The 114985-nt window shown below is 71.5% G+C and carries 101 protein-coding genes, 1 tRNA gene and 5 pseudogenes (1 of these 107 cut by a window edge); 70 read left to right on the top strand and 37 right to left on the bottom strand.

Features of this window, described 5'->3' with window-relative positions; genetic code table 11:
- From ACFY04_RS10615 to ACFY04_RS10595, 5 genes are all read left to right on the top strand, one after another.
- Nucleotides 1-1214: the 3' portion of a family 2B encapsulin nanocompartment shell protein gene (locus tag ACFY04_RS10615; protein ID WP_389115608.1), read on the top strand. 193 nt of this gene lie to the left of the window's left edge; 1214 of the gene's 1407 nt are visible here — the last part of the coding sequence; its start codon lies beyond the left edge, outside the window; it ends in the stop codon at nt 1212-1214.
- A complete protein-coding gene (locus ACFY04_RS10610; RefSeq protein WP_389115606.1) occupies nt 1205-2263 on the top strand; it encodes a family 2 encapsulin nanocompartment cargo protein polyprenyl transferase in 1059 nt (352 codons plus the stop codon). Before ACFY04_RS10615 ends, ACFY04_RS10610 begins: the two co-directional genes overlap by 10 nt.
- Nucleotides 2264-2411: 148 nt before the next feature.
- On the top strand, nt 2412-3005 hold the full coding sequence (locus ACFY04_RS10605) for a GNAT family N-acetyltransferase (RefSeq protein ID WP_382539798.1): 594 nt from the start codon (nt 2412-2414) through the stop codon (nt 3003-3005).
- A gap of 110 nt (nt 3006-3115) precedes the next feature.
- Nucleotides 3116-3703 (top strand): dihydrofolate reductase family protein, encoded by a 588-nt coding sequence (locus tag ACFY04_RS10600; RefSeq protein ID WP_389115603.1) that lies wholly within the window; start codon nt 3116-3118, stop codon nt 3701-3703.
- A 36-nt stretch (nt 3704-3739) separates the two neighbouring features.
- Nucleotides 3740-3943, top strand: coding sequence for a hypothetical protein (locus tag ACFY04_RS10595; RefSeq protein WP_314243914.1), 204 nt, complete (start codon nt 3740-3742; stop codon nt 3941-3943).
- 1 nt (nt 3944) lies between these two features.
- Here ACFY04_RS10595 and snpA read toward each other — a convergent pair whose 3' ends face one another.
- Nucleotides 3945-4613, bottom strand: a complete 669-nt coding sequence (gene snpA / locus ACFY04_RS10590) for a snapalysin (RefSeq protein ID WP_389115602.1) — start codon at nt 4611-4613, stop codon at nt 3945-3947.
- 209 nt (nt 4614-4822) lie between these two features.
- On the opposite strand from snpA, the gene ACFY04_RS10585 reads away from it, so the two are divergent.
- From ACFY04_RS10585 to ACFY04_RS10575, 3 genes are all read left to right on the top strand, one after another.
- Nucleotides 4823-5758 (top strand): LysR family transcriptional regulator, encoded by a 936-nt coding sequence (locus tag ACFY04_RS10585; RefSeq protein WP_389115600.1) that lies wholly within the window; start codon nt 4823-4825, stop codon nt 5756-5758.
- Between the two features lie 163 nt (nt 5759-5921).
- On the top strand, nt 5922-6548 hold the full coding sequence (locus tag ACFY04_RS10580; RefSeq protein ID WP_389115599.1) for an RNA polymerase sigma factor: 627 nt from the start codon (nt 5922-5924) through the stop codon (nt 6546-6548).
- Nucleotides 6545-7675, top strand: a complete 1131-nt coding sequence (locus ACFY04_RS10575) for a CU044_5270 family protein (RefSeq protein ID WP_389115597.1) — start codon at nt 6545-6547, stop codon at nt 7673-7675. Before ACFY04_RS10580 ends, ACFY04_RS10575 begins: the two co-directional genes overlap by 4 nt.
- Here the strand turns inward: ACFY04_RS10575 and ACFY04_RS10570 are convergent.
- Entirely contained in the window at nt 7647-8528 is an 882-nt protein-coding gene (locus ACFY04_RS10570; RefSeq protein WP_389116020.1) for a hypothetical protein, read from the bottom strand. The two genes, ACFY04_RS10575 and ACFY04_RS10570, sit on opposite strands and share 29 nt — an antisense overlap.
- 154 nt (nt 8529-8682) lie before the next feature.
- Here ACFY04_RS10570 and ACFY04_RS10565 point away from each other — a divergent pair, with 154 nt between their 5' ends.
- Nucleotides 8683-9630 (top strand): DUF4097 domain-containing protein, encoded by a 948-nt coding sequence (locus ACFY04_RS10565; protein ID WP_373041015.1) that lies wholly within the window; start codon nt 8683-8685, stop codon nt 9628-9630.
- Nucleotide 9631: 1 nt separating this feature from the next.
- The gene (locus ACFY04_RS10560; protein ID WP_389115595.1) at nt 9632-10564 is read left to right on the top strand and encodes a helix-turn-helix transcriptional regulator; all 933 of its coding nucleotides are present in this window, start codon (nt 9632-9634) and stop codon (nt 10562-10564) included.
- 246 nt (nt 10565-10810) lie between these two features.
- Here the strand turns inward: ACFY04_RS10560 and ACFY04_RS10555 are convergent, their stop codons facing one another.
- The 4 genes from ACFY04_RS10555 to ACFY04_RS10540 all read right to left on the bottom strand — a co-directional run bounded on the left by ACFY04_RS10555 (nt 10811) and on the right by ACFY04_RS10540 (nt 14110).
- The gene (locus ACFY04_RS10555; RefSeq protein WP_389115594.1) at nt 10811-11383 is read right to left on the bottom strand and encodes a Clp protease N-terminal domain-containing protein; all 573 of its coding nucleotides are present in this window, start codon (nt 11381-11383) and stop codon (nt 10811-10813) included.
- Entirely contained in the window at nt 11383-11592 is a 210-nt protein-coding gene (locus ACFY04_RS10550; RefSeq protein WP_030013034.1) for a helix-turn-helix domain-containing protein, read from the bottom strand. Before ACFY04_RS10550 ends, ACFY04_RS10555 begins: the two co-directional genes overlap by 1 nt.
- 62 nt (nt 11593-11654) lie before the next feature.
- Nucleotides 11655-12617, bottom strand: a complete 963-nt coding sequence (locus tag ACFY04_RS10545; protein WP_389115592.1) for a zinc-binding dehydrogenase — start codon at nt 12615-12617, stop codon at nt 11655-11657.
- A gap of 290 nt (nt 12618-12907) precedes the next feature.
- Nucleotides 12908-14110: an NADP-dependent malic enzyme gene (locus ACFY04_RS10540; protein WP_373041019.1), complete on the bottom strand. Its 1203-nt coding sequence runs from the start codon at nt 14108-14110 to the stop codon at nt 12908-12910.
- 526 nt (nt 14111-14636) lie between these two features.
- Between ACFY04_RS10540 and ACFY04_RS10535 the strand changes: the two genes are divergently transcribed.
- Genes ACFY04_RS10535 through ACFY04_RS10525 form a run of 3 tightly spaced genes read left to right on the top strand, consistent with a single transcriptional unit; the run spans nt 14637 to nt 17344 of the window.
- Entirely contained in the window at nt 14637-15599 is a 963-nt protein-coding gene (locus ACFY04_RS10535) for an ABC transporter substrate-binding protein (RefSeq protein ID WP_389115591.1), read from the top strand.
- Between the two features lie 39 nt (nt 15600-15638).
- A complete protein-coding gene (locus ACFY04_RS10530) occupies nt 15639-16580 on the top strand; it encodes an amino acid ABC transporter permease (protein ID WP_389115589.1) in 942 nt (313 codons plus the stop codon).
- Entirely contained in the window at nt 16580-17344 is a 765-nt protein-coding gene (locus tag ACFY04_RS10525) for an amino acid ABC transporter ATP-binding protein (protein ID WP_314243934.1), read from the top strand. Before ACFY04_RS10530 ends, ACFY04_RS10525 begins: the two co-directional genes overlap by 1 nt.
- 83 nt (nt 17345-17427) lie before the next feature.
- On the opposite strand, the gene ACFY04_RS10520 is transcribed toward ACFY04_RS10525, so the two are convergent.
- On the bottom strand, nt 17428-18207 hold the full coding sequence (locus ACFY04_RS10520; RefSeq protein WP_389115587.1) for a class I SAM-dependent methyltransferase: 780 nt from the start codon (nt 18205-18207) through the stop codon (nt 17428-17430).
- An 82-nt stretch (nt 18208-18289) separates the two neighbouring features.
- On the opposite strand from ACFY04_RS10520, the gene ACFY04_RS10515 reads away from it, so the two are divergent.
- The gene (locus tag ACFY04_RS10515; protein WP_389115586.1) at nt 18290-18919 is read left to right on the top strand and encodes a CGNR zinc finger domain-containing protein; all 630 of its coding nucleotides are present in this window, start codon (nt 18290-18292) and stop codon (nt 18917-18919) included.
- Here ACFY04_RS10515 and sodX read toward each other — a convergent pair.
- Entirely contained in the window at nt 18823-19245 is a 423-nt protein-coding gene (sodX, locus tag ACFY04_RS10510) for a nickel-type superoxide dismutase maturation protease (RefSeq protein WP_389115584.1), read from the bottom strand. The genes ACFY04_RS10515 and sodX overlap by 97 nt on opposite strands.
- A gap of 171 nt (nt 19246-19416) precedes the next feature.
- On the opposite strand from sodX, the gene sodN reads away from it, so the two are divergent.
- The gene (sodN, locus tag ACFY04_RS10505; RefSeq protein WP_030009413.1) at nt 19417-19812 is read left to right on the top strand and encodes a superoxide dismutase, Ni; all 396 of its coding nucleotides are present in this window, start codon (nt 19417-19419) and stop codon (nt 19810-19812) included.
- Between the two features lie 119 nt (nt 19813-19931).
- Here the strand turns inward: sodN and ACFY04_RS10500 are convergent, their stop codons facing one another.
- Both ACFY04_RS10500 and ACFY04_RS10495 read right to left on the bottom strand, forming a co-directional pair.
- Nucleotides 19932-20510, bottom strand: coding sequence for an HD family hydrolase (locus ACFY04_RS10500; protein ID WP_389115582.1), 579 nt, complete (start codon nt 20508-20510; stop codon nt 19932-19934).
- A gap of 12 nt (nt 20511-20522) precedes the next feature.
- Nucleotides 20523-21564: pseudogene (locus ACFY04_RS10495) on the bottom strand (helix-turn-helix domain-containing protein).
- 185 nt (nt 21565-21749) lie between these two features.
- Here ACFY04_RS10495 and ACFY04_RS10490 point away from each other — a divergent pair.
- Together ACFY04_RS10490 and ACFY04_RS10485 are read left to right on the top strand one after the other, a co-directional pair.
- Entirely contained in the window at nt 21750-22232 is a 483-nt protein-coding gene (locus ACFY04_RS10490; RefSeq protein ID WP_389115581.1) for a hypothetical protein, read from the top strand.
- Nucleotides 22233-22327: 95 nt separating this feature from the next.
- Nucleotides 22328-22495 (top strand): hypothetical protein, encoded by a 168-nt coding sequence (locus ACFY04_RS10485; RefSeq protein ID WP_389115580.1) that lies wholly within the window; start codon nt 22328-22330, stop codon nt 22493-22495.
- Nucleotides 22496-22576: 81 nt separating this feature from the next.
- Here the strand turns inward: ACFY04_RS10485 and ACFY04_RS10480 are convergent, their stop codons facing one another.
- On the bottom strand, nt 22577-22765 hold the full coding sequence (locus ACFY04_RS10480; RefSeq protein WP_030386011.1) for a DUF6104 family protein: 189 nt from the start codon (nt 22763-22765) through the stop codon (nt 22577-22579).
- Between the two features lie 105 nt (nt 22766-22870).
- Here ACFY04_RS10480 and ACFY04_RS10475 point away from each other — a divergent pair, with 105 nt between their 5' ends.
- The 7 genes and pseudogenes from ACFY04_RS10475 (at nt 22871) to fxsT (ending at nt 35932) form a co-directional block, all read left to right on the top strand.
- Complete coding sequence (locus tag ACFY04_RS10475; protein ID WP_389115578.1) at nt 22871-25039, top strand: trypsin-like peptidase domain-containing protein; 2169 nt, start codon at nt 22871-22873, stop codon at nt 25037-25039.
- Nucleotides 25040-25082: 43 nt separating this feature from the next.
- Nucleotides 25083-26111 carry an AAA family ATPase gene (locus ACFY04_RS10470; protein WP_389115577.1) on the top strand — a complete coding sequence of 343 codons (1029 nt, stop codon included), beginning with the start codon at nt 25083-25085 and terminating at the stop codon, nt 26109-26111.
- Between the two features lie 6 nt (nt 26112-26117).
- On the top strand, nt 26118-29459 hold the full coding sequence (locus ACFY04_RS10465) for an SAV_2336 N-terminal domain-related protein (RefSeq protein ID WP_389115576.1): 3342 nt from the start codon (nt 26118-26120) through the stop codon (nt 29457-29459).
- Nucleotides 29460-29571: 112 nt separating this feature from the next.
- A complete protein-coding gene (fxsA, locus tag ACFY04_RS10460) occupies nt 29572-29766 on the top strand; it encodes an FxSxx-COOH cyclophane-containing RiPP peptide (protein WP_202199748.1) in 195 nt (64 codons plus the stop codon).
- Between the two features lie 515 nt (nt 29767-30281).
- Nucleotides 30282-31448, top strand: a pseudogene (locus tag ACFY04_RS10455) (FxsB family cyclophane-forming radical SAM/SPASM peptide maturase); the annotation flags it as partial.
- A gap of 140 nt (nt 31449-31588) precedes the next feature.
- Complete coding sequence (locus tag ACFY04_RS10450) at nt 31589-32845, top strand: HEXXH motif domain-containing protein (protein ID WP_389115574.1); 1257 nt, start codon at nt 31589-31591, stop codon at nt 32843-32845.
- A gap of 63 nt (nt 32846-32908) precedes the next feature.
- The gene (gene fxsT / locus ACFY04_RS10445; RefSeq protein WP_389115573.1) at nt 32909-35932 is read left to right on the top strand and encodes an FxSxx-COOH system tetratricopeptide repeat protein; all 3024 of its coding nucleotides are present in this window, start codon (nt 32909-32911) and stop codon (nt 35930-35932) included.
- A gap of 558 nt (nt 35933-36490) precedes the next feature.
- Here the strand turns inward: fxsT and ACFY04_RS10440 are convergent.
- A pseudogene (locus ACFY04_RS10440) lies at nt 36491-36776 on the bottom strand (hypothetical protein).
- Nucleotides 36769-37023, bottom strand: a complete 255-nt coding sequence (locus ACFY04_RS10435; RefSeq protein ID WP_389115572.1) for a hypothetical protein — start codon at nt 37021-37023, stop codon at nt 36769-36771. The pseudogene ACFY04_RS10440 and the gene ACFY04_RS10435 overlap by 8 nt, the downstream one beginning before the upstream one ends.
- A gap of 150 nt (nt 37024-37173) precedes the next feature.
- Between ACFY04_RS10435 and ACFY04_RS10430 the strand changes: the two genes are divergently transcribed.
- Together ACFY04_RS10430 and ACFY04_RS10425 are read left to right on the top strand one after the other, a co-directional pair.
- On the top strand, nt 37174-38466 hold the full coding sequence (locus tag ACFY04_RS10430) for a hypothetical protein (RefSeq protein WP_389115570.1): 1293 nt from the start codon (nt 37174-37176) through the stop codon (nt 38464-38466).
- Between the two features lie 11 nt (nt 38467-38477).
- Complete coding sequence (locus tag ACFY04_RS10425; RefSeq protein WP_389115569.1) at nt 38478-39032, top strand: GNAT family N-acetyltransferase; 555 nt, start codon at nt 38478-38480, stop codon at nt 39030-39032.
- A gap of 126 nt (nt 39033-39158) precedes the next feature.
- Here ACFY04_RS10425 and ACFY04_RS10420 read toward each other — a convergent pair whose 3' ends face one another.
- The 5 genes from ACFY04_RS10420 to ACFY04_RS10400 form a co-directional block, all read right to left on the bottom strand.
- Nucleotides 39159-39911 (bottom strand): hypothetical protein, encoded by a 753-nt coding sequence (locus ACFY04_RS10420; RefSeq protein ID WP_389115567.1) that lies wholly within the window; start codon nt 39909-39911, stop codon nt 39159-39161.
- Between the two features lie 240 nt (nt 39912-40151).
- On the bottom strand, nt 40152-44063 hold the full coding sequence (locus ACFY04_RS10415) for a multifunctional oxoglutarate decarboxylase/oxoglutarate dehydrogenase thiamine pyrophosphate-binding subunit/dihydrolipoyllysine-residue succinyltransferase subunit (RefSeq protein ID WP_389115565.1): 3912 nt from the start codon (nt 44061-44063) through the stop codon (nt 40152-40154).
- Nucleotides 44064-44334: 271 nt separating this feature from the next.
- Nucleotides 44335-45426: an ATP-binding protein gene (locus ACFY04_RS10410; RefSeq protein WP_373041043.1), complete on the bottom strand. Its 1092-nt coding sequence runs from the start codon at nt 45424-45426 to the stop codon at nt 44335-44337.
- Nucleotides 45423-46163: a response regulator transcription factor gene (locus ACFY04_RS10405; RefSeq protein WP_301366489.1), complete on the bottom strand. Its 741-nt coding sequence runs from the start codon at nt 46161-46163 to the stop codon at nt 45423-45425. Before ACFY04_RS10405 ends, ACFY04_RS10410 begins: the two co-directional genes overlap by 4 nt.
- Nucleotides 46164-46376: 213 nt before the next feature.
- On the bottom strand, nt 46377-48143 hold the full coding sequence (locus ACFY04_RS10400) for a glycoside hydrolase family 3 protein (RefSeq protein ID WP_389115563.1): 1767 nt from the start codon (nt 48141-48143) through the stop codon (nt 46377-46379).
- Nucleotides 48144-48285: 142 nt separating this feature from the next.
- Here ACFY04_RS10400 and ACFY04_RS10395 point away from each other — a divergent pair, with 142 nt between their 5' ends.
- Nucleotides 48286-48969: a TetR/AcrR family transcriptional regulator gene (locus ACFY04_RS10395; protein WP_389115561.1), complete on the top strand. Its 684-nt coding sequence runs from the start codon at nt 48286-48288 to the stop codon at nt 48967-48969.
- Nucleotides 48970-48989: 20 nt separating this feature from the next.
- Here ACFY04_RS10395 and ACFY04_RS10390 read toward each other — a convergent pair whose 3' ends face one another.
- Complete coding sequence (locus ACFY04_RS10390) at nt 48990-49577, bottom strand: hypothetical protein (protein ID WP_389115559.1); 588 nt, start codon at nt 49575-49577, stop codon at nt 48990-48992.
- A gap of 54 nt (nt 49578-49631) precedes the next feature.
- Here ACFY04_RS10390 and ACFY04_RS10385 point away from each other — a divergent pair, with 54 nt between their 5' ends.
- The 7 genes from ACFY04_RS10385 (at nt 49632) to ACFY04_RS10355 (ending at nt 60201) form a co-directional block, all read left to right on the top strand.
- Nucleotides 49632-51008 carry a hypothetical protein gene (locus tag ACFY04_RS10385; RefSeq protein WP_389115558.1) on the top strand — a complete coding sequence of 459 codons (1377 nt, stop codon included), beginning with the start codon at nt 49632-49634 and terminating at the stop codon, nt 51006-51008.
- Nucleotides 51009-51079: 71 nt separating this feature from the next.
- Nucleotides 51080-51997 (top strand): sulfurtransferase, encoded by a 918-nt coding sequence (locus ACFY04_RS10380; RefSeq protein ID WP_389115556.1) that lies wholly within the window; start codon nt 51080-51082, stop codon nt 51995-51997.
- A gap of 93 nt (nt 51998-52090) precedes the next feature.
- Entirely contained in the window at nt 52091-52858 is a 768-nt protein-coding gene (locus ACFY04_RS10375) for a DUF4097 domain-containing protein (protein WP_389115554.1), read from the top strand.
- 184 nt (nt 52859-53042) lie between these two features.
- A complete protein-coding gene (locus ACFY04_RS10370; RefSeq protein WP_389115553.1) occupies nt 53043-53804 on the top strand; it encodes a hypothetical protein in 762 nt (253 codons plus the stop codon).
- A 13-nt stretch (nt 53805-53817) separates the two neighbouring features.
- Nucleotides 53818-57063: a hypothetical protein gene (locus ACFY04_RS10365; protein WP_389115551.1), complete on the top strand. Its 3246-nt coding sequence runs from the start codon at nt 53818-53820 to the stop codon at nt 57061-57063.
- 175 nt (nt 57064-57238) lie between these two features.
- The gene (lon, locus tag ACFY04_RS10360) at nt 57239-59644 is read left to right on the top strand and encodes an endopeptidase La (protein ID WP_389115548.1); all 2406 of its coding nucleotides are present in this window, start codon (nt 57239-57241) and stop codon (nt 59642-59644) included.
- Between the two features lie 116 nt (nt 59645-59760).
- Nucleotides 59761-60201 carry a MarR family winged helix-turn-helix transcriptional regulator gene (locus tag ACFY04_RS10355; RefSeq protein ID WP_030013696.1) on the top strand — a complete coding sequence of 147 codons (441 nt, stop codon included), beginning with the start codon at nt 59761-59763 and terminating at the stop codon, nt 60199-60201.
- Between the two features lie 22 nt (nt 60202-60223).
- On the opposite strand, the gene ACFY04_RS10350 is transcribed toward ACFY04_RS10355, so the two are convergent.
- A complete protein-coding gene (locus ACFY04_RS10350; RefSeq protein WP_389115547.1) occupies nt 60224-60997 on the bottom strand; it encodes a protein phosphatase 2C domain-containing protein in 774 nt (257 codons plus the stop codon).
- Nucleotides 60998-61395: 398 nt separating this feature from the next.
- Between ACFY04_RS10350 and ACFY04_RS10345 the strand changes: the two genes are divergently transcribed.
- Genes ACFY04_RS10345 through ACFY04_RS10325 form a run of 5 tightly spaced genes read left to right on the top strand, consistent with a single transcriptional unit; the run spans nt 61396 to nt 67150 of the window.
- Complete coding sequence (locus tag ACFY04_RS10345; protein ID WP_389115546.1) at nt 61396-64365, top strand: nitrate- and nitrite sensing domain-containing protein; 2970 nt, start codon at nt 61396-61398, stop codon at nt 64363-64365.
- A complete protein-coding gene (locus ACFY04_RS10340) occupies nt 64362-64847 on the top strand; it encodes a roadblock/LC7 domain-containing protein (protein ID WP_189743199.1) in 486 nt (161 codons plus the stop codon). Before ACFY04_RS10345 ends, ACFY04_RS10340 begins: the two co-directional genes overlap by 4 nt.
- Nucleotides 64844-65233, top strand: a complete 390-nt coding sequence (locus ACFY04_RS10335; protein ID WP_109781348.1) for a DUF742 domain-containing protein — start codon at nt 64844-64846, stop codon at nt 65231-65233. Before ACFY04_RS10340 ends, ACFY04_RS10335 begins: the two co-directional genes overlap by 4 nt.
- Nucleotides 65214-65846, top strand: coding sequence for an ATP/GTP-binding protein (locus ACFY04_RS10330; RefSeq protein ID WP_389115544.1), 633 nt, complete (start codon nt 65214-65216; stop codon nt 65844-65846). The genes ACFY04_RS10335 and ACFY04_RS10330 overlap by 20 nt, the downstream gene beginning before the upstream one ends.
- A 26-nt stretch (nt 65847-65872) precedes the next feature.
- A complete protein-coding gene (locus tag ACFY04_RS10325) occupies nt 65873-67150 on the top strand; it encodes a styrene monooxygenase/indole monooxygenase family protein (RefSeq protein ID WP_389115542.1) in 1278 nt (425 codons plus the stop codon).
- Here the strand turns inward: ACFY04_RS10325 and ACFY04_RS10320 are convergent.
- From ACFY04_RS10320 to ACFY04_RS10305, 4 genes and pseudogenes are all read right to left on the bottom strand, one after another.
- Nucleotides 67084-68271, bottom strand: coding sequence for an NlpC/P60 family protein (locus ACFY04_RS10320; RefSeq protein WP_389115540.1), 1188 nt, complete (start codon nt 68269-68271; stop codon nt 67084-67086). The genes ACFY04_RS10325 and ACFY04_RS10320 overlap by 67 nt on opposite strands.
- 424 nt (nt 68272-68695) lie before the next feature.
- Nucleotides 68696-69624, bottom strand: a pseudogene (locus ACFY04_RS10315) (alpha/beta hydrolase).
- A 135-nt stretch (nt 69625-69759) separates the two neighbouring features.
- Complete coding sequence (locus ACFY04_RS10310) at nt 69760-70140, bottom strand: SHOCT domain-containing protein (RefSeq protein ID WP_389115539.1); 381 nt, start codon at nt 70138-70140, stop codon at nt 69760-69762.
- The gene (locus tag ACFY04_RS10305) at nt 70140-70547 is read right to left on the bottom strand and encodes a DUF6325 family protein (protein ID WP_189743182.1); all 408 of its coding nucleotides are present in this window, start codon (nt 70545-70547) and stop codon (nt 70140-70142) included. The genes ACFY04_RS10310 and ACFY04_RS10305 overlap by 1 nt, the downstream gene beginning before the upstream one ends.
- A 106-nt stretch (nt 70548-70653) precedes the next feature.
- On the opposite strand from ACFY04_RS10305, the gene ACFY04_RS10300 reads away from it, so the two are divergent.
- Complete coding sequence (locus tag ACFY04_RS10300; protein ID WP_389115537.1) at nt 70654-72024, top strand: FtsW/RodA/SpoVE family cell cycle protein; 1371 nt, start codon at nt 70654-70656, stop codon at nt 72022-72024.
- Nucleotides 72021-73487, top strand: coding sequence for a penicillin-binding transpeptidase domain-containing protein (locus tag ACFY04_RS10295; RefSeq protein WP_389115536.1), 1467 nt, complete (start codon nt 72021-72023; stop codon nt 73485-73487). Before ACFY04_RS10300 ends, ACFY04_RS10295 begins: the two co-directional genes overlap by 4 nt.
- A gap of 60 nt (nt 73488-73547) precedes the next feature.
- On the opposite strand, the gene ACFY04_RS10290 is transcribed toward ACFY04_RS10295, so the two are convergent.
- Complete coding sequence (locus tag ACFY04_RS10290) at nt 73548-74657, bottom strand: ferritin-like domain-containing protein (RefSeq protein WP_389115534.1); 1110 nt, start codon at nt 74655-74657, stop codon at nt 73548-73550.
- 168 nt (nt 74658-74825) lie between these two features.
- Here ACFY04_RS10290 and ACFY04_RS10285 point away from each other — a divergent pair, with 168 nt between their 5' ends.
- From ACFY04_RS10285 to ACFY04_RS10275, 3 genes are all read left to right on the top strand, one after another.
- A complete protein-coding gene (locus ACFY04_RS10285; protein ID WP_389115533.1) occupies nt 74826-75755 on the top strand; it encodes a diiron oxygenase in 930 nt (309 codons plus the stop codon).
- 103 nt (nt 75756-75858) lie between these two features.
- On the top strand, nt 75859-76572 hold the full coding sequence (locus tag ACFY04_RS10280) for a TetR/AcrR family transcriptional regulator (RefSeq protein ID WP_389115531.1): 714 nt from the start codon (nt 75859-75861) through the stop codon (nt 76570-76572).
- A gap of 10 nt (nt 76573-76582) precedes the next feature.
- Nucleotides 76583-76852 carry a hypothetical protein gene (locus tag ACFY04_RS10275; protein ID WP_389115529.1) on the top strand — a complete coding sequence of 90 codons (270 nt, stop codon included), beginning with the start codon at nt 76583-76585 and terminating at the stop codon, nt 76850-76852.
- Nucleotides 76853-76971: 119 nt separating this feature from the next.
- Here the strand turns inward: ACFY04_RS10275 and ACFY04_RS10270 are convergent, their stop codons facing one another.
- The 3 genes from ACFY04_RS10270 to ACFY04_RS10260 form a co-directional block, all read right to left on the bottom strand.
- A complete protein-coding gene (locus ACFY04_RS10270; RefSeq protein ID WP_389115528.1) occupies nt 76972-78216 on the bottom strand; it encodes a histidine kinase dimerization/phospho-acceptor domain-containing protein in 1245 nt (414 codons plus the stop codon).
- A complete protein-coding gene (locus tag ACFY04_RS10265) occupies nt 78213-78938 on the bottom strand; it encodes a hypothetical protein (RefSeq protein WP_389115526.1) in 726 nt (241 codons plus the stop codon). The genes ACFY04_RS10270 and ACFY04_RS10265 overlap by 4 nt, the downstream gene beginning before the upstream one ends.
- 115 nt (nt 78939-79053) lie before the next feature.
- Nucleotides 79054-79698, bottom strand: coding sequence for a hypothetical protein (locus ACFY04_RS10260; RefSeq protein ID WP_389115525.1), 645 nt, complete (start codon nt 79696-79698; stop codon nt 79054-79056).
- Between the two features lie 186 nt (nt 79699-79884).
- Here ACFY04_RS10260 and ACFY04_RS10255 point away from each other — a divergent pair, with 186 nt between their 5' ends.
- The 5 genes from ACFY04_RS10255 to ACFY04_RS10235 all read left to right on the top strand — a co-directional run bounded on the left by ACFY04_RS10255 (nt 79885) and on the right by ACFY04_RS10235 (nt 85777).
- On the top strand, nt 79885-80715 hold the full coding sequence (locus tag ACFY04_RS10255) for a nuclease-related domain-containing protein (RefSeq protein ID WP_389115524.1): 831 nt from the start codon (nt 79885-79887) through the stop codon (nt 80713-80715).
- A 289-nt stretch (nt 80716-81004) separates the two neighbouring features.
- Nucleotides 81005-82969 (top strand): tyrosine-type recombinase/integrase, encoded by a 1965-nt coding sequence (locus ACFY04_RS10250; RefSeq protein WP_389115522.1) that lies wholly within the window; start codon nt 81005-81007, stop codon nt 82967-82969.
- Between the two features lie 5 nt (nt 82970-82974).
- Nucleotides 82975-83481, top strand: coding sequence for a DUF6262 family protein (locus ACFY04_RS10245; RefSeq protein ID WP_389116019.1), 507 nt, complete (start codon nt 82975-82977; stop codon nt 83479-83481).
- A 143-nt stretch (nt 83482-83624) separates the two neighbouring features.
- Complete coding sequence (locus ACFY04_RS10240; protein WP_389115521.1) at nt 83625-84605, top strand: GNAT family N-acetyltransferase; 981 nt, start codon at nt 83625-83627, stop codon at nt 84603-84605.
- A 143-nt stretch (nt 84606-84748) separates the two neighbouring features.
- Nucleotides 84749-85777 (top strand): Ku protein, encoded by a 1029-nt coding sequence (locus ACFY04_RS10235; RefSeq protein ID WP_389115520.1) that lies wholly within the window; start codon nt 84749-84751, stop codon nt 85775-85777.
- Nucleotides 85778-85884: 107 nt separating this feature from the next.
- On the opposite strand, the pseudogene ACFY04_RS10230 reads toward ACFY04_RS10235, so the two are convergent.
- Nucleotides 85885-86010, bottom strand: a pseudogene (locus ACFY04_RS10230) (Ku protein); the annotation flags it as partial.
- A gap of 31 nt (nt 86011-86041) precedes the next feature.
- Between ACFY04_RS10230 and ligD the strand changes: the two are divergent.
- Complete coding sequence (gene ligD, locus ACFY04_RS10225) at nt 86042-86938, top strand: non-homologous end-joining DNA ligase (RefSeq protein WP_389115519.1); 897 nt, start codon at nt 86042-86044, stop codon at nt 86936-86938.
- Nucleotides 86938-87822: an ATP-dependent DNA ligase gene (locus ACFY04_RS10220; RefSeq protein ID WP_389116017.1), complete on the top strand. Its 885-nt coding sequence runs from the start codon at nt 86938-86940 to the stop codon at nt 87820-87822. Before ligD ends, ACFY04_RS10220 begins: the two co-directional genes overlap by 1 nt.
- Before the next feature lie 78 nt (nt 87823-87900).
- On the opposite strand, the gene ACFY04_RS10215 is transcribed toward ACFY04_RS10220, so the two are convergent.
- Nucleotides 87901-88296, bottom strand: a complete 396-nt coding sequence (locus ACFY04_RS10215) for a DUF6479 family protein (protein WP_389115518.1) — start codon at nt 88294-88296, stop codon at nt 87901-87903.
- A gap of 114 nt (nt 88297-88410) precedes the next feature.
- Here ACFY04_RS10215 and ACFY04_RS10210 point away from each other — a divergent pair, with 114 nt between their 5' ends.
- Entirely contained in the window at nt 88411-88734 is a 324-nt protein-coding gene (locus ACFY04_RS10210) for a plasmid stabilization protein (protein WP_389115517.1), read from the top strand.
- Nucleotides 88735-88749: 15 nt separating this feature from the next.
- Here ACFY04_RS10210 and ACFY04_RS10205 read toward each other — a convergent pair whose 3' ends face one another.
- The gene (locus tag ACFY04_RS10205; protein WP_389115515.1) at nt 88750-89736 is read right to left on the bottom strand and encodes an XdhC family protein; all 987 of its coding nucleotides are present in this window, start codon (nt 89734-89736) and stop codon (nt 88750-88752) included.
- A 290-nt stretch (nt 89737-90026) separates the two neighbouring features.
- On the opposite strand from ACFY04_RS10205, the gene ACFY04_RS10200 reads away from it, so the two are divergent.
- A complete protein-coding gene (locus ACFY04_RS10200) occupies nt 90027-90641 on the top strand; it encodes a hypothetical protein (protein ID WP_389115512.1) in 615 nt (204 codons plus the stop codon).
- 921 nt (nt 90642-91562) lie between these two features.
- On the opposite strand, the gene ACFY04_RS10195 is transcribed toward ACFY04_RS10200, so the two are convergent.
- Nucleotides 91563-91621: transfer RNA gene (locus tag ACFY04_RS10195), tRNA-Ser, on the bottom strand.
- 260 nt (nt 91622-91881) lie between these two features.
- On the opposite strand from ACFY04_RS10195, the gene ACFY04_RS10190 reads away from it, so the two are divergent.
- The 5 genes from ACFY04_RS10190 to ACFY04_RS10170 all read left to right on the top strand — a co-directional run bounded on the left by ACFY04_RS10190 (nt 91882) and on the right by ACFY04_RS10170 (nt 99889).
- Nucleotides 91882-93315 carry an ATP-binding protein gene (locus tag ACFY04_RS10190; RefSeq protein WP_389115510.1) on the top strand — a complete coding sequence of 478 codons (1434 nt, stop codon included), beginning with the start codon at nt 91882-91884 and terminating at the stop codon, nt 93313-93315.
- Between the two features lie 174 nt (nt 93316-93489).
- Nucleotides 93490-95967, top strand: a complete 2478-nt coding sequence (locus ACFY04_RS10185) for a helicase-associated domain-containing protein (RefSeq protein ID WP_389115508.1) — start codon at nt 93490-93492, stop codon at nt 95965-95967.
- Between the two features lie 265 nt (nt 95968-96232).
- Nucleotides 96233-97633 (top strand): beta family protein, encoded by a 1401-nt coding sequence (locus ACFY04_RS10180; RefSeq protein ID WP_389115505.1) that lies wholly within the window; start codon nt 96233-96235, stop codon nt 97631-97633.
- Nucleotides 97634-97934: 301 nt separating this feature from the next.
- Nucleotides 97935-98486, top strand: a complete 552-nt coding sequence (locus ACFY04_RS10175) for a hypothetical protein (protein ID WP_389115503.1) — start codon at nt 97935-97937, stop codon at nt 98484-98486.
- A 2-nt stretch (nt 98487-98488) separates the two neighbouring features.
- Nucleotides 98489-99889 (top strand): P-loop ATPase, Sll1717 family, encoded by a 1401-nt coding sequence (locus tag ACFY04_RS10170; protein WP_389115502.1) that lies wholly within the window; start codon nt 98489-98491, stop codon nt 99887-99889.
- A gap of 281 nt (nt 99890-100170) precedes the next feature.
- On the opposite strand, the gene ACFY04_RS10165 is transcribed toward ACFY04_RS10170, so the two are convergent.
- From ACFY04_RS10165 to ACFY04_RS10150, 4 genes are all read right to left on the bottom strand, one after another.
- Complete coding sequence (locus tag ACFY04_RS10165) at nt 100171-100623, bottom strand: deaminase (protein WP_389115501.1); 453 nt, start codon at nt 100621-100623, stop codon at nt 100171-100173.
- Nucleotides 100620-101303, bottom strand: coding sequence for a RibD family protein (locus tag ACFY04_RS10160; RefSeq protein ID WP_389115499.1), 684 nt, complete (start codon nt 101301-101303; stop codon nt 100620-100622). The genes ACFY04_RS10165 and ACFY04_RS10160 overlap by 4 nt, the downstream gene beginning before the upstream one ends.
- Before the next feature lie 44 nt (nt 101304-101347).
- Entirely contained in the window at nt 101348-102766 is a 1419-nt protein-coding gene (locus ACFY04_RS10155) for a helix-turn-helix domain-containing protein (RefSeq protein ID WP_389115497.1), read from the bottom strand.
- Nucleotides 102767-102999: 233 nt separating this feature from the next.
- Nucleotides 103000-103377: a winged helix-turn-helix domain-containing protein gene (locus tag ACFY04_RS10150; protein ID WP_352163607.1), complete on the bottom strand. Its 378-nt coding sequence runs from the start codon at nt 103375-103377 to the stop codon at nt 103000-103002.
- Nucleotides 103378-103925: 548 nt separating this feature from the next.
- Between ACFY04_RS10150 and ACFY04_RS10145 the strand changes: the two genes are divergently transcribed.
- The 9 genes from ACFY04_RS10145 to ACFY04_RS10105 all read left to right on the top strand — a co-directional run bounded on the left by ACFY04_RS10145 (nt 103926) and on the right by ACFY04_RS10105 (nt 109996).
- On the top strand, nt 103926-104228 hold the full coding sequence (locus ACFY04_RS10145; protein ID WP_389115494.1) for a hypothetical protein: 303 nt from the start codon (nt 103926-103928) through the stop codon (nt 104226-104228).
- On the top strand, nt 104225-104878 hold the full coding sequence (locus ACFY04_RS10140; protein WP_389115492.1) for a GGDEF domain-containing protein: 654 nt from the start codon (nt 104225-104227) through the stop codon (nt 104876-104878). The genes ACFY04_RS10145 and ACFY04_RS10140 overlap by 4 nt, the downstream gene beginning before the upstream one ends.
- The gene (locus ACFY04_RS10135) at nt 104875-105753 is read left to right on the top strand and encodes a DUF2637 domain-containing protein (RefSeq protein ID WP_389115491.1); all 879 of its coding nucleotides are present in this window, start codon (nt 104875-104877) and stop codon (nt 105751-105753) included. The genes ACFY04_RS10140 and ACFY04_RS10135 overlap by 4 nt, the downstream gene beginning before the upstream one ends.
- Complete coding sequence (locus ACFY04_RS10130; RefSeq protein WP_389115488.1) at nt 105753-106088, top strand: RRQRL motif-containing zinc-binding protein; 336 nt, start codon at nt 105753-105755, stop codon at nt 106086-106088. The genes ACFY04_RS10135 and ACFY04_RS10130 overlap by 1 nt, the downstream gene beginning before the upstream one ends.
- Nucleotides 106089-106183: 95 nt before the next feature.
- On the top strand, nt 106184-108409 hold the full coding sequence (locus tag ACFY04_RS10125; RefSeq protein ID WP_389115487.1) for a cell division protein FtsK: 2226 nt from the start codon (nt 106184-106186) through the stop codon (nt 108407-108409).
- 140 nt (nt 108410-108549) lie between these two features.
- On the top strand, nt 108550-108801 hold the full coding sequence (locus ACFY04_RS10120) for a hypothetical protein (RefSeq protein WP_389115485.1): 252 nt from the start codon (nt 108550-108552) through the stop codon (nt 108799-108801).
- A gap of 23 nt (nt 108802-108824) precedes the next feature.
- Nucleotides 108825-109019, top strand: coding sequence for a hypothetical protein (locus tag ACFY04_RS10115; protein ID WP_389115483.1), 195 nt, complete (start codon nt 108825-108827; stop codon nt 109017-109019).
- 12 nt (nt 109020-109031) lie between these two features.
- Nucleotides 109032-109478 (top strand): hypothetical protein, encoded by a 447-nt coding sequence (locus ACFY04_RS10110; protein ID WP_389115481.1) that lies wholly within the window; start codon nt 109032-109034, stop codon nt 109476-109478.
- Nucleotides 109479-109489: 11 nt separating this feature from the next.
- Complete coding sequence (locus ACFY04_RS10105; RefSeq protein WP_389115480.1) at nt 109490-109996, top strand: hypothetical protein; 507 nt, start codon at nt 109490-109492, stop codon at nt 109994-109996.
- Nucleotides 109997-110164: 168 nt separating this feature from the next.
- On the opposite strand, the gene ACFY04_RS10100 is transcribed toward ACFY04_RS10105, so the two are convergent.
- A complete protein-coding gene (locus ACFY04_RS10100) occupies nt 110165-110629 on the bottom strand; it encodes a hypothetical protein (protein ID WP_389115478.1) in 465 nt (154 codons plus the stop codon).
- A gap of 232 nt (nt 110630-110861) precedes the next feature.
- On the opposite strand from ACFY04_RS10100, the gene ACFY04_RS10095 reads away from it, so the two are divergent.
- From ACFY04_RS10095 to ACFY04_RS10085, 3 genes are all read left to right on the top strand, one after another.
- Nucleotides 110862-112844, top strand: a complete 1983-nt coding sequence (locus ACFY04_RS10095) for a DUF3987 domain-containing protein (protein ID WP_389115476.1) — start codon at nt 110862-110864, stop codon at nt 112842-112844.
- Between the two features lie 336 nt (nt 112845-113180).
- A complete protein-coding gene (locus tag ACFY04_RS10090) occupies nt 113181-113372 on the top strand; it encodes a helix-turn-helix transcriptional regulator (protein WP_389115474.1) in 192 nt (63 codons plus the stop codon).
- 20 nt (nt 113373-113392) lie between these two features.
- Complete coding sequence (locus ACFY04_RS10085; protein WP_389116016.1) at nt 113393-114835, top strand: tyrosine-type recombinase/integrase; 1443 nt, start codon at nt 113393-113395, stop codon at nt 114833-114835.
- The last annotated feature ends 150 nt before the right edge of the window (nt 114836-114985 follow it).

Genomic DNA, 114985 nt, shown 5'->3' with positions numbered 1-114985 from the left:
GCTACTCGGTCGGCAACGGCGTCGTGGAGTTCGTCAAGACCGGCACCCAGGTCCAGGTGATCCCGGCGGAGCTCGGCGAGCTCCCGCTGCTGCGCGACTACGAGGACCTCGACGTCCTCGGTGAACTCGCCCAGCGGTGCCGGCAGATCGACTTCGAGGCCGGCCAGGAGCTGACCTCCTTCGGCAGCCCCGCCGACCAGGTCTTCCTGCTCGCCCACGGCCGCATCGACCAGATCGGCCCCGGCCCCTACGGGGAGGACGCCGTCCTGCGGACCGTCGCCGACGGCGCGTACTTCGGCGACGAGTCCCTCGTCGATGAAGAATCGATTTGGGAGTACACCGCCCGCGCCGCCACCTCCGGCACCGTGCTCGCCCTGTCCCGGCAGGACTTCCAGCTCCTCGCCGACCGGGTCGAGTCGCTGCGGGAGCACGTGGAGGGCGTACGGACCCGGCCCGACCGGGAGACCAACAAGTACGGCGAGGCCGCGATCGAGCTCTCCGCCGGCCACCAGGGCGAGGCCGTCCTCCCCGGCACCTTCGTGGACTACGAGGCCCGGCCGCGCGAGTACGAACTCTCCATTGCACAAACGGTCCTGCGGGTGCACAGCCGCGTCGCCGACCTCTACAACCACCCGATGAACCAGACCGAGCAGCAGTTGCGGCTCACGGTCGAGGCGCTGCGCGAGCGCCAGGAGCACGAGATGCTCAACAACCGCGACTTCGGCCTGCTCCACAACGCCGACTACGACCAGCGCATCCAGCCGCACGACGGCGCGCCCGGCCCCGACGACATGGACCAGCTGCTCAGCATGCGGCGCGGCTCCAAGCTGTTCCTGGCGCACCCCAAGGCGATCGCCGCCTTCGGCCGCGAGTGCAACAAGCGCGGCATCTACCCGGAGTCGGTGGACATCGGCGGCAACCGGGTGCCCGCCTGGCGCGGGGTACCGATCTTCCCGAGCAACAAGATCCCGATCAGCGACGCCCGCACCACGTCCATCCTGTGCATGCGCACCGGCGAGGACGAGCAGGGCGTGATCGGGCTCCACCAGCCGGGCATCCCGGACGAGATCGAACCGAGCATGTCGGTCCGCTTCATGGGGATCAGCGAGCAGGCCATCATCTCCTACCTGGTCACCGCCTACTTCTCGGCCGCGGTGCTGGTGCCGGACGCGCTCGGCGTGCTGGAGAACGTCGAGATCGGCCGTTGGCGCTGACCGCGGTGAACGCCATCGCGACCGGTGAGGGCCAGGACGCCGCGGCCCTGCTGGAACGGACGAGAGAAGCGGTCGACCCGCAGCTGCGCCGCACGGTCGAGAGCCTGCCGGGTTCGATGCGGCGCGTGGCGATGTACCACTTCGGCTGGGAGCACGAGGACGGCAGCCCCGCCTCGGGCGGGGCCGGGAAGGCCATCCGGCCGGCCCTGGTGCTGGCCGCCGCCCAGGCCCTGCGCGGTCCCGGGGCCGGTCCGGCCGACGAGGCCGTACGGGCGGCGGCGGCCGTGGAGCTGGCGCACAACTTCACGCTGCTGCACGACGACATCATCGACAAGGACGTCCGGCGGCGGGGCCGGCCCACGGCCTGGACCGTCTTCGGGACGCCGGACGCCATCATCACGGGCGACGCCATGATGGCGCTCGCGCTGCGGCTGCTCGCGGAGGACCCGCATCCGGCCGCCGCGGCGGCCTCGGCCCGGCTCGCGGCCTGTGTCATCGAGCTGTGCGCGGGCCAGCAGGCGGACTGCGCTTTCGAGCGGCGTCCGCAGGTCACGCTCGACGAGTGCCTGGCCATGGCCACGGCCAAGACCGGGGCGCTGCTGGGCTGCGCCTGCGCGCTGGGCGCCCTGTACGCGGGGGCCGGGCCGGACGAGGTCGACGCCATGGACGCCTTCGGGAGGGAGGCGGGGCTGGCCTTCCAGCTGATCGACGACCTGATCGGCATCTGGGGGGATCCGGGGCACACCGGCAAGCCCGCCGGGGCCGACCTGATCGCCCGCAAGAAGTCCCTGCCGGTCGTGGCCGCCCTCACCTCGGACACCCCGGCGGGGGCCGAGCTGGCCGCTCTCTACGCGGGCCCCATGGCCGGGGACGACGTACGCCGGGCGGCCGACGCGGTGGACCGGGCCGGCGGGCGCGACTGGGCGCAGGCCCAGGCCGCGGACCGGATGGGGCGGGCGGTCCAGCAGCTGTCCCGGGCCGTGCCGGACCTCGGGGCGGCGGGCGGGCTGCTGGCCCTCGCGGAGTTCGTGACGCGCCGTACGAGGTGAGCGCGCGGGGGCGCGGGCAGATCCGGGGAGCCCGAGGGGGGCTGGGCCCGTTCCGGTACCGCACGGTGCCGGAACGGGCCTTACCGCATCTCCGTGTCAACTCTAGGATCGCTCACGGTTGTTGACGCGTGAGTGAAGGGTGTGACCAGTGGTGCTGGAGATACGTCAGGCGGATCAGTCGGACCGGGACGCGGTGGCGCGGCTGCTCGACGAGGCCTTCCGTACCGACCCGGTGAGCAGCTGGGTCTTCCCGGACCCGGAACACCGGGCCGCGGTGCACGGGAAGTTCCTGGGCGTCTTCGTGGACGTGGCGCTGGAGGAGGGCCGGATCGACTACGCCGTGGACGGCTCGGCGGCCGCGCTGTGGCTGCGGATCCCGGCGGGCGTGCCCGAGGGTGAGGACGAGGTCCCGGCGAGGATGCGGGCCGTGGCGGACCCGGACAACGAGCGGTGCGAGCTGGTCGGGCGCCTCACGGGCGCGGTGCACCCGACGGCGGAGGAGCACGAGTACCTGCTGATGATCGCGGTCGCCCCGGGCCGGCAGGGGCAGGGGCTGGGGAGCGAGCTGATCCGGCCGGTGCTGGAGCGCTGCGACCGCGAGGGCGTGCCGGCGTACCTGGAGGCGAGCAGCGAGCGCAGCAAGGGACTGTACGAGCGGCTCGGCTGGGAGTTCACGGGGGAGGCGGTGCGGCTTCCGGACGGGCCGCTGATGTGGCCGATGTGGCGCAAGCCGCGCGGCTGAGAGCCGCGGGTCCGGTCCCGGGGAAGAGGGTCCTTGCGTAACCACTGCAGGTGAAGTACTTTATGCGACGTGCTCCGATGCGGTGGCACTCCCCAGTGAAAGAGAATCGCTTGCGCAAGCTCACGTACTTCATCGCCACGTCCGTCGACGGGTTCATCGGTGCCCCGAACGGCGACGGCGATTTCTTCTACAGCCAGCTCGATGCCGAGTTCGTCGGGCACCTCGCGGCTGAATACCCCGAGACCATCTCGGCCCAGGGGCGCGCCCACCTCGGGATCGCCGACGCCGCGCCCAAGCGTTTCGACGCGGTGATCATGGGGCGCAACACCTACGAGCCGGGCCTCAAAGCGGGCATGACCAGCCCCTACGGCCACCTGCCCGAGCAGTACGTCGTCTCGCGCTCCCTCGCCACCCCGCCGGACCCGCAGGTCCGGCTGATCAGCGGCGACCTGGCGGCCCAGGTCCGCGAGCTCAAGGCCCGGGACGGTCTCGGCATCTGGCTCTGCGGCGGGGCGGACCTCGCCACCCAGCTGATCGACGAGATCGACGAGATCATCGTCAAGACCTACCCGGTCTTCGCGGGCACCGGTATGCCGATGTCCCGCGCCGGCTTCGACGTGCGCCTCCTGGAGCTCACCGGAGTCAAGACCTTCGGCGGCGGCCAGATCATCAGCACGTACGCCGTCCGCCGGAGCTGACCCGCCGAACGCGCGGAACCGGCCTACCGTGGAGGTATGGCCGGTGAACAGCAGCACCACGCGCACGAGACCGTGGCCCCGCAGGCCGGGCACGAACAGCAGACGTGCCCGGCGTGCGGGCGCCGCGTCGACACGGTGGTCAGGCGGCGCAAGTCCCTCGGGATCTTCATTCCCGTGTGGGGCCGGGGTCCCTGCCGGAACCCCGACTGCCCCGATTACGCGGATCCCGAGGAGCGGTGACTCAGCCCTTGGCGGCGAGATCCTTCGCACCCAGACCGGAGGCGAAGCCGTTGGCCCAGAGCTGGTTGACCCGTGCCCGCTCGGCGGAGTTCGGGTTGGCGTTCGTGCACGACGTGCCCGGGCCGCCACCCGACATCAGCTCGCTGCAGGGACCCGAGTAGTGGTCCGGCAGACCCAGCACGTGGCCGGTCTCGTGCGCCGTCACCCGGGTGGAGTTGTACTGCTGGTTCTGCCGGTAGTCCAGGAAGATGTAACCGCGGCCGTGCCCGTCCGTGCTCGCGTACGAGCCACGTGAGTCGTTGCCCTCGCGGTACGAGAAGTTCCCGCCCGAGGACACCTCCTGCAGCTTGACGTTGGACACCGAGCTGTTCCAGATCTGCGTGGAGCGGGCTATCTGGTTGCGGAAGCTCGGGGCACTGCGGGTGTTGTACGTGACGGTCACGGCCAGGGCGCCCGGGTTCGCGGCCCGCTGCTCGGCGACCGAACGCTGCACGGCCTCGAAGAAGGCGCGGTTCGCGGCGTCGTTCTCCGGCGAACGCTCGTACGCGGCGTAGCTCACGGCGTTTCCGGCGGGGGCGGGCGCGGCGGTGGCGGTGGGGACGACACCAAGGGCGGCGGCGAGGCCGAGGCCGACGGTCGTGGCCAGCATGGCCTTACGGGAGTGGCGCATGTGGGGGAGCTCCTACTCGTCCGGTGCGGTGGGGGGTGGTCTTTCGAACCGGAGTCTGCGGGAGGGGAAGTGCCCGGCGGATGATGTCACTCCCCGATAACGCGGGCCTATCGGGGAGATTTCGGCAGCCCAACTAGCGTGAGAATGGCGGGATTCGGGGGCCTATTGGTGACTGGTGCGGTCAGCAGTGACCGGCCTACCCTCGGGACATGGAGCTTGAGGTCAGGCACCTGCGCGCACTGTGCGCCATCGCCGACGCCGGAAGCCTGCACAAGGCCGCCCGGCAACTCGGCGTGAGCCAGCCCTCCCTGACGACCCAGCTGCGCCGCATCGAACGGGCCCTCGACGGAGAGCTGTTCCTGCGCGAGCGGACCGGCTGCCGGCCCACCCCCTTCGGCCGGACCGTGCTGGGCCGGGCCCGCCCCCTGCTCGCCGAGATGGCCGCGCTGGTGGCGGAGGCCCGCGAACTGGCCCACGCCTCGCGGCTGCGCATCGGCTCCACCGCCAGCAGCGCCCTGCCGGGCTGGCTGCGGCGGATCCACCGGCGGCTTCCGGACACCGAGACCTCGCTCGTGGTCGACGTCTCCGCCAACGCGCTGCTCAGGATGGTCGCCGCGGGACAGCTGGACGTGGCGTTCGTGCACGAGGTGGAGGGCAGCCCGCTGCGGGTGCCGCCCGAGCTGCAGATGCACGTACTGATGGAACGGGAACCGCAGTTCGTGTCGATGTCCCGGGACCATCCGGCCGCCGGGCAGGCGGTGGTCTCCTTACGGGACCTGGCCGCCGACCGCTGGATGGTCGACCCCTCGGTCGACGGCGAGTGGGACGGCCTGCGCCGGGTCTTCGCCGGGGCCGGACTCGATCCGCCGGTGCTCCACGCCGACTACCACACGGCGACCTCGCTGATCATCTCCGGCGAGGCCGTCGCCCCGTGCCAGCCGACCTCCGGGCCGCGCGAGGACATGGCGATCCGGCCGCTCCGCGGGGACCCCCTCGCCGTGCGCCTGCTGCTGGCCACCAGGCCGGGCGCGCACACGGAGGTCTACGAGGACCTGCGCGCCGCCTATCGCGAGGCCGCCCTGCGGACACCCCCGTACCGGGCCTGGCTCCACCACCACGCGAGCCCGCTGCTGGAGGTGGCGTAGACCCGTGTCCCAGGCTCTCTCCTAGGCTGTGCCTTCCGGTCCGGGCCGATGCCCGGCCAGGGGCCGAGGCCCCGCCGGCGGCCTACCGCTCCGCGGTGGACGTGACGCAGGTCACGGGAACTCCGCCCCGGGTGCCGGACAGCCGACAGGAGTGACGACAGAGATGCGAACCCGGGTGCGGTCCGGGGATCCGGACGCCTATGCGGAGCTGTTCGACAGCTACGCCCGCACCGTCTACAACCACGCCTTTCGGATGACCGGCGACTGGGCCGCCGCGGAGGACGTCATGTCGGCCGCCTTCCTGGAGGCATGGCGGCTGCGCGGCACGATCGACCCCGAGGGCGGCTCCCTGCGGCCCTGGCTGCTGGGCATCGCCACCAACCTCGCCCGCAACCACTGCCGCAGCAACCGGCGCTATCGGGCCGCTGCCGCCGCCACGGCGGCGGCAGGGGCCGCATCCGTGCCCGACCATGCCGAGGAGGTGGCGGGCCGACTGGACGACCGGCAGCAGATCGCGGCCACGCTCGGGCAGTTGAGCGCCCTGCGCGGACCCGAGCGCGAAGTCCTCCTGCTGTGCCTGGGGGAGGGCCTGGAGTACGCGGAAGCCGCCCGGGTCCTCGGCATCCCGGTCGGAACCGTCCGGTCCAGACTGTCCCGGGCTCGTACGAAGCTACGCAAACTCGCTGAAACAGAACTGAAGAAGAAAAAGCGGGAACCCGCGGCTCGGCCCCGACAGACATATGGCGACCGCACGAACACGGTCCGGTCCGCACAGGAAGGAACCCGATGAACCCCGACCTCTCCCGGCCCCGCCCGGCCGGCGGGGAGGAGCACCCGCTCCTCCTGCCGTTCGCCGAACGGGAACTGCCCGCGGGCCGCCACCAGTTCCACAAGGAGCGCCTGATGGCCCAGATCCACGAAGACCTCCGAGCCGCCGACGTCGCCACCCCCGCCGCCGCCCCGGCCGCCCCCGCCCGTGTCACCAGGGCACGCAACCCGTTCCTGCGCCGGGCGGTCTTCGTGCCCGCCGCGGCCTTCGCGCTGGCCGGAGTGCTTGCCGTCGGCTTCCTCTCCTACGTGGACCGGGGTGCCGCGGACGGACCCGGTTCCACCATCGCCACGGGCCCGGCGCTGACCACCCGGATCGGCACCGCCGACCCCAAGGGGGCGCCGCAGCTCCTGGACCGGATCTCGCTGGCCTCCGCCTCTGCCTCGGCCTCCGGCCCGGCCGTGCGCGCGGACCAGTTCATCTACATCGGCAGCAAGACGGCCAACACCTATGTGAAGACCGTCGGCGACAAGAGCACGCTGGTCAGCGAAGAACTGCACATGCGCCACCAGTGGAACTCCCCGGACGGCACCAACGGCTGGCTGATCGAGCCCGGCAACACCGGACCGGAGGGCGTGACCCTGGCGGGCCCCGACGAAATGGGCAACACTCCGACGCCGTTCCTGAACGCGCCCTCCCACAACTACCTGGCCACTCTGCCCACCGACCCCGACGCGCTGCTCCGTCGGATCTACCAGGAGACCGAGGGCAAGGGCAACGGCCCCGACCAGGAGGCCTTCACCACGATCGGCGACCTGCTGCACGCCAGCTACCCGCCGGCCGAGCTCACGGCCGCGCTCTACCATGCGGCGGCGAAGATCCCCGGCGTGGTGACGGTCGACGACGCGGCCGACGCCGCGGGCCGCAGCGGCATCGCGGTCGCCCGGCTCGACGAGCACTCCGGCCGGCGCGAGGAGTGGATCTTCGATCGCCAGACCCTCGCGTTCCTCGGCGAGCGCAGCGTCCAGGTCCAGGGCGAGTCCGGCGAGCAGGGCCTGATCAAGCCCGGCACGGTCGTGTTCACCAGCGCCGTCATGACCCGGACGGTCGTCGACCGGATCAAGGAAGTGCCGCCCACGGCCCGCTGATCGCCCACCCGCCGACCGCCCCCGGGCCCGGCGCCGCGCCCCCCTGGCGCCGCGCCCGGGCCCGGTCGTACGCCAGGGACGCGGTTCCGTGCGCCAGCAGGACCGCACCCGCCGCCGCCCAGCCCGGGCTGCGGCGGTGGGCCGCCCAGGCCAGCAGGGGTGCGCCGGCCGCCATTTGAGCCGCGCCCAGCAGCCGGGCCCTCGGGCCGCGGACCCACGGGCCGAGCGGGCCCTGTTCCACCGCGTCGAGCTCGGCCCGTACCGCGTCGCGCCAGCCGGACCACTCCAGCACCTCCACGCCGGGAGCCACCCGGGCCGCACCCCGCAGCCGGTCGGCCGATTCGCCCGGGGCGAGCCCGGGCGGCAGGGCCAGTCCGGCGCGCGTGAGCAGGGCGGCCAGCGCGAGCAGCCGGGCCTCCCCGTCCACGGCGGGGTCGGCGTCGGCGCGGGTGAGGCGCTCCAGTTCCTCCAGGTCGAGCACGGGGTCCAGGCCGAGCCGCGCCGACAGGGTCCGCATGGCGTCGGGCTCGCCGGCCGGGCGCCCCGCCGCGTCCCACGCGTAGGTGACGGTCCGCCGGAACCCGCCGGCCAGGGCGAATCCGGTCCGGCCGCCCTCCCACCACAGGCTCAGCACCGGCCGGTCGGTGCCGATCGCGATCGCCGAGCCCCAGGCGGAGAGGACCTCCGGCACGGATTCCGGGCCGTCCCGCCACGGCTTGTCCTCGGGGACGAGCACGCTCCACGTGCCCGCCGGGGCGAGCAGCAGGCGTACGCGCAACAGATGTGCCGGGGGCCGGATGGCAAGGGGTTCGGCGCGGCAGAGCAGCATTCCACCGGTCGCGGCCCTGGATATTGACATGCCCACACAGTAGTGCAAAACACCCCGAACCGTGGGGTTTCGGGAGGGCGCTTGACTTCCCTCAACCGCGATATATCGTGTTAGCAGAAGACGCGATATGTTGCGTGCGTCGAGCCAGGTCCGTGAACGCACGAGGAGGATCAGCACCATGGCAGAGCAGTCGCCCGAGTCGTCGTCGTCGCCGTCGACGTGGCACTTCGACGAACCGCAGAAGCTCACCTTCGAGGAGCCGGTGACCGAGCTCCGCGTCCGCCTCGTGAGCGGCACGGTGAACGTGGTCGCCGCCGAGGAGGGCCCCGCCCGCCTGGAGGTGACCGAGGTGGACGGACCGCCGCTGTACGTCGTGCAGGACGGCGGCACGCTCACCGTCTCCTACGAGGACCTGCCCTGGAACGGCTCCCAGGGCCTCAAGCAGTGGTTCGAGACCAAGCCCTGGAAGGCCTGGGCCGGTTCCGCCTCCGGCCGCAAGGCCTGGGAGCGCAGCGTCGCGATCACCCTCACCGTGCCCGCCGCCACCCAGGTCCACGTGGCCGCGGTCGGCGCCGCCGTCTTCGTCTCCGGCATCTCCGGCGGCACCGATGTCAACGGGGTCTCCGGCGACGCCACGCTGGTCGGGCTGTCCGGCCGGGTCAAGGCGCACACCGTCTCCGGCAGCGTCGAGGCCCAGTCCGTCTCCGGCGAGTTCGGCTTCCACTCCGTCTCCGGCGGCCTGACGGTGGTCGACGGCTCGGGCGGCAACGTGCGGGCCGACTCGGTCAGCGGCGACATGCTCATCGACCTCGCCGCGGACCCCGCCGCCCCCGAGCCGGTGGACATCTTCCTCAACTCCGTCTCCGGGCAGGTCGCGATCCGCCTCCCGCACCCCGCCGACGCCAAGGTCGAGGCCAACACCGCCACCGGCCGCGTCTCCAACGCCTTCGAGGACCTGCGGGTCTCCGGTCAGATGGGCGCCAAGCGGATCACCGGAACCCTCGGCTCCGGCGCCGGCACCCTGCGGGCGACCACGGTCTCCGGCTCGATCGCGCTGCTGCGCCGCCCGCAGGCCGACGCGGACCGCCCCGCCGCCCCCCTCGCGCTCGACAAGAAGGTGCTCTGACATGCCGCCCGTCTTCGCCCACGGCCGACTCCGCCTGTACCTCCTCAAGCTGCTGGACGAGGCCCCGCGCCACGGGTACGAGGTGATCCGCCTGCTGGAGGAGCGCTTCCAGGGCCTGTACGCGCCCTCCGCGGGCACCGTGTATCCGCGGCTGGCGAAGCTGGAGGCCGAGGGCCTGGTCACGCACGCCACCGAGGGCGGGCGCAAGGTGTACTCGATCACCGATGCCGGCCGGGCCGAACTGGCCGACCGCGGCGGCGAACTGGCCGACCTGGAGCTGGAGATCCGCGACTCGGTCACCGAGCTCGCCGCCGAGATCCGCGACGACGTCCGGGGCGCGGCGGGTGACCTGCGCCGCGAGATGCGGGCCGCGGCCTCGGCGTCGGCGACCCAGGTCGAGGACGAGTCCTGGAAGGCCGCCAAGGAGGACCTGCGCAAGGCGCGGCAGGAGTGGAAGGAGCAGGCGCGCCGGGCGAAGGACGAGAGCCGCCGCGCCCGCGAGGAGGCGCAGCAGGCCCGCCGCCAGGCCAAGGAGGCCCAGGAGCGGGCCCGCGAGGAGGTCCAGCGCATCGCGGGCCAGCTTCAGGAGCAGTTCGCCAAGTCCGGCGGTGTCCTGGGCAGCCTGGCCGGAGCCTGGCTCGGGGGCGGTACGCAGACCACGGCCCCCGCGGGCGCGGAGCCCCGTACGACGGCGGACGAGGCGGCGGGGGCGGCGGGAGCGGGGGCAGCGGGGGCAGCCGCGGACTGGGCCGCCGACCTGGCGCCCACCGGCGACCCCGCCCGTGACCTGGACCGGCTGCTGGACCGTTTTCGCGACGAGGTCCGTGATGCGGCGCGGGACCGCGGGGTGACCGCGGCCCAGGTCGCCGAGGCGCGCCGCCACCTGGAGGCGGCCTCCGGCCGGCTGGGAGCCACGTTCGGGTCCAGGCCGTAGCTCGCCCGCGGCGCCGCTGCCGGGGCGCCGCCCCGGACCCCGCGCCTCAAACGCCGGCGAGGCTGGAAGTGCGGGGCGCCGGCCCGGACCCCCGTGCCTCGAACACCGGCGGGGCTGGAGTGCGGGGCGGCCCCGGACCCCGAGCCTCGAACACCGGCGAGGCTGGAAGTGCGGGGCGCCGGCCCGGACTCCCGTGCCTCGAACACCGGCGGGGCTGGAGGTGCGGGGCGCAGGCGGGTTCGGCCGTCAGGCCGCGAGGCCGGTTTCGGCCGTGCCGTAGGTGATGCCGTGGTCCGACAGGACCTCGGAGACGGTGCCGGGGCGGGAGAGCAGGGCCAGCAGCAGGTGCAGGGTGCCGATGTGGTTGTCCTTGCGGCCCAGCGCGATGCGCAGGGACTGCTCCAGCACCTTCTTCGCGTCCTCGGTGAAAGGGACCCGGTAGCTGCCGGTGCGGTCGTCCGCGACCTCGCGCCCGAGGGCGGAGCGGATCGAGGCGCCCAGGGTCCGCCTGCGGGGCGCGGGGGTCGCGAGGGCGCCCTGGCCGTGGGTCTCCTCGATGCGGGAGACGATCTCGGTGAGGTCGATGCCGAGTCCGGCCAGCGCCTCCTCGTCCGCCCTGGACATGCCGCCCCGGCGGCGGGCCGCCGTGAGGTCGGCGGCCACCGCCGCGCGGTCCACGCCGAGCGGGTCCAGGGCGCCCAAGGCCAGCAGGGAGAGCAGCAGATGTTCCTCGGTGACGGTGGGGGCCCCGGCCTGCCGGGCCTCCGTCACCGCCCCGGTCACGGTCGACCGGGCGTCGCGGGTGAAGCGTTCGAACATCAGAGCCTCCCGTATTTCTTGTGCACGGCCTGCCGGCTGACGCCCAGCTCGGCCGCGATCTCCTGCCAGGACCACCCCTGCGCGCGGGCACTGCGTACCTGTACGGCCTCCAGCTGCTCCAGCAGCCTCCGGAGGGCGGCCACGGCACGCAGGCCCACACGCGGGTCACGGTCACCGGCCCGCTCGGCGAGATCAGTGGCTTCGGTCATGGATGTCAATGTAGGTTGACGCGAGAGGTTCGTCAACCCCAGTTGACATCAAGGGCGGGTGATCAGGGGGTGAGGACGATCTTGCCGAAGAGGTCGCCCGACGCGAGCTTCGCGAATCCCTCGCGCGCCCGGTCCAGCGGCAGCACCTCGTCGATGACCGGCCGCAGCCCGGTGTTCGCACAGAAGGCGAGCAGGTCCTCCAGCTCGTCCTTCGAGCCCATCGTCGAGCCGACCACCTTCAGCTCCAGGAAGAAGATCCGGGTCAGCTCGGCGTGCGCGGGGCGGTCGCCGCTCGTGGCGCCGGAGATCACCAGGGTGCCGCCCGGGCGCAGGGACTTCACCGAGTGCGACCAGGTGGCGGCGCCCACCGTCTCGATCACCGCGTCCACCCGCTGCGGCAGCCGCGCACCCGGCTCGAACGCCTCCACCGCGCCCAGCTCCACGGCCCGCTTGCGCTTGGCCTCGTCCCGGCTCGTGGCGAACACCCGCAGGCCGGCCGCCTTGCCGAGGGCGATCGCGGCGGTCGCGACACCGCCGCCGGCCCCCTGCACCAGGACCGAGTCCCCGGGGCGGACCCCGGCGTTGGTGAACAGCATCCGGTACGCCGTCAGCCAGGCCGTCGGAAGGCAGGCGGCCTCCTCGAAGGTCAGCTCGGCGGGCTTGCGCAGCACGTTCCAGGCGGGGACGGTCACCTGCTCGGCGAAGGTCCCCTGGTAGCGCTCGGTCAGGATCGAGCGCGGCTCGTCCGGGCCGACCCCGTGGCCGCTCTGGCCGATCACGGAGTGCAGGACGACCTCGTTGCCGTCCTGGTCGATCCCGGCGGCGTCGCAGCCGAGGATCATCGGGAGTCTTTCCTCGCCGAGGCCGACCCCGCGCAGCGACCACAGGTCGTGGTGGTTGAGGGAGGCGGCCTTGACGTTCACGGTCACCCAGCCCGGCCGGGCCTCGGGGGCCGGGCGGTCGCCCAGCTCAAGGCCGTTCAGCGGCTGGTCACGGTCGATTCGGGCGGCGTAGGCAGCGAACATGCGGCGACGCTACCGCTCGGTAGGGGCGCGTTCCAGTCCCTCGGGGACCGCCCTCCTGAGGCCTTCGTCTCAGCCGCCCCGGCGACCCCGGCCGCGCCGGCCCCCGGCGGGGGCGGGGCCGATCCGCCGGACGCGATCCTGACGCAGCGCAGAACGAGGAGAACCTGTGTCGTACGTGAACGAATCGGACCCCCGCCGGGGCGGGGCGCCCGTCCGCCGAGCGGGTGAACGGAAAGGCCCGGCCGGAGGGGATCCGGTCGGGCCTTTTCTCGTACTGCTCAGGTCCGGTGTCAGACCAGACGGGCCACTCCGTCGGCCTTGGCCGCGGCGGCCACGGCGTTGGCGACGGCCTCGGCCACGCGCTCGTCGAACGGCGACGGGATCACGTAGTCGGCGGCGAGCTCGTCACCCACGACACCGGCGATGGCGTCGGCGGCGGCGATCTTCATGCCCTCGGTGATCCGGGTGGCACGCACCTTGAGGGCGCCCGCGAAGATGCCCGGGAACGCCAGCACGTTGTTGATCTGGTTCGGGAAGTCCGAACGGCCCGTGGCCACGACCGCCGCGTACTTGTGCGCGACGTCCGGGTGGACCTCCGGGTTCGGGTTGGCCATGGCGAAGACGAACGCGTCCTTCGCCATCGAGGCCACCGCCTCCTCCGGGACCGTACCGCCGGAGACGCCGATGAAGACGTCCGCGCCGTTCAGCGCGGTCTCCAGGGAGCCCGTCTGGCCGGTCTTGTTGGTCAGGCCCGCGATCTCCGCCTTGACGTCCGTCAGGTCGGAGCGGTCCGCGGACACGACGCCCTTGCGGTCGGTGACGCAGACGTCGCCGATGCCCGCGTCCACCAGGATCTTGGCAATGGCGATGCCGGCCGCGCCCGCACCCGAGATCACGGCGCGCAGGTCGCCGAGGGTGCGACCCGTCAGCTTCGCGGCGTTGCGCAGCGCGGCGAGCGTCACGATGGCGGTGCCGTGCTGGTCGTCGTGGAAGATCGGGATGTCCAGCGCCTCCTGGAGGCGGCGCTCGATCTCGAAGCAGCGGGGCGCGGAGATGTCCTCCAGGTTCACCCCGCCGAAGGACGGGGCGAGACGGATGACCGTCTCGATGATCTCGTCCGTGTCCTTGGTGGCGAGCGCGATCGGAACCGCGTCCACCCCACCGAACTGCTTGAAGAGGATGGCCTTGCCCTCCATGACGGGGAGGGAGGCCTCGGGACCGATGTCACCGAGTCCGAGCACGGCCGTACCGTCGGTGACGACGGCGACCACGTTGGACTTCCAGGTGTACTCGTTCACCAGCTCCGGCTGCTCGGCGATGGCGCTGCACACCTTCGCCACGCCGGGCGTGTACGCGAGGGAAAGGTCATCCTTGTTGGTGACCGGCACTGTGGCCTGGATGGCCATCTTGCCGCCCCGGTGCAGCGCGAACACCGCGTCCGGGTTGTTGTCCGTGACGCTGTCACTGCGAGGGTTGAAGATTTCCGCTGCCACTTCGTGTGACCCCTTAAGTCCTTTGAATCGTTGAGGGTGGCCACTCCTGGTTAAGGGGTGGGCGGGCACCGCGTCCGTACTCCGCGTCAACGGTTGGCCCGTCTCCGCGAAGGGGAGGTTCGTACGCGCGGGCGCGCCGCACGCGCGCCCTGAGCCCCGGATGAGGGGTGTAAGGATCTGTTCTACCCGAAGAACGCTCGCCCAGACGAGTCGATTCCCGCTCAACTGTAGGTCCCTTGCCCGGCTTTTGGCGAAAAGTCCAAACCTTGCCGTCCAGTGGGCGAGACGCCCCGTAGAAACTGCGGCAAAACCAGCAGGTCACAGCAGTATCTGCGGCCACGAACCCCCTTCTCCGCAGTCCTGTTGGGCCGCCCGGGGCGCCCGTTATGCGATTTTGACCTGACGGGCACCCTGAATGTCTCAGTCCGAATGGCAAGATGCCGTAATCACACAAGGTCGCGACACTCGATGGTGCGTGTCCGACCGTTTTTCGTTGCTTTTCCACCAGCGCCGGAGGAACCAAGCCATGACCGCTAGCACCACCCGTCGTACGACCGCCGCACGGTCCCGGATCGCCGCGGTCGGCGCGATCGCGGTCGCGGGCGCCCTGATCCTCACCGGCTGTGGTGACCAGACCGACAAGGCCTCCACCAGCCCGTCGGGTGCGGCGAACAACAGCAGCGCCCCGCTCTTCTCCAAGCTCCCGAAGAAGATCCAGGACGCCGGTGTCATCAAGGTCGGCACGGACGCCACCTACGCGCCGATGGAGTTCACCGAGGGCGGCAAGGTCGTCGGCGTCGACCCCGACGTCGCGGCGGCCCTGAGCAAGCAGCTCGGCGTGCAGTTCAAGTTCGAGTCCGGCACCTTCGACACCCTGATCGGCAGCATGCAGACGGGTCGCAGCGACCTGGTCATGTCCTCCCTCACCGACACCAAGGCCCGTCAGGAGGGCCTGGACGACAAGGGCGCCAAGACCGGTGCCGGTGTCGACTTCGTCGACTACTTCTCCGCCTCGACCGGCATCCTGGTCAAGAAGGGCAACCCGCAGGGCATCAAGACCCTCGACGACCTGTGCGGCAAGACGGTCGCCGTGCAGCGCGGCACCACGTACGAGGAGTCCGCCAAGGCCCAGGCCGAGAAGTGCAAGACGGACGGCAAGGGCGAGCTCAAGATCGAGTCCTTCCCGACCGACGCCGAGGCCCAGACCCGCGTGAAGGCCGGTGGCGCCGCCGCCGACCTGAACGACTCCCCGGTCGCCGCGTACATCGCGCAGACCGCCGGTGGCGGCAACGACTTCGAGGCCATCGCCAACCCGACCGACGCCGGCCTCTTCGGCATCGCGGTGGACAAGAAGAACACCCAGCTGCGCGACGCGCTCAAGGAAGCCCTCGACGCGGTCATCAAGGACGGCACGTACAAGGCCGCCCTGGACAAGTGGAACGCGGGCTCCGGCGCCGTGACCGAGGCCAAGATCAACGCCGGTTCCTGACCTCCGCGTACCACCGCAGCACACTGAAGGGCAGTCACTGTGACTGACAAGCTCGACAAGGTCCCGGACCCGGCGGACACCCCGCCGGCCGGGGCCGTCCCCCCCGAGGCCATCCGCGCCATCCCGGTCCGCCACTACGGCCGCTGGATCAGCGCCGTGGTCGTCATCGGCCTGGTCGTGGCGCTCGTCGTCGCCTTCTCGCAGGGCAACGTGCGCTGGGCGACGGTGCCGGAGAAGCTGTTCGACCCGACGATCCTCCGCGGTGTCGTCAACACGATCTGGATCAGCATCACCTCGATGGCTCTGGGCCTGGTGCTCGGTGTCCTCTTCGCGGTCATGCGGCTCTCGAAGAACCCGGTCACCAGCACCATCGCCTGGTTCTACATCTGGCTGTTCCGCGGCACCCCGGTGTACGTGCAGCTGCTGATCTGGTTCAACCTCGCCCTGATCTTCCCGATCCTGAACCTCGGGTTCTACAAGGACGAGATGACGCAGGTCATGACCCCGTTCCTGGCGGCCCTGCTGGGTCTGGGCCTGAACGAGGGCGCGTACATGGCGGAGATCGTCCGCGCCGGCATCCAGTCGGTCGACGAGGGCCAGACCGAGGCCTCGCACGCGCTCGGCATGACCCGTACGCAGACGATGCGCCGGGTCGTGCTGCCGCAGGCCATGCGGGTGATCGTGCCGCCGTCGGGCAACGAGTTCATCAACATGCTCAAGACCTCCTCGCTGGTGGTCGCCGTGCAGTACTTCGACCTGCTGCGCGCCGCCCAGGACATCGCCTCGACCTCGTTCGCGGTGATGGAGATGTTCTTCGTCGCGTCGATCTGGTACCTCGCCCTGACCAGCGTGTTCAGCGTCGGCCAGTACTACCTGGAGCGCCGCTACGCCCGTGGTGCGCTGCGCTCGCTGCCGCCGACACCGCTGCAGAAGATCAAGGCGAAACTGTCCAGCTTCTCGAACCGCAAGGCGGTGGCCTGATGACGACTGCCATGGTGAAGGCCGAGGGCGTCCACAAGTCCTACGGTGCGGCGCACATCCTCAAGGGCATCGACCTGGAGGTCGCCCCGCGTGAGGTGTTCTGCCTGGTCGGTCCCTCCGGCTCCGGCAAGTCGACCTTCCTGCGGTGCATCAACCACCTGGAGCAGGTCAACGCGGGACGGCTGTACGTCGACGGGCAGCTGGTGGGCTACCGCCAGAAGGGCGACAAGCTCTACGAGCTGAAGGACAGCGAGGTCGCGGCGCAGCGCCGGGACATCGGCATGGTCTTCCAGCGCTTCAACCTGTTCCCGCACATGACGGCCATCGAGAACGTCATGGAAGCCCCGGTCATGGTCAAGGGCGAGTCCAGGGCGGTGGCGCGCGAGCGTGCCATCAAGCTCCTGGACCGCGTCGGTCTCGGGGACAAGGGCGGGAACTACCCCACCCAGCTCTCCGGCGGCCAGCAGCAGCGCGTGGCGATCGCCCGCGCGCTGGCCATGGAGCCGAAGCTGATGCTCTTCGACGAGCCCACCTCGGCGCTCGACCCGGAGCTGGTCGGTGACGTCCTGGACGTCATGCGGGACCTCGCCGAATCGGGCATGACCATGATCGTGGTCACCCACGAGATGGGCTTCGCCCGCGAGGTCGGCGACAACCTCGTCTTCATGGACGGCGGCGTGGTCGTCGAGTCCGGCCACCCCCGCGACGTCCTGGGCAACCCCCAGCACGACCGGACGAAGGCGTTCCTCTCCAAGGTGCTGTAGCTCCGGGACGCTGTGGTCCGCACCCGCGGACGGACGAGGGGCGGTACGGGATCCCGTACCGCCCCTCAGCCATTTCAGGGTCCCTACTTCAGACCTAGGACCAGCGCGTCCGAGGGGGAGCGCCAGACCGTACGGGCCTCCGCGAAGCCCGCGGCGCGCAGGGTCTCGGCGTGCCAGGCCTCGGAGGGGGTGTCGCCGTCCGCGTGCTCCCCGTAGATCTCGAAGCGCTGCTTCACCTGCTCGGCCAGTGCCGGTTCGGCGCCCGCCAGCGCCCACCACTCGCGCCAGTCCACCGCACCGGCCGCCTTGGCCCGGTCCATGCCGGCGTGCCGGTGGGCGTGCTCGGCGGCGCCGATGCGCGGGGTGGCCGGGTCGGGCATGTGGTCGGCGTTCATGAACACCCCGCCCGGGGCCAGGAGCGGTACGAGCTGCCCGTACAGGACGGCCAGCTCCGCGCTCGGCAGCCAGTGCAGGGCGGTGGCCGTCAGAACGGCGTCGTAGCTGTCGTGGGGGAGGGCGGCGCGCCAGTCGGGGTCCTTGAGGTCGGCGGTCACGAAGGTGACCCGTGCGTCCCCCGCGAAGTGCCCCTCGGCGATGGTCAACAGGGCGGGGTCGAGATCGACGCCCGTACTGGTGGCTTCCGGGAACCGCCTGAGGACGCGGTCCGTGATACTTCCCGTACCGCATGCGAGATCCAGCACCCGGGGGGCGGGTCCCACCAGTGCCTCGACCATGTCCAGCATCACGCGGAACCGCTCCTCGCGGTCGGGCATGTACCACTCCTGCTGCCGGTCCCAGCTGTCCTGCCAGGCCTGCCAGTCGGTCGTGCCCGTCGCTTCGGTCGTATCCGCCGTATCCGTCATCGCGAACCCCTCCATACGTAATACCCTCGAAGACGTCTCAGCCGTTACCGGAGACATTAATCCGCAGCCGTAAGGACTACAAGTGGAACTGGCCCATTACTCGGACTTCGCCGTGCGCCTGGTCAACACCGAGGAGCCGGCCCGCAACAAGGACGCGCTCACCTCGGTGGACGCCGTCCGCGCCCTGTTCGGCGCAAGTCAGCAGATGGCGCGCCGCGTCACCGACGGTGACGTCACCCGCTTCCGCAACGTCCGCGGCCGCCTGCGCTCCGTCTTCGAGGCCGCCGACGGCGGCGACCACGTCCTCGCGGTCGACCTGCTGAACTCGCTGCTCATGGAGTTCCCCGTCAGCCCCCAGGTGTCCGGCCACGAGACCCTCGCCGACGACGGCCGCCCCGACTGGCACATCCACCTCGCCGAGCACCCCTCGAACGCCTCCGCCGGCTACGCCGCCATGGCGTCCATGGGCCTGGCCTTCGCCCTCACCGAGCACGGCCCCGACCGCCTCGGCCTGTGCCAGGCCGCGCCCTGCCGCAACGCCTACCTCGACACCTCCACCAACCGCTCCCGGCGCTACTGCTCCGACCGCTGCGCCACCCGGGCGAACGTGGCCGCCTACCGCGCCCGCAAGCGGCTGGAGGCCGAGGAGTCCGCCCGCAGCGGGCGCAGCGCCGAGACCGCCCAGGACAGCCGGGCCCTCAGCGAACGCTGATCCCCCTCACGCGGCCGGAAACGCAGCACCGCCGTCGCCAGCACCAGCTCCGCGGGCACCGCGCCGTAGACGGTGCTGTCGCCGGTCTCGTTGTACGGGTTGTCGCCGAGCACCCACCAGCTGCCGCCCGGCCGCCGCTCCACCGCGCGCTTGACCATCAGCAGGTCCTGCTGGAGCGGATGCCGCAGCACGACCACGTCGCCCGGCCGTACGGCAGCCCCGTACCGGACCACCAGCCGGTCCCCGTTCAGCAGCGTGGGCACCATCGAAGGCCCCGTCACCTCCACCACCCCGAACCGCTTGCGCGGGCGCCCGTTCTCCACCATGCGTGTCCTCCTCGTCACCCCCGCATGCTGCCGCACGGGTCCGTACATTCGCTCACCGGTCCGGCCGCGCCCCTGGACTTTTGTCCTAAGCCCATGGGGGCGGCCGCGAAATCCGGTTGTTCAGCGAGTAATCTCCCCCTTGAGAAGACGATCACGAGGAGGACAAACTCCATGCTTTCCCGCCTCTTCGCCCCCAAGGCGAAGGTCTCCGCCCACTGCGATCTTCCGTGCGGCGTGTACGACCCTGCCCAGGCCCGCATCGAGGCCGAGTCCGTCAAGGCCGTGCAGGAGAAGTACCAGGCCAACGAAGACGCCGACTTCCGTGCGCGCGCCATCACCATCAAGGAGCAGCGCGCCGAGCTCGCCAAGCACCACGTCTCGGTGCTGTGGAGCGACTACTTCAAGCCCCCGCACTTCGAGAAGTACCCGCAGCTGCACACCCTGGTCAACGACACCCTGAAGGCCCTCTCGGCCGCCAAGGCGTCGAACGACCCGGCGACCGGCGCGAAGGCTCTTGAGCTCATCGCCGAGATCGACCGCATCTTCTGGGAGACCAAGGCCGCCTGATCCGGGCGCCCCGGGGAACTCCCCGCGCTGCTGGTCAGAGCGCGCACATGACAACGGCCCGACCGCTCACCGCGGCCGGGCCGTTGTGCTCTCCCCCCATTGCCGGGGGAGGTCCGGCATCAGGCCTTCTCGCCGAGGACGCCGCGCAACCAGTCGAGCGGGTCCTGGCCCAGCAGCTCGTCAGCCAGCCGCTGCCCGGTCTCCGTCGTGAGACGGGCCCTGCTGTTGTCGATCCACTGCTGAGCGCCGGCGTACCCCTGAGCCTTGTACTCGATGCCCTGGAGCATGCACTCCAGCTTGTCGGCGTCACGCGCGCAGACGGCCTCCGGCGAGTCCTTGGCCTCGTACTCGGCGACGAGTTCCTGAATCGCCGATGCGAGCCGATCCGGCATGCCGGCGGTCTGGTCAGTCGTCACCGCCGCCGGATCGGCGTGGGACGCGTACTTCTTCCCGAGGTGGTTCACGTCACCCGTTCGGGTCTCCTGGGTGTCGTGCCACACGGCGAGGAAGGCCGCCCGAGCCGGGTCGGCCCCTTCCAGTTGCGCGATGATCGAAGCGATGAGGGACGTACGCCAGGAGTGCTCGGCCACGCTCTCCGGGTCGTTGATCCCAGCCATCCACCAGCCCGTGCGGCGCGTGTGCTTGAGCGTCCCCGCCTCGTAGAGGAAACCGGCCACCGCGGACAGGTCGTCAGCCACTGTGTCTCTCCTTCATGCCTCGGCGAGGCGGATCGCGTACCGAATGCCTTCCAGCTCCCGACGCGCGCGGCGAGGGCCCGGTGCCATCCAACAACACGGGCAGCTGGTCCCGGAGGGTCCGTCCGGCTGCGGACGTCGCGCGCAGGAGGGTGGGGCGCGCGGCGAGCAGGGCCCACAAGGTGTGGATGTTCAGATCGAGGAAGCCGTGTTCGGGCGCGAGGCCCTTCAGGAGGTGCTGGAGCACCCTGTGGCCGTGCCAGGTCCCGGGGCCGGGTGCGGCGATGAAGTCGTCGGAGAGCTGGAGGTGGGGGCTCTCACCGAGCCAGTAGGCCCAGTAGTTCAGATTGGCAGCCTCGCCCGCCTCGTCGTCCAGAGTGGTGGAGATGAAGTGCCGCATGCGATCGCGGTCGCCCTGGCGGGCGGCGACGGCGGCTACGGAGCGGGCGGCCAGCCAGTGGGTGAGCCAGTCCTGCGGACGCTCCGCTCGCTGCTGCTGCGCGAGCCAGGCAGGGGTGTCCGGGGCGTCGTCGTAACCGGCCAGGTAGAGGGCCTGACGGCGGAGCAGGAACTGGCTCGCGCGGGCTTCCTCCGCGGTCCGGCGGATGCGCCGGAAGAACCGTCGTCGGTCGTCCGACGACAGTACGGGTCCGTCGGGGGCGGGTCCTCGGCGTGGTCTGCCGGGGCTCACGTGGGCGCGCATCGGCTCGGGGACCACTCCGTTCAGCGGCCAGACCAGCACCTCGACAAGGTCGCGTTGCAGGGCCCACGTCCCCAGGGGGCTGTCACCTGTCGGCCCGTCGTCGGTGAGGAGGTTCGTCAGGAGGAGATCCGCCTCCAGTGCCTTCTCCAGGGCGAGGAGCAGGGCGGTACTCGCACCCATACGCATGAGCCGGTGGCGATGCGCCAGCATCTGCCCCACTGCCAACGAGGTCAGCGGACGCCGCCCCGACTCCCAACCCGCCACCGTGTCCACGGAGACTTCGAAGGCTTCGGACAGAGACTCCTGCGTGTGACCCAGAGTCTCTCGGATCAACCGGAGAACGTGGCCGGACACCACGCCGCGGCGACCGCGTCGCCGGGTTCCCTGACCGGGGGTCAGGGTGGGATCCACCGGTGTGGCCACGACACCCTCCCGCCTGAGAAATGTCACCAAAGTACCCGTACCAGGGGTCACTTCGTCCGGCGAGTTCCCATTTCTACGCTGGTCTCCTCACTCGCTGACGACCGTAGGGAGCTGCCGTGTCCTGCAAGAAGACGGCCGATTGGTACGCGCAGAGCCTCGCCGATCCCGCGGCGGCGCATGCCGCGTGGCGGGAGTACGGCGTCGCCGTACTGCCGCTCGGGGCGCGCTTCGAAGCCGTACGGATCCCCGACGCCCTCGTCCACGAGGCCGTCGAGAGCAGCGAGGACCGGGTCGTGGACCTCGCGCTGGCCCTCGCGCTGGAGGGGCCCGTGATCCACGACGCGCGCGGGCGGAACCACTACGCGCTCGTCGCACCGGGAACGGCGCGGCGGTGGCGCTCTCGCAGTGCGGTGGAATGCCTCGGGGACGGGACCCACCTCGGGGTGCCCGACCTGGGCCGCGACCGGTCCGCGCCCGGCCGGTGCCTCTACTGGGCCGCGGCCCCCGGCGCGGGGGCGTACTTCTGCCGGGTCGCCGCCGTCCGGCTGCTCGTCCGCGTCGGCGCGGCACGGCTCGCCGAGCCGGGGGCGGCCACGTGACGGACCACCCCGACGGCGCGTGCGCGCGGGCGGCGTACCTGCGGTGCTCCGGGTGCGGGCTGCCGGCCCCGGTCGTGACCCGGTACGGCGGCCCCATGGCAGACTGCCGCCGCTGCCACTACGCGTGGGGCGTCCACCACGACCCGGTGGGCTGCTGGCGGCGGAACGCCACGGACGAGGACCTGACCGCCCGAATCCGCGAGGCGGCCCCGCTTCTCCTCGCGGCGCGCGCGCTGCTCGACGAGATCGCCGGGCGTCCGTGAACCCGCCGCGGTGCGGCGGTGGACAGAACCGGCCAGTATGTACGGCCCGCCGGCCCCGGTCCGCCGCCCCCGCCGGGAGGCTCAGGCGTCCTCGTCGTCGTCCTCGTCGTCCAGCCGGGCCAGCCAGGTGGCCAGGCGTTCCACCGGGACCTCGAAGTCCGGGTTCAGGTCGACGAAGGTGCGCAGCTGCTCGGCGAGCCACTCGAAGGTGACCTCCTCCTCGCCGCGCCGCTTCTCCAGCTCCTCGATGCCGCGATCGGTGAAGTACAAGTCGGGCTCCGTGCCGTGATGGGGGTGTGCAGGGGGTGTTTCCCGCCAGGATAATCCGCCTTAAGGCGAGACCTCCCGCCTGCGCCCTCCCCGGGTCTAGCCTGGATGCCCAACGAGCGGGGGGTGCGGATGACGGACGGGCGCACGACCGGATCCGCGCGCGCCTTCGAGCTTCTGGAGCCCCTCGTCCAGGCGGCGACCGTACGCGTTCACGCCCCTCCGGGCGGGTATGAGAACCCTCGCAGTCATCGGACCGGTCCCACGTGGGGGAGCGGCTTCTTCATCGCCCCCGGCTGGGTCCTGACGTGCGCGCACGTGGTCGGCGAAGGGGGTGCTGCGGTGCGTCTGACGGGACGCGAGGTCGGCATCACCTTTTCCGCCGGGAGCATCACCGGGACGGTCACCGGGCGCGTGGAGTGCGTCCTGCCCGAGCGGCTGGAGGAGCGGCGGCCCGGCCGCCACGCGCTGTGGGACCTGCCCGACCTCGCGCTGGTCAGAGTGCTGGCTCCCGTCTCGCACGCCTGCGTGTGGCTGACCGACCGCTCCAGACCGCGTTTCGACGAGGTCGCCTACTTCGGCTGCACCGAGGACCTCGGCACCCCCGAGATCACCGGCCGCACCACCCGGCTGCGCGGCACCGCCGGGAACGGCGCGGCCATCCGGCTCGGTGACGACGACGAGATCGAGCCCGGCATGTCCGGCGGGCCCGTGGTGGACCTCGCCCGCGGCGAGATCGTCGGCGTGCTCAAGGCCCGGCGGCAGACGGGGGGCGGCGGGCTCGCCGTCTCCGTCGTGCAGCTGCGCACCCTGCCGATGGCCGCGCGGGGCCAGGTCGGGCTCTACCGCCGGATCATGCAGGCCCACGACCTGTACCACTACGACCAGCACCTCAGCGATCTCGACAACCGCCGGACCTGGACGGACGTGCACGGCGAACTCCCGCCGGAGGAGGGCGACCCGTACGCCGGCCGGGGCCGGCTCACCCCCGGCGAACGCACCACCCTCTACGGGCTGCTGGCCGAGCTGCCCCCGCCGGGCTCCTCCGAGGTCGTACGCGCCCTGGTCGAGGCGGCGCGCGGCGAGGAGCCGGACCCGCTGCCGCCGGCCCCGCTGAGCTGGCGCGACGGGCTGGGGCTGCTGCACGACCCGCCGGGCGGGACGGGGGAGGCCGCGGCGATGCTCCGGTACGCGACGGACGTGAGCGTGGCCGAGTACCGGGAGCCGGCCACGCCGGGCGCGGACGAGGAGCTGTGGGACTGGGTACGGGCCACGGCCGAGCGGCTGTGGCGGCCGCTGCGGCGCGAGCTCGGCGAGCGCCACGAGCGGGGCCTCGCCGAGCGCGAGCGCCGCCGCCGGGCCTCGGCCGGGCGGACGGCGCACGGCCCGGCGCGGCGGTCCGGCGGGCTGCCGCCCGGGGCCTCGGTGCTGCTGGAGGTGTGGGCGCACGGCTGGGAGGACGTCTACGACTGGCGGGTCTCGGTGCTGGCCGGTCCCGCGCACGCCGGGCGGGTGACACCCGTGGACTCGGGCGTACGGGCCACCCTGGCGGGCCTGCCGGAGGCCTTACGGGCCCCGCTCGCCGAGGGCTTCCGGCGCTGCGACACCCACGAGGCGGCGGCCCTGCTGGAAGTGGCCGTGGCCCCCGCGCTGTTCGGGCTCGCGGTGGACGAATGGGTGGTGGTGGGCGGCGTACCGCTCGGCGTGCAGCGGCCGGTGGTCCTGCGCCACCCCGCCGGCGCGAACCCCGCCGGCGCGAACCCGGGCGCTGCGAGCCCGGGCGCTGCGAGCCCGGGCGGGGCCAGGGAGCACCCCGCCGACCGCGAGGGCACCGACGCGTCCGCCCGCTGGGCGCGGGTCCAGGCGGGACCGCTGCAGGACGAACGCGCCGACTGCATACGGGGGCGCCCGCGCAGCCCCGCCACCGAGTGGCTGACGGGACTCCCCGACAACACCGTGCCGGTGCACTGCCGGGCGGCCGACCAGGAGCCCACGCTCGGGTCGCTGCACGCGGTACGGGACGCCGGCTACGGGGTGGTGGTGACCCGGCGGCCACCGCCGGACCCGGGAGCCTCGTGCGCCCCCTTCCACCGCGGACTTCGGGAGGAACTGGCCGACGCCGGGCGGGCGGAGGTGCTCCCGGTACGCCTGCAGAACCTCCGGGGGCGGGCCTACGGGGCGGATCCCGACGCCTACTGGGCGGCCGGGACGGGGCTGGTGTGGGAGGACCCGGCGCGGCCGCTGCCGGACGAGGAGCCGCTCCAGGGCGACCTGTGACCGGGGCCGGCACGGACGACGCGAGGGAGGGAGCAGGAGCACCATGAATGACGAGTGGCTCATATACCGCGGGGTGGGCGAGCCCCACGACGGGATCGACGCCCTGCCCGACCCGCCGCCCTGGCGGGACTTCGACGGCGGCCCCGTGGCGGAGCCGGGCGGTCCGGCCCAGGTCGCCGACGGCAACGTGGCCCGCCGGCTCGGGGCGCACCGGCAGGCCGCCGAGCTGCACCGGCCGGAACCGGAGGAGCTGGAGGCCATCAACGCGGCCCTCTACCTGCGGCGGCCGCTGCTCGTGACCGGCTTCCCCGGCACCGGGAAGTCCACCCTCGCGCACGCCGTCGCCCACGAACTGAAGCTGGGACGGGTGCTCCGGTGGCCGGTGGTGTCCCGCACCGTGCTCCAGGACGGCCTGTACCGGTACGACGCCCTGGCCCGGCTGCAGGACGTCCAGATCGCCGCGAGCGGCGGAGGCGGCCCGGCCGCCGCCACGGACTCCGGGGTCCCCGGCATCGGGAAGTACATCCGGCTCGGGCCGCTCGGCACCGCCCTGCTGCCGACGGCCCGGCCCCGCGTCCTGCTCATCGACGAGCTCGACAAGAGCGACATCGACCTCCCCAATGACCTGCTGAACGTGCTGGAGGAAGGGGAGTTCGCCCTCCCCGAACTGGAACGGGTCGCCGACAGCGAGCCCGAGGTCCAGGTGCTCACCGACGACGGGACCAAGGTCACCGTCCGCGGCGGCCGCGTGCGCTGCCGGGCCTTCCCGTTCATCATCCTGACCAGCAACGGGGAACGGGACTTCCCGGCCGCCCTGCTGCGCCGCTGCATCCAGCTGAAGCTCGGGCAGCCCGGCGAGAAACGGCTCGCCACCATGGTCCGCGCCCACCTCGGCGAGGAAGCCGCCCGCCTCGGGGCCGACCTGATCCGCGAGTTCCTCAGCCGCTCCCAGTCCGAGCTGGTCGCCGCCGACCAGCTGCTCAACGCCGTCTACCTGACCCACTACGCCGCCCCGCCCACCCGGGAGGACCTCGCGGACCTGCTCATCCAGCGCCTCGACCGTCCGAGGTGATCGGCCGTGGCATCCGCCGGCGCGCCCGGCGTCCGTGAACTGGCCGCGCTGCTGCGCGCCGCCGGGCTCGACCCGTCCGCCGGGGAACTCGCCGACGCCCTGTGGCTGGCCGGGCACATCGGCGGGCCCGCGCAGGCCGCCCCGGGCGGGCTGGGGCCCGGCGCCCCGGAGACCGCGCCCGAGGATCCGGCCGGGGAGCCCGCCGAGCCCGTACGCGCAGACACGGAGGCCGACGCGCCGGTCGGGCTCTACGCCCCCGGGGCGGCCCGGGCCGACGGCGCCGACGGGGAACGGCCGGGGGAGTCGCCCGAGGAGTACGGAGTGCCCGTACGGGTGCCCGGGGCCGCCGCGCTGCCCCGCATCCTGGACATCCAGCGGGCCCTGCGCGCCCTCCAGCGGCACAGCCCGCCCGGCCCGCCCACCCGGCTGGTGATCGACGAGGCGGCCACCGCCGAGGCCAGCGCCCGCGCCCTCGGACTGGTCATCCCGGTGCTCCGGCCGGAGAGCCGGCGCGAGGCGACCGTACGGCTGGTGATGGACGCGTCCCCGTCGATGGCCGTCTGGCAGGACATGTTCGAGGAACTGCGCTCCGTGTGCGAGCGGTTGGGCGCCTTCCGGGACGTCCAGGTGCACTATCTGCACCGCCTCACCGACGGCACGGCCGCGCTCGGCCGCAGCCCCGAACCCGGCTGCGTACGCGCCTCCGGCCTGCGCTCCGGTGACCAGTTGCGGGACCCGACCGGCCGGGCCCTGACCATGATGGTCTCCGACTGTGCCGGGCCGCTGTGGCGCGAGGGCACGGCGCAGCGGCTGCTGCACCGGTGGGCCGAGTGCACCCCGTGCATGGTCGTCCAGCCGCTGCCGCAGCGGCTGTGGGGGCGCAGCTGGCTGCCCACCGAGCGGGGCACGCTCACCCGGCCCGAGGGCGGCGGGCCGAAGCTCACGTTCCGGCCGGACCGGCCGCCGCTGCCCGGGCGGCCCACGGGCGGGCTGACCGTGCCGGTGCTGCCGCCGAGCGCGACTGCCCTCGGCGCGTGGGCCCGGCTGCTGGCCGGGCTGACGGCCGGGCCCGTACCGGCCGAGGTGGGCCGGGTGCTGGCCGACCATCCGGCCGCGCCCCTGCCGCCGCCGCGTGCGGTGCGGCCGCCGCGCGAACTGGTGGCGCGGTTCCGCTCCTCGGCCGCGCCCCGGGCCGTACAGCTCGCGGTGTACCTCTCGGCGGCGCCGCTGACGCTGCCCGTGATGCGGCTGGTGCAGCGCACGATGCTGCCGGACTCCGAGCCCTCCGACCTGGCGGAGGTGCTGCTGAGCGGGCTGCTGCGGCGCAGCGGGCCCGGGCCGGGGCACTGGTACGAGTTCGCCCCCGGGGTGCAGGACGTACTGCTGGGGCCGCTGGGGCGGGACGAGGCCGCGCTGGTGCTCAAGCACTGCTCGGAGTACGTGCTGGCGCACTTCGGCCGGGGCGTACGGAACTTCCCCGCGCTCGCCGTCTCCCAGCTGACCGGGACCCCGCCGGCGGTCGCCGACCCCGGACCCGAGGAGGACGAACGGGCGCCGGAGGGGCGGCTCCCGCAGGCCTTTGCACAGGTTTCGGCCAAAGTCGTACGGCGCTACCTGCCCGGGATGCCGGAGGAGGGCCCCGCGGTGCGCCGGCCCGCCGCGGCCCCCGTGCCCACCCGGGCCGGGGCGGTGCGCGCCGCCCGGGACCGGCTCGCGGACGCCGACGCCGACGGGGACGCCGGCGCGCGGGCGCTGTACGAGGCCGTGGCGGTGCTCCGGCGGGCGGTGACGGCCCCGGCGGGGCCCGGCGATCCGCCGGAGGAGGCGGAGACCGAGCTGGCGGGCGCGCTGCTGCGGCTGTGGGCGGCCCAGCGGGACCCGGAGCTCCTGGCCGAGGCGGAACGGGCCGTGACCGGGCTGCGGACGGCGCGGGCGGGGGCGGTGCTCGGCCGGGTGCTGTACGAGCGGGCGCTGGCCGGCGGACCGGACGCGGAGCTGCTGGCGGCGGCGGACATGGAGTTCGCGGCGGCCGGAGCCGCGGCCGAACCGGAACTGCGCCGGGACTGCGCGGTGCGGCGCGCGGAGACCCTGATCCGGCTGAGCGGGCTGCGGGACGAGGCGGGCGCGCTGCGCGAGGCCCGGGCGGCCCTCGAACCCCTGGCGGGCCGGGCGCCCGGCACGGTCCCGGCCTCCGGTACGGACGGCGGCCCGGGCAGCGGCGGGGACGGCGGCGGGGATGGCGGCGGGGATGGCGGCACGGGTGGGGGCATGGATGGGGGCCCGGCCCCGTATCCCGAGCTGCACCTGGCCCTGGGCCGCGTCCTGCTGGCCCTGCTGCCCCGCACCCCGGACCCGGCCGAGCGCACGGCCCTGGCCGGACAGGCCGCGGCCCGCCTGGCCGCGGCCCTGCCCGCCCCGCCCGCAGCCCATGGCCGCACCGGCCACACCGGCCGCACGGGTCACACCGGTCACACCGGCCGCACCGGCCCGGGCACCGCACAGGTACGGGTGGAGCTCGCCGACGCGCTGCGCCACCTCCCCGGCCGGCTGGAGGAGGCCGCCGGGCAGCTGGACTCGGCCCTGGCGGAGGCGGACGGGGACCCGGAGCTGCGGGTGGCCGCCCTGGTGTGCCTGGCCCGCGTGCACCGGGAGCGCTACGCGCGGGACGCCGACCCGACGGCACTGGAGGACGCGGCCGAGGCGTACGCCCGGGCCCGGCGGCTGATCCCGCGCGACGCGGAGGCCTTCGGGGAACTGCTGCCCGAGTGGGGCGACGTACTCCTGGACCGGGCCCGGGCCACCGACGGGCGGCGGTTCACCGGGGCCGCCGTACGCGTCCTGCGCGAGAGCCGGGCCGCGGTCCCGCAGTCCGACCCCGGTGCGGCCCACCGGCTGCTGCGGCTGGCCACCGGGCTCCGGCTGCGGCACACCTACGAGGGCGACCCGGTGGACCTGCGGGAGACCGAGTACCTGCTGGAGCTGGCCGTCCGGCACAGCCGCAACCCGCTGGAACAGGCCCGCATCTGGCGGGACCACGGCGACGTCCAGCAGGAGATCCACGGCCACACCCGGGCGCTGGAGCGCCTCGACCGGGCGGCGGACTCCTACCGGCGGGCCTGGCGGGCCGCCCTGGAGGCCGACGTGGAGGAGCGCGAGGACACCGCCGTCCAGCTGGCCGCCCGCGTACAGCAGTTGCGCGGGGACGTGCTGGAACGCCTCGCCCGGCCCCGCGCGGCCCTGGACGCGTACCGCTCGGCGCTGGAGCTGTGGACGCGGACCCGGGAGGGCGCCGCAGGGCGCTCGGAGGCGGTCCGCGCGCGGATCCTGGCCCTGGAGGCCGGGCTCTGACGCCCGGGCCCAGGGCGCGGCCCTGGCCGGGGGCCGCTGTTTCCACGGACCGGCCGACGGGAAAAGGAAGTGGACCATCCGGTGTGCGACGCGACAGGGGGCCCGGCGGCACATGGTGACGAAGCAGCAGGAAGTGGCGGCGGCGACCCCGGGATGTCCGGGGCGGCTGCCGGATCTCTCCGGGCTGGACCTGGCGGCACTGCGCGGGATCGACCATCCCGTGCTGGCCCGGGTGATCGAGGGCATGGTCGAGCGGGTGACCCATCCCGCGGAGATCCTCAACGCCTTCGACTCCAGCGTGGCCTGATCGCAAGCACCGTGCCTGATCCGTCCCACCTTGAAACCGAGTTGACCACTTTCCGCCGTTAGCAGGGACCGTCCCCAGGGCAGGGATGGACCGTCCGCCGGGGTGTCCCCGGGCGGTTGTTGCCGGGGGAGGGAGGTGCGGCGATGCGGCGAGCGGTCACGAGCGGAACCGCGCTGCCCGCACCCGGCGGCCCCGACCCCACCTCGCCCCCCGACCCCGCCCCGCCGGCCCACGCACATCCCGCCCCGCTCGCCGATGCGCACGCCGACGAGGCCGCCACCGCCCCGCTCGCCGGCGCGCACCCTGCCCCGCACGCCGACGCGTCGCCTCCCGACCCTGCCGCGCCGGCTGACGCACATCCCGCACCGCTCGCCGATGCGCAGGCCGCCGCGCGCCCTGCCCCGCTCGCCGATGCGCACGCCGGCGCGCACCCTGCCCCGCTCGCCGACGCGGCGGCCGCCGCCCAGCGGCTGCGCCACGCCCGGTACGCGCCCTGGCCCTACACCCGGCTCGACGTGGCCGCCGCGCGGGCCGCCGGCCACCGGCCGCACCCGATACGCCAGTTCGTCCTCAAGACCCGCAGCCGCTGCAACCTCGCCTGCACCTACTGCTACGTCTACGAGATGGCCGACCAGGGCTGGCGCGACCAGCCGCCCGTCATGACCCCCGCCACCATCGCCCGCGCCGCGCAGCGGATCGCCGAACACGCCGCCGCCCACGACCTGCCCCGGATCGACCTCGTCCTGCACGGCGGCGAACCGCTGCTCACCGCCCCCGCCCAACTGGCCGAGCCCGTCGACGCCGTCCGGGCCGCCGTGGCCGGGGCCGCCCCGCGCACCCGGGTCACCGCCACCGTCCAGACCAACGGCACCCTGCTCACCCGCGGCCGCCTCGCCGCCCTGGCCGCCGCCGGGATCCGCGTCGGCGTCAGCCTCGACGGCGGGCTGCCCGCGCACAACACCCGCCGGGTGGACCACGCCGGACGGCCCGGCTTCGCGTCCGCCGCCCGCGGCCTGAGGCTGCTGGCCCGCCATCCGCAGAGCTACGCGGGGGTGCTCTGCGTCGTCGATCTCGACCACGACCCGGTGGAGACCTACGAGTCCCTGCTCGCCTTCGCCCCGCCCAGCATCGGGCTGCTCCTGCCGCTCGCGAACTGGAGCGATCCGCCCCCCGGCCACCAGCCGGGCCGGACCCCGTACGCGGACTGGCTCCTCGCCGTCTTCGAACGCTGGTGGCACGACGGCGTACGGCGCACCCGGATCCGGCTCTTCGAGGAGATCATCGCCCTGTTGCTCGGCCTGCCCACCACCACCGAGACCCTCGGGCTCACGCCCGCCGCCACCGCCGTGATCGAGACCGACGGCTCCATCGAACAGGCCGATTCACTGAAATCCGCGTACGAGGGGGCCGCCGCGACCGGGATGACCCTCGACACCCACAGCTTCGACCAGCTCCTCGACCACCCCGGATTCGCCGCCCGCCAGCTCGGCCGGGACGCTCTCGCCGCCCGGTGCCGCGCCTGCGAGCTGGTCGACGTGTGCGGCGGAGGGCACTACCCGCACCGCTACCGCGCCGGCGAAGGCTTCCGCCGGCCCTCCGTGTACTGCGCCGACCTCCAGCCGCTGATCCGGCACATCGCCGCCGCCGTCCAACGGGCCGCGCAGACCGCCCTGGCCGCCGCCGAGACCCCGGCCGCCGAGACCCCCGCTGCCGAAGCCCGCGCCGCTCAAGCCGCCCCGTCCGGAGCCCGCGCCGCTCAAGCCGCCGCGCCCGTTGTCCCCGCCGCCGAAGCCCCCGCCGTCCACCCCCCGGCGGTCGCCTCATGACCGACGCCCTCACCGCCTTCACCGTCTCCTCGCCCACCCTGCGCGCCCTCGCCTCCACCGAACCCTCCGTGGAAGGCACCCGCCTGGTCCGCGCCGTACGCCGCTCCAAACGCCTGCTCCTGCTGCGCGCGGTCCTCGACGCCGCCCCCGGCGGCCGGTCCGGGGAGACCGCCGACCACTGGGCCCTGCTGGAGGAGGCCGAGCGCCGCGACGCGGGCGCCGTGCGCGACGTACTGCACTACCCGGCCACCGGGGTGTGGGCCGAGGAGACCCTGCGCCGGCTGCACGCCCCCTGCGGCCCCCCGCCCGACCTCGGACACCTCGGGGCCCTCGCCGTCGCCGCCGCCCTGCGCGCCGGCATCCCCTTCAGCCACACCCTGCGGCCCCTGCACGGCCGGCTCGTCCTGCCCACCCTCGGACTGCTGCGCCCGGACCGTCCCGGCCCGCTCGCCCTCTCCGAACGCTCCTGGGACCCCGACGACCCCGCCACCGTGCCCCTGCACGCCCTGCCCGGCGGCCGGACCGCCCTCGACGACCTCGACCCCTACCGGGCCCCCGGCCCCGCGCAGCCGGCCCCGGTCCGCCCCGCCCGCCGGCTCACCCCCAAGGGCCACAAGCGGTGGGACACCCAGTGGTCCGGCGCGCTCACCCTGCTCCAGCGCTACGACACCATCCGCGCCGAGGAGACCGTCCAGCTGCTGCGCTCCGTCGTACCGCTGGCCGGCGGCTCCCGCTCCAGCGGTGCCACCCTCCCCGCGGCCGCCGGCTCCGTACTCGCCCGCGCCCAGGCCCCGCCCGCGCTCGCCGCGACCCTCGTCCACGAGGTCCAGCACGGCAAGCTGACCGCCCTCACCGACATCCTGACCCTGCACACCGCCGACCACACGCCCCGCCACTGGGCCCCCTGGCGCAGCGACCCCCGCCCCCTGGAGGGCCTGCTGCACGGCGCCTACGCCCACCTCGCCCTCGCCGGGTACTGGCAGCGCGCCGCCCTCTACGGGGCCCGCGGCGCCTGGGCCCAGCACGCCCGGATCCGCGCGCAGGTGGCCGCCGTCCTGCCCACCCTGCGGTCGCACGAACAACTGACGACCGCAGGACGGGAGTTCACCGACGCGATGGGGGCCGCCGAACGCGCCATGGACGACCTGCCGCCGCCCGGCGACCAGCACACCGCGGCCCGCCGCGCCGTCGACCGCGAACGCCGCGCCTGGTGCGAGGCACACCCCGAACTCGCGCCGTTCGCACACGGCTGACGGACCGTCCGCTGCGGTACCTTTCAAGCCCGTCCACCGCCCGGATTCCAGGGAGACGGCCCGATGACCACCGGTAGTCGCCAGGACCGTGAACCGGCGGCGCAGCAGCCGCCCCAGCCGCCCCAGCCGCAGCGATTCGTCATCAGCTTCGCGGGATTCAACCGCCCCTGGGCGGTGTGGATCGCGCACCGCCTGGAGGAGCACGGCCACCGCGTCGCCCTCCAGCGCTGGGACCCGCAGAACAGCCCCGGCATCGACCAGGCCCTCGACGACCTGGCCCGCTCCGGCAGCCGGGTCCTCCTCGTCCTCAGCGAGCGCTACTTCTCCGCCGGCACCCACACCGACGAGCAGTGGAACACCGCCCTGCGCGCCGTCACCGACCGCCACCCCGACCGGTTCGCGGCGGTCTGTCTCACCGACGCCCCGCTGCCCAGCGCCGTCGCCGTACTGGAGAAGACCGACCTGTGGGGCCTGGACGCGTACGAGGCCGAGTACCGCGTGCTGCGCCGCCTGGAGCTGCCCACCGACCGGATCGGCACCGAGACCGGCCGCCGCGGCCCCCGCTTCCCCAACGACCCGCCGGAGATCTGGGGCCGCGTCCCGCGCCGCAACCCGCGCTTCACCGGCCGCAACGACGTCATCGGCAACCTGCGCGAGGCACTGACCGAAGCCCCGCCCGGCGCGTCCACCGTCACCCTCCTCGGGCTCTCCGGCGTCGGCAAGACCCAGGTCGCCACCGAGTACGCCTACCGCTTCGCCTCCGAGTACGACGTGGTGTGGTGGGTCCCCGCCGAGGACCGGCCCACCCTGCGCGAACGCCTTGCCGACCTGGCCCCCGCGCTCGGGCTGCCGCGCGGGGCGGGCAGCTACGGCGAGCAGATCCGGGCCGTCCTCGAAGCACTGCGGCGCGGGAACCCGTACGGCCGCTGGCTGATGGTCTTCGACGGCTGCGACAACCCGGACGACCTGATCGACCTGCTGCCCTCCGGCGCGGGCGACGTGATCATCACCTCGCGCAACCGCGAGTGGGCCGCCCGGCACACCAGCCTGGTCGAGGTCCCGCTCTACGCACGCCCCGAGTCGATCACCTTCATCCGGCGCCGGGCCCTGCGCCTGACCGCCGACGAGGCCGACCAGCTCGCCGAGGCCCTGGAGGACTACCCGCTCGCCCTCGACCAGACCGCCGGCTGGCTCGCCGACTCCCCGCTGCCGGTCGGCGACTACCTCGTCCTGCTCCAGCACCGGATGGACTCCCGCGAGGCCGTCACGGTCTCCGAGGACTACCCCCTGCCCTTCCCCACCGCCCTCGCCATACTGCTCAACAACGTCCGGGAGAACTTCCCCGACGCCCTCGCCCTGCTCCGGCTGTTCGTCTTCTTCGCCCCCGGCCCGGTGCCGCTGCGCCTGCTGCGCGAATTCCCCGCCGACGACGTGCCCGAACAGCTCGCCGGGCTGATCAACGACCAGATCCGGTGGAACGCCGCCCTCAACAAGCTCGTCCAGTTCTCCGTCGTCCGGCTGGAGTACTCCGACCTGGCCGTGGAGGACGGCGGCGGCGGGCTGGAGACCGTACAGCTGCACCGCATGGTCCACGGCATCGTCCGCGAGGACCTCTCCGAGGGCGAGGCCGAACCGCTGGCACGCGCTGTACGCCAGGTCCTCGCCGCCGCCGACCCGGGCCGGCCCTCGGACTCCCGCCTGTGGCCCCGGTACGCCGAACTCATCCCGCACCTGGCCACCTCCGGGGTGCTCACCAGCAGCAACCCGCGCATCCAGAACTTCCTGCTGCACTGCCTGCGCTACCTGATCCTCGCCGGGGAGTACCGCACGTGCCTCCGCCTGTCCGAGGAGACCGACCTGATCTGGCGGGCCCTGCTCGGCGAGGACCACCCCAAAGTCCGCGAACTCAGCTACCAGTACGGCGAAGCCCTGCGCAACCTCGGCCTGTTCCGGCGCGCCGAGACCCTCACCCGCGCCCGCGCCGACCGGCTCGCCGGGGAACGCGGCGAGCGCGACCTGGAAACCCTGCGCGCCACCAGCTCGTACGGCGGGGTCCTGCTGTGCATCGCCCGCTTCGAACCGGCCCGGGAGATCTTCGAGCACTGCCTGGCCACCTACCGCGAGCTCCTCGGCGAGGACGACTCCACCACCCTCGCCGCCCAGAACAACCTGGCCGCCACCTACCGCCTGCTCGGCCGCTACCTGGACGCCTACGACCTCGACCTGGACACCCTGCGCCGCCGCGAACGGGTCCTCAGAACCCATCACATCTCCACCCTGTCCTCCGGGATCGCCTGCGCCATGGGGCTGCGGCTGATGGGCCGCTACCACGAGGCCCAGACCCGGCAGGAACAGGGCGTGAAGATCAACACGCAGGTGCTGGGCCTGGAACACCCCCAGACCCTGCGCGCCGAGCACAACCTCGGGATGTGCCTGCGCCGCTCCGGGGACATCCCCGGCGCGGGCCTGCGGCTGCGGACCGTGTGGGAACGGGCCACGAGGGTCTTCGGGGCCGACTACCCGTGGACCCTGATGGTCGCCTCCGACTACGCCACCTACCTCAGGGAGTACGGGGACATCGGCGAGGCCCGCCGGATCTCCGAGGACGTGGTCCGCGGCTACCAGTCCCAGCTCGGCCTCGCCCACCCGTACAGCATCGGCACCGTCGGCAACCTCGGCCTCGTGCTGCGGGCCCAGGGGGAGCGCGCGGCGGCCCTCTCACTCGCGGAGCAGGCGCTGGTGGGCATGCGCGGCGCACTCGGCGACCGGCACCCCTGGACACTGGGCTGCGCCCTGAACGCCACCGGCCACCGCAACATCACCGGGCGGCTGGAGGACGCGCTGGACCTGAGCCGGGAGACACTGCGCGGGGCCGAGCGGGTGCTGGGCCCGGACCACCCCATGGCCCTGAGCGCCCAGATCGCCCTGGCGGCGGACCTCCGGTCGGTACGGGAGTACGAGGAGGCGGCGAAACACGAGGACGCGGGCATCAAGGGCCTGACCCGCACCCTGGGCGCCCAGCACGTCCACACGATCTCGGCGAAGCAACAGACCAGACCGTACTGGGACTTCGAGCCCCAGCCGTAGGGGGGCGGGGTCGGGGTCGCGGTCGGGGTACGGGACCCACGTGCGCGGGGCCTTCGCCCCCTCGGCCCCACCGATCCGGGTCGGTGGCTGCCCACCCGCCTCCCTCGGCGGCGGGGTGGGGCCGATGGCCTGCTGGACGGGGTCGGGCGGTGGTGAGTTCTGGCCCGGCGGACTGTCCTGCGAGGCCGGGCTCCGCTGAGCGGGAGCTGCGCAGGCGGAATCAGGGATGTCCTGGGGGTTTCCCGTCCGTCTCATCGTCTCTCCGGTTCGGGCCGGTCCCTCAAGGGCGCTCCTACGTCGCGTCACTGCGTGATGGCCTTCGGCCACCCTTGACCGACCGACCCGCCCCGGACATCCGAAGACTGCCGGGAAGCCCCCGAAGGAACGGGCCGGTCCAAGCTTTCAGGGACGGGGCGGCCAGAGATGCGCGGGCGGGTGCCCGAGGGGGCGCATCCCGAGGCGGGGCCCATCCGCACCGGATTCCGGGTCCGGGGCGGCCGAAGCTCCGTCCTGCGGCGGACAGATGGAGCCGGCGGCGCATCGGGCGGCCTGGACGCCTCAGATCGCTACGCGCTTCTCCATGACGGCGGCGAACGGCCGTCCGGGGTTGGGTCCTGGGGCCGTCGGACGCGGTTGGTCAGGCCGGCTCGACGTTGCCGACCGCGGTGGTGAACTCGCGGCCGGACGCGGCTCGGATGTAGGCCAGCTCCATCCAGTGCGGGTGGACGGAGTCCGACACGTCCTCGTTGATCACGGCCATCAGCACTCCTTCGGTGCCGGACGCGAGATCGCGTACACGGCGGCGCAGTAGGCGATGAGGCACGTACTCGTACCGCTCAGTCATCGGACGGTCCTTCGATTGACGCAATGAAACGCTTCCACCCGACGAGTGCCCGGTCGAGGAGTTCCTGACTGGGTTCGGGCTCCGGGCTGAGCCGGGGGATGGCCGGGCACCGGGCGCACTCGCAGCTCGGGAAGGCGAGGGGGTTCACGGGCGGGCTGTCGCGCACCTTGGGGGCGACGACCACATCGGCGCGTTCGCGGACCACTTGTCCCGTCAGGGTGTTGATGTCGTACACGCGAATAGTCATGGGCATGCGCGCTCCCGCAGCTCAGAGGTGTTGTGAATCCTGCGTGCCACCAGTGCACCGTCTGAGGGGGCGCCATGGGTCGCCGGGCACCGGACGTTTGGGCGGACGTTTTCCCGCCTGCCAGCGCGGCCAGATCACTACGGTGAAGGCGTGATCAGCGACCGAGAGGGGGAAGCGCGCATGGCGGGGCAGGTGACGGGGGCACTGGCACGGTTACGGCACGCCGCTGGCTACACGCAGGAGTCGTTCGTCGAGGCGTTCCGGCAGGAAGCCGTCCGCCTCGGCATCGCCGCTTCGGTGAGCGTCCGGCAACTGCGGCGGTGGGAGCGCGAGACACCTCCGCCGCTACCGCATCCGGGACAGCAGGCCGCGCTCGAAGCCCTCTTCGGCGTACCGCTCCCCGAGATGGGCTTTGACCTCCCTGCACATCGCGTGACGGTCGCGGCGCCGATCAGCGACGCTGGAGGGGTGAAGAGGAGAACGTTTGTTGCGGACGCGGGCGTCCTCGCCGCAGCGGCCCTGATCCCGGCCGCACCGGGGCCCCGCGTCGGTACGGCCGATCTCGGACGGCTAAGAGAACGGCTGGACGGGCTCTATCAGACGGACCACACGGCGGGCAGCGTACCGGCCGGGGTACAGGCCGGATACATCGAGCAAGAGCTCACGCGCGCCCTCGCGAGCGCCTCGTACACGTCCCGTGTCGGTCGGGAGCTGCAAACGATGCTCGCCGAGCTGCACGGTCATCGTGCCTGGTACGGCTACGACGGTGGACGCATCGCCGAGGGCCGTGCCGCTTGCATGGAAGCCCTCGCCGCGGCGCAGCTCGTCGACAACCCACTGCTACAGGTCTCGGTGCTGGAGACCCTGGTACTCCTCGCTGTCAAGGCAGACCGGTCGTGGGAAGCGGCGAGCGCGGTCGAGAACGCCTACCGCCTTGCGAGCCGAGCGGGTGCCGGTCCGACGGTTCACCTTGTGATCGCGCTGCGCGATGCCAACGTCGCTACCCATGCCGGGGATCTGCCGGGCTCGCGTCGTGCTCTGACTCGGGCGGTCAGCTACCAGGGGCGCGCGGACTCCGATTCGGACGTACCGAACTGGGCCCGGTTCGTCGGGCCTTTCGAGGTCGACTACGCGACCGCGGACATGTACGTGCGCGCCGCTCAGCCCAAGAGGGCAGTGCCGTTCCTGCGAGCGGCCCTGCGCGGCATCGGGGGTGGGCTGGCCCGGAATAGTGCCTCGTACCGCGTCAAGCTCGCCGATGTGCTGTTGGCCGCCGGGGAGGTCGACGAGGCGTGCGCCGAAGTGAATGGTGTGCTTGACACCTGGGGCGGTATCGCGTCGCCCCGTCTGCTGGGCAAGGTGCGTGACTTCAAGAAGGCGGCCGGGGTAGTCGACAGTCCAACCGCCCGCGCGTGCGTGGAGCGCATTCACGAGACCGTATGAGAGGGCGTCCAATGACCCAGCCAGAGGCAGTGTCGGTTGAGCAGCTCGACGGGGCGGCCGCCGTGGCGGCCGAGAGTGCCTTCCGACTGGTCTACGCCGAGGCGTTTGCCGAGCCGCCGTACGACGAGAACGAGAGCGACGTGTCTGCCGCGTTCCGCCGCTTTCGGTCACAGACCCGTAAGGCCACCTTCCGGAGCACCCTGGCGCGCAGCTCGGACGGCCAGCCCGTCGGGATCGCGTACGGGTACCCGCTCGGGCCGCGGACGGGCTGGTGGGATCAACTGACCGAGCCCGTGCCCGAGGAGATGCGGAGGGAGGACGGTCGGCGGACCTTCGGACTGATGGAACTCGCCGTGCGTGCCCCGTGGCGCAGACAGGGGATCGCCAGGCTCCTCCACGACGCCCTGCTCGACGGTATCGATGCCGAGCGGGTCCTCCTCAACGTCCACCCTGGGAGCGCGGCTGCCGTGGCCGCGTATCGGGCTTGGGGGTACCGGAAGGTCGGCGACGCGCGCCCTTGGGAAGGCGCGGAAGTGCATGAGGTGATGGTGCTCGACCTCTGGTGAGCGGGCTTCCGGTGAGTGGCCTGCTCAGCCGGAAGGCGCCCGGGCCTCTTCGAGGGCCGGGCCTTCCTCAGGCAGGGGAATGCCTCGCGGCACGCTGGGTTCCGCTCGGCGTGAGGCTGCCGGTCGTCAGACCTTGCACTGGTGCTGCTCGGCCCGCAGCGCGAGCTCGGTGCGCTCCCGGCGGGCCGCGTCCGCCTCCTCGCGGACCTTGTCCAGGCGGTCCTCCAGCTGGGCGACCCGCTCGCGGTAGCGCTCCAGCTCGGCACGTACGAACTCCACGTCGGCCACCTGCTGCGCGGTCTCCTGGCGGATCTTCTCCGTCTCCTCCTCGAACCGGTGCTTGGCCACGTCCAGCTGGGCGATGGCCATGTCCGCGGCCTCCTCCGCCAGCGCGGTGCGCTGCTCGGCGTCCAGGGTGCGCTGGGCCGCGGCCTTGGTCACGGTCTGGATGCGCGCCTCGGCGGCGGCCGAGTCCGTGATGATGGCCAGTTCCTCGATGTAGCCGGGCAGGTCCGTGGCCAGCTGGGAGATGAGCGCCACGAGGTCGTCGCGAGTACCGGATCCGTCCTTGCCCTCCATCGCGGCTTCCATCGCGGTCTCCATGGCGGCTTCCATCGTCTGCTCGACGGGGGGAGCGTGCGGGGTGGGCTGTGCGGGGACCTGGACGCCGGCCGCCGCCTTGGCCGCCTTCTTGGCGTCGGCCGCCTGGCGTTTCTCGTCCTTGCGCTGCTGCCGCTTGGCCCGGAACCTGCGGAACGCCCCCAGCGCGTTGTGATCCGGGTGAGCGCAGTACGTGGGCTCGGGGTTGCCGGGCGTCGGCGCCTCCGGGTGGTTGGTGCACTCCGGGTAGGCGCAGAGGGGAAGCGTCTCGACCGTCATTGTCCTGCTTTCTCATGAGATTTCGGGTTCGCCGGAGACCACCGGTATCGGGTGCGGCTCGCGCCGTCCGGTCGCACTCGGTGATGTACGAACACGCTAGAGGCAGCAGGGGACTTGTGGGCGCCCCAAGAGGGGGCGTCATACATCGGTAAGATCATCGGCCGTCCGGGGCCACGACAGCCGGAAGGCCCGGCCCCCGTGAGGGGCCGGGCCTTCCGTACCGCTGGGATCGGGGCGGGGTTACGCCTCGAAGACCTCGTTCAGCAGGAGCTGCTGCTCCGCCTGGTGGCGCTTCGCGGAGCCCACCGCCGGGGACGAGCCGTGCGGGCGGGAGATGCGCCGCAGGCGCTCGCCGGCCGGGACGTCCGCGCCGACCGCCAGGTCGAGGTGGTCGATCAGGTTCAGCGCGATGAACGGCCACGCACCCTGGTTCGCCGGCTCTTCCTGGGCCCAGATGTACTTCGCCGCGTTCGGGAACTTGGCGATCTCCGCCTGGAGTTCCGCGCCCGCCAGCGGGTACAGCCGCTCGATGCGGATGATCGCGGTGTCCGTGATGCCGCGCTTCTCGCGCTCGGCCTCCAGGTCGTAGTAGACCTTGCCGGCGCAGAAGACGACCTTGCGGACCGCGTTCGCGTCCACCGTGGCGTCACCGATGACCGGACGGAACGAACCGGTCGTGAACTCCTCCGCCTTCGACGCCGCAGCCTTCAGACGCAGCATCGACTTCGGGGTGAAGACGATGAGCGGCTTGTGGTGCGGGTTGTGGACCTGCCAGCGCAGCAGGTGGAAGTAGTTCGACGGGAGGGTGGGCATGGCCACCGTCATGTTGTCCTGCGCGCACATCTGGAGGAAGCGCTCGGGACGCGCGGACGAGTGGTCCGGGCCCTGGCCCTCGTAGCCGTGCGGGAGGAGCAGCGTGACACCGGAGGTCTGGCCCCACTTCTGCTCGGCCGAGGAGATGAACTCGTCGACGACGGTCTGCGCGCCGTTGACGAAGTCACCGAACTGGGCCTCCCAGAGGACCAGCGCGTCCGGACGGGCCAGCGAGTAGCCGTACTCGAAGCCCATGGCCGCGTACTCGGAGAGCAGCGAGTCGTAGACGTTGTAGCGGGCCTGGTCGTCCGAGAGGTAGAGGAGAGGCGTGTAGTCCTCGCCCGTCTCCCGGTCGATGAGGACCGCGTGGCGCTGGCCGAAGGTGCCGCGGCGGGAGTCCTGGCCGGACAGCCGGACCGGGGTGCCCTCCATCAGCAGCGAGCCGAAGGCGAGGGTCTCGCCCATGCCCCAGTCGATGGTGCCCTCGTCGATCATCGCCGCGCGGCGCTGCAGCTGCGGCAGCAGACGCGGGTGGACCGTGACGCCCTCGGGGATGGTGACCTGGGACTCGGCGATCCGCTTGACGACGTCCTGGGAGATCGCGGTGTTCACGGCGACCGGGAAGTCGGCGGACGGGGCCGGGGCGGCCGGCGCGGCGACCGCGGGCTGCGTGGCGGCCTCGCGGACCTCCGCGAAGACCTTCTCCAGCTGGCCCTGGAAGTCCTGGAGCGCCTGCTCGGCCTCTTCCAGCGTGATGTCGCCGCGACCGATGAGGGACTCGGTGTAGAGCTTGCGCACCGAGCGCTTCTTGTCGATCAGGTCGTACATCAGCGGCTGCGTGAACGCCGGGTTGTCGGACTCGTTGTGGCCGCGGCGGCGGTAGCAGATGAGGTCGATGACCACGTCCTTGTTGAACGCCTGGCGGAACTCGAAGGCCAGCCGGGCCACGCGGACGACGGCCTCGGGGTCGTCACCGTTCACGTGGAAGATCGGCGCCTCGATCATGCGGGCCACGTCGGTCGCGTACATCGAGGAACGCGAGGACTCCGGGGCGGCGGTGAAGCCGACCTGGTTGTTGATGACCACGTGCACGGTGCCGCCGGTGCGGTACCCGCGCAGCTGCGACATGTTCAGCGTCTCGGCGACCACACCCTGGCCCGCGAAGGCCGCGTCGCCGTGGAGCGCGAGGGGCAGGACCGTGAAGTCCGTGCCGCCCTTGTTGATGACGTCCTGCTTGGCGCGGGCGACACCCTCCAGGACCGGGTCCACCGCCTCCAGGTGCGAGGGGTTCGCGACGAGCGAGACCTTGATCTGCTCGCCGTCCAGGCCCGTGAAGGTTCCCTCGGCGCCCAGGTGGTACTTGACGTCACCGGAGCCGTGCATGGACTTCGGGTCGAGGTTGCCCTCGAACTCGCGGAAGATCTGCGCGTACGACTTGCCGACGATGTTCGCCAGGACGTTCAGGCGGCCGCGGTGGGCCATGCCGATGACGACCTCTTCGAGGCGGGCCTCGGCGGCCGAGTCGATGACGGCGTCGAGCAGCGGGATGACGGACTCGCCGCCCTCCAGGGAGAAGCGCTTCTGGCCGACGTACTTCGTCTGCAGGAAGGTCTCGAAGGCCTCCGCCGCGTTCAGTCGGCGCAGGATGCGCAGCTGCTCCTCGCGCTCCGGCTTGGTGTGCGGGCGCTCGATGCGGTCCTGGATCCAGCGGCGCTGCTTGGGGTCCTGGATGTGCATGAACTCGACGCCGGTGGTGCGGCAGTACGAGTCGCGCAGCACGCCGAGGATGTCGCGGAGCTTCATCATCGACTTGCCGGAGAAGCCGCCGACCGCGAACTCGCGCTCCAGGTCCCACAGGGTGAGGCCGTGCTCGGTGATGTCGAGGTCGGGGTGCTTGCGCTGCTTGTACTCCAGCGGGTCGGTGTCGGCCATGACGTGGCCGCGGACCCGGTAGGAGTGGATCAGCTCGAAGACGCGGGCGGCCTTCGTGACGTCGTCGTCGTGCGAGGCGTCGATGTCCCGGTTCCAGCGGACGGGCTCGTACGGGATGCGCAGCGACTCGAAGACGGCGTCGTAGAAGCCCTCCTCGCCGAGCAGCAGGTTCGCGACGATGCGCAGGAACTCGCCGGAGGCCGCACCCTGGATGACTCGGTGGTCGTAGGTCGAGGTCAGGGTCATGACCTTGGAGATGCCCAGCTTGTTCAGGGTGTCCTGCGAGGTGCCCTGGAACTCGGCGGGGTAGTCCATGGAGCCGACGCCCATGATGACCGACTGTCCGGGCATCAGGCGGGGCACGGAGTGCACGGTGCCCAGGCCGCCGGGGTTGGTCAGCGAGACGGTGACGCCGGTGAAGTCGTCCATCGTCAGCTTGCCGACACGGGCGCGGCGGACGATGTCCTCGTAGGCCTGCCAGAACTCGAAGAAGTTGAGGGTCTCGGCCTTCTTGATGCCGGCGACGACGAGCTGGCGGTCGCCGTTGGGCTTCACCAGGTCGATCGCGAGACCGAAGTTGATGTGCTCCGGCTTGACCAGGGTCGGCTTGCCGTCCTTCTCCGCGAAGGAGTAGTTCATGGCCGGCATGGCCTTGATCGCCTGCACCATCGCGTAGCCGATCAGGTGCGTGAAGGAGATCTTCCCGCCCCGGGCGCGCTTGAGGTGGTTGTTGATGACGATGCGGTTGTCGAACAGCAGCTTCACCGGGACGGCGCGGACGGAGGTGGCCGTCGGCACGTCGAGGGAGGCGTTCATGTTCTTGGCGACGGCAGCCGCCGGGCCGCGGAGCGTCACCAGCTCGGGGCCCGCGGGGGCCTCGGTGGCGGGCGCGGCCTTCTGGGGGGCTACGGAGGAGGGGGCGGGCGCGGCCGGTGCGGCGGCCGGGGCCTGGGAGGTGACAGTCACAGCAGGGGCACCAGAGGGGGTGGCAGGAGCAGGGGCAGGAGCTGACACAGGCGCAGAAGCTGGCGCGGCGGCAGCCGCTCCAGTGGAGCCGGTGCTCGCACCGGGAGTCGGGGCAGGTGCTGCGGCGCGCGCCGCCCCCGTGGCGGCGGCGTCGGTGGCCTGCGGCGCCGCGGTGACGGTGGTGGCGGCCTGTGCGGAGGCGCCGTCCGTCGTCGCGGGCTTCTCGGGACCGTCCGACTTCACCGGAGCGACAGCGCCACCCGGCTTGTAGTCGGCGAAGAAGTCCCACCAGGCCCGGTCGACCGAATTCGGGTCCTGGAGGTACTGCTGATAGATCTCGTCGACGAGCCACTCATTGGCGCCGAAGCCTGAGGCAGGGTTCTTCCCGCCCTCTGCTGCTTCGGTCGTGGTGCTCGAGTTACTGGGGGACTGTGGCGACACGGCGGCAACCGCCCTCTTCCGCTTCACAAGGTATGGACAGCGGGAATAAAGGCTACGCCTCCTCGGGCGCTGCATGCAGGCCGGGCGGGACTTACGTCGCGCAGGTCACATCGAACGGCGGGTTTCGTCACGTGGAATGGCGGGAAACGAGCCTGGTTCGGGTAGGGGGCACCGAGGTTGCGGCCCCCTTGGCTTCGCACCCCTGACGGACCCCGGGTACGTGTGGCCGAGATCATGTCCTTCCCACTCGAACCCTACGTCAACACGACGCCTATGAGCTGCCCGGAAGCGTGACGAGGATGCGGCAGCCGCGTGACGATTCGGCCACTCCGATCCGGCCTCCGTGCAGCTCCACGGCCCAGCGGGCGATCGCCAGGCCCAGTCCGGTGCCTCCGTCGCCGCCGCGCGCGCTGCCCCGGTTGAACCGCTCGAAGACGCGGTGGCGCTCCGCCTCGGGGATGCCTGGGCCCTCGTCCCGCACCTCCAGCACCAGGCTTCCGGGCGCGTCGCCGGTCCGGGCGCGGACCGTGACCCGGCCGTGCGGAGGGCTGTGCTTGACCGCGTTGTCGATCAGATTTGCGACCACCTGGTGCAGCCGCTCGGCGTCCGCGTGCGCCCACAGCTCGGGCGGGAAGACGTCCAGGTGCAGGTGCACGTCGTTGCGGGTGTGCCCGCCCGAACCGGAGAGGAGGCCCGGCCGGCCGGCGGCCGCCAGCCGCGATTCCTTCAGTACGCCCGACAGGTACGGCCACACCTCGAAGCGGCGGGCGCGCAGCGGGACCACGCCGTTGTCCACCCGGGACAGGTCCAGCAGGGTCTCCACGAGCCCGCCGAGCCGCTCGGTCTGCTTCAGCATCGTGCGCATGGTCTCCGGATCGGCGGCCGAAACCCCGTCCACCACGTTCTCCAGCACGGCCCGCAGTGCCGCGATGGGCGTGCGCAGCTCGTGCGAGACATTGGCGACGAGCTCCTTGCGGTGCCGGTCCACGGCCTCCAGGTCGTCCGCCATCAGATTGATGGTGGAGGCCAGGTCGCCCAGCTCGTCGCGGCGCCCCGCCCCGCGTACCCGCCGGGTGAAGTCGCCGTGGGATATCGCGCGGGCCACCGTCGTCATGTCGTCCAGCGGCGCCGTCAGGCTGTGCGCCACGAACTGGGTGATCAGCATCGAGGCGATCACCGAGAAGACCGTGATGAAGCGCAGCTCGGTGTCGGTACGCAGGGCCACCAGCAGCAGGCCCGTCGTGATGAAGACCGAGACCACCACGAGCGTGCCCAGCTTGGTCTTGATCGAGAAGGGCGAGAAGGGCCGCAGCCCCGCAGGGGGCCGCTGCCGCTGCCGCTGCCGGTTCGGCGGGCCGTTCATGCCTGGGCCGGGGTCTCCAGGGCGTACCCGACGCCGTGGACCGTACGGATCCGCTCCGCGCCGATCTTGCGGCGCAGGGCCTTGATGTGGCTGTCGACCGTACGGGTCCCGGACGCGTCGGCCCAGTCCCACACCTCGGCCAGCAGCTGCTCCCGGGAGAGCACCGCCCGCGGGGTCCCGGCCAGGCACACCAGCAGGTCGAACTCGGTGGGGGTCAGGTGCACGTCCTCCGTGTGCACCCGGACCCGGCGCTGGGCGTGGTCGATCTCCAGATCGCCCAGGCGCAGGGTGGCCCCGCGCGGGGTGTGCGCGGCCATGGTGGCCCGCTCCACGCGCCGCAGCAGTACGTGGACCCGGGCGGCCAGCTCGCGCATCGAGAACGGCTTGGTCATGTAGTCGTCCGCGCCGACCCCGAGCCCGACCAGCAGGTCGGTCTCGTCGTCACGCGCGGTGAGCATGAGGACCGGCACGGGCCGCTGGGCCTGGACCCGGCGGCAGACCTCCAGGCCGTCGAAGCCGGGCAGCATGATGTCGAGGACCAGCAGCTCGGGCAGCCAGGTCTCGGCCGCGGTGACGGCCGAGGGGCCGTCGCCGGCGGTCTGTACCTGGAAGCCCTCGGCGCGCAGACGGGCCGCGATGGCTTCGGCGATGGTGTGGTCGTCCTCGACGACCAGCACACGCCGCTGGGCGCCGGGTGTCGCCGCGGCGCTCTGATGGGTGGTGTGTGTCTGTTCCATGTCCGCCCCTGAAGATCCCGCGTGAATGGGGTGCAGCGTAGAGGAGGCGTCGGCCTGCGGCTACGTGGGGTTCGGACATGGCATATGTGCTGGACGACGATAAGCGGAATGTGTGGTACCGGGTGCCGGTCCCCCCACGGGACCGGCACCCGGCGGGCGAGACCGGTCAGGTGCCTCGCCGTCCTTGCCCTCCGAGGGGCGTCCGGGGGGTGCCTACGGGCCCTGGAGGGTCAGCCCGTGGCCGTGCGGGAAGACCGGGTCGAGAGTGTCGTTCGGCACATCCGGCCGGGACGCCTCGACGGCCTTCATCGAGCGCGGGAGCTCGAAGGGGAGGCGGCCCCCGGGGGTGGCGCGGCCGAAGGCCACGTCCAGCAGGGCGGCGTCGCCGGCCCCGTAGTCGGCGATCAGGGCCGCCGCGCGCTCGGCGATCTCCGGGATGACGGCGGCCCGCTCCAGGTTGATGCAGACCAGGGTCGGGACCTGGTCCAGGAGGGCCAGGATCTGAGCCAGTTCCGGCTCGGGGAAGGCCAGCGAACCCGAGTGGAAGTAGGACTCGAAGATGTTCTCGCGCGGCTCGTACGGGGTCCGCAGCCGCAGGACGGCGAGATCCGCGTCGGCCGGGTCGGCGACGACCTCGCCGTACCCGGCGGCGACGGCCGCGTCCACGTTCCGCACGTACAGCTTCGGCCCCGTGGTGAGCGGGAGCAGGCCGTCCCGGTTGGTCAGGACGGTGAGGGAGCGGCGCTGGGCCGCGGCCCCCAGGGCCGTGAAGTCGGACCGGCCGACGATCTCGGCCGCCGCGTCCGGGTCCACGTACGGGTCCTCGAACAGGCCGAGCGTGAACTTCTCCCGCAGCAGGCGGCGTACCGAGTCGTCGATCCGGGACTCCGCGACCCGGCCCGAGCGGACCAGCTCCACGATCACCTCGGGGCACTGCTCACCGCCGAACTGGTCGCAGCCGGCCTCCAGGCCGCGCGCCGCCCGCTCGGCCACGCTCAGGTGCTCCAGGCCCCAGGCGCGCGCCGGATGCACCTGCCCGAAGATCGTCGCGTCGTCGAGCAGCCCCCAGTCGCTGCAGACGATGCCCTCGAAGCCGAGCTCCTCGCGGAGCAGGCCGGTGACCACGCCCTTGTTGAAGCCGAAGCCGACCTCCTCCCAGTCCGTGCCGATCGGCTGGCCGTAGTACGGCATCATCTGCGCGCACCCGGCGGCGATCGCCGCCCTGAACGGCTCCAGGTGGTGCTCGCGCATGCCGCCCGGGTAGACCTGCTCCTTGCCGTGCGCGAAGTGCGGGTCCTCGCCGTCCTTCTGCGGGCCGCCGCCGGGGAAGTGCTTGACCATCGCGGACACCGACCCGGGTCCGAGGGCCGGGCCCTGCAGGCCGCGTACGTATGCCGCCACGAGCTCGCCCGTCAGCCGGGCGTCGGAGCCGAAGGTGCCGGACTGGCGGGCCCAGCGGGGTTCGCTGGCCAGGTCGATCTGCGGGTGCAGGGCGACGCGGAAACCGACGGCGAGGTACTCGCGGCGGACGGTGTCGGCGAACCGGTGGACGAGCTCGGGGTCGCCGATGGCGGCCAGGCCCAGGGCCTCCGGCCAGGCGGAGAAGGCACCGGAGTTGAAGGACGCGCCGACGTTGTCGGTGAAGGTGTGGCGCGGGTCGGTGGAGAGGGTGACCGGGATGCCGAGGCGGGTGGCCGCGGCCATCTCCTGGACGGCGTTCTGCCACCGGGCCATCTCGCGGGGCCCGTAGGTGCCGAGCAGGTTGAAGTGGGTGAGGTGGCGGTCCTCGATCAGCTCGGGCGTGGTGAAGGGGAGCATCGAGCCGTCGGTCTCGGTGACCGGGGTGCCGTCCGCGTTCATCATCAGCATCGAGTGGAAGAGCTGGCCGGCCTTCTCCTCCAGGGTCATCCGGGAGAGCAGGTCCTCCACGCGGCGGTCGACGGGCAGCGCAGCGTCTTGGTAATCGGGCGTCGCGTTCATGGCGGGACTCCTGGAGCACGTGACCGGGCGGATCGGCACGGTCAAGGTAGAGCCGAAAACCATGCACCTGCTAGGTTTTTGAAAAGTGAGCTGGGTCACGCGGGCCGGACGGCCGGAAAACGCCGCGCCTTAGGCTGTCCGCATGGCACAGGACACGGGGCGCACGGAGCGGACCGAGCGGACCGAGCGGACGGAGCGCAAGGCCTCGAAGGCCTCGAAGGGCTCGGCCCGGGGGACCTACGCGGTGGGCGACGCCCGGAGGCAGAAGATCCTCGACACCGCCGTCGAGCACTTCGCGCAGTGGGGCTTCAACGCGTCCTCGCTGGCCCGCATCGCCGCCGACTGCGGGATCACCCAGGGCGGACTGCTGCACCACTTCCGCGGCAAGGAGGACCTGCTGCTCTCGGTCCTCGCCCAGAGCGAGCGGCACGACGTGGAGCGGCTCTTCAGCGAGCCCGCCGAGTCGGTCGCCGCCCACTTCGCCACCGTCGTGGAACTCGCCGCCGACAACGAGCGGCGGCCCGGCATCGTCCGGATGTTCAACACCCTGGTCGGCGAGTCCGGCAACCCGGAGCACCCGGCACACGCGTACTTCACCCAGCGCTACGACCGGGTGCTCGGCTACACCGTCGACCTGCTGGAGGCGGGCGTCGGCCGCGGCGAACTGCGCCCGGACACCGACTGCGGGGCCGTCGGCCGGGAGATCCTCGCCGTCATGGACGGCCTGCAGATCCAGTGGGTGCTGGCGCCCGGAAGCGTCGACATGCCGGCCCGGCTGCGCGGATTCCTGGACCGGCTGCTGCGGGACATTTCGGCCGCGTCCTGAGTGGCGGCCCGGTCACCGCACTAGCCGCCGGTGAACGGGGGCAGCGCGTCCAGCACCTTCGTCAGGGCCTCCGGCAGGGACCCCTGGCCGCCCGCCACCTCGTGGCCGTCGTGCACGAAGGCGTAGAAGTACCCGTCGTAGATCGTGGGGCCGCCGGTGGCGATCCGGGGCAGCCGGGCGAAGTCGGCCTCCCGCAGGGCGCCGCGCAGGGCCGCGAGCTCCGCCCCGGACAGCTTTCCGGTGCCCGTCGGCTTCGCCCCGGCGTCCAGCCGGGTGAAGGAGCCGTCGCCCCTGACGACGAGGGTGTGGGTCTGCCCGGCGAAGCCGCCGGTGCGGGTGACCCGGACCAGGGTCTCGCCGGGGGCCGGGACCTGGCCGGCCGTGGGGCTCGTGGCCGGGCCGGCCGTCGCGCGGGTGCTCGCGCCCGTGCCCGTACTCGCGCCCGTGCTCGGGTCCCCGCTCGGGTCCGCGGACGCGCTCGCGCTCGTGCCCGGCCCGGTGGAGGACTTCGGGGCCGGGTCGTCGCCGCCCGCGGTACCCGAGGGCCCGCAGCCCGCCAGGACCACCGTGCTCAGCACCGCCGCCGCAACCGCTCGTAACGCGTGCACACCCACCTCCGCAGGGACTTGTGTCCAACCCCGAGTATGGAGTCCGCACACCCGTTGCGACACCCGTCCCGACCGCACGCGGAGGCCGACATCAGCCGGATCGCCCCCTGGCGCCTGCTCCCGCCGCTGCTGGCCGTGCTCCTCGGCCTCTGGGGCCTGGAGCGGGGCGGCAGCATGTGGCGCGACGAGTCCGTCACCTGGCAGGTGGCCCACCGGCCGCTCGGCGGGATCGTGGAGCTGCTGGGCCGGGTCGACGCCGTCCACGGGCTGCACTACGTGCTCATGCACGGGGTGTTCCAGGTGTGGGAGGGCGGCCTGTGGGCGCTGCGGCTGCCCTCCGTCGCCGCCACCGCCCTCGCGGCCGCCGGGGTGGCCGCCGTCGCCCACCGGCTCGCGGGGGAGCGGGCCGCGCTGCTCGCGGGCTGCGTGTACGCCGTACTGCCGCCCGTGCAGATGTACGCCCAGGAGGGGCGCTCCTACGCCCTGGTCGCGGCCGCCGTGGTGTGGGCGACGTACCTGATGCTGTGCGAGCGGTGGCCGGCCTACACGGTGGTGCTGCTGCTCGGCTGCTGGCTGCACGAGTTCGCCGCGCTCGCCCTGCTCGCCCACGCCTTCACCGCGTGGCGCTCGCGCGGCTGGCGCCGGAGCGCCGCCGCCGTGCTGGTCCTGCTGCTGCCGCTCGCCGTGGTGAGCGCCCTGCAGGCCGAGCAGCAGCTCGGCTGGCTCGGGCGGCCGAGCTGGCAGGACTGGGTGGCGTACGGGGTGGTGGGCGCCGCGGCCCTGCTGCTCGCGCGAGGCGCTCCGCCCGACCTCGTACGGGTGGCGCTCCCGCTCGTCCTGCTGCCGCCCGGGGTGCTGATGGTGATCTCACTGTTCAACCCCTGGTACGTCGACCGGTACGTGATCTACGCGCTGGCCGGGCTCGCCCTGCTCGCGGGGGTCCGGCTCGCGCAGGCCCGCGGATGGTGGCCGTGGCTGCTGGCGGGCGCGCTGCTGGTGCCGTTCGCCGTCTGGTCGGTGTGGCTGCGTACGCCGGAGAGCCGCAAGGACGACGTGCTCGCCGTGGCCGCCGCGGTCCGGGAGCGGGCCCGGCCGGGGGACGCGGTGCTGTTCATGCCCTCGCGCCGGCGCGAGTGGCTGCTGTCCTCGCCCGAGCTCTACGGGGAGCTGCGCGACGTGGCCCTGGACCGCACCCCGGCGGCCTCGCACAGCCTCCAGGGCACCGAACTGCCCCCGGACCGGATCCGCTCGGCGCTGCTGGCCTCGCCCCGGGTGATCGCCCTGCTGGACCCGGCCGGTCAGCCGCTGGACCCGTACCCGCGGGAGGCGGTCAAGCGGGAGGAGCTGGCGGCCCGCTTCGAACTGTGCTCGACGACCGGGGTGCGCGGCGCCCGGGTGGCGGTCTACGCCCGGCCGGGCGGCTGCGGCTGACCCCCGCGCGGGGAGCCGGTCCGGGCCGCGTCGGAGGATGGGGGCCCGTGTCGTACAGCCGGAGGTGCCGCATGACCCAGCCCCAGGACGCCGCGTCCGAAGCGCAGCCCGGAGCGCAGCCCGAGGCGCTGCCCGGAGCGTCGTCCGGACCGCTTCCCGGGCCCCTGCCCGGACCGCTCGTCGGGATCGACTGGCTCGCCGGGCGGCTGGGTGCGCCCGGCCTGGTCCTCTTCGACGCCTCCGTCGGCGCCCACCGCGCCGCGGCCCACCGGATCCCGGGCGCCCGCCCCTTCGACCTCGACGGGCCCCTGTCCGACCACACCGCGCCCGCCCCGCACACCATGCCCGGGGCCCCGGAGTTCACCGAGGCGATGCGCGCCCTCGGCGTCGACGACTCGGACACCGTCGTCGTCTACGACGGCGCCGGCATCTACTCCAGCGCCCGCGCCTGGTGGATGCTGCGCGCCATGGGCTTCGACCGGGCCGCCGTCCTCGATGGGGGACTGCCCGCCTGGACCGCCGCCGGCCTGCCGGCCTCGGCCACCGGCCCGGCGTACGAGGGCCCGCGCGGCTCCTTCACCGCCCGGCCCCGGGCCGGGCTGCTGGTCGGCAGCGCCGCCGTCGCGCGGGCCCTGACCGACCCGGCCGCGGCCGTCCTCGACGCCCGCACGCGGGAACGCTTCACCGGTACCGCCCCGGAACCCCGCCCGGGCCTGCGCGGCGGCCACATGCCGGGCGCGGTCAACCTGCCGTTCGCCGCACTCCAGGACACGAACGGTCTGATGCGGCCGGCCGGGGAACTGCGCGCCGCCTTCCGGGCGCTGACGGGGGGACGGGAACGGCTCTACCTCAGCTGCGGCTCCGGGGTGACCGCCTGCGTGCTGGCCCTCGGCGCCGACCTCGCCGGGTACCGGGAGATCGCGGTGTACGACGGCTCCTGGAGCGAGTGGGGCATGCCCTCTGAACTCCCCGTGACCACCGGCCGGTAGTGGATGGGGGACGGGGGACGGGGGGTAGCCCCACCAGGGGTCCGGGTGGGAGCCCCATCGGCCCGGGGCACGCTCCCGATCCAGAATCGGATCATGACCTCTCACGCCACGTCCGCCCGCACGGCCCGCACCGCGATCGCCGCCCTCGGCGCCGGCCTCCTCCTGGCCGGCTGCTCCTTCTCCGGCGGTGCCTTCGCGGACGACGCCTACAAGACGGCGGCCGCCGATGCCACGGTCACCGAGGCGGTCACGGCGGTGAAGGTGACGGGGGCCCGGTCCGGCTCGATCGACGTCACCCCCGGGACCGGCCCCGGAGTCACGGTCCACCGCACCGTCCACTACCGCGGGGACACCGTTCCGGCGACCGGCCAGAAGGTCACCGCAGGCGTACTGACCTTCAGCGACAACTGCTCCGGGAACTGCTACATCGACTACCGGCTGGAGGTTCCGGCCGCGGCCACGGTCGAGCTGGAGAGCTCCAGCGGCGACATCGCGGTGAGGGGCGTGGCGGGCGCCGACGTGGAGGCCGACTCCGGCACGGTCACGGCCGGCCGGATCGGCGGCCCGCTGAAGGTCCGTACCTCCTCGGGCGAGATCACCGCCACCGAGCTGTCCGGCCCGAGCGCCGAGATCCGCTCGTCCTCGGGCAACGCCCGCCTGGACTTCACGAAGGCCCCGTCGTCGGTGCTCGCCGAGACCAGCTCGGGCGACGTCACGCTGAAGGCCCCGCAGGCCCCGTACCGCGTCAAGGTCTCCACCGACTCCGGCGCCCGCGACATCACCCTGCCCGACGACGCCTCGGCCCCCTCCCGCATCTCGGTGGAGACCACGTCGGGCGACATCCGCGTCTCCGCGGTCTGACCGTCCTGTCCGGCGGGGCTCGGGGCTCAAGTGCTCGGGGCCTGGCGGCGACATCACTCGATCGGGCGAGGGATCGACCGTTCCGCCGCCCAGGGAGAAGCTCGGGCCATACCCTCACGGACCATGAAGAGCACCCGCCGCGGGGGCGGCGAGGGGTGGCTTGGATCGTCTTTCGGGGGGTTCGGTGATCGAGAAGATCGTGGTCGGCGCCGCTGTGGCGCTGCTCGGCTGGACAGCCCGGACGCTGGTGCAGAACCGGCGTCATCTGTCCCTGCTGCGGCTGCTGCTCACACCCCGCCGCAGCATCCGGGTCTCGGTGGCCGTCCTGTTGTGCGTGCAGGACGAGGACCACTACGTCCTCTTCGGTTCCCCCACCCGGCCGGGATCGTTCGGACCGCCGGGCGGAGTCGTGAAGTACCACGAGTCGGAGCGCGGCGGCGTCAAGAAGCTGCGGTTCGAACCGGAACCCCGCACGAACGCCGTGATGAAGCACGACCTGCGCGGCTTCCTCCCGGCTGTCATGGTGCCGGGTTTCGCCCGGTGGCTGCACCGCGGCACGGGCCGGGAGCCCTCGACGGACTGCCTGCGCCGCGAGCTCGTGGAGGAACTCGGCGAGGTCGGCCGTCCCGACCTGACACACCTGTCGCAGGCGGTGGGCTTCTCCCTGGTCCGCAAGGTGATCGACGGACCGCGGAAGGTCCCCGGCGAGCAGTACCGGCAGATCCGGTTCCTCGAGGTGTACGACCTCCTGCGCGACCGGCCCGAGGCCGAGGAGCTGCGCGCCGCCCTGCTCGCCTCGTCCCGGGACCCCGGTGATTCCCAGGTGATCGGCGCGACCCGGCAGGAAATCCTGCGAGGCAGGTCCGGACCTCACCAGATCCTGCCGCAGTCCGCCTTCCTCGTCGGCGACCGACGCGTGCGCGAGGACATCCAGCCCGTGCGCTGAGAGGCAGTACCACGTGAACGACCCCTTGGCCCTGCTGCACGGCGAAGCCGCGGCCCTCAACATCGACCTCACCCCGGACCTGCTCGGCCGGGTCATGGCCTGTTTCGGCGAAGGCGTCTTCGCGAAGCTGCTGGACCCGAACGCCGGTGCCACGGCCCTCGCGGAGGTCTGGAAGGCGACGTACAACAAACTCGAATTCGAGAACGCCGTCATCGTCTGCCTCGCCCTGCGCAGGGTGATGGAACTCGGACCTTCCCGGCTCCGGCCGCATCTCGGCGACCTCCGGTGGAAAGCGACCTGGTGCCACATCCACCTCTACCTGGCGGGCTCCCTGTACCAGCAGTCCAAGGAACGGATGGGCACGGGCTCGGGCGATGCGGTCCGACCGATGCTCACCGAGGCCCTGCGCTGCTGGGACACCGTCGAACCGAACGACGTCCACCTCGCCAAGGGCGAACCGGGCCGGATCTGGCGCGGGATGCGTGGCGTCACCCGCCTCGTCCTCGCCCGTCAGGACGCGTCCCCGCTCGCCCTGCTGCACGGCGCGAGGACCGACCTGCGCCTCGCCGAGCAGCGCGGCGACACCACCGCCGAGCACTTCGCCTTCCACCTGGAGGTCCTCTACCGGCTGGCACAGGACCCGGCGGAACTCCCCACCCTGTGGATCGAGGCCGACCAACTCGCCACCCGGGCCGCGCCCCATGTCTCCGGTTCCTTCACCTGGCTGTGCGCGCTCGGCGAACTGCACCTGCGCAAGGCCCAGTCGGTGGTGAGCGCCGAAGACGAGCCGCTGTTCGAAGGCCCCGCCCAGGCGACACCCGACGGCGAGCCGGGCGTCTCGGACGCCCTTGACGAAGACCCGGCCGCCGACCGCCGCACGGCCACGCTGGAGGCCTACGAAGAAGCAATCCGGAACTTCCAGGAGGCACAGGACCGGGCCACCGGCCGGGAACACGGCTTCCGGCTCGTCATGCTGCGCCACAACCACGGTGTCGCCCGAGCGGGCATCGCCCGTACCCTCCAGGCACTCAGGCGCATCGACGAGGCCCGGGCGCACTACGCCACCGCGATCGAGGACATGCGCTGGAGCGCCTCCCACGACACACCGGTCCTGGGCTCCGCCTTCCCCTCGGCACTGATCGACTACGCCCTCTGCCTGCACGGCGCCGAGGACTTCACGGCGGCGCACGCGCTCGCGCAGGAAGCCCGGCTGCTCATCGCCCAGGCGGACACGGCCGACCTCGCGCGCGTGAGCGCCACACCGACGACCCTGCACACACCGCGGGACACGGCCCCGGCCGCGACCCGTTCCTGGCTGTCCGCCCGAATGGGGAGGCTGTACGTACGGTTGGACTGGCTGCGGCGAACGGTGGACGGTGCGGCCGCCGGGGACCTTGAAGCACCCTCGTTCGACAACCTGGTCGCACAGGCCTACGCCTGCTTCGGCGACGCCGTCCGCGAGACGACCGTCCGCTGTCGGCGCAACGAGTTCGATCTCGGCAAGGCCGCGCTGTACCACGCCAAGGCCCTCCTCGCGGAGACGGGGGATTCCGAGGCCGCCGTCATGCTGCTGCACGAGGCACGCGAAGTCCTGCTGGCGTGCATCGAGGAACCGGCCGCGGCGGACGACGCGCCCCTCACGACGGCCGCCCCGGTGGAGCAGCCGCTCGTCCGTGAGAGCGTGACCCGCTACCTCGGCAAGACCTGCCTGCGCCTGCACACGCTGACCCAGGACGAGGCCCACCTCCGGGAGGCGGTGGACTGGCTGGAGCAGACCAGCACGGCGGACGACGCGGCCGGCGACGTCCAGGGCATGCTGGGCGACGCGTACCTCCGTCTGGCGCGCGCCGGAGGCAGCATCCACGACCTGCGCACCGCGCTGGAGCACAAGGCGCGGGCCCGCGAGGCGGGGGACCATTCCCGCGAGAACCTCAGTGTGTCGGCAGCCGGTCATCATCGGCTGTGGCACTCGACCCGGGAACCGCAGGAGTTCGTGACGGCGGTCGATCTGGCGCTGCAGGCCTTTCGGCTCGACCGGGACTGGCCGTGGCCCCTGATGCAACTCGCCGCCATGGCCGGTGCGCCGGCCCCGGTGACGGCGCCGCCGAAACAGCCGGCGGCCGGCGGGTCCGGGCCCGGGGATGCCGAGACGGATCGACTCCGTGCCGCCGTGTGGGCCGGCGACCGGGACCTGTTCTACGAGCGGGCGGCGCGGACAGCCGTGCATTCGCAGCCCTTTCGCAGGGCGGTGCTCGGCGGGCGGTCGCAGACCTTCGTCCTCGACGACCCGCACCGGCTCCTGTCCACCACCCTGGTGCTGAAGCCGACCTACCACGCCGAAGCGGAGGCCGAACGGTCCCACCTCGGCTCCTTGCGGAAGTACCTGCGCGACACCGCCGCCCCCCGCTGGATGCGGCTGCCGGAGGTACTCGCCCTGGTGGACCTGCCGCCCGACTTCGCCAACAACCGCGAACTGCCCCCGGACACCGCCCTCGCCTCCCGCCGCGCCGTGGGCCGCAGCCTCGCAGGCGTCATCGCCGACGCGTACGAAGGCCGCGGACGGTCGCCGCGCGAGCTGGTGGGCAACGCCCTGCGGTATCTGGCCCGCATCCACGTGTGGTCGAGCGGAATCGCGTCTCCGGGCGGCCCCGGGGACGCGGCCCGCGCGCACGCCGCCGTGGCGGCCGAACTGGAGAAGCGAGCCACCAAACTCGCCCTCCCCGACACCCGCGGACTGGTGGAACGCTGGGAGGCCGCGGTCCGGTGGCCTTTGGCGTCGGTACCCGGCCGGGACGCGCACGCGGAGAACTGGCTGATCACCGACGCCCGCGACGTGGTGGCCCTCGATCTGGAGCCCCACGGGCGCTTCCCGCTGCTCTACGAAGTGGTGCAGCTGATCGAGGACCACGCGGCACTGAGCCTGAAGGAGAGCGGCTGGCCGGAGCGGGAGGCCTTGTGCCGGGTGTATCTGGACGAGCTCATGGCCCTGGGTCACCGGGACACCGTGGCAGCCTCCGACGTACTCCCGGCCTATCAGGCGTTCGCACTGGTCAGAGCGGTCTTCCTGGTGGAGCACCTGACGGTCGGTCGATCCGGCCCCACCCCGACGAAGCCCGCGCCGGAATCGACCGGCTCCCGCCGCTGGGCCGGCCGCCGCCTCGCGCACGCCCACGCGCTGGTGGAGCACTGCGCCGCCACCGTGACCGACACCCGGCTGCGCGACACGGCGCTGAGCCTGGAGGCACTGCTGCCCGGGTGACCGGCGGCCGAGTCGCCCTGTCGTGCCGGCGCCCTCGGTCGGACGGCCGGGCCCGTGCGTCGCGGGAGGACAGCGGTCCGACGCGTTCGCCCCGGGCGAACGGGCCTTGGGGAACAACAGGAGGCGCACATGCATTGAGTCGGCAGAGCTCAACTTCACTGCCGGAGGGAAGATCATGGCTTCGACGTCCGTCACACTCACCCTGCCCGTGCTGCCGCTCGACGACGAGGTCGTGCTGCCCGGAATGGTCGTACCGCTGGACCTGTCCGACACCGAGGTACGCGCCGCCGTGGAGGCGGCACAGGCCGCCGCCGGCAAGAGCGGCAGCGGCAAACCCCGGGTCCTGCTCGTGCCGCGCATCGACGGTACGTACGCCGGGACCGGTGTGCTCGGCACCGTCGAACAGGTCGGCCGGCTCTCCGGCGGGGACCCCGGGGCCCTCATCCGCGGCCTCGGCCGGGTCCGCATCGGGGCCGGGACCACTGGCCCCGGGGCCGCGCTCTGGGTCGAGGGCGAGACCGTCGACGAGACGGTGCCCGATCCGCTGCCCGGGGCGGTCACCGAGCTCGTCAAGGAGTACAAGGCACTCGCCACCAGCTGGCTCAAGAAGCGCGGCGCCTGGCAGGTCGTGGACCGGGTCCAGCAGATCGAAGGCGTGTCCGCGCTCGCGGACAACTCAGGGTACTCGCCCTTCCTGACGGTCGAGCAGAAGGTCGAACTGCTGGAGACCGCCGACCCGGTCGCCCGCCTCAAGCTCGCCGTCAAGGCGCTCAGCGACCACCTCGCCGAGCAGGACGTGGCCGAGTCCATCGCCAAGGACGTCCAGGACGGCGTCGACAAGCAGCAGCGCGAGTTCCTGCTCCGGCGGCAGCTGGAGGCCGTACGCAAGGAACTGCGCGAGCTGAACGGCGAGAAGGACGGCGAGGAGTCCGACGACTACCGCTCCCGCGTCGAGGCCGCCGACCTCCCCGAGAAGGTACGGGAGGCCGCGCTCAAGGAGGTCGAGAAGCTGGAGCGGTCCAGCGACCAGAGCCCGGAGGGATCCTGGATCCGGACCTGGCTGGACACCGTGCTGGAACTGCCCTGGAACGAGCGCACCGAGGACGAGTACGACATCCGGGGGGCCCGGGCCGTGCTCGACGCCGAGCACGCGGGCCTCGGCGACGTGAAGGACCGCATCACCGAGTACCTCGCCGTCCGCAAGCGGCGCGGCGAGCGCGGCATGGGCGTCATCGGCGGCCGCCGCGGCGGCGCCGTCCTCGCCCTCGTCGGGCCGCCCGGCGTCGGCAAGACCTCGCTGGGCGAGTCCGTGGCCCACGCCATGGGCCGCAAGTTCGTCCGCGTCGCCCTCGGCGGCGTCCGCGACGAGGCCGAGATCCGCGGCCACCGCCGGACCTACGTCGGCGCCCTGCCCGGCCGCATCGTCCGGGCGATCAAGGAGGCCGGGTCGATGAACCCGGTGGTCCTCCTCGACGAGATCGACAAGGTGGGCTCCGACTTCCGCGGCGACCCGGCGGCCGCGCTGCTGGAGGTCCTCGACCCGGCGCAGAACCACACATTCCGCGACCACTACCTGGAGGTGGAACTGGACCTCAGCGATGTCGTCTTCCTGGCCACCGCCAACGTCCTGGAAGCCATCCCCGAGGCCCTGGCCGACCGGATGGAGCTCGTCCGGCTCGACGGGTACACCGAGGACGAGAAGGTCGTCATCGCCCGCGACCACCTGCTGCCGCGCCAGCTGGAGCGCGCCGGGCTCGGCCGCGACGAGGTGGTGCTGGGGGAGGACGCCCTGCGCAAGCTGGCCGGGGAGTACACCCGCGAGGCGGGCGTACGCACCCTGGAGCGGTCCCTCGCCCGCCTCCTGCGCAAGGTCGCCTCGCAGCACGAACTGGGCGAGCGGGAGCTGCCCCTGAGCATCGGCGCCGACGACCTGCGAGCCCTGATCGGGCGCCCGCACCACGTGCCGGAGTCCGCCCAGGACCCGGCCGAGCGGCGCACCGCCGTCCCCGGCGTGGCCACCGGCCTCGCGGTGACCGGCGCGGGCGGCGACGTGCTGTTCGTGGAGGCCTCGCTCGCCGACCCGGAGACGGGCGCGGCCGGCCTGACCCTCACCGGCCAGCTCGGCGACGTCATGAAGGAGTCGGCGCAGATCGCCCTGAGCTTCCTGCGCTCCCACGGCGCGGAACTGGAGCTCCCGGTCGCCGACCTGAAGGGCCGGGGCGTGCACATCCACTTCCCGGCGGGCGCCGTGCCCAAGGACGGTCCGAGCGCGGGCATCACCATGACCACCGCACTCGCCTCGCTGCTCTCCGGGCGGCAGGTGCGCACGGACGTGGCCATGACCGGCGAGGTCTCGCTGACCGGGCGGGTCCTGCCGATCGGCGGGGTGAAGCAGAAGCTGCTCGCCGCGCACCGGGCCGGGCTGACCACCGTCATCATCCCGAAGCGCAACGAGGCCGACCTGGACGACGTCCCGGCCGAGGTGCTGGAGAAGCTGGAGGTGCACCCGGTGACGGACGTGCGCCAGGTCCTGGAGCTCGCCCTGGCCCGGGCGGAGGCCGCGGTCGTCGCGGCGGCCTGACCCGTGCACACGGCCCGGTGTCCCGCTCCGGCGGGGTACCGGGCCGTCGGCACACCCGCTGCGAAATACTGGCCCCGCATCCACGTGGGTGCCACACATCATCGAAGGAGCGGGACGTGCACGGGAGCGAAGACCAGGAGTTCCTTGCCCTGGAGCGGGAGCTGTCCGTCTTCCTCCGGCGGGCCCGCGCCTCCTCGGGCGAGATGGCCCGCGAGCTCCACCCCGAGCTGGAGCCGGCCGCGTACGGGCTCCTCGTACGCCTGGAGGCAGCCGGCCGGCAGCGGGCCACCGAGCTCGCCGCCTACTTCGGGGTCGGCAAGGCCACGATGAGCCGGCAGCTGCGGGCCCTGGAGGTGCTCGGCCTGGTGGCCCGCGAGCCGGACCCCGCCGACGGCCGGGCCTCCCTGGTCGGCCTCACGGAGGAGGGCCGGGAGCGGTTCCTGCGGGTCCGCGGAGCGCGGCGCGAGCAGTACATGCGCAAGCTCGCCGACTGGGACCGCGGCGAGGTGGCGGAACTGGCCCGGCTGCTGAACCAGTTGAACGCGGGCGCGGAGTAGGCCCGCTCGGACCGGGGACCGCTCAGAGCTCCGCGTAGACCGCCGACGCGTCGTCGTGCCGCTTGTGCCGGGCCGACGGGCGGGCCGCGTCGGACTCGATGGCACGCACCCGGCCGATCAGGCCCTGCGCACCCTCCTTCCGCAGCACCGCCAGGCAGTCGGCCCAGTCGCCCTGCCCGAAGGTGTCGGTCCACCGGCTCGCCCCGTCCGTGAGCGCGGCCACCGCCCGCACCCGCCCGCGCGGGGTGCGCCCCGTCACCGCCCGGGCCGCCACCGCCGGGTCCGCGGCCGCCGTGAAGAAGCCGCCCTCCGCGTTGCGCAGGGCGTCCGTCGCGGCCACCGAGCACAGCACCTCCCGCGGGATCCGGTCCAGCCGGTCGTCGAGCACCGCCGTCACCTCGCCGCCGGGCGCCTGCAGGAGCAGTACGGAGTCCGAGAGGACGAGGTGTTCCACGTACTCCGCGTCCCAGCGGACCACGACGACCGTCGCCTGCGGGGTGCGCACGTGAGAAAGGTCACAGGTGTCCCGGTGGGCTTCGGCCGTGGCGCGGACGGACTCGGCCAGAACCTGATCGAGCGGCATGTCCCGCCGCGATCCGGACAGTTCGGTCAATCGACCGCCGAGGCGGGCGGTGAACCAGGGCACTCCGTGCACGCATCCGTCGTCGCCGCGCGGCGGGGTGACCCCGTCCAGGACCACCAGGACGCCGCCGCCCGAAGCGGGGATCGCGGCCGACACCCAGTCCTCATTGGGGCGTTCCTGGTGGCCGGGGGCCGAGGCGAGGTCGATGCGCATACCCGCATTCTGCCGCGCGGGGGACGGCGGACGAGGGAAGGTCCGTACCAAATCGGGTGCGCGCGGGCGGCCCCGTACGCCCCCCTCCCGGGGCGGGCCGCGAGGGCCGGGGTGCCGGGGCGGTCTTGTGGGCGGGCATACTGCCAAAGCCCATATCGATCTTTCAACCACCTGTCCACGGAGACGTTCCGGCACAGGGTGCCCGAGTTGGTCGGCAACTCATCCTTGATGTTCACTCGTTCGGGTGGCCGGTTGGGTGATGTGCGGCTCTCTCCCCAGCACGCTGCAAAGGTCTGAGGCGGTACGAGGGGGCAGGGGGCGTTTACTTGTTGACCGGCCGTTACCTCGGCCACACGAGTAGACGAGCAAGAGCAACACGTACAGGATTGCGAGCACCGGTGCAGAAGAAGCGGTCTCGGAAGAACGGCACCGCCGCCGACGGCCCGGCCCCCGCAGGACGCCGCGTCCGCGTGCGCCGCAGGCTGGTCGTAGGCGTGGCCGTCGCCGGCCTCACCGTCCTCGCGGCAGGCGCGCCCGCCGTCGTCTCCGCGTCGAGGGAACTGAACGACTCCCAGCACCTGGTCACCCTCGCGGATCGGACCCGGCAGACCCTCACCCTCACGCACCTCCTCGGTGACGAGCGTGACGCGGCCGTCGAGTACGCCGCCAAGGGCCGGCCCGGCACGGCCAAGGCACCCGTCCAGGAGCGCATCGCCGGGACCGACCGGCAGCTCGCCGAGGTCCAGGCCGAGGCCGACGAGGCGACCGCCCAGGCCCTCGCCCGGGTACGGACCGTCCGCGCCGAGGCCGTCGACGGCAAGGGCAGCGCCCTCGCCGTCCACCAGGCCTACGCCGGGGTCATCGCGGAACTCCTCGCCCCGGGCGACCGGCTCGCCGTGCTGACCCCGCCGCGCGCCGAGGCCGCCCTCACCACCACCCGCCCGCTGGCCCCGCTGGGACAGGCCGTGGAACAGGCCTCGGCCACCCGCGGACTGCTGCTCGCCGCGCTGTCCGTCCCCCGCGGCGAGCAGCCCCCCAACTCGGCCGTGGTCGACGAACTCACCACCGCCGCCCAGCGGGCCCGCGTACGGGAACAGGCCGCTCTCGACGACTTCGCGCGGGCCGCGCGGCCCGATGTACGCCAGACCCTGGCCGCCACCGTCACCGGCCCCGAGGTCAAGACGGCCGACGACTTCCTCAAGCGGCTCACCGACCGGCCCACCCTGACGCCCGCCGACCGCAAGACCGACGGGCCCACCGTCGGCACCGCGCTGACCGCCCGCATCGACCGCATGCGCACCGTGGAAGCCACCCTCGCGGGCGAACGGGCCACCGCCCTGGCCACGCTGCGCGACGACGACGTGACCCGGCTCGAGATCGTGATCGCGCTGCTGGGCCTGCTGTTCCTGCTCGCCGTCGGCGTCTCGACCGCCGTGGCGCGGTCGCTGACCCGGCCGCTGTCGGTCCTGCGCCGCGGCGCGGAGCGGCTGGCCACCCCGGAGGGCTCGGTGGAACCGGTCCGGTTCACGGGCCGCAACGACGAGTTCGCCGAGGTCGTGCGCCACCTGAACGCGGTGCGCGACCAGACGGTCGCCCTGCACACCCGGATCGCCGGGCTCGACGCCGACCGGCGCCGGATCGTCGGCCGCAGCGAGGCGCTGGCCGCAGGCCGGGACGAGCTGGAGGAAGAACTGACGACGCTGCGCGCGGGGCTGGAGGAGCACCGGCGCATCATGTCGACGACCTCCGTCTCGCTGTCGCTGCGAACCCTGGGCCTGGTGGAGCGCCAGCTCGCGGTCATCGAGGAGCTGGAGTCCAAGGAACAGGACCCCGACCGGCTGGCGACCCTCTTCAAGCTGGACCACCTGGCGACCGTGATGCGCCGCCACAACGAGAACCTGCTGGTCCTCGCCGGGCAGGAACACGGACACGGGCAGGGCCTGCCGGTGCCGCTGGTCGACGTGATGCGGGCCGCCGTCAGCGAGATCGAGCGCTACGAGCGCGTCGAACTCGCCGCGCTGCCCTCGTACACCCAGGTCGCGGGGCACGCCGCCGACGACATCTCGCACGTGCTGGCCGAGCTGCTGGAGAACGCGACCACGTTCTCCCCGCCGGACGTCAAGGTGAAGGTCTCCGGCTGGCTGCAGGGCTCCGGTGACGTGGTGCTGTCCGTCGTGGACGAGGGCATCGGCGTCACCGAGGACCGCCTGGAATCGCTGAACACCCGGCTGTCCACGCCCGAGGCCTACGACGAGGAACCCGAGGCGGAACACGGCCTCGGCCTCGGCCTGTACGTGGCCGGACGGCTCGCCGCCCGGCACGGGGTCACCGCCGAGCTGCGCACCCCGCGGCACGGCGGGACCGAGGCCCTGGTGGTCGTCCCGGCGGCGCTGCTGCCCACCACCCCGGTGGTCTCCCCGGTGCACGCCCTGGCCATGCCGGGCGCACCCGCGCTGCGGCTGCCCGGAGTGATAGCGGAGGCGAACGAGAACACCCTGCCGAAGCGGCGCCGGGGGACGCATGCCGCCCCGGACGTGGACGCGGAAGCGGACGCCGCTACGGAAGCGGAAGCGGCTGCGGAAGCCGAGGTCGAAGCCGAGGTGGAAGCCGAGGCCGAGGCGGTGGCTGCCGCCGAGATCGTCGCCGAGGAGCCGGTCGTCCCGGTTGCCGTCGAGCCGGAGCCGGAGCCGGAGCCGGAGCCGGAGCCCGCCGTCACGGCGGTCCCGATCACCCTGGCCGAGGCGCTCGCCGGGCCCGCCGTCGTCGCCGAGACCCCGGCGGAGCCGGAGTCCGCGCCCGCCGAGGCGGAGCCGGTGCCCGCCGACCAGGTGTTCGTCGCCGCGCCCCGCGCAGCCGAGCCCACCCCCGAGGAACAGCTGCTCGCGCGGGTCGTCCCCGACGCGGAGCCGGCCGCCTCGGGCGTGGCGGACACCACCGCACCCGTGGCCGAGGTACCGGAAGCCGAACCGGAGGCGGAGCCGCACACCCACGCCCCGGCCGGGGGCAACTGGCTCCCCCGCCAGGGCAGCCACCCGGCCGACCAGGCCGAGGGCGAAGGCGCCGTCACCGACAAGGGCCTGCCCAAGCGGACCCCGCGTGCCGTCCCCGCCAAGCGCCCGGCCCGTGACGACGCACGGCCCGAGCCGCCACGCCGCGTCGACGCCGAGGAGTTGCGGCGCCGGCTCGGAGGCTTCTACCAGGGAGCCCAGGACGGACGGCGCGTCGTCGCCGCCGAACTCGCCCAGGAGCAGGGGCCCGACCAAGCCCCTGACCAGGCGGTCGACCAGGCCCTCGACCAAGGGCCGACGCGGCGGCAGGGCCAGAGCAAGACCGACCGGGGGGACACCGCACAGGAGGCACGCACATGACCGCGCCCAGTACGTACGGACTGAGCACCCAGGCCCGCAACCTGCAGTGGCTGCTGACCGACCTGGTCGAGGAGGTACCCGGCGTCAACTCCGTCGCCGTCGTCTCCTCGGACGGGCTGCTGCTCCTGTCCTCCGACCCGGGAGCGGGCGCGGCCGAACCGGCCGACCGGCCCAAGCCCAGGGGCCCGCGCGGCGCCTCCGCCGACCTCGCCACCATCGTCTCCGGCCTCGGCAGCCTCACCACCGGCGCCGCGGCCCTCATGGAGACCGGCTCGGTCAAGCAGACCATGGTGGCGATGGAGCACGGCTCCGTCTTCGTCATGGCCATCAGCGACGGGTCACTGCTGGGCGTGCACGCCACCCCCGACTGCGACATGAGCGTCGTCGCCTACCACATGGCCCTGTTCGTCGGCCGCGCCGGCCACGTCCTGACCCCCGAAGTCCGCAGTGAGCTGCGCCAGTCGATGGAGAACACCCCGTGAGGAGTACGGCCTCCGACCGGCTGCCGATACGCGGCGCCGACCGCCGCCCCGCCCGCGTCCGCCCGTACTCCCTCACGGGCGGCCGCACCCGCTTCACGCAGGTCCTGCACGTCGAGACGTTCGTCGCCGCCCTGGACACGAAGGTCTCGGAGCCGCAGAAGCCCGACCGCATGCCCGAGATGCCCGCCATCGTCGAGGTCTGCCGTCGTATGCGGACCATCGCCGAGATAGCCGCGCTGCTGAAACTCCCGCTCGGCGTGGTCCGGGTCCTGGTCAGCGACCTCGCCGACCAGGGACGGATCCGCGTCTACGCAACGGGCCACGGCAGCGGCCGTCCCGAACGCGCGCTGCTGGAAAGGGTGCTCAGTGGTCTTCGCCGTCTCTGACAACCCGGTGTCCCTGCCGCAGTCGGACGACGACCCGGCCCAGCCCTGGCAGTACGACCGCTCCCGCGCACCCGTCGCTGTCAAGGTGCTGGTCGCGGGCGGTTTCGGCGTCGGCAAGACCACTTTCGTCTCCTCCGTCTCCGAGATCACCCCGCTGCGCACCGAGGCGGTGATGACCCAGGCGAGTGCCCCGACCGACGACCTGTCCGGCACCCCCGACAAGAACACCACCACCGTCGCGATGGACTTCGGCCGCGTCACCCTCGACGACGCCCTCGTCCTCTACGTGTACGGGACCCCCGGCCAGGAGCGGTTCTGGTTCATGTGGGACGACCTGGTGCGCGGCGCCATCGGCGGTCTCGTCCTGGCCGACACCCGCCGCCTGCGCGACTGCTTCCCGGCCCTCGACTACTTCGAGACCTGCGGTCTCCCGTACGCCGTCGCCGTCAACCACTTCGACGGCTCGCCGTCGTACGAGCCCGACGACGTGCGCGAGGCGCTCAGCGTCCCGCCCCACGTGCCCGTCGTGATCATGGACGCGAGGCGCCGCGACACGGTGGTCGAATCACTGCTCGCCCTGGTGGGCCACGCCCTCGACACCACCCCCGAATAGAGCACCCCGAACAGAGAGCGTGAGAGATGCGCAAGATACTTGTCGTGGGAGCCGGCCAGTCCGGTCTCCAGCTCGCCCTCGGACTCCAGTCGAAGGGGTACGAGGTCACCCTCATGTCCAACCGGACGGCGGACGAGATCCGCACCGGGCGGGTGATGTCCACGCAGTGCATGTTCGACACGGCCCTGCAGCACGAGCGCGATCTCCAGATCAACTTCTGGGAGCAGCAGGCCCCGAAGATCGAGGGCCTCGGCGTCTCCGTCGCCACCCCCGACGCCGGCCGCGCCATCGACTGGCTCGGCCGGCTCAAGGGGTACGCGCAGTCCGTCGACCAGCGCGTGAAGATGGCCGGCTGGCTCGACACCTTCGTGCAGCGGGGCGGGCAGCTGGTCATCCACGGCGCCTCGGTCGCCGACCTCGACTTCTTCTCCCGTACGTACGACCTGGTGCTGGTCGCCGCCGGCAAGGGCGAGCTGGTCTCGATGTTCGGGCGGGACGCGGCGCGTTCCCCGTACGACGCCCCGCAGCGCGCGCTCGCCGTCGCCTACGTGCACGGCCTGGGCCCGCGCCCGGAGCACCCGGAGACGGAAGCGGTCCGCTGCAACCTGGTCCCGGGCGTCGGCGAGCTGTTCGTCATGCCCACCCTGACCACCTCGGGCCGGGCGGACATCCTGTTCTGGGAGGGCATCCCGGGCGGTCCGCTGGACGTCTTCAACGGCGTCAAGGACCCGGCGGAGCACCTGGCGCTCACGCTGGGGCTGATGGAGAAGTTCGTGCCGTGGGAGTACTCCCGGGCGACGAAGGCGGAGCTGACCGACGCGGGCGCCACGCTCGCCGGGCGCTACGCGCCGGTCGTCCGCAACCCGATCGGGCGCCTCCCGGGCGGCGGCCTGGTGCTGGGCGTCGCGGACGTGGTCGTCGCGAACGACCCGATCACCGGGCAGGGCTCGAACTCCGCCGCGAAGTGCGCCGCCTCGTACCTGTCGTCGATCCTGATGCACGGGGACAAGCCGTTCGACGAGGCGTGGATGAAGGCCACCTTCGACAAGTACTGGTTCACCACGGGCAAGCCGGTGACCCAGTGGACGAACGCGATGCTGGGCGTCCCGCCGGAGCACGTACTGAACCTGATCGGCGCGGCCGGGCAGCTCCAGCCGGTGGCGAATCGATTCGCCAACGGCTTCGACAACCCGGCCGACTTCGACTCGTACTTCTACGACCCCGAGGACACCGCCGACTACCTGGCGGAGGTCGCCTCGTCCGCCGGGGCGTCCCCGGCGTCCGGAGCCTCCTCGGCGGAGTAGCCGGTATCGTCCCCCGCCTCGCCCGCCGCCGCCTCGGGCAGCACGGGCGGGGTGAACTCCGCCAGCGGGGTGCCGTCCGGGTCCGGCCGGACGGCCCCCAGCAGCGGGTTCGCGGCGATCGGCGAGACCTTGACCATGGCCCCCGGCCGCGGCGCCTGGATCACCTTGCCGTCGCCGACGTACAGGCCCACATGGGTGGCCTTGGGGAAGTAGACCACCAGGTCCCCGGGGCGCAGCTGGTCCAGCGGCACCTTCGGCAGCTGGGCCCACTGCTCCTGACTCGTCCGCGGGATGGAGCGCCCGGCGTGGGCCCAGGCCTGCGAGGTCAGCCCGGAGCAGTCGAAGGACCCCGGCCCCTCGGCACCCCAGACGTACGGCTTGCCGATCTGGGCCGCCGCGTAGGTGAGGGCGGCGCCGCCGGCCGCCGTGGGGGTGCCCGTACGCGTGGGGAGGCGGCCCGAATCGACCAGCTCCCGCTGCGCGGAGGCGGTGTTCTCGGCCTCCTGCGCGCCGAGCCGGGTGAGCTGGTCCGGGGTCAGGGCGGCGAGTACCCGCTCGACCTCCTTGAGCTGCGCCGCGACCTCGTCCTTGTGGATCTTCTGCTGCGCGGCCAGGGTCTGCCGGGTGTCCAGGGCTTTGCGGGCCCGTACGGCGACCGCGTCGGCCTTCTTCTCGCCCCGGGCGAGCCGGGCCAGTACGCCCGCCCGCCGGGCGCCCTCGCGGGCGGCGAGCCGACGCTGGTCCAGGGCGGCCTGCGGGTTCCCGGCGAGCAGCATCCGCGCGTACGTGGACAGCCCCTGGCCGCCCTGGTACTGCTCCCGGGCGAGCCGCCCGGCGATGGCCCTCTCGGAGTCGAGTGCCGTACGGGCCTTGCCGAGTTCGGCGGCGCGCAGCCGCTCCTCGGCCTGGCCGGCCCGGAGGGCCACGTCGGTGGCGTTGTAGGCTTCGGTGGCCTCCTCGGCCTTCTGGTACAGGCCCTGCAGGCGGGTGAGCAGCACCCCGACGGACTCCCCCTCGGGAAGCCCCGGCTCGGCCCCGGCCCCCGGGGCCGGCCCGGCGACGACGAGCACTGCGGCGATGCAGACGGCGCGAAGCGGCCGATAGGACAGCCGATGTGACATGGGATCACCTCCGAGGCGGCCGATGCTGCCACGCCCGGTATGACAAATCCCCCAACGGATTCGGCCGGTCGCCGGACCTCACCCGGTTGGGGGCGGGGTGGGGGCTCCGGGGGGGGCGGGGCAGGTCGGGCGGGACGGTCGGTCAAGGGTGGCCGCAGGCCATCACGCAGTGACGCGACGAAGGAGCGCCCTTGAGGGACCGGCCCGACACGGAGGGACGATGGGACTGATGGGAAACCCCCATACGCCACTCTGATGCCGGTCGGGCAGCTCCCGCTTTCCGAAGCCCCCGGCCCCACCACCCGACCCCGGCCGAGAGGCTCCCGTACACCCAAGCCACCGCCCGGCCCCCAGGGACACGGATGCGTGTGACCTACGTGTCCCCGCACCCGCACCCGCCCCCGCATCCGTCCCCGTTCGCGGGCTACGTGAGGATGCGCCGAAGCCAGCGGGTGCGGGCGTTGCGCGCGTCCTGGCTGAGGGCCGCCTCGGGGGCCAGGCTGTCGAAGCCGTGGAAGGCGCCCGGCCATACGTGCAGTTCGGCCTGGCCGCCGGCACGCCAGATCGCGTCGGCGTAGGCCACGTCCTCGTCCCGGAAGGTCTCGGCCGAACCGACGTCGATGTAGGCCGGGGGAGCCGGGACAAGTCCGTGGCGCGGGCGGGAGCGGCGTAGGGCGGCAGGTCCGCGGCACCGGACCGGTCGCCGAGGAGCGCCTGCCACGCGGTGGTGTTGGACGTGCGGTCCCAGATGTCGATGCCGGCCATCTGGTGGCTGGAGAAGGTGGTGTTGCGGTCGGCGAGCATCGGGCACAGGAGCAGCTGGCCGATCGGCGAGGGGCCGCCCCGGTCGCGGGTGAGCAGGGCGAGCGCCGCGGCGAGGCCGCCGCCCGCGCTCTTGCCGCCGATGACGATGCGGTCGGCGTCGATGCCGAGTTCGGCCGCGTGGCCGGCCGCCCAGACGAGGCCGGCGTAGCAGTCCTCGACCGGTTCGGGGTACTGCGCCCGGGGCGCCAGGCCGTATTCGACGGACATGACGGCCAGGCCGAGGGGGAGGGCCCACTCCCGCAGCAGCTGGGGGAGTACGGACGGGGCGTTGCCCATGACCATTCCGCCACCGTGCATGTAGTACAGCAGGGGGAGCGGGCCGGTGGTTCCGGCGGGCCGGGCGCTCACGAGCGTGACGTCCCGTCCCGGTACGCGCAGCTCGTCCACCTCGAAGAGTCCGTCGGCCCGGAGCTCCCGGACCGTCGGCCGGGGCCGGGTCGCGATGTCCCGTTCCTGCTGGGCCGCGAGGTTCTCCGGGGTGAGGGGGTCGCGTACCGCGTCCCCCAAAGCCGCAAGTACGAGGCTCAGTTCGGGGTCGCCTTCGCGGCGCCCACCGAGGGCTGACCCCCGGCCCGGCCGGCCCTGCCCTGCCCGACAAGCCCCTGCCCGACAAGCCCCTGCCCCGGCCCGGCCCGGCCCGACCAGACCCGGACCGCGCCTCCCTCAGCCGCGCAGCAGGCGGGCCTTGGCCGTCGTGAACTCCTGGGGGGTGAGCAGGCCCTCGCGGGCCAGGCCGGCCAGCTGGGTGAGCTCCGCCACCAGGCCGGCCGAGGGGGTCGGCCCGGCGGCCTCGGTGTGGTCCGGCGGGATGGCCGCCGCCGGCTCCGGTTCGATCGGCTGCGGGGGTTCCGGCGGCGCCCCGGGCGGCGGTTCGGCCGGTCCCACCAGGCCCACCGGGCCCGTGGGTGCCGGCTCCACGGCCCTCACCGAGCCCGCCGTCGGCTCAGTCGCTCCGGACGCCCGCGCCAGCAGGCCCCGCAGCAGCGGGTGCCCCGGCGGGCGGTTCGCCGCGCGGACCGTTACTCCCATCGGGCGGATGAACATCAGGCCACCCCCGCCCGCGGGTCCGCCGGCACCCGGTCCGGCGGGATGCGGACCGAGCCGACGATCCGGCCGCCCGCGGCCCGTACGGCGATCGCCGCGTCCTCGGCCCACAGGTGTTCGACGACGAGCAGCAGCGCGCAGCTCCCGCGTTCCAGCAGCCCCGCCGCCTCCTGGATGTCCTCCGGCCCGATCAGCCGCGCCACGTCCCGGCCCGTCAGCAGGCCGTTCAGCTCCACGAACTCGTCGAACTCGGCCGCCAGGACCTCTCCCGACGCCGTCCTCGTCGCCACGATCCCGTCGATCAGCCGGACCACCCCGGTCTTGCGCAGCCCCATCACGGCCTCGACCGCCGGGGCGCGCAGCTGCTCCTCCGGGAAGGCGAGGACGATGAATTCCACAGGTCCCATGCGCCTCGGCTCCTCACTTTCGATACTTCCGACCGTTTGTGACGACTCTTCGGCACACTACGGCATAAGCGGACATATCATCCGCCTGCTTGCTACGTTTCGGTGCATGACCGCTCTGACGGCAAAGGTGACGGAGCCCGCCCCGCCCCCGCCTCCCGGCGACGGCGCCCCCAAGCGGCGCGGCGTCGAGCTGACGCTCCTCGCCGGGGCAGTCCTGATCTCCGTCCTCGGTCACCTGTACGTCGGCCTCGCGACCACCGGCCACATCCCCGGCCCCGCCGCCCGCTACGCCACCGGTCTGTGCGTCGCCGCCCTGCTCGCGCACCTCGCCGTCCGCCTGCGGGCCCCGTACGCCGATCCCCTTCTGCTCCCCATCGCCGTCCTCCTCAACGGCCTCGGCCTCGTCCTCATCCAGCGCCTCGACGTCACCACCCCCGGGCACCTCACCGCCGGGGACCAGCTCCTGTGGTCCGCGCTGGGCGTGGCGCTCTTCGTGCTGGTCGTCGCGCTGCTCGGCGACCACCGGGTGCTCCAGCGCTACGCGTATCTCTCCGTCGCGGTGGCCCTGGTCCTGATGCTGATCCCCGTCTTCTTCCCGGCGGTCAACGGCGCGCACATCTGGATCCGGTTCGCCGGGCTCTCCTTCCAGCCGGGGGAGTTCGCCAAGATCCTGCTCGCGGTCTTCTTCGCCGCCTACCTCGCCGCGAACCGCACCGCGCTCGCCCTCACCGGCCGCCGGCTCTTCTGGAAGCTCCGGCTCCTCCCCGGCCGGGTCCTCGGCCCGATCCTCGCGATCTGGCTGCTCAGCGTCGGTGTGCTGGTCCTGGAGCGGGATCTGGGGACCTCGCTGCTGTTCTTCGGACTGTTCGTGATCATGCTGTTCACCGCCACCGGGCGGATCGGCTGGATCGCGATCGGACTGCTGCTCGCCGCCCTCGGCGCGTACGCCGTCGGGACCTTCGAACCGCACGTGCACAGCCGGGTGGACGACTGGCTGAATCCCTTAGCCTCCATCGAGCGCGGCGAGGGCCCCGGCCAGCTCGCCCAGTCCCTCTTCGCCTTCGGCGCCGGCGGCCTCCTCGGTGCCGGCCTCGGCCACGGCCAGTCCTTCCTCATCGGCTTCGCCGCCAAGTCGGACTTCATCCTCGCCACCGCCGGCGAGGAGCTCGGTCTCGTCGGCCTCGCCGCGATCCTGCTCCTCTACGGGCTCCTCGTCGCCCGCGGCTTCCGCGCCGGGCTCGCCCTGCGCGACCCCTTCGGGCGGCTGCTCGCCACCGGGCTCGCCTCGATCGTCGCGCTCCAGGTGTTCGTCATCGCGGGCGGTGTCAGCGGCCTGATCCCGCTCACCGGCATGGCCATGCCCTTCCTCGCACAGGGCGGCTCCTCCGTCGTCACCAACTGGATCATCGTCGCCCTGCTGGTCCGGCTCAGCGACAGCGCCCGCAGACCCCGCCCCGCGAAGGAGCCGGACGAGTGATCCGCTACATCCGCTGGTGCGCGTACTTCTGCGCCCTCCTGCTGGTCGCCCTGCTGGTCAACATCGCCCGTGTGCAGGTCTGGGAGTCCGCCGCCTACGGCGCGAACCCGGCCAACAAACGCCCCGCCATCGAGCGCTACGCCGAACCCCGGGGGGACATCCTGGTCGACGGGCACCCCGTCACCGGCTCCCGCGACAGCGGCCAGCTACTGCGCTACGAGCGGACGTACCGGAACGGCCCGCTGTACGCGCCCGTCACCGGCTTCTCCTCCCAGACCTACGGGACCAGCTTCGTCGAGCGCGCCGAGGACGCGATCCTGTCGGGCACCGACCCGGGCCTCTCGGCCTTCCCGCTCTGGTACGAACTGGCCCGCGGCCGCCCCGCCGGCGGGAACGCCGCCACCACCGTCCGCTCCGGAATGCAGCTCGCCGCGTACGCCGGGCTCGCGGGCAAGCGCGGCGCGGTGGCCGCCGTCGAGCCGGCCACCGGGAGGATCCTCGCCCTGGTCAGCAGCCCCTCGTACGACCCCTCCGTGCTCTCCGGTACGGGTACGAGGGTCAAGGAGGCCTGGTCCGCCCTGAACGCGGACCCCGCCCGGCCGATGCTCAACCGGGCGCTGCGCGAGACGTACCCGCCCGGCTCCACCTTCAAGATCGTGACGGCTGCGGCCGCCCTCGACGCGGGCGTGGTCACCGATGTGGACGCGCCGACCCGGACCCCCGACCCCTACCCGCTGCCCGGGACCAGCACCCTGCTGCCGAACGCGGGCGCCGGCTGCGAGGACGCCTCGATGGCGGACGCGGTGCAGTGGTCCTGCAACACGGTGATGGCGAAGATCGGGGTGCGGGTCGGGCTGCGCGGGATGGTGGAGGCGGCGCGGCGCTTCGGCTTCAACGGCGAGGGGCTGCGGGTGCCCTCGTGGGTGTCCCGGTCGAACTTCGACACCGACATGAGCCAGGACCAGCTGGCCCTTTCCTCGATCGGGCAGTTCAACACGACGGCGACACCGCTGCAGATGGCGATGGTGGCCGCGGCCGTTGCGAACGGCGGCGAGCTCAAGTACCCCTACCTGGTGGAACGGACGACCCAGGACGACGGTTCCCAGGTCCGGCGCGGTGACCAGCGCAGCCTGGGCCGGGCGATGAACCCGGCCACCGCCGTCCGGCTGCAGGAGCTGATGGTCAAGGTGGTGGAGAACGGGACGGGCCGCAACGCCGCGATCCCGGGCGCGGTGGTCGGCGGCAAGACGGGCACCGCACAGCACGGGGTCGGCAACGCGGGGACCCCGTACGCCTGGTTCATCTCCTGGGCCAGGGCCAGGGCCGAGGGCGCGGCGCTGCCGCAGGTGGCGGTCGCGGTGGTGGTCGAGGACGCGTCGGCGGACCGGGGCGACATCAGCGGCAACGGCGCGGCGGCGCCGATCGCGCGGGCGGTGATGGAGGCGGCGCTGGCCGCCGGCTGACACCCGGCCCGCCCCACCCGGCCCGCCCCGGCCGGCCGGACCCGACCGCCCGGACACCGGCTAAGGGGCATCCGCCCCGTCGGCGATGGCGGCCTCGACCTCCGTGACCCGTGCCGACTCCTCGGCCGCGAACCGCTCGCGGTCGAGGGCCTCGGCTATCTCCTCGTCCTGGCTCATCAGCAGGTCCAGGTTGGAGTCGCCCATGTCGAAGACGCCGAGGTCCAGGTAGGCCCGCTGCAGGCGTTCGCCCCACAGCCCGATGTCCTTCACGCACGGCACGATCCTGCTGAACAGCAGCTTGCGGAACAGGTGCAGGAACTCCGACTGCTCACTGATCAGCGTCGCCTCCTTGGCCGCGATCCCGAAGTTCTCCAGCACCTCCACCCCGAGCAGCCGGTCCCGCATCAGGTAGCAGCCCTCGATCACGAACTCCTCGCGCTCGCGCAGTTCGGCGTCGGTGAGCTGCTTGTAGTAGTCGCGCAGCGCCATCCGCCCGAAGGCCACGTGCCGGGCCTCGTCCTGCATCACGTACGCCAGGAGCTGCTTCGGCAGCGGCTTGGTGGTCGTGTCGCGGATCAGGCCGAAGGCGGCCAGCGCCAGTCCCTCGATGAGCACCTGCATGCCCAGGTACGGCATGTCCCAGCGGGAGTCGCGCAGGGTGTCGCCCAGCAGCCCCTGGAGGCTGTCGTTGATCGGGTACAGCATCCCGACCTTCTCGTGCAGGAAGCGCCCGAAGATCTCGGCGTGCCGGGCCTCGTCCATGGTCTGCGTGGCGGAGTAGAACTTCGCGTCCAGGTCCGGCACCGACTCCACGATGCGCGCCGCGCACACCATCGCGCCCTGCTCGCCGTGCAGGAACTGGCTGAAGTTCCAGGAGGCGTAGTGCCGGCGCAGTTCGCCCTTGTCCTTCGCGGTGAGCTTGGCCCAGTGCCGCGTCCCGTACAGCGGCAGGGCCTCTTCGGGGGTGCCCAGCGGATCGAACGGGTCCACCTCGATGTCCCAGTCGATGCGCTTGCCGCCGTCCCACTGCTTGTCCTTGCCCTTCTGGTAGAGCGCCAGGAGCCGCTCGCGGCCGTCGGCGTACTCCCAGCTGAAGCGGGCGGAGCCGGCGGCGGGAACCTGCCAGACCGGCTCGCCCGGGTTTTCCGTGTAGAGCTCGTGCGTCGACACTGACGCCCCCTCGTCTCACGTACTGCCTTGTGGGACCGGACAGTTGGCAGCGTCACACGTTGGTAGACACGGGGTCAACAAGTCGTGCGCGAGGGATTGACGACCTTGCTGACAGGCAGTCTCATAAGAACTGACCGCCGGTAACTCGACGACGAGGTGTCCGAACCCATGACGACCGTGACCGAACGAGCCGCGCTCCAGGACGCCCTCGGCCTGCTCAAGGACCGCGAGCAGATAGCCGAGCGACTGCTCGAATCCTCGGCCAAGCACTCCTTCGACCCCGACAAGGAACTCGACTGGGACGCCCCGGCGATCGAGGGCAAGTACTACTGGCCGCCGGAACTGCTCTCCCTCTACGGCACCCCGCTGTGGAAGAAGATGGGGGAGGAGCAGCGCATCGACCTCTCCCGCCACGAGGCAGCGGCGCTCGGCTCGCTCGGCATCTGGTTCGAGATCATCCTCATGCAGCTCATGGTCCGGCACATCTATGACAAGTCGCTGACCAGCAAGCACGTCCGCTACGCGCTCACCGAGATCGCCGACGAGTGCCGCCACTCGATGATGTTCGCCCGCATGATCCAGAAGGCCGGAGCCCCCGAATACCCGGTCTCCCGCCTCAACCACAACCTCGCGCGGATCCTGAAGACCGTCTCCACCACCCCCGGCTCCTTCGCCTGCACCCTCCTCGGCGAGGAGATCCTCGACTGGATGCAGCGCCTGACCTTCCCCGACGAGCGCGTCCAGCCGCTGGTCCGCGGCGTCACCCGGATCCACGTCATCGAGGAGGCCCGGCACGTCCGGTACGCCCGGGAGGAACTGCGCCGCCAGATGCTGACGGCCCCGCGCTGGGAGCAGGAACTCACCCGGATCAGCTGCGGCGAGGCCGCCCGCGTCTTCTCGCTGGCCTTCGTCAACCCGGCCGTCTACGACAACATCGGCCTGGACCGCCGCGAGGCCGTCGCCCAGGTGAAGGCGAGCGGCCACCGCCGCGAGGTCATGCAGAGCGGTGCGAAGCGGCTCACCGACTTCCTCGACGACATCGGTGTGCTGCGCGGGGTCGGCCGCAGGCTCTGGCAGAGCTCGGGGCTGCTGGCGTAGGGGGAGGGCGAGGGTGCGCCGCCGGTCCGCCCGCCCGCCCGCTGATCGGGCCTGATCCACAGGACACCCACTCGTCCGGCGCCCGCGGGGCTACCCTGCGGACATGACCGTACGCGCGTACCGCAGGCTGAGCGTCGAGGAGCGGCGAGCCCAACTCCTCGACGCCGCCCTCTCGCTGTTCGCGCACCGGGCACCGGAAGAGGTCTCGCTCGACGACGTTGCCGAGGCCGCCGGGGTGTCCCGCCCGCTCGTCTACCGCTACTTCCCGGGCGGCAAGCAGCAGCTCTACGAGGCGGCCCTCCGCTCGGCCGCCGACCTCCTCGAACTGTGCTTCGCCGAACCCCAGGAGGGGCCCCTGACCCGGCGCCTGTCCCGGGCCCTGGACCGCTACCTCGCCTTCGTCGACGAACACGACGCCGGCTTCGCCGCCCTCCTCCAGGGCGGCAGCGTCGTGGAGACCTCGCGCACGACGGCGACGGTCGACGGCATCCGGCGGGCCGCCGCCGAGCAGATCCTCTTCCACCTGGGCGTCCCGGCCCCCGGCCCCCGGCTGCGCATGATGGTCCGTACGTGGATCACGGCCGTCGAGGCGGCCTCCCTCATATGGATCGACGAGGGCAAGCAGCCCGAGGTCGAGCGCCTCCGGGACTGGCTGCTGGACCAGTTCATCGCCCTGCTGACGGCCACCGCCGCCACGGACCCGGAAACGGCCGCGGCCGCCCGGGCCGCCCTCGCCCTGGAATCGGCGGACGGCCCGGTCGGGGTCCTGGCCCGCCGCGTGATCCCCGTGGTGTCCGAGGCCGCCCACCTGCTGTGACACTGGTGGGGTGACAAGCCAACCGACCCCGTTCGAGGGCGGCCCGATGGACGGCCGGGTCCTCCCCGTCCTCCTCGGCCCGACCGGACACCCCCCGAAGTGGTACGAGATCCCCGTCCCGGCACCGGAGGGCGGCCCGCCGACGGTACTGCTGTACGAACGCGTCCCGGCGGGGTACTCCAAGCGGCTCGGCCTGCAGAAGGGCTGGAAGTACGACTTCCGCCCCTCGGGCACCAAGCCCAAGATCCGCTGGCCCTGGACGAAGACCCCGCGCCCCTGAGCCCGCCGGGGCGGGGCCGCGAGCGTTGGGTCGGGCTCCGGCCGGCGCCGGGCACGCCGGGGCGGGGCTCCGGCCGGCACCGGGCGCGCGCCGGGGCGGGGCTCCGGCCAGGAGACCGGCTAGTGGCCCGGGAGGCTGAGGACCGCCAGGCCGCCGCCGTCGCCGTCCTCCGCCGCGCGGAACTCCAGCCGCGCCCCGATCACTCCCGCCTGCCCCACGGCGATGGTCAGCCCCAGCCCGTGCCCCTTGCCGCCCCCGCTGCGGAAGCGCTGCGGGCCGTGCGCCGCCAGGTACTCGGGGAAGCCGTCCCCGTGGTCCCGTACGGTCACCACCGGCCCGTCCACCGTCAGCACCACCGGCGGCCGCCCGTGCTTGTGGGCGTTGGCCACCAGGTTCCCGAGCACCCGCTCCAGCCTCCGCCGGTCCGTCTCCACGTGCGCGTCCCGGACGACCACCACCTCCGAGTCCGTCCCGGACGCCCGCACCACCCGGCGTACCAGCCGCCCCAGCTGGTGCAGGTCGCTCTCCACCACCTCGCTGCCCGAGTCCAGCCGGGAGATCTCCAGCAGGTCCTCCGTCAGCTGCCGCATCGTCCGTACCCGCTCGCGCACCAGCTCCGTCGGCCGCCCCTCCGGCAGCAGCTCCGACGCCGCCTGCAGGCCCGTCAGCGGGGTGCGCAGCTCGTGCGCCACGTCCGCCGTGAACCGCCGCTCGCTCTCCAGCTTCGACTGCAGGCTCCCCGCCATGGTGTCCAGCGCCGCGGCCACCGTCGCCACCTCGTCCTGGTGCCGCGAGGGGGTCCTCGTCCGCGGGTCGTCCACCCGCGCGTCGAGGTCGCCCTGGGTGATCCGCCGGGCCACGGCCGCCGTCAGGTGCAGCCGCCGGGTCACCCGGGTCACCGCGAAGGCGCCCACCAGCAGCGTGCCGCCGATCGCCAGCAGCGAGGACCCGATGATCGCGTTGTCCAGCCCGCTGATCGTGCGGGCGCTCTGCCCGTAGTCGACGGTGGTCGCGAGGGCACGGCCGTCCGCCGGGCCCGCCGCCCACATGGTCGGGCGGCCCCGGTGGTCCGCCACCAGAGTGCCCCGGCGCCCGCTGACCGCGAGCGTCCGCAGCTCGGGCGGCAGCCCGACGGGATCCAGCCAGGAACCGCGCGGAAGGGGCTCGCCCGCCTCGTACGCGCGCGAGACCTCCAGCAGTCTGCCGAGTGCCTTCTCCCGCGCCGTGGCCACCGTCTGCCGGGTCACCTCCACGTGCACGAGGGCGCCCAGCACGGCCGCCAGCGAGCAGCACATCACCACGATGAAGCACGCCGACTTCCAGGTCAGCGTGGCCGTCCAGGCGGGCAGCCGCACGTGTGTCACGGCCGGCCCGGCACGGGAGCGGGTTCCCGGCTCCCGGGGGCCTGCGGATTGCCGGGCACCCGTACGATCTGCTCGCGCGTCGGCAGCATGGTGAGCTGCTTCTCGTCCCAGGACCAGGCGGTGACCAGCTCGTAGCCGTGGTTGCCGCTGGGCACCCGGAGGATCACGTCACGCCCGGCCAGTTCCACCGTGATGACGGTCTCCGTGGTCGCCATGATCCGGTTGAGCCGCCCGTCCGGGTCGGCCGTGTACACCCGTACGGACATCATCTTGTCCGGGAACTCGATGCCGACGATCAGCTCGTCCTTGCCGTTGCCCGTGAGGTCCCGGTAGTACGGCTTCAGCACCGGGCACGCCTCCGGCTCCTGTTCGTCCTCGTCCTCGGCCTTCGCGCACTCCCGGATCGCGGCCGCCGTCCGGGACGGCATCCCGTCCGCGCCGACCTCGGTGTCCGGATGGGCGCGCAGCTCGGCCTGGACGAGGGCCACCGGGTCGACGGCGTGCACGTCCTGGTCGCGGACCGGCGGGATCCCCTTGACGTACTCGGGCGGGGCCCCGCCCGGATCGGCGGGCGGTACGGACGCCCCGCGGCGGTCGGGCCACAGATGTACGGGCCCGCTCGCGGTCGGCGTGGAACCGGCGCTCACCAGCCCGCCGGTGTCCCCGCAGCCCGCCAGCAGCGGGACCAGTGCGAGGAGGGGGAGCAGCGAGCGCGCGGACACGCGCAAGCGCAACCTGTTCACAGCTCCTGTGCCCTTCTGCCCGCGATACGCCGACGGTCGCTCACGTCGACCACGTCAACCATATGCGGAGGTACATCCGTTTTACCCTGCGGTCTCAGCTGTCCGTGCGCCCTCGGCGGAGCATCGCGAAGCCCAGCCCGGCGGCGCCGACGGCCGCGATCCCGCCGGCGGCGGCGAGCAGCAGCACACCGTCGCCCGGACCGTCCGCCAGCGTACCCAGCCGACGCCCACCGCCGGAACCGTCGGTGACGACGCGGGTGTCCCCGGCGGCCGTCTTCCGCGGAACGGAGGCTGGGACGACCTGTCCGCCGCGCGCCTCGTTGCGGGTCCCGGTCTTGTGCCCGTCGCCCGCCACGGTGTGGTCGCCGCCCTGGGCCGGGACGCCACCCACCCAGGAGGTCAGCCGCCCGGAGGAGTCCAGCGCCGCGTGCAGGTCGCCGGAGCCGCCGAAGGCGGTGACCCCGTCACGGCTGGTCAGGGTGGCCGCCTTGGTGCCGTCGGCCGCCAGTATCTCGGCCTGGTAGGCGCCGTCGGCCCTGCGGTAGACCTTCGCCGTGGAGACCCCGTCCGCGAGCGAGAGGCTCTTGACGAGGATCGACTGCGGGGCCGCGGAGTGCGCGGACGAGGCCGCGGGCACCCCCTCGGCCAGGGCGGCGGCGGTGGGCAGTGCCAGCAGACTTCCGGCGCATGCGGTCACGGCGGCGGCGCGAACGAGAGTGCGGCGGCTGACGGTGCTCACGGGGAAGTCCTTCGGTGCCGGTCAGGGCCTGGGCCATCCAGGTGGGTCAAACCTAGGGCCAGGCCGTTGCGGCAGCGCCCCGTTCGTGTAACAGCGGAGTCGCAAGGTTCCGTCGGAGTCGTTACACATCCGAGGGATTGCCCTGCGGCGCCCCGGCTGCTCCCATGGACGGCGGGGGTGAGGGCGATGCGCGGACTCAAGGTACTGCCGAGCGGCCGGCCCGGCCGCGGCCGACTGTACGTCAATCTGCCCGACGGGCAGGCGGTGGCCTGGTACGACCGGCAGGCCAACCGGATCAGCGTCCTCGCGGACGACCACCGCGAGGCGATCCTGGCGGTGCTCCGCCCCTACCTGAGCGGGACGGTCTCGATCGGCCCGCCGCCGGTTCCCACGGCCTCCGACCTGCGACGTCTCGCGCTACCGCCGGACGCGGACCTGGCCCCGAACCGCCCGGGGGAGACCCTGCTGGGCGAACTGGAACACGGCCCGGCGGGCACCAGAGCACGGCACCGGCTGCGCCAGGACCTGACCGCGCAACAGCGGATGGGGGACGCCTTCGACGCCCTGGAATCCGAGGGCTGGCGGACCCTGCACTGCGTCCCGCTCCCGGGGTTGGGCCGCATCGACCACCTGCTCATCGGCCCGGCGGGGATCTTCTGCGTGCGTACGATCCCGGGCCGACGCCAGCGCGCGGTGATCGGCGACCTCCTGCTCACGGTGGGCCGCACGGAACCCCGCCCGGATCCCCGCTGGATCCGCCGCGCGGCGGCCTTCGCCGCGGCGGCCCTGGCCGCCAAGGTCACCCCGGCGCTGGCGCTGGTCGACGCCTCGCGGGTCGAGACGGCCCCCACGGTCCGCGACATCCGCATCCTCCAGCCCCCGACGGCGACCCCGAACCTCGCGGCATCCCCCACGACACTGAAACCCCCGGACGTCGAAACCCTCTTCGCCCGCGCCCGTGACACCACCACCTGGCTCGGCCCCACCCGCGCACACCCCAGCCCCGCCGACGCCTGAGGCGGGCGCTCACCCCGCGCTGCACGATCGAGCCCCGGCGGCACACCCCTGCCCCTCCGCCGCACACCTCAGCCCCGCCGATGCCTGAGGCGCCCCACCCCCTGCCCCTCCGCCGCGTACTCCAGCCTCGCCGGCGATTGAGGCGCGGGGTCTGGGGCGGAGCCCCGGTTTCGGGAAGGGGCGGGTAGGGGAGAGCGCCGCAGGCCCCGCCACGGCTCAGGCGGAGGTCCGCTTCCGCGGCGTCGCGGCCTTCTTCGCCGCCGCACCGGTCTTCTTCGCTGCTGCGGTCTTGGCCGTACTCTTGGCCGCCGCCGCGCCCGAAGCCGACTTGCCGGCCGCCGACTTGCCGGTGGTCGTCTTCTTCTTCGTCGCGGCCGAAGCCGCCGTCTTCTTGGCCGAAGCCGCAGTCGACTTCTTCCCGCCGACCGCCTTCGGCGCAGCCGCACCCGCAGCCGCACCCGCCTTCCGCCGAATCGGCGTGACCTCCGCCTCCGCCTCGCCGGCGCCCCCCGCCTCCCCCCGGGAAGCCTTCGCGGCCCGCACGCTCTTCTCCAACGCCGCCATCAGGTCGATCACCTGCAGCAGCCTGGTCACGCTGGTTCGTCGCGCTGGACGAACACCCGAGAGTGAGCAGTTCAAGGACGTATGGGAGGGAGCCGTGTTCGGCCACGCCGGCCGATTGAACTTCACGTCGATCCGTCAGCCCTGGCTGCGAAACGCCGTGAAAGAGTGGGCTTTCTTCACGCTGCCCCAACGTCGTGGCAACGTCATCTCCACGGTCCAAGATGTCGTCAACGCGTTCGCTGCTCTCTCCGAGAGCCTCGCGATCCAGCGCACCGACGGAGGCGACGATATCGAGGCTGTTGGTCGCCTTGACGTGGCGGCCTTCCTCAACCGCCTCGCCTACCTGCAACAGAGCGAGGCGATCTCTGCGAAGCAGCGTGTGAGGATCTGTCGGTACCTGGTCAACCATCTCGGCAGAATGAAATCGCTCGGAATGGTCCGCTCAGGGAGGCCTCTCCATGGGTTGCCCGACGACTTTTCCCTGCTTCCCGAGGACATTCCGGATGATCCAGAAGACTCCGAAGCGGGGAAGGACCTACCGTTGCAGGTGATGCAGCGGATCTGTGATCTGCTGCCCACGTTTGGCGAATTCGGGCGCCATGGGATCGAGAACCGGGTTGCGGTCGAGCTGTTGATCGACACTGGTCGCCGACCTCACGAAATCTGCCACCTCCGCTGGGACTGCCTGAAGCAGGACTCCGACGGCCAGTACGTGCTGATCTACGACAACTACAAGTCCCGGCGGAGCGGCCGTCGATTGCCGATCTCGCCGGCAACCGCACATGTCGTCATGGAGCAACAGCAGCGCACGAGATCTGAGTTCCCTTCCACTCCCACGCGCGAACTCGCACTCCTGCCGACGCAACGTGCCAATCCCCACGGGCGTAAGCCGATCACATCCAGCTGGCTTTCCAGTCGCCACAAAGAGTGGGTGCAGTCTCTTCCCGACTTCTCTGCTCCTGCCCAGGTCGAGGTGGATGGCGTTCTGGTCACCAGGATGCAGCCCTTCGATAAGTCGAAGATCTTCCTCTACGCTTACCGGCACACATACTGCCAACGACACGCGGATGCCGGTGTCCCTGTCGATGTCCTGCGTGTCCTCATGGACCACCGGACCCTGAATACGACGCAGGGGTATTACCGAGTGACGGGGAAGCGACGGCGCGAGGCCGTGGACCGTGTCTCCACCATGCAGTTCGACCGCCATGGGAAGCGCGTCTGGCGCCAGGCCAAGGCCCTCCTGGACTCCGAACATGCTCGCCGGGCCGTCGGTGAGGTCGCCGTCCCCTACGGCGTCTGCACCGAGCCCTCCAACGTTGCGGCGGGCGGAAACGACTGCCCGGTCAGATTCCGCTGTGTGGGCTGCGGGCATTTCCGTACCGATGTCTCCTACTTGCCTGACCTGGAGGTATACCTTGCCGACCTCCTCCGGAATCGCGAACGCCTGGCGGCAGCCCTGGATGCCGACGACTGGGCCAAGGCCGAGGCCATGCCCTCAGACGAGGAGATCAGCCGAGTACGGCGGCTGATCAAGCGCGTCAAGGACGGCCTGGATGATCTCGATGTCACCCAGCGGGCCGAGATCGAAGAAGCCATCACTGTTGCCCGCCGCGGCCGTCAAAGCGTCATGCTGGGCATGCCACGCGTCCGTCAGCCCCTCCCCGACCTGCGTGCTGCGAGGCCCGCGTGACCAGCATGAGCGAGGGCCGCTCCGAGGAGACCGCCCGGCGTCGTGAGCGGGTCCTCAAAGCGATTGCCGCAGCCGTCGGCTCGGGCGAGGAGGTATCCGTCTCAGCGATCGCGCGAGCGGCCAGGGTCGACCGGTCCTTCTTCTATCGCCATCGCGATCTGCTGGAACGAATCCATTCCGCGGCCGCAGCCCCTTCGCCGTCTTCAGAGGCCGCGGCAGTCACCCGGGCGTCCTTGCAGGCGGACCTGGCGAACGCGCTGGAACGCAATTCCCGGCTGACCCTCAGGGTTCGGCAGCTGGAACGCAGGCTCTCCGAGTCATTGGGAGAACAGGTCTGGCGTGACTCGGGCCTCGGGGCCTCCGTCGACATCGACCAGTTGCAACGACAGATCACCACTCTCCAGCAGCAAGTAGTCGATCTGCAGGGTCAGCTCGACGAACGAACGGAAGACCTGCAAGCAGCACGGGCAGCCAATCGCGAACTTACCCGAGCACTGAACCGACCCGGGTGATCGGTGTCGGCGTCCTGCGCTCACCGGCGGGGAGGCAAGGCAATCGGACCTGGTCACCGGCCTCGGTGTCGGCGGACCGTTCGCTTCGCCATGCGGTGCTGCGCGTGGTGTGATGAAACGGGGACTCCGAGAAGGAGAGAACGATGACCTCACCGGCAGCGGAGCGGAAGACCGTCGCGGGCCCGGTGTCCGTCCGCCCGTTGGTCGAGGCGGACCTGGATCGGGCCGATGAGATCTTCCGGGTCGCCTTCGGGACGTTTCTCGGTATCCCCGAGCCGAAGACGTTCTTCGGGACCGCCGATTACGTCCGCACACGCTGGGCGGCCGATCCGCACGCGGCCTTCGCAGCGACGATCGAGGGTGAACTCGCCGGATCGAACTTCGCCGCCAACTGGGGCAGCGTCGGGTACTTCGGACCGCTGACCGTGCGTCCGGACTTGTGGGACCAGGGCGTCGGCAAGCGCCTCATGGATCCGGTCATGGACTGCTTCGACACCTGGGGAAACCGCCACCTGGGCCTGTTCACCTTCTCGCACAGTCCGAAGCACCTTGAGCTCTACCGCAGGTACGGTTTCTGGCCCCGTTTCCTCACGGCCATCATGAAGAAGCAAGTCGCGGGCAGCTCCGCGGTCCCCAGCCGGGTGATGTACAGCGAGCTGCCTGCCGCTGAGCAGCCCGCCTGCCTCAGTGCCTGTCGCGCACTGACCGGGGCCGTGTACGAGGGCCTGGACCTGGAACGCGAAATCGTCGCCGTGCACGCGCAGGGACTCGGTGACACCATCCTGCTCCAGGGCGGCGGCTCCGAGCTCGATGGCCTGGCCGTCTGCCACTGCGGAGCCGGATCGGAGGCTGGCGAGGACGTGTGCTTCGTCAAATTCGGCACCGTACGCCCTGGCCCGGAGGCCGCCGACCGCTTCGAGCGACTGCTCGACGCATGTGAGCAACTGGCGGCCGAGCGCGGGCTGAGTCAGCTGGACGCCGGGATGAACCTGGGCCGCCCGGATGCCTATCGGCGCATGATCGACCGTGGTTTCCGCACTGGGTTGCAGGGCGTCACGATGCACCGGCCCAACGAGCCCGGTTACAGCCACCCCGACGCCTATGTGATCGACGACTGGCGCTGAGACCAACCCGTCTGGCCACCAGGCTCCAGCTTCTGGTGGGCTGCGTCGTCGCCTCGCCCGACCGGCCGGACAGGTGGTCGTCGCCGAGTGTCGCGGCGTCTGACCTCGCCTTAGCCTGAGGGTCCCAGGGAAGGAGCGCCGGTATGAGAGCGACCTGGAAGGGGGCCATATCGTTTGGGCTGGTCACGATCCCAGTCCAGCTTTTCACGGCCACGGAGGAGCACGACATCCCGCTTCGCCAGGTGCACGAGAAAGACGGCTCCAGGGTGCGGCTGCGGCGCGTATGCGAAGTCGAGGACGTCGAGATCCCGTACCAAGAGATCACCAAGGGCTATGAGGCCCCGGACGGCAGCATGATCATGCTGTCCGACGAAGACCTCGCCGACCTCCCCCTCCCCAGCAAGAAGCTCATCGACGTGCTGGCTTTCGTCGACGCCGAGACCATTGATCCGCTGATGTTCTCCAAGGCCTACTACGTCGGCACCTCCGACCGTGCGGCTGCCAAGCCCTATGCCCTGCTCAAGCAGGCTCTGACCGAGGCCGGGCAGATCGCCGTCACAAAGATCGCCATCCGGTCGAGAGAGTCACTCGCCGTGCTCCGAGTGCACGAGGACACGCTCGTGCTGCAGACCTGTCTCTGGCCCGACGAGGTCCGGCCTGCCGCCGGCGTCGCGCCGGAGGGCGAGGTCACGATCCGGCCCCAGGAACTGCAGATGGCCAGGTCCCTCATGGACATGCTGTCCCAGGACTTCGACCTGTCCACGCTCCACGACGAGTATCAGGAAGCTCTCCAGCAGGTGATCGAAGCCAGGCTTCAGGGTGTCGAGCTGCCGCGCGAAGAGGAAGCCGCCCCGACGGGCGGCAAGGTCATCGACCTCATGGCCGCCCTGGAGAGCAGCGTTCGCGCGGCCAAAGAGTCGCGCGGGGGGCGCGGTGCTGCCGACGAGGCGGACGCCGAGGTCCGGACCCTGCCTGTCCGCAAGACCGCGAAGAAGGCTCCGGCGAAGAAAGCGGCCCCGGCCAGGAAAGCAACGGGCTCCGCGGCGAAAAAGGCCGCCGCGACACTGAAGGAAGCGGGCGGGAAGAAGAGCACTGCCGCCACGAAGAGCACGGCCAAGGCCACTACGAAGAAGACCGCTGCAAAGAAGACCACCAAGCGGGCCTCCGCCTGAACCCGGCTCCACTCCCGCGCCACACCTGTTGCACACCGACACGGTCACTCGATCGGCTCTGAGCTGCCCTGACATGGCCCAGATCAGCGCGCGACAGCCATGACCCCCAGAGAACCGCCGTCACTCACATGGATCTGGCGGAAGGAGATCGAGTGGCTCTCGGTGGCGTTCACGAGCTTGATCGGGATGCTGACCAGGCCGAAGGAGATCGCCCCGTTCCATATGGATCGCACGGTTCCTCCTGTTTCGTGGCAGTCTCATCGTATGACGCCGATCACATTGGTGGAGGGCCGTCGCATCGCGCTCAGCAATCTCGACAAGGTCCTCTACCCGGAGACCGGCTTCACCAAGGGCGAGGTGCTGCACTACTACGCCACCGTCGCGGGCCCGCTGCTCGCCCACATCCACGACCGGCCGGTGTCCTTCCTGCGCTACCCCGACGGACCGGACGGGCAGCTCTTCTTCACCAAGAATCCGCCGCCCGGCACACCCGACTGGGTGAGGACCACCCCCGTGCCGCGCTCCGAGGACCTCTCCGCCGCCCAGGTGGTCGTCGCCGACATGCCCACCCTCATGTGGTCCGCCAACCTCGTCGTGGAGTTCCACACCCCCCAGTGGACCGCCGGCCACCCCGCCCTCGCCGACCGGATGGTCCTCGACCTCGACCCCGGCCCGCCCGCCACCGTCGTCGAGTGCTGCGCCGCCGCGCTCTGGCTGCGCGAGCGGCTCGCCGCCGACGGCCTGCACGCCTACGCCAAGACCTCCGGCTCCAAGGGCATGCACCTGGCCGTGCCGTTGGAGCCGACCCCGTCCGAGCGGGTGTCCGCGTACGCCAAGCAGCTCGCCCAGGAGGCCGAGCGCGAGCTCCCCGACCTGGTCGTCCACCGCATGGCCAAGGCGCTGCGCCCCGGCAAGGTCTTCGTCGACCACAGCCAGAACGCCGCCGCCAAGACCACCGCGGCCCCCTACACCCTGCGGGCGCGGGCCCGGCCCACCGTGTCCGCGCCCGTGTCCTGGGCGGAGGTCGAGGCCTGCCGGACCGCCCCCGGGCTCGTCTTCCTCGCCGACGACATCGCCCCGAGGCTCGCCCGCGACGGGGACCTCTTCGGCCCGCTCACCGACCCCGCGCGGGCCCGACCGCTGCCGGGGGCCCGGCCGTGATCCGCGTCGCGCTGGCCGCAGCCGTACGTACCCTGCCGCGCGGGGCGGGACTGGCGTACGAGCCGAAGTTCGACGGCCACCGGCTCGTCGTGCTGCGCTCGGCGACCGACGTGGCGCTCCAGGCGCGCTCCGGCCGGATCGTGACCAGCGCCTTCCCCGACCTGGCCGCGGCCGCGCTGCTGCTGCCCGCCGACACGGTCCTCGACGGCGAGGTGGTGGTCTGGCACGCGGGGCGTACGGACTTCGCCCTGGTGCAGCGGCGGGCGGCGGCCACCGCCGCACGGGCCGCCGTACTCGCGCAGCGACTGCCGGCCTCGTACGCCGCCTTCGACGTGCTGGAACTGGCCGGGCTGGACCTGCGCGCACGCCCGTACGAGCGCCGCCGGGCCCTCCTCGTCGACCTGCTGCTGCCGCTGGGGCCGCCGCTGCAGCCGGTGCCGATGACGACCGATCCGGAACTGGCCGCCACCTGGTACGAGACCCTGCCGGCCAGCGGGATCGAGGGCCTCGTCGTGAAGCGGCTGGACCAGGCCTACCCGGCCGGGCGGCGCGGCTGGCAGAAGCTGCGACACACCGACGTCCGGGACGCGGCGGTGGTCGGCTACACAGGCACCCCGCGCCGCCCGCTCGCCCTGGTGCTCGTCCTGCCGGTCGGGGACGAGACCCCGCTGGTGTCGAGCCCGCTCGGCGCGGCGCTGCGTTCGGAGGTGGCGGCCGAGGTGGCCGCCCGCGGGGCGGCCTCGCCGGCCCTGGCCACGGTCACGGCGATCGGGCTCGGGGAGGTCTCGTTCCGGGCGCTCGACCCACCGCTCACGGCGGAGGTCCGGTACACCTCGACCCGGCACCCGCCGCCGGAGGTGCTGCGGCTGCGGACAGACCTCTGACAGACCTCTGACGGACCTGTGACGGACCTCCGACCCGCGCGGGAGGCGCGGGTCGGAGGGCGTGACGCCGACGGCGGGTCAGGCGTGCGCGCCACGCCCTGCGTCCGGCGGAGCCCCCGGCTGTGGATGCGGTCCCGGCCCCTCCGGCAGCTTGTAGCCGGACTCCCGCTCCGCCCGGACGTCGTCCGGATGGCTGGAGGTGGTGGAGCCGAAGTTCCCGTAGCCCTGCATCTCGTGCGGCCGCAGACCGCCCTCCGGGATCTCCACCTGGTCCCGCTCCTCGCGGACCTCGTAGACCGCGCCGCCCTCGGGCAGGTGCGGCTGACTCTCGGGGGTGGGCGGGGGTGGCTCCTTGGCCCGTACCTTCTTGCCCAGCAGGAAGCCGCCCAGCAGGAAGCCGGCGACGAGGATGCCGACGACCAGGAACCATGCGATGTCGGCGAGGGTCGCGTCCACGCTCAGAGTCGTGTCCATAGCGACCAGTTTCCCGCACTCAGGTCCGAAATGCTTCGCTATGCCCAGGATGCCTTGGGCCATCCGGGGTACCCGCCCGGTGTGCGTACCCAGCGAACGAGAAGGAGGCCGGCCATGCCCCGCGGATCTTCCCCGAAGCGCGAACGGCAGTACGAGCACATCAAGGAAGGCCTGGAGCGGCGCGGCGAGCCCGAGAGGAAGGCGCAGGAGATCGCCGCCCGGACGGTGAACAAGGAACGCGCCCGGGCCGGCGAATCCCGGACCGCGAGCAAGGAATCCGTAGAGGACATCTCCTCGTCGCGGCGCGGGGGCCTGCACTCCCACTCGGGCGCGCAGGGCCCCACGTACGAACAGCTCTACGCCGAGGCCCGGCGCCGCAACGTCCACGGCCGCTCGGACATGAACAAGACGCAGCTCAAGCGGGCCCTGGGGAAGTGAAAGCCCGCCCGGCCGCTAGGAGTTGATGGGGCCGTCGGCATCCCGCAGGGCGCCGGCGGCCTTGCGCTCCCCGAGCGCCCCCAGGATCTCGGCGCAGATCGCCAGCGCGGTCTCCGCCGGGGTGCGGGCGCCGAGGTCAAGGCCGATCGGGCCGTGCACCCGCGCCAGCCGGGCCTCGGTGACCCCGGCCGCGAGCAGTCCCTCCCGCCGCCGGGCCGTGGTCTTGCGGGAGCCCAGCGCGCCGACGTACGGCACCCCCTGGGTCAGGGCCACCTGCAGCGTCGGCACGTCGAACGACTCCTCGTGGCTCAGCATGACCAGGCACGCGGCGTCCCGGCGCGCCTCCAGCACCTTGCCGGCCTCCTCCGGGCCGGTGACCAGCACGACCTCCCAGCCCAGCAGCAGCGCCTGCCGCTCGATGATCTCGGCGAGCTCGCCGCCGCCACCGATGACCACGTACGGGGCCGACGGGAACGCCTCGACCAGCACCAGCCCCGACTCCGCGTACAGCGCGTCCCGTCCGGCCCGCCGGGTCGCCAGCAGCTCGCCCGCCCGCCGCCCGGCATCGTCACCGGGCGCGTCCGTGGCCCGTACGACCTCACTGGCGGCCTGGTCCGCGGCTTCGTTCAGCCGGGTCACCAACGCCACCCCGACCCCGTCGCCGAGCAGTTCCCACCACTGGGCCGGGATCGCCGAGAGCGGCTGCAGCAGCACCTCGGCCTGCCCGCCGCAGGTCAGCCTCGCGGCCACGGCCTCGGCCGCCCGCACGGACACCTCGCACACCCGCGCCGTGACCCCGGCCGGCAGGGCCGCGACCTCGGCGGCGAGCTCGGCGTCGAAGACTCCGCGGTAGAGCGTGCCGACACACTCCCCCCGCGTATCGATGAGCACGGCCCCGGCCGGATCCCGCGGCCCGAACCCCTGCTCGGTCACGGGCCGGGCCAGATACCCGGCCCGCCCCTCGGCCACCCACTGCCGCGCCGTCTCCACCAGCTCACGCATCCGCGCCGCCCCTTCTCGATCGTCAGAGCCCGCCACACGGCACCTGGCCAGCGGCGCCATGCAACCTCACCCCCAACGTACGCACGCACCCCGCACCTACCCACCCCCCGAATCCCACAGACCCCGCCCCACCTCCCTCGTACGGACCACCGGAACCGGTCCTCCCGAGGCGAATCCCGGAGCGGACGCCCGTAGCCACCCGCGAACGCCGGGGAAGCCGCACCTGGATCTGTTTCGCCGAACAGCCGCTCGCACGCAGGTTGTTAGTGTGATCACGTCCGATTTGCGTGATGAACCGTTCTGCGGCTCCGCCCGGTGCGGGGAGGCGGAAGCCCTGGCAGCGACGCCTCGCCATCGGTGCGTGGGTTTTCTCGGTCCTGTGCGTTCTCGGCGTCCTCGGGATGCTGGTGACAGTCGTCTACGAAATGCGACAGCCGGCCGAGGCCGAGAGACGGAAGTGCTGCTGGGAGGAGAACGCCACGCCCGAGTGGACGGCGGGCGTGCTCGGTGTGCAGGTGCCGGAGGCGGCCACCGACCGGCGGGCGGGGCTCCACTCCAACGTGCAGTACGACGCCGCACTGCTGGCCTTCACCGTGACGACTGCGGAGGCGGACCGCTTCCTGCAGCCGCTTCTGCGCGAGGGCGCCCAGATGGCCCGCAATCGGCACCCGGAAGAGCCGGGCTACACCCGCAGTGACGGTTTCGGCCATCTCGGCCTGCCCGAGCCCGAGACCTTCGCCGAGGGCATGCGCATCACCAGTGTCTGCCCTCGCGAGGCGAAGACGCCCGAAAGCGGAGCCCTCCGGCTGTGCGCGAAGATCCACGCGCACGAGTTCCAGCCCGGCACAACCCGCATCTACCTCTGGGCCGGCAGCGACGCCTCGATCCCGAAGCCGACGCCTTGACGCCCGGACCCCGACTCCGCCCCGGCCGGGGTATCCGAGCCGTTCCGCCTCGAAACATCACCACAGGGACGGTTGCGGCAGTCGCGTACATGATCTTTGTACTCACCCATTCCGACGTGCTGATCCAGGAGTAGGTCGGCGTAGCGGCTTCGGCCGTCTCTGCCTCGCTGCCGGCCCGCTACGCGAAGCGCGGGTACGAGTGAACGACTGCGGGGCCCGTGCCTGGGAGGGACCACTCCTTGCCCGTCCGGTAGTGCGGGTAGCTCTTCAGGCAGACCGGGCCCGCTCCGCGGCGAGTGCGTGCGCGAGGCTGTCGCGTGCGTCGCCGAGCGCGGCGAGCATCCGCAGTCGGGCCTGCTCGAAGCGTCGGCAGCTTCGACGGCGTCTCGGGCGGCGACCCGGTAAGCGCGAGCTGCGGTGTTCAGGCGGGCATAGAGGTCGCGCTTGGCGTGCAGTGCCCGCTCTGCGCGCTCCTCCTCGCGTTCACGGTCGGCGCGCTGGTTCTGTTCCGCCGCCTGGGCTCGGCCGGCGCGCCGGCTGAGAACTGCCCCGCCCAGGGTGCCGCCCAGCGTTCCTCCGACGCCTATGAGTGCGACGGCGAGCGTGGTCACATCCACGAGATCTTCCAGGTCGTCCATGCACTTCATCCGAGGGCGGCGCCCCAAGCCGGCGTCACAGCCCCTCAGCCAAGCTCCTGCCCCACCCCTGAGCACATCTTCCAACACCGGGACCCGAGAACGACGAGCAGCGGACGCGGCTCAGGAGAGGGACTTCACCCGCGGAAACGATCCAAGATCCTGTCCACGAATAGTCCACAGGTCCTGATATGGGCTGCGTACGGCGGCAGTTGGCTGCGCATACGCGAAGACCCCCTCTCAGCTAAGGCGCTGATGGCGGGGTCTTTGGGCACTTCCTGCGAAGTGCCCCCGGCAGGATTCGAACCTGCGCACACGGCTCCGGAGGCCGGACCGGACCCAGGCGTTTGCCCAGGCCAGACACCTGGCTGATGAGTTGTCGGGCTTGCCGTCCCACGCATGTCCCACGACTTGGAAATGTACTGAATGTCGCAAAATGTAAAGGGTGTGGACTCCGGTGGCTGAGGCGCCGGCGCGCGGATCCCTTTCCCGCCGTTTCGGCGAGGCTGCTGCCAGGACCGCCAGAAGCGAGCTAGAATCTAAGTAAGATTCAATCTACGTAATATCGAATCTATGTTTCAGGCGTGCCGGGGGATTGGGCGTTGATGGAGTTCAAGGGCAGGTCTGCCGACCTGGATCAGCTGGCTCGGCAGCTGGGCCTGGTGGCCGGCGGTACGGGCGCCACGCGTGGTCAGGCTGTGATCGTGACGGGCCGACGTCGGGTGGGCAAGTCTCGTCTGGTCCAGGAGTTCTGCGACCGTTCCGGGGTTCCGTACGTGGTCTTCCAGGCGACCCGGGGACGCAACGCCGTGGCCGAGCGGGCGGACTTCGCCGCGACGCTGGCGCATTCTGCTCTGCCCGGGGCTGAGCTGGTGGCCGGGTTGCAGGCCGCCGACTGGAACCAGGCACTGCGTTCCCTGGCGGTCGCGGTTCCGGACGATGCCCCGAGCATTGTGGTGGTCGACGAGGTGCCGTGGCTGGTGGAACAGGACGGGGAGTTCGAGGGGGCGCTGCAGACGGTCTGGGACCGGCACCTGTCCGCCAAGCCTGTCCTGTTGATCCTGGTCGGCAGTGACATGTCGGTGATGGAGGCGCTGCAGTCCTATGGCCGACCCTTCTTCGGCCGGGCGGCCAAGATGACCGTACAGCCGCTGCATCTGGCCGATGTGCAGGCGATGACCGGCCTTGACGCGGCGGAAGCGGTGGACGCGCTGCTGATCACCGGAGGGTTCCCGGAGATCGTTCAGTCCTGGCGCCCGGGGATGAGCCGCAGTGACTTCCTGCGCGAGGCTGTGTCCAACCCGCTTGCCCCGCTGTTGGTGGCGGGCGAACTGTCGCTGCTGGGGGAGTTTCCCGAGGCGTCCCACTCGCGCGCGATCCTGGAAGCGGTCGGCAGCGGCGAGCGGACCTTCTCCACCATTGCGGCACAGGCCGGTGGTGCGGGTGCGCTGCCCTCAGGCACGCTGTCGCCGCTGCTGAACACTCTGCTGGCCAAGCGGGTCCTGGCCGCTGACCTGCCGCTCTCGGTCAAGGCGGACAGCAAGAACAAGCGCTATCGCATCGCCGATCCGTACCTGCGGTTCTGGCTGGCTTTCCTGCAGCGCGGGATCCCGCTCATCGAGCGCGGGCGTGGTGATCTGGCGCTGGAGCGCATCGAGCGGTCGTGGACGACATGGCGGGGCCGGGCCGTCGAGCCGGTCGTCCGCGAGTCGCTGCTACGCCTGTTGCCCGATGAGAGGTGGCCGCAGACGGAGGCGGTCGGGGGCTGGTGGAACCGGCAGAACAACCCGGAGATCGACCTGATCGGAGCCGACCGCGAATCCGTGGCAGGGCGGATTCACTTCATCGGCTCGGTGAAGTGGCTGGAGTCGCAGCCGTTCGGCCGACGTGAGTACGACGCCCTGGTACGAGACATGCTCGCCGTGCCCGGTGCCGAGCCGGGCACGGCGCTGGTGGCCGTGTCCCGTTGTGGTGTCGAGGGCGATCTGCCTCTTGCGGCCCACTGGGGTCCGGAAGACCTTGTCCGTGCCTGGCGGTAGACAGGGGAAACCGCCACGGTGGTCATGGTGATGTACCTGCCTCGGGTGCCCAGTGGCGGGAGACATCGACCGCATTCTCAGAACCTTCCGGACATCGAAGCCCGTTTGCGCGGCGGCGAGGTGACGGGCCCGGTTCACCCCCGCGGGGTGACCGGACGGCGCTAGCCTGGCCGGGTGAATGCGCGTACCGCCCTTGTGAAATGGCTGGGAACCCTGGATCCTCAGCGGCTGACCGTGTTGCTGGAGGAGCGGGATCTGCCGCTCGCCGCCGGGTACCGACGGATCGCCACCCTCCGCGAGCTCGCCGAACACCTGCTCACCGATGAGTCGGTGGGCCAGGGCCTGATGGCGGGCACCGCCGGAGAACTGGAATTGCTCGCTTCCATCGCCGCCCTTGCTCTGGAGCGGCACGGCCCCGTAGCCGGTGGCGAGGCCGAGGAAGGGCCCCGGTATCCCTGGCAACAGCGGAAGCCCGTTCCCCCGGTGGAACCAGCGGACCGATTGGTGCCCGAGCGGGACGTACTGTCCTGGTTCGCGCCGGGGGAGAAGCGGCGACGGGCTGAGCACACACTCGCCCAGCTCCGGGAGCGCGCGCTATTGCTCCCCGCGCCCAAGGGCCAACTGGCGCTCCCACCGCTGCTGCACGTCCGCGCCGCCGGGTTCGACGGTTACGGGCGTACGGCCGACCGGCTGCTGACCACCGCCTACAACGCCCCCGAGGTCAAGCGGATCGCCGCAAACCTCTTCGGCGAGGGCGCGGCCCGTACCCGCGACCAGGCCCAGGAACTGATCACCGACCTTCTCGCCGATCCCGCCCGGGTGCGGGCACTGGTGGCGGACGCCCCGGTCCGGGCGCTGGAGCTGCTGGACCACCTGGTACCCGGCCCGCCGCTGCTGCGAACCCACTGCTTCGCCGGCCGATACGGGGAGCAGTACTCAGGCCCGGACGCCAAGTACGTCTTCCGGGAGGGCGGCAGCGGCGACGAGGGCACCGACTGGCTGGCCGGGCGCGGGCTGCTGGTCCCCGTAGGTCTCGACCTGGTGGAGCTTCCCTACGAAGTCGCCCGTGCGCTCCGCGAGGGGAGCGCGGCACCCAGCCCCCGGCTGGAACCCGAACAGTTCACTGCCACCGCGCCGCTGCCCTCCGGCTGGGAGGGCGAGGGTGGCACGGCCGCCGCAGCGGCCGCCTGGCGGGCCGAACTGGTCCTGCGGGCCCTGGCCGCGCAGCCGATCGCGATCCGAAAGGCGGGCGGGATCGCCGTACGGGACACCCGGCGGCTGGCCAAGGCGTCCGGGGCCGATGAGGCCGACACCCGGCTGTGGCTGGACCTCGCGGTGAACGCCGGACTGGCCGCGCCTCGGGACGACGAACGGGTCCCTGCTCCCCGGAGCCGCCGGAATTCCAAGGCCCCCAAGCCCTCCGCCCGGCTGCTGCCCAGCGACCGCTACGACATCTGGGCCGCCTCTCCACCCCCGGGCAAACTGCTGCCGCTGTTGGCCGCCTGGGCCGTGGTCCCCGCCATCCTCAGCCACTGGCCGGACCCCGACGAGACCCCGGTCGCGCTCATCAGCCCGCAGGACGAGGACGCCGTGACCCTCCGCACCGGGATCCTGCGAGCGCTCGCCGTCCTCCCCGACGGACACGGGCTGACCGGGAACGCGCGCGGATACACCGAACTGCTCTCCCTGGCCGCATGGTTCCAGCCCGCCCTGCGCGCTCACCTGGCCGCAGACGCCACGGGGGAGCTGACCGGCCTGGACGGAGTCCTCGACCGCATGGCGGCCACCCTGGCAGAGGCGGCCCTGCTCGGCGTGGTCGCCCACGGCGCGCTCACCCCCGCCGGGCGGGCCCTGTGCCACCTGCTGGAGGCGGGAGCCGCCCACCACTACCCGGCAGTGCCCGGCGCGGGCGCGGACCCGTCCGCCCGCGGCTCGGACGGCCTGGGCGAAGACCTCTCCCTCCGCCCCGCCCTGGCGCACGCGGTGGCCACCCTCCGCGAGGAGCTGTACGCAGTGCTGCCCGAGCCCAGCGACACGGCCCGGTTCCAGAGCGACCTGACCGCCACGGTCACCGGCGCGCCCGCGCCTGCCCTCGCCGACCTGCTCTCTGCAGTCGGCGACATCGAGTCCGAGGGCCACGCGGTGGTCTGGCGCATCACGGCAACCTCCATCCGCCGGGCCCTGGACGCCGGCTGGAGCGCGGACGAACTCCTCGACCGCCTCACCATCGCGAGCGAGCGCGGCACCCCGCTGCCGCAGCCGCTGGCCTACACGATCAAGGACACCGCCCGCACCCACGGCCAGCTCAAGGTCGTCCACTCCGCCTGCTGCATCCGCTCGGACGACACCACCCTGATCGCCGAGGTGGCCCAGTCCCGCGGCCTGACCAAACTCCGCCTGCGCCGGATCGCCCCCACCGTCCTGATCTCCACGGCCCCGCCGGAGGAGACGCTGTCAGCCCTCCGCACGGCCGGCTACGCCCCCACTCAGGAGGCCGAGACCGGCACCACGCTCCTAGACCGCGCCCCCACCGACCGCGCACCGAGCCTCATGCCCACCCTGGACCAGGCTCACGCGGGCTATGCTGAACAGACCGGAGGCGTCCCCGCGAGCGCCCGCCTACTGGCCGCCACCCTCACCTCGGGCGGCTAGGAGGGTGGGGGAGGTGCGGTCCACGCTGACCCTGACTGTTCAGTGGGCTCGCCGCCGCTGTTCGAGCTGCGGCAGCCAGTACTCAGGGGGCTGAGGGTGTGTCGCGTACCCCGCCCATTCCTCGTCAGGTTGTGGAAACCTGGGTGCCCAGGTGCGCGGTGAGGGCAGCCGTCCGGCTGGCTGGCGGTGTCTATCGCAGGTCTATCGCGATCAGTGCGTAACAACGACAAAGACCTGGACTCAGTGGGACTGGGTCCAGGTCTTCATGCTTGGCACTCGTGCAGGTCAGCGGATGTTTCACGCTGGTCCAGCAGGAGTGCCCCCGGCAGGATTCGAACCTGCGCACACGGCTCCGGAGGGCATGATCGGGAGTCTCTCGAATGTGCCGTCTAGCTGCGCAAACGCTAGCCGACACTTAGCACGCTGGCCTTCGCACACGCCACTCACACGATCAGTCGTTTCATCCCGTGGTGCCTGGGCCCACAACATCTTGCTTGGACGAGAATCAGCCCTGCGGCTGATTTGTGCCTCTACCTGGGATGGCGGGTTTTCGTCACACTCTGTTTGGAGTGAGCGAGACATCCATGGCTTGGTGCTGAGCGCGCTGGGGGAGCCGTTGGCCTACGTTCCGATACTTAAGGGCAAGGCAGGGGAGTTCTTGGCCCTTGAGCACGTCACGCCGGCGGTCCGCTCGTGCATCCGCCCCGTCATGGAGCTGGTCCCTGACCCAGACGTGCGGGATGTTCTTGAGACCTTCTGCGACCGTGCGATGGACGCGGTACCGCAGGGCGCTGTGCTTACCGTAGACAGTGGTGCCCTGCCGACAGCGCGAGTCCTTGAGGGCGACTCTGGGGGCCCCATAGCCCGCCTTAGTGAGTCGCTCGGTCTCCGTGGTGTGTTGATGTGCCCAGTCGTTCGTTGCACAGATCCGCGAGACGTTCTGGCAGAGGTCTTCCAGGCGATCGCCGCACACCAGAGTGGCGCCTGCCTGCGCCTGTCTGTGGGAGTCGATAGCTTGGATCCCCTGCCGCATTGCGGCCAGATCCGCGGCCTGCTCAGGGCTCTTCACCTTGATCCGGAAGAGGTCGACCTGCTGATTGACGCCGGGCCGGTTGACTCCAGCCTCGCATGCGATCGATTGGCCGACCGTGCGTTGGCTGCCCTCAAGGCACTCTCTCCGTGGCGCTGGCGGCGGGAATGCGTCGCCTCCGGGGCATTCCCAGTCAACCTGACCGGATTTCCGAGAGGGCAAGCTACGCCGGTAGCCAGGCGCGACGCGCAGCTTTGGCGGCGTGTCGTGAGCGGGTGCGAGGAAAGGCCACCAGACTTCGGAGACTTCGGCGTGACGCATCCACGGATGCCAGTGAAGTCCCGCGGGACCCCAGACCCAAACATGCGCTACACGACACTCGAGGAGTGGCAGGTCTTCGTCTATCCGCGAGTCCGCGCCGGCAACGATGACTTCTTCACCCTGAGCACCGACCTAGTCGACTCCTCGTACTGGCCTGTGACGGGCGCACAAACTTCGTGGGGCGACGCTCGGCTCAAGGAGTGCGCCACGCGGCAGAGGCCCAAGGCCGGGGGCGGTGCGGAGTGGCGAGCGTGGGCCACCTCGCATCACCTGGCGATGGTTACGTCCAGCCTGACCACTCTTGGGCGCCCTTGAGGGCTGAGTTGGATGTGAGGAGCCATACGTTCACGACGCGTAGGCTGGGCTGAAAGGCCACCAGACCAGCTCAATGACTGCAACCTTGACACTGCCTGCTGCTCTCATGGGCCTCAGATAGAAGTGTATAGATGACAGCCAACCGGGTGAGAGAGAGTCCGTCCCCTACGCCTATGCAACCGGGCCTATGACGTCTCCACATGCGCAGCACATGCCCCCAAAGTAGGCTATAGGTCTACGAGCAGAGCAGGTCAAGGCCTCAGCGGTTGTGCTAAATGAGTCCCACCTTTCAATCTCCCATTTGGGGGAACTGATGGCGAATACTCATACGCGAGTAAATTATACATTGTGTCTGATTGCCAGTCATCCAGTATGGGATGGCCGTTCAGAGATCATCCGCGAGCTCCTCCGTGCCCGGCCGGAGGAAATGAGGATTCGCGGTGACGGCTCAGCCGTCGAGCACTACATGTCCGCTCAATCGATCAGTAACTTGCTGACCTTTATGGCGGATCTTGACTTGATAGTGATCCGTAGTGATGGGTCCGTGTCTATTGCCCAACGGGCTGAACGTGCTGTGCAGGATTCGAGAGCCTTTGATCTCCTCGTGCAAGCATCCGTCAGGAATGCGCTTGAGAAATCGGGCACCCAGATGACTGACGTGGAAAAGGTCATTGGCGCCATACGTCTCCCTCTTGTGCCCGACGCTAAGACAATCCATGCGAAACTGAAGGTGAAGCATAAGTCATCAGTGCTCATCAACGTGGACAGATTCTCAAGACTGCTCTATCTATACGCGTGTGCCGGTGGGATCCAGCGTATCGTTCGTGTTCATTACGGCAGCGCGGAGGGGTAGCGATGGCCCGCCTCGATAATTACTTCGGCGAAGCGGACGCGTCAGTCGATTCTGCAGAGACGTTAACAGCGCAGCATGTTTTTCGAGACCTTGAACAGCACGTTAAGTGGGGGTCGCGCTCTTCCGGCAAACAAGTCGTTGTGGGTGTTAAAGGGAGCGGTAAGACGGAGCTGCGCAGACATCTGGAGAGCCAAACAGACTCCTACGTGCTGAACTTCGATGCAGATCATGCGTATTTCAGCCAGGATGTCTCCACGATTGGGGAACCATCAGGTCGAACCAAGAATGCTGTCGCTACTATTCTCATTCGAGAGTTTGCGCGTCGCTTCAGCGAGTCCCAAAAGTCGAAGACCGCCACAGCTCTGAAGAAGGCTTTGGATGTATCCACATCCATCGTGAAGCAAGTCCCCAACGCGATAGACCTCACAGTCCCCGGTGCCACGCTGAAGCTAGGTGCCCTCCTGCAGAGGGACGCTGCGAGTGTGTTGCAATCCACTCTGGATCGACTCATCGCCGACGTGCTCTCGGCACTCCGGGACGCAGGCAAAGTGGGCGCCATACTAATCGATGACGTCGAAGATGTTTTCTCTGGGATTTCAGATAATCCCTTGTTTCTGGAGGGTGTTGCAAGGGCGGTCGCCGATATAAACAATCACGGTGAGGAAAGACTCCACGCGGTGCTGTTCGTGAAACACGGGCTCTGGAGATCATGGTTTGAGCGTCCGAAAGAATACGACAGGGTCAGGAGTGTGATTGATTTCTTGACTTGGGATCACGATGCCTTGGTAGAGCTCATCGCAAAAAGAATTGCGCATCGGCGGGGCATGGAAGTCGCGCAGAGTCTTGAAGTAGAGGCGCTCTGGGCTAGGGAGTTTTCCTGGGCTGGTAAGTTCGATACGTTTACGCGTTACTGCACGCAGTACTGCGTAAGTGGACCTCGCGACATGGTTACGCTTTGTAATCTAGCCGCAGGTAAGCCCGCAGGGGACGAACCTATTACGCGGAAGCATATCAAGGCCAGCCTCGGGGCTTACTCGGAAGAGAAGGTCCTCAGTCTCAACGCCGACTTCGGAGATACCTATCCCGACATTCACAAGTTTGTGGAGCAGGTATTTCAGGAGGCCTCGGTGCAGATGACTGGAAAGGAACTTGCCGAGCTGATTGAGAGTCGCACTCTCCTGGATGCTCGATTCCATGACGAGTTTAAGAGCAATAAGCAATGGTATCCTGCTACCAGGGCGCGACTAGCCCTGATTATGTATCAGGTCGGTGTCGTTGGGTATAAGTCGCCTACCGGTATGATGTACGCGATTGAGAAGCCGAACTTGTCAAACTCGGAATTGCTTGAGAAGGTTGTGGTTTGCGTACATCCTGCATTCCGACCCCACTTGAACATAGCGTAGGTAAGCGTGGCCACTGCGCGTTCCGAGCCACTGCGAGCGACCTGGAGAGATGCGCTTCCCGCGCCGCGTTGCTTGGGCTGAGGGTCGGGATTCCGCTGCACACCACCTGTCAGGGGCGTACGGCGCTGAGCGATACAGAGAGGTCGGGAGTCGGCTTCGCCAGGGGCTGGAACCACCCCTATGCTGCAGCCCCCTGATGGGTCAGTCCAGACGGCGTTCTTGACCACTATCCGGAACGTGCTTGCAGGTCAGCGCCTCATTCGGCCGGCTGGGACAGGCGGCTATGTGAGCAGATGAGCGTTCACCACACGGGCTCTATTCGCCAAGTCGGCGAGTTCCACGACCTCCACGCCCCCGGCGCGGAGGCTCTCAACTCCCACGCAGTCGGCCACCAGGAGACTCGGCTCGCGCCAGGCGATAACCACTCGCCGGATTGGGGAGTGGAGGATCAGCTGGGTGCATGTGAGGGGGCGGGACTTGCGCTCCGAGCAGGGTTCCAGGGTGCTGTAGAGCGTGGCGCCGGCCAGGCGGGGGTCGTCCGCCGGGAGCTTGGCCAGGGCCGATTCTTCGGCGTGGACGTGGGCGTCCGTCTCGCGGGAGTAGCCGTGGGCGAGTTCCTCGCCGTCGGCGCCCACGATGATGGCGCCGACCGAGAAGGCGCCCTCTGCTGGCGGGCACTTGCGGGAGAGTTCGATGGCCCGTTCCATCCAGGTCACATCGTCGGCGTGCGTCACGCGGAGCCCTCCTGCTTGGGCAGGTAGCGGAGAAGAACCACGTCGCCGATGGTGCTGGCCTCGGCGAGGTGCATTCGGCGGGTGGAGCCGCCGGGGTACGTGGCGGGGTTCAGGAACCGGGGGGCGCCAGGGTCGCCGACGACCAAGGGGGCGATGGCGAGGTGGATCTCGTCGGCCAGACCCTGGGAGAGGAAGGCGGTGTGGATCTGTCCGCCGCCCTCCACCATCAGCCGCTCTATGCCACGGGCTCCGAGGTCGTCCAGCAGGGCACCGAAGTCGATGGCCGGGCCCGTGGAGACCACGTCCGCCAGGCCGGCCAGCCGCTCGCGGAGCTTCTCCTCGCCCGCGTCCGTGGTGTAGGCGAGCTTCTCCCCGCCGTGGTGCCAGAACTTCAGGTCGGCGTCCAAGTCTCCGCTCGCGGAGATGGTGACCTTGAGCGGGTAGGCGGGCTTTCCTGTGGCCACTCGCGCCGCGCGCCGCTCCTCGCTGTTCACCAGCAGCCGGGGATTGTCGGACCGCATCGTGCCGGCGCCGATCAGGATGGCATCCGACTCGGCACGCACCTGGTCGACCCGGTCGAAGTCCTCGCTGTTGCTCAGCAGGAGGCGTGCGGTGCTGGTGTCATCGATGTAGCCGTCCACGGATGTGGCCACGCTGAGCAGGACATACGGGCGGGGCATTAGGGGGTCTCCTTCAGTTGCTGGTCAGGGCGGAGGGAGCCTGTTCAGGCCTGGCGTAGTACTGCCTCGGTCAGAGCGTCCTTGAAGTCACTCACGCCACGGACCGTATGCCATTGATCAAGTACCCCATCGAGCTGGGCGAGCTCCCGCGAGATGCGGTCAGAGCCGGTTTCCTTCGCGATGGCCAGGGCCTGCAGTCCCACGGAAGATGCCTGCTCGGCCTCGCCCGCGCGGGCCAGGGACACGGCCTCCCGCCCCAGGTAGACGCCTCGGTCTCGGTGGAAGCCAGCGGGCAGTCGGCTGATGGCGTCCCGGAAGCCGGCAGCTGCTCCGTGGTGGTCCCCGAGGGCAGCGAGGCTGTGTGCCCGCTGCACGTCTATGTACGCGCCATCGAGCCAGACACCCCACGGTGAGCTGGGATCTGGGTCCATCTTGGCGAGGAGCTCCCGCGCGTGCTCGTACGCCCGCTGTGCCATGAGCTGGTCATTCCGGAGAGCGTGTCCGTGGGCCCCGTACGTCGCGGCCACTGCGGCCAGACGACTCCTCGGCGCGGCTCGGTCCTCCGCGGCTTCGGCCACGTCCACCGCCTCGATCGGGTCGTTCATGTCGCCAGCGAGTTGGCTGCGGCGCGCCAGGATGTACGTGGTCAGCTCGTCGTCTCCTGCCATGTGGGAAGCCTCCAGAGCCTCCCGCATCCAGTGCTGGGCGGCACGAAAGTCCCCGAGGTCCTGGTAGAGCCAGCCGCACAGCTCGGAGTACTGGGTCTGTAGCTGGAGCAGTTGCCGGCGATCGGTTCCGCGGCGATCCGCGCGCAGTTCCTTGATGGCGGCGATCTGCTGCTGAACCGTCGGTATCACCCGATGGGGACCGAACAGGTTGTCGTTGTCGATCAGCACGCGTCGGGTGGCTTGGAGGAGCTCGATGGGGTCGGCCCCGGAGGCGATGAGATCGGATCGCGGGGCAGGGCTCGCCGCTGCTGAGAGGTCGGAGGCTGCAGCGATGGCGGCACCAGCGCCAAGCGCGCCAATCAGAGCCCTTCGGGACAGTGACACGAAGATGATCCTTCCGTCATCGGAACGAACGGGGACGGACATCCCCTCCTCCGACGGTGCCTGAGTCTCCGGTTTCTCAGCCAGGGCCACAGAGCCGTTGGCCACATGGGGCCCTCGATTAGCCACATCCCCCTGGGGGAGGCCCTCAAGGCTGATCCCTTCGAGGACCGATGCGTGTAGCCGGACGAGCGAGCCGCCGGCGCCGAGCGCGTCGTCGTAGGCCCGGACTAGATCGGCCGATGCGGCCTGCCCGCCGCGCTCAACGCGGGCCATGTAGCTGGTGTTGAACAGGATCGATCGGCTGAGCTTGCCCAGCGATAACCCCCGCTGTGTGCGCCAGGCGCGCATTTCGGCGCCGAGGTAGTGCTGAGGGCTTGCATGCGGTGTCAGATCGTTCGGTCGCTGCCCCACTCGTCCCCCCTCATGCGGCCTATGTGGCCGCCTCTTGGCGGCCACATGGCGGATCTGTCGGTCACTTAACTGCCCGGTCTACAAAGGATGCAGAGGGGCAACGACAGCCTAGCGACGCAGGTCGGAGCCCTCCATTCGATCCGAACGAAGGGGGCAAGATCGTGACAACGGCAGCCGCTCGTGAACCCATCACGCGCCCTGGCGGCGACGGCTGGACCGGCGCGCGCCGAGAGCTACTTCTCCTCCAGCTCCACGACCCGCTCGCGGAGTTCGGCGACCTCGCCCTGGAGCCGAGCAACCTGATCGCGAAGCTCAGCGATCGCGTTCTCCGGGCTGGCGAGCTTCGCGGCGTCGGAGGCCTCCGCGGTCAAGAACGCCCCCTTGCCTTGATGGCTGACCGCGAGGCCGTCCGTCTTGAGCTGGCGGATGGCGTCGCGAGCCACGGTCACGGTGACGCCGTACGTCGCCTGGAGGTCTGCCAGGGACGGCAGCTTGCGGGACTCCGAGAACTCGCCGGCCGCGATCCTCCGCCGCAGCTGCTCCGCCACCTGCTGGTAGGCGGGCTTGCCGGTCCACTCGACCATCTGCACCCCATGTCTCTTCGCTGTCACTGCCTCAGTGTGCCCAAGCGGCACAGAGAGAGCTAGCGCTCGCCCTGCTCCGACTCCGAGAAGGGCTTGCGCAACTCTGCCTCACAGTGCACTCTGAGGCAGAGTTGAGCTCGTCGGAAACGCGTCTCAACCGGCGTAACTGCCGTGCAGGCAGCTGCGATCGAGCCGTCATTTGCCCTGCCCGGAGGGCCCTCGAAAGGGGTCTGAAGGAAGCACTCGCTCTTTGAGAACTCAACAGCGTGCCAAGTAAGACGAGACGGGGCGTGATCCCCGTCCCCGTGGCGACGGGTTGTCGTCGGCGGCCACTTCTTCCGCGTGCTGGCTCTGGAGAACACCCCTCGGGGTGCCACCCGGCACGCGCCGCCCTGCTGGCGTCAGAGCAGTGACGATGACGCACCCGAATTTCAGGCTCGGGGCCGGAGCGCCGTGGCAACGGTGCGTCGGTGATGCCTCGCTTCACCGAGCTAGGGCTTGAACCCCGGGGCTGGTCGCCTCTCGCCAAAAGACCGCGACCGCCCCGGCATCCCTTCGACTTCAGGAGAACGACGATGCGTGCGTACATCGGCGGCCAAGAGGCCGTCAGCGTGAACGAGTTCATCGAACTGGCCCTCGGCACCCCGCTGGAGCTCTGGCTCGGGGTGGAGGGGGAGAGCGAGGAGGAGCGCGCGGCCCGCATGGACGCGGCCCGCGACATCCTCGCCGAGTACCCCGACCTGCCCGACGACGTGAGCCGGGTCGCTGCCCAGGTGATCGAGGCCAACGCGCCGGAGCTGTTCAACATCGCCTCGCTGGTGCGGCGGCCTGCCGGCCGTCGCCCGGCGTACAAGGGCGGCAAGGGGGCGGCAGCATGAGCCACACGCTGACAGCTCTGTCCGCCGCCCTGCCGCTCGCGGCCGGATGGTCTCTGCACAGCCTGCGCCTGCGGCGCCGGATCGAGGCCGCCCGACGTGACCCGCTGACCGGGCTGCTGACCCGGGACGGCTTCACCGAGCTGGCCCGGCGTCGGCTGGCACACAAGCCGAGGGCGGTCTGTCTGATCGACCTCAACAAGTTCAAGCAGATCAACGACACCTACGGCCACGCCGCCGGGGACGCGGTCATCCGTGCTGCTGGCGAGCGACTGAGCGAATGGGCCGTCGACCACTCGGCCGTCGTGGGCCGCTTGGGCGGCGACGAGTTCGCTGCTGTGGCTCCTGCGTACAGCCAGAATCAGCTCGCCGAGACCCTCAACCGCCTGGCCTCTGAACTGGAACGCCCGGTAGAGGTCGGGGGGCACTCGCTGACAGTCAGCGCTTCGATCGGTGCGGTCCGCTACAACCCGCGTGCCGGTCAGCCGGACCTCTCCGAGCTGTTGCGCGCGGCGGACGAGCAGATGTACCGGGCGAAGCGCCAAGGCGCCCCGTGGTTGACCGCTCAGAGCCGCACTTCGGAACGGGCGACGGTCAACGGTCGTCGTGCCGGCCGCCGGGGAGCGGCGAGCGGGACGGGGGCGGCGGCATGAACCGCGGCGCAAAGACCCTCTTGGTCGCCGCTCTGGTCGGCGTCGTCGGCATGGCGTTCCGGGTGTCGTGGAACGCGCTGCGGGATGTCGCGCGCTCCATCGGCGCGGACGCCACGGCGGCCATGCTCTACCCGTTCGTCGTGGATGGGCTGATGGCCCTGGCCCTGGTGGCCACGCTGGTCCTCACCGACGATGCCCGCAAGTTCGCCCTGCGGGTCCTCGCCGGGTACACGCTCGCGTCGCTGGTCCTCAACTACGTGCACGGGCTCGTCCCGGCGTTGCACTCGGAGTCGGTGGACTGGAGCAGGCTGGCCGACTGGGACCCGGCGAACTGGGCCCTCGTACTCCTGGCCACATCCCTCCCCGTCGGCTCCATCTACTTCGGTTCGGACCTGGTGGCCAAGGTGCTCCACCATCGCCCGGAACCCCAGGACGCCGGGCCGTACGGGGAGCGTGCGGGCCACCCCGCACAGCACCCGCACACCTTGGATGCGGGCGGCTTCGACCGTCCGCACACTCAAGCCCCGGCCGCCCCCGCCCTGCCTGTTCCGAGGGAGCGCGCGCAGCTCAGCGCCCGTGCGGCAGGCGTGCGGGAGGGGAGTCCTCACACCCCGCACGATGTTCCCGCACCGTCCGCGTCCACGGACGAGGAGGAGGCACGCCAGGCCGCGTACGAGGAGGCGGAGCTGGAGCGGATGCGGCAGGACGCGCGCCGTACGTACACCGAGTCCGTACAGGCCGCACGGCCGCTCTCCGCGCGTGCGCTGGGTGAGGCATACGGCATGAGCGAGTCCTGGGGCCGCAAGCAGATCCTCGCCGCCCGCGATGAAGCCGACCGGCCCCACCTGACCGCCGTTCCTTCTGGGACCGGCTGATGGGGACCCTGCCCGTCTATCCGTGGCGACTCGCCCCGGACGGACTGGCCACCCGCCGACAGCTCCGCGCTGCCGGCCTGCGCCCCGGCGGCCAGGACGTCGTCGCCCAACTGGAGCGGCCTCGCTACCGACGCGGCCCGTTGATCGCCTTCCTGTACCGCATCGAGCTGGCCCTCCCGGTCCGGCCGATGACCGAGGCCAAGGCTGTCGCGCTCGCCAAGGCGAACGCCGCCCGCCGGACATGCCCCACCTGCCGCCGTGACGCCGGATACGTCATCCCGGCCTCGCTCGGCGCGTGCGTGCCCTGCGCCTACCCCGAACAGCGCGCCGCCTGACCTCCACCGATCACGTCGTGCGGGGCCCGGACGGTCGGCCGTCCAAAGCGCCGTCCGGGCCCCTTTCTCAACTCCACAGAGGGAGCAGACCCATCGTGTCTGAGATCCACGTCATCGAGCAGCCGGACGAAGAGCCGGACAGCACGCAGAACTCCGCGGGGTCGGCGTCGGTCCTGCCGTTCCCCGCCAAGAAGGACAAGACCGAGCCGCTCGCCCCGGGTGAGGCCAGGGTGGGGGAGTGGGAGGCGGAGCTCCCCGACGACACCCCGGACGACGACGGGACCGTCGCCGAGGGGGACCCGGTAGACCCGCCCAAGCACGAGTTCCCGCCCTCGATCGCCGAAGCCATCGAAGCCAAGGACAAAGCCCGCCGGCCGGTTCTCCCAGACTGGCTGACCACCGCCAAGCAGCGTGCCGCCGTCGCCAAGTGGGCGGCCAGCCACTACGGGCAGACCAGCGCGTACCACCTGGTGCGGACCCCCGTGTACTCCGCGAAGCTCCTGGCCTACGCCCCGCGCGGCGCCTTCCGCTGGATGGGTGCGACCGGCCGCTGGGTCTCCGACGCTGAGGGCCTGCCGGTCCGCCTGGCGGCCGTACGTACGGAGGACGCGGGGGAGTACCTGAAGCTCTCCCGGCAGCGGGACGCACGGGTGAAGCTGCGCGGCATCATCGCCACCCTGGCCAGCGTGATCGGCCTCGGTGCGGCCCTGGCCATGTGGGTCCTGGCCCCGGACTGGCTGCTGACCCTGGCGCTGATCGCCCTCACGGGCGCACTCGGCTGGGCGGGCACCCCGGCGGACCGGCCGCTGATCGATGCGGCGAAGGTGAAGTTCCGCCACCGCAAGCTGACCTCCGACATCGTCACCCGCGCCTTCCTTGCCGCCGGCCTCACCAAGCCGGACCAGGGCATCGCGTTCCCGCAGCCCATCCGGCAGGACGGCGACGGCTGGCGCGTCGTCGTGGACCTGCCGTACGGCAAGACGTTCTCCGACGCGGTTAAGAAGCGCGACGCGCTCGCCTCGGGCATCGACGTGGCCGAGACGCAGGTGTTCCTGGACCGCGATACGACCAGCTCACGCCGGGTCTCCATGTGGGTGGCCAACCGCGACCCGCTCGCCGTCCCGACCGGCCGCACCCCGCTGCTCGGCGCGGACCGTGTGGACTTCTGGAAGCCGTTCCCCTGGGGCCTGGACGAGCGCGGCACCGTGGTCGAGATCAGCATGCTTTGGCTCTCGCTCTTGGTCGGCGCCGTCCCTCGGCAGGGCAAGACGTTCTCCGCCCGCACCATCGCGCTGGCCGCGGCCCTGGACCCGTACGTCCGTCTGTACGTGTTCGACGGAAAGGCGTCCCCGGACTGGCGGAAGTTCTCGATGGTCGCCCACCGGGTCGGATTCGGCACCGTCCCGCAGGGCGGGGTGGACCCGGTCATGCACCTGGTCAACTCGCTTCAGGAGCTCAAGGCCGACGTGGAGGACCGCTACCACCGCCTCTCCGAACTGCCGCTGCACATCTGCCCGGAGGGCAAGCTCACCCCGGCCATCTCGCGGGACAAGAAGTACGACATGCCGCTCGTGCTGTTCGTCGTGGACGAGGTGCAGGAGTACCTGATGCACCCCGTCCACGGGAAGACCATCCTTGACCTGCTGGTCTTCCTTGCCCGTGTCGCCCCCGCGGTCGGCGTCTCGGTCATGACCGCAACCCAGAAGCCCGACGACACCGCCTGCCCGTCCGTGCTCCGCGACCAGCACCAGGCCCGGTTTGCCCTGCGCGTCGGCGCCTACCAGGTGTCGGAGACCATCCTCGGCGCCGGATCGTACGGCGAGGGCCTGGACGCCTCCCGGCTCCTCAAGTCCCACAAGGGAGTCGGCCTGCTCAAGGGCATGTCCGACGACGCCGGGATCGTCCGCACCTACCTGGCCGACGGCCGCGACGCGGAGACCATCCTCACCCGCGCTCAGGCCCTCCGGCAGTCGGAGGGCACGCTCTCCGGCGACGCCGCCGGAGAGGCGCCGGCCGACGCCGCGCTCGCCACGATCCTGGACGACATCGCCGCTGTCATCGGCAAGGGCGAGACCAAGATCTGGTCCGAGACCATCGTGGACCGGCTCGCCGACCACCGCCCCGAGGTCTACGGGCCGTGGGCCGAGATGGAGCCGAAGCCCAAGGCCGAACAGCTCACGGCAGCGCTCAAGCCGTACGGCATCGGCACCGACCAGATCGGCCGCCGCATCGACGGCAAGACCGTCAACAAGCGCGGCATCGAACGCGCCCACATCGCCAAGGCGATTACAGAGCGCGACAAGAAGCGGGACGCGGGCTAGCCCCCAGGGGTCGCTAGTGCTAGCAGCAGACGTCGCTAGCGCTAGCGACCCCGCTAGCGGCCCGCGTCCCACCTGATCAGGCCGCTAGCAGATAGCGGCCCATCTGCGAAAACCGCTGGATCCCGCCCTGGAGGCCTCTTGTGACCCTCTTCCTGCTCGCTAGCGTCCTCACCCTGCTGTTCACGCTCGGTTACACGGGCCTGTGCGCGGCCTCGCCGTTCGGCCGCTGCCGCAAGTGCAACGGGCTCGGCTTCGCCCTCACCCACGACCGCAAGGGCAAGCCCAAGCGCGGCAAGCACTGCCGCCGCTGCGACGGCCAGGGCATCCGTATCCGCGTCGGCCGCCACCTCTACAACCTGTGGGCCCGCACCTACCGCAACGGCACCCGCTGAACCCCACACCGACAGGAGTCGCCATGACGTTCACCATCTCCGCCGTCCTGCTCTTCGGCGCCGGATCGTTCTTCGTCCTCAAGTCCAAGTCCGCCGGAGCCGGAGCCGCGATGGTCCTGTTCCTCTTCGGCTTCTTCACCGCCGGGACCGGCGCCTACGAGCCCATCACCAACCTGGTGAAGTCCGCCGCTGCCGCCGTCACCGACATCGCGGAATAAGGAGACACCGCCGTGAACCACCACGACCCCGCCCGCTGGGAGACCACCGAGACCTATCACCCGGTCCCCCTCACGCCCGCCCCGCTGGCCGCCCACCCGCACGCCGTCCCCGACATCCAGACCATCCAGCTCCCGGACGGCCGCATCATCACCGGCTACGCCATCGCCCCGACCAAAACCCCCGAGCCGGTCCCGGAAAGGCCGGCCATTAACCCGCTCGCCGTCAACATCGCACTCGGCGGCATCGGGTTCGCCGCGGCCTGCGGCGGGCTGATGCTCCTGACCACCTTCATCGCCGCCGTCGCCGCGCTCATCCAACAGCTCGTCATCCTGGCTGCCGTCATCTTCGGCGGCTTCATCGTCACCCAGGTCCTCGGCACCAACCACGGCCGCGGCAACGGCAGGACGGTCATCAACATCCGCCGGGCCGTCTTCAAGCGCAACAACTTCCGAGGGTGAAGGAGCCAGCCATGTTCGAAATCCGCGTCATCTGCAGTGCGGCCGAGGTACCCGAGATCACCAAAGCCCTCTCCGAGACGTTCACGACCGGCCCGGTCCGCCGGCATCCCACCCGTGACGGCGAGCGTGCTCGGCTGTACATCACCGCCGAGCAGCAGCCGAGCCACTGGCCCGCACCCGCGACCGCCTACGCCGCCGCACCGAGCGTCATCAGCGAGATCGGATGGACGGCCCGAGGAGTCCGAGACTGCCTGCACGGCGTCCATGTCCGCGAGTTCTGGCTCCGCAAGGCCGCGCTCCTGGACCGGATCGCCCTCACCGACGACGACCCCGTGAGCGGCGACGCCGCCACCCTCGCCGTCGAAGCGGCCCGCCGCCTGATGGACATCGACCAGACCGCCGGCCTTGGCCCCAGCGGCTACGCCGACGGCCCGTACACCCCGGACCACCCGGACAGCATCCGCGAGCCCCGCGGCTACGTCCGCCAGGAGTACGCCCTCTGGAAGCGGCACCACTAGCTGTGCCCGGGGCGGTCGCCTCTCGCCAAAGGCCGCGACCGCCCCGGTTCTCCGTCCCTTCGACATCACGTCAGGAGCGTTGGCAGTGCTGACCACCGAAGCCCTCACCGGTCATGAGCTGAAGTGGGTGAACGACTAGCAGGGGTGATCACCAGTGCTGCGGTGTCTTCATCCTGATCGAACCACACGGCCGATTGCGTCGACCACGGCGCTCGCTGCGGCACGGGTACGAGCGGAGCGCATCGCCAAGTCTTCCTCGTCGAGGGCGTTGTGCAGGGTGAATGTTGCCTCGGCCAGCTCAGCGAGCTGCGCGCGTATGTCGGTCTCCTCGGTCAGCATTTTGACCTCAGCCAGGGCTGCGATCACTTCTGATCGAGCCTCCAGTGCGGCGGCGGTTGCCGCGTCCTTCTCCGGTGCGGGAGCGTCGCGCAAGCCCCACCGGTCGTACTGGAGGCGGCGGAAAACCGTCTCGGAAGCGAGTAAGCGAGCAGTTGCCTGGCGGAGTTCGCGACGGATCTCCGCACTTTGGCCACTTGAGTGCAGTCGGTTGGCAGTTCGGGACTGCAGCGTGTGGGAGACGACCGAACCCAGCAGCGTTCCAGCAATGGCGATGACTCCCGTCAAGAGCTCCAATGCGCCCTCTCCCCATCTCTGCGGACCGGTCGCATCGCCCGTGGCCCAGTTCGACGTGCCCCTGGGCTATGCGTCCCGAATGGGGTCGACACCGTGCAGTTCGACGAATGCGATACCGGCTGTAGCTCCGGCTGGTGCATGACCTGAGAAACGCCCGGGGCGGTCGCCTCTCGCCAAAGACCGCGACCGCCCCGGTTCTCCGTCCCTTCGACAGAAACAGGAGACCACCAGCATGACACCCGAACCCGCGTCGGAGCAGTACGCCTCCGTGCTGCCCCTGCGGGCAGCACCCGCTGGCAGCTTGGAGCGCGTACCGCCCCACGACCTGGAGGCCGAACAGGCCGTCGTCGGCGCGCTGATGCTCGCGCCCGAGGTCGCTGCGCAGGTAGCCACGGCGATGGACCCTGCCGACCACTACCGCCCGGCCCACGAGACGATCCACCGCGCGATCCTCGACCTGCACGGCCAGGGCCAGGCCGCGGACCCCATCACCCTCGGCCACTACCTCGACCACGCCGGCGTCCTCGGCAAGGTCGGCGGACGGTCGTATCTGCACGCCGTGGTTCAGGCGGTCCCCAGCACGGCCAATGCCGAGTACTACGCCGGGATCGTCCACCAGCTGGCTCGGCGCCGCCGCAGCATCGAGGCGGGTACCCGCATCGTGCAGGCAGGCATGTCCCTGGATGCCACGGACGACGACCTGCGTGATGCCTTGGCCCTGGGCGCCGAGACGCTCCCGGGCGTGTGGGCGGAGCCCATTCCGCTCAACGTCCAGCCCAAGCTCCCGCCCTTCCCGACGCATGCCCTCCCCGGGTGGCTCGGCGACTACGTTGCCGCCGTCGCCGAGGAGACCCAGACCCCGCCCGACATGGCGGGAGCCCTGGCCCTCTCTGTTCTGTCCGCCGCCTCAGGCGGTCGCGCCGTGGTCCAGGTGCGCGGTCGCTGGAGGGAGCCCACCAACCTCTTCGTCGTCGTCGCGCTCGGTCCCGCGAACCGGAAGTCCTCGGTGTTCGCCGCGATGACCCGACCGCTCTACGACGCGGAGAAGAGTCTGGTGGAGGGTGCGAGCCTCACGATCGTGGAGGCCGAGGTCACCGCGAAGATGGCCCGCGAGGCAGCGGACAAGACCGCAGCCCAGGCCGCGAAGGCAGAGGGACCTGAGCGAGACAACCTGATTGCCGAGGCCATCGGCCTCGCCCAGGTGGCCGAGACGCTGACCGTGCCCGCCCGCCCGCGACTGCTCGCGGATGACGCCACCCCCGAGGTCATCACAACCCTGCTCGCCGAGCAGGGCGGCAGGCTCGCGGTCATGTCCGCCGAGGGCGGCATCTTCGACATCATCGCCGGGCGCTACTCGGGCATCCCCAACATGGAGGTCTTCCTCAAAGGCCACGCCGGCGACCGGCTCCGAGTCGACCGCCGCAGCCGCGAGGAGTTCATTGAAGCCCCCGCCCTCACCATGGGTCTGGCTGTACAGCCCAGTGTCCTCGAAGAGATCGGCAAGAACCGCGGCTTCGACGGCCGCGGCCTGCTGGCCCGCTTCCTGTACTGCCTGCCCGAATCCCTGGTCGGCCACCGGAGGATCAACCCGGACCAGGTGCCGGCCGCCGTGGCGGCGACGTACGAGCGCAACGTGTACGCGCTCACCCTTCGGCTGGCCGATTGGACCGACCCGCTCGTCATCCAGCTCACCCCGGAAGCCGATCGAGCCCTGATCGCCTACGAGGAGCGACTTGAGCCGCAGCTCAAAGCCAAGGGCGGCAGGCTCGGCCACATCGACAAGTGGGCGGGCAAGCTCATCGGCGCCACCGCTCGCATCGCCGGACTCCTCCACCTCGCGACCCACATCGACGGCGGCAACCACGAGCCCATCACCGAAGCCACCCTGCGCGCCGCCATCGAGATCGCGGACTACTTCACTGCCCACGCTCTGACCGTCTTCGACCTCATGGGCGCGGACACATCCCTCGCTCGGGCTCGCGCGCTGCTGACGACTCTGGAGCACAACGGGTGGGAGAGCATCACCCGCCGCGACCTCTTCGCCAAGCTGTCCCGCTCTGAATTCCCCACCGTCGCGGAGCTGGAGCCCGCCCTCGGGCTCCTGGAGGAACACGGCTACCTCCGCACCGACACCCCACCCCGGACCGGCAAGCGCGGACGTCCGCCCGCCCCTCGGTACCTGATCCACCCGAACGTCCGGGAGCCCAAGGCGTGAGTCTCCGACGGAGCCGCACCCCCTGTACCCCGCCGCAGAAACCGCAGAATCCGCAGAAACCCATCGTCGCCCACCTTGACCAGCGACGACACCCCAGCGGTGCGACCGCCGCAGAAATCCCCGGAACTCCCGCAGAAATCAGCGCCCGCTGCTGGTGCCACCTGACGCCACGGGCTGCCACCTATTTCTGCGGAGATTCCCGCGATTTTTGCGGCGCCTGCTCGCAGAACCCCAACGCCGCAGGTCAGGCCAGGGATCCCGGTATTTCTGCGGATTCTGCGGTTTCTGCGGCGTCCCGCCGTCCCGTAGCCCAGCGATCTACCCCGTGGAGGAACAGTGGCCGCACTGCGTGACGAGATGTTGACCATCCCCCAGGTCATCGAAGAGATCGGCGTGCCGCGAGCCACGTTCTACCGCTGGCGACAGCTCAGGAAGGGCCCCAAGGCCATCAAGCTCCCGAACGGGGCGGTGCGAATCCGACGCTCTGAACTGGAGCGCTGGATTGGAACGTTGGAGGAAGCTGCGTGAGAAACAGCAAGACCAAGCAGGTGCCGGGCCCGCGCAATGGCGCGGGCCCGGTTCTGCCGGCCGAACTCACCCTGACCACGGATGTCCGGATTTGGAAGATCACCAAGATTTCGAGCAAGTCGGCCCCGTACCAACTGCGCTGGGTCGTTGCTGGGAAGGTCCGGCACGCCACCTTCGCGACGGTCGCGCTAGCCGAGAGCCGCCGCTCGGAACTGTGGAAGGCCATGACCAAGGGCCAGCTGTTCGACGTGGACTCCGGTCTCCCTGAATCCGAACTCCGCGCGGCTGCCGCCAAGGAGAACGTCAGGCCGGACCCCAGTTGGTGGGACTTCAGCCGCGAGTACATGGCGGTCCGGTGGAAGACGGCCGCGGCGAAGACCCGAGAGGGACTGGCCGACAGCCTCGCCACCGTGGCCATCGCCATGATGGGCGACGGTGCCAAAGCTCCGACCCCGGAGGAGGTGCGGCTCGCCGTGCGCTGGGGAGTCGTACCCGCCCACGCGGGCGAGGAGCCCCGGCCCGAACTCGTTGCTTCCTGTCTGTGGCTCTCGCACCACTCCCGGCCTCTCTCGGACCTTGCGGATCCACGGGTGCTCCGGGACGTCCAGTACAGGCTCTCTTTCAGGCTGGATGACACTCCGCCGGCCGGGGAGACCTACAAGCGGCGCCGACGCGGCTTCAACACGGCCATGGAATATGCGATCGAGTCGGGCTACCTGGACGCGAACCCGCTCGCCGGGGTGAAACGGGCGGGGCCCAAGGGCGGAGACCAGGTGGACCCCCGGGTCCTGGTCAATGCCGTGCAGGGGAGGGAGCTCCTCACCGCCGTCTCCTATGTCGGCTCCGTCCACCGGAACCGCGGCCGGAGGCTGGTCGCGTTCTTCGGCTGCCAGCTCTACGCGGCGATGCGGCCGGCGGAAGCGGTCGGGCTGCGGGAGCAGGACTGCTTTCTCCCCGAGACCGGCTGGGGCACGCTCACGCTTCGGGAGACGCTGCCGGTCTCCGGCAAGAAGTGGACCGACTCCGGGAAGCGCCACGACAAGCGCGGGCTCAAGTCGCGAGAGGCCAAGGCCGACCGGCCGGTGCCCATCCCGCCGCTCCTGGTGGCGATGCTCCGCGACCACGTCGAGGAGTTCGGTACGGCCGGCGACGGCAGGCTCTTCGCCAACGAGCGTGGGGGAGTGCTCGGCACCTCCAGCTACTGGAGGGTCTGGCAGGAGGCGAGACTTCTGGCGCTCCCTCCGGACAGGGCAGCCGCGCCGCTGGCCCGCCGCCCGTACGACCTGCGGCACACCTGCATCACCAACTGGCTGAACGCGGGCGTGCCCGTCGCCGAGGTGGCCCGCCGCGCCGGCAACTCCCCGGAGGTCATTCACCGGCGGTACGAGGGATGCATCGATGGCCATGAGGAGCTGAACAACGCGAAGATCGCGAAGGCGATGGGGTGGGCGGAACCGCTGTGAGCGCGGGAAATCACTAGCACTAGTCTGCGCCCATGCGACAAGTGACAAGATCCTTAGAGCTCGTAACAGGATCTTGGTGAGATGTCCTGGTCAGCCGTGACCGGTGTGACGATTCGGCCGTTCGTGATGGTGTGAGTACTCGGCCGTGGA

This window comes from Streptomyces sp. NPDC001549, assembly GCF_042894025.1.
GTDB lineage: Bacteria > Actinomycetota > Actinomycetes > Streptomycetales > Streptomycetaceae > Streptomyces > Streptomyces kutzneri.
This window is presented reverse-complemented; position numbering and strand designations above follow the sequence as displayed.

Excerpts from the sequence above, each read along its gene's own strand:
- ACFY04_RS10595 (WP_314243914.1), top strand. The coding sequence starts at position 3,740 with ATGGCCGGTGAACAGCAGCACCACGCGCACGAGACCGTGGCCCCGCAG.
- snpA (WP_389115602.1), bottom strand. The coding sequence starts at position 4,613 with ATGCGCCACTCCCGTAAGGCCATGCTGGCCACGACCGTCGGCCTCGGC.
- ACFY04_RS10585 (WP_389115600.1), top strand. The coding sequence starts at position 4,823 with ATGGAGCTTGAGGTCAGGCACCTGCGCGCACTGTGCGCCATCGCCGAC.
- ACFY04_RS10580 (WP_389115599.1), top strand. The coding sequence starts at position 5,922 with ATGCGAACCCGGGTGCGGTCCGGGGATCCGGACGCCTATGCGGAGCTG.
- ACFY04_RS10575 (WP_389115597.1), top strand. The coding sequence starts at position 6,545 with ATGAACCCCGACCTCTCCCGGCCCCGCCCGGCCGGCGGGGAGGAGCAC.
- ACFY04_RS10565 (WP_373041015.1), top strand. The coding sequence starts at position 8,683 with ATGGCAGAGCAGTCGCCCGAGTCGTCGTCGTCGCCGTCGACGTGGCAC.
- ACFY04_RS10560 (WP_389115595.1), top strand. The coding sequence starts at position 9,632 with ATGCCGCCCGTCTTCGCCCACGGCCGACTCCGCCTGTACCTCCTCAAG.
- ACFY04_RS10555 (WP_389115594.1), bottom strand. The coding sequence starts at position 11,383 with ATGTTCGAACGCTTCACCCGCGACGCCCGGTCGACCGTGACCGGGGCG.
- ACFY04_RS10550 (WP_030013034.1), bottom strand. The coding sequence starts at position 11,592 with ATGACCGAAGCCACTGATCTCGCCGAGCGGGCCGGTGACCGTGACCCG.
- ACFY04_RS10545 (WP_389115592.1), bottom strand. The coding sequence starts at position 12,617 with ATGTTCGCTGCCTACGCCGCCCGAATCGACCGTGACCAGCCGCTGAAC.
- ACFY04_RS10535 (WP_389115591.1), top strand. The coding sequence starts at position 14,637 with ATGACCGCTAGCACCACCCGTCGTACGACCGCCGCACGGTCCCGGATC.
- ACFY04_RS10525 (WP_314243934.1), top strand. The coding sequence starts at position 16,580 with ATGACGACTGCCATGGTGAAGGCCGAGGGCGTCCACAAGTCCTACGGT.
- ACFY04_RS10520 (WP_389115587.1), bottom strand. The coding sequence starts at position 18,207 with ATGACGGATACGGCGGATACGACCGAAGCGACGGGCACGACCGACTGG.
- sodX (WP_389115584.1), bottom strand. The coding sequence starts at position 19,245 with ATGGTGGAGAACGGGCGCCCGCGCAAGCGGTTCGGGGTGGTGGAGGTG.
- sodN (WP_030009413.1), top strand. The coding sequence starts at position 19,417 with ATGCTTTCCCGCCTCTTCGCCCCCAAGGCGAAGGTCTCCGCCCACTGC.
- ACFY04_RS10485 (WP_389115580.1), top strand. The coding sequence starts at position 22,328 with ATGGCAGACTGCCGCCGCTGCCACTACGCGTGGGGCGTCCACCACGAC.
- ACFY04_RS10475 (WP_389115578.1), top strand. The coding sequence starts at position 22,871 with ATGCCCAACGAGCGGGGGGTGCGGATGACGGACGGGCGCACGACCGGA.
- ACFY04_RS10470 (WP_389115577.1), top strand. The coding sequence starts at position 25,083 with ATGAATGACGAGTGGCTCATATACCGCGGGGTGGGCGAGCCCCACGAC.
- fxsA (WP_202199748.1), top strand. The coding sequence starts at position 29,572 with ATGGTGACGAAGCAGCAGGAAGTGGCGGCGGCGACCCCGGGATGTCCG.
- ACFY04_RS10450 (WP_389115574.1), top strand. The coding sequence starts at position 31,589 with ATGACCGACGCCCTCACCGCCTTCACCGTCTCCTCGCCCACCCTGCGC.
- fxsT (WP_389115573.1), top strand. The coding sequence starts at position 32,909 with ATGACCACCGGTAGTCGCCAGGACCGTGAACCGGCGGCGCAGCAGCCG.
- ACFY04_RS10435 (WP_389115572.1), bottom strand. The coding sequence starts at position 37,023 with ATGACTATTCGCGTGTACGACATCAACACCCTGACGGGACAAGTGGTC.
- ACFY04_RS10425 (WP_389115569.1), top strand. The coding sequence starts at position 38,478 with ATGACCCAGCCAGAGGCAGTGTCGGTTGAGCAGCTCGACGGGGCGGCC.
- ACFY04_RS10420 (WP_389115567.1), bottom strand. The coding sequence starts at position 39,911 with ATGACGGTCGAGACGCTTCCCCTCTGCGCCTACCCGGAGTGCACCAAC.
- ACFY04_RS10410 (WP_373041043.1), bottom strand. The coding sequence starts at position 45,426 with ATGAACGGCCCGCCGAACCGGCAGCGGCAGCGGCAGCGGCCCCCTGCG.
- ACFY04_RS10405 (WP_301366489.1), bottom strand. The coding sequence starts at position 46,163 with ATGGAACAGACACACACCACCCATCAGAGCGCCGCGGCGACACCCGGC.
- ACFY04_RS10400 (WP_389115563.1), bottom strand. The coding sequence starts at position 48,143 with ATGAACGCGACGCCCGATTACCAAGACGCTGCGCTGCCCGTCGACCGC.
- ACFY04_RS10395 (WP_389115561.1), top strand. The coding sequence starts at position 48,286 with ATGGCACAGGACACGGGGCGCACGGAGCGGACCGAGCGGACCGAGCGG.
- ACFY04_RS10380 (WP_389115556.1), top strand. The coding sequence starts at position 51,080 with ATGACCCAGCCCCAGGACGCCGCGTCCGAAGCGCAGCCCGGAGCGCAG.
- ACFY04_RS10375 (WP_389115554.1), top strand. The coding sequence starts at position 52,091 with ATGACCTCTCACGCCACGTCCGCCCGCACGGCCCGCACCGCGATCGCC.
- lon (WP_389115548.1), top strand. The coding sequence starts at position 57,239 with ATGGCTTCGACGTCCGTCACACTCACCCTGCCCGTGCTGCCGCTCGAC.
- ACFY04_RS10350 (WP_389115547.1), bottom strand. The coding sequence starts at position 60,997 with ATGCGCATCGACCTCGCCTCGGCCCCCGGCCACCAGGAACGCCCCAAT.
- ACFY04_RS10340 (WP_189743199.1), top strand. The coding sequence starts at position 64,362 with ATGACCGCGCCCAGTACGTACGGACTGAGCACCCAGGCCCGCAACCTG.
- ACFY04_RS10325 (WP_389115542.1), top strand. The coding sequence starts at position 65,873 with ATGCGCAAGATACTTGTCGTGGGAGCCGGCCAGTCCGGTCTCCAGCTC.
- ACFY04_RS10320 (WP_389115540.1), bottom strand. The coding sequence starts at position 68,271 with ATGTCACATCGGCTGTCCTATCGGCCGCTTCGCGCCGTCTGCATCGCC.
- ACFY04_RS10310 (WP_389115539.1), bottom strand. The coding sequence starts at position 70,140 with ATGTTCATCCGCCCGATGGGAGTAACGGTCCGCGCGGCGAACCGCCCG.
- ACFY04_RS10305 (WP_189743182.1), bottom strand. The coding sequence starts at position 70,547 with ATGGGACCTGTGGAATTCATCGTCCTCGCCTTCCCGGAGGAGCAGCTG.
- ACFY04_RS10300 (WP_389115537.1), top strand. The coding sequence starts at position 70,654 with ATGACCGCTCTGACGGCAAAGGTGACGGAGCCCGCCCCGCCCCCGCCT.
- ACFY04_RS10285 (WP_389115533.1), top strand. The coding sequence starts at position 74,826 with ATGACGACCGTGACCGAACGAGCCGCGCTCCAGGACGCCCTCGGCCTG.
- ACFY04_RS10280 (WP_389115531.1), top strand. The coding sequence starts at position 75,859 with ATGACCGTACGCGCGTACCGCAGGCTGAGCGTCGAGGAGCGGCGAGCC.
- ACFY04_RS10255 (WP_389115524.1), top strand. The coding sequence starts at position 79,885 with ATGCGCGGACTCAAGGTACTGCCGAGCGGCCGGCCCGGCCGCGGCCGA.
- ACFY04_RS10245 (WP_389116019.1), top strand. The coding sequence starts at position 82,975 with ATGAGCGAGGGCCGCTCCGAGGAGACCGCCCGGCGTCGTGAGCGGGTC.
- ACFY04_RS10240 (WP_389115521.1), top strand. The coding sequence starts at position 83,625 with ATGACCTCACCGGCAGCGGAGCGGAAGACCGTCGCGGGCCCGGTGTCC.
- ACFY04_RS10235 (WP_389115520.1), top strand. The coding sequence starts at position 84,749 with ATGAGAGCGACCTGGAAGGGGGCCATATCGTTTGGGCTGGTCACGATC.
- ligD (WP_389115519.1), top strand. The coding sequence starts at position 86,042 with ATGACGCCGATCACATTGGTGGAGGGCCGTCGCATCGCGCTCAGCAAT.
- ACFY04_RS10215 (WP_389115518.1), bottom strand. The coding sequence starts at position 88,296 with ATGGACACGACTCTGAGCGTGGACGCGACCCTCGCCGACATCGCATGG.
- ACFY04_RS10210 (WP_389115517.1), top strand. The coding sequence starts at position 88,411 with ATGCCCCGCGGATCTTCCCCGAAGCGCGAACGGCAGTACGAGCACATC.
- ACFY04_RS10205 (WP_389115515.1), bottom strand. The coding sequence starts at position 89,736 with ATGCGTGAGCTGGTGGAGACGGCGCGGCAGTGGGTGGCCGAGGGGCGG.
- ACFY04_RS10200 (WP_389115512.1), top strand. The coding sequence starts at position 90,027 with ATGAACCGTTCTGCGGCTCCGCCCGGTGCGGGGAGGCGGAAGCCCTGG.
- ACFY04_RS10190 (WP_389115510.1), top strand. The coding sequence starts at position 91,882 with ATGGAGTTCAAGGGCAGGTCTGCCGACCTGGATCAGCTGGCTCGGCAG.
- ACFY04_RS10180 (WP_389115505.1), top strand. The coding sequence starts at position 96,233 with ATGCTTGGCACTCGTGCAGGTCAGCGGATGTTTCACGCTGGTCCAGCA.
- ACFY04_RS10170 (WP_389115502.1), top strand. The coding sequence starts at position 98,489 with ATGGCCCGCCTCGATAATTACTTCGGCGAAGCGGACGCGTCAGTCGAT.
- ACFY04_RS10160 (WP_389115499.1), bottom strand. The coding sequence starts at position 101,303 with ATGCCCCGCCCGTATGTCCTGCTCAGCGTGGCCACATCCGTGGACGGC.
- ACFY04_RS10145 (WP_389115494.1), top strand. The coding sequence starts at position 103,926 with ATGCGTGCGTACATCGGCGGCCAAGAGGCCGTCAGCGTGAACGAGTTC.
- ACFY04_RS10140 (WP_389115492.1), top strand. The coding sequence starts at position 104,225 with ATGAGCCACACGCTGACAGCTCTGTCCGCCGCCCTGCCGCTCGCGGCC.
- ACFY04_RS10135 (WP_389115491.1), top strand. The coding sequence starts at position 104,875 with ATGAACCGCGGCGCAAAGACCCTCTTGGTCGCCGCTCTGGTCGGCGTC.
- ACFY04_RS10130 (WP_389115488.1), top strand. The coding sequence starts at position 105,753 with ATGGGGACCCTGCCCGTCTATCCGTGGCGACTCGCCCCGGACGGACTG.
- ACFY04_RS10115 (WP_389115483.1), top strand. The coding sequence starts at position 108,825 with ATGACGTTCACCATCTCCGCCGTCCTGCTCTTCGGCGCCGGATCGTTC.
- ACFY04_RS10105 (WP_389115480.1), top strand. The coding sequence starts at position 109,490 with ATGTTCGAAATCCGCGTCATCTGCAGTGCGGCCGAGGTACCCGAGATC.
- ACFY04_RS10095 (WP_389115476.1), top strand. The coding sequence starts at position 110,862 with ATGACACCCGAACCCGCGTCGGAGCAGTACGCCTCCGTGCTGCCCCTG.